Source organism: Rhodoligotrophos defluvii (genome assembly GCF_005281615.1).
In the GTDB taxonomy this organism is placed as follows: domain Bacteria; phylum Pseudomonadota; class Alphaproteobacteria; order Rhizobiales; family Im1; genus Rhodoligotrophos; species Rhodoligotrophos defluvii.
Window position 1 is genome coordinate 1190692 of sequence record NZ_SZZM01000001.1, and the last position, 115343, is coordinate 1306034.

The following is a 115343-nucleotide window of genomic DNA, read 5'->3' on the forward strand; positions in this document are numbered from 1 at the left end:
AAACGTGACATCCGCTGCCCCGATTGACGATCGGCGATGGGCGGATCAGGAGGGCGCATGTCATCACCACCAGCGTCTCTTCCCGCACGGGCGAAGCCTTCGGTCGGCGCGAGGCTCCACGATGAAACATGGACAATGGTCGGCGCACTAGCCGGCCTCCTCGCCGTTCTCTGGGGCTTGCCCTTTCCGCTCGCTCTGATGCCCGAACCGATCGGACCGGCGGCCGTGCAGTTCGGCGAGGGCGCGCGCATGACCGTTCTCCTCACGCTCACTTCTGGCGGCGTCGGGCTTTTGGTCGGCATTGCGGTCGCGCTCGCTCGGCTTGCACGGCAGCCATGGCTGCAGCACGCGGCGGGCTTATACGTCTGGATCATGCGCGGGACGCCGCTCCTCGTTCAGATCCTGTTCGTCTATTTCACCCTGCCGGCGCTGCTGCCGGGTTTGGAACTCTCCGGCTTCTGGTCGGCAGTGCTGGCGCTCTCCGCGAATGTCGGCGCCTACAATTCCGAGGTCATCCGCGCCGGCATTCTCGCGATCCCACGCGGCCAGCGCGAGGCCGCCCAGGCGCTTGGGCTCGGTCCTATACAAGTGCTTCTGCTCGTCGTCTTACCGCAAGCGGTGCGCCTTTCGCTGCCGCCCCTGGTCAACAACATCGTGGCGCTGCTCAAGGATTCGAGCCTTGCCTACGTCATCGGCGTCGTCGAACTCTCGCTCGTCGGCAACCGTGTGCAGGCGGAGAGCTTCCGCCCGGTCCCGGTCTTCATCACGGTCGCTGGCGTCTATCTCGCGCTCACCACGTTCCTGACCGCCTTCAGTCATGCGCTGGAACAGCGGCTGGCGCGGAGCGCCGCACGATGACCGTTCGGCATGCCGGTCCGGCCGATGCGGACGCCGGCATGATCGAACTGCAATGCGGCTCGCAGCATAATTCAGGTCCTCATAACGTCGGGTGTTAGGGAAATGACAGATACGCACGTGATCCTTCGCAAATGGTCCGGCCGGATCAGGACCGCCGACGAGCAGGCTTATGTGGCCTATGTGCTCGGCACAGGTGGCGATGACTACGGAAGCACGCCGGGCAGTCTCGGCTATCAGATCCTGCTCCGAGATCTCGGCGACGGGACAACTGAGGTGACGACGCTGAGCTGGTGGCAATCCATGGATGCGGTCCGCGCCTTTGCTGGCCCGCGGCCCGAGCTGGCGCGCTATTATCCCGATGACGACCGCTTTCTGCTCGAGCGTCCGGAGCTCGTCGAGCACCACCGCGTGATGGCCTCGCATGGCAAGATCGGTCTGGCCTGAGCCGCAGCTAGGCTAAACACTGAGCAGGCGGGCGGCAGTGGCTTCGTTGTCGGCCAGGGCGACCGCATCGCCTGTCCAAGCGACCCGCCCGCTGTCCAAGATGACGAAACGGTCGGCGAGCTGTTTGGGCACTCTGAAATTCTGCTCCACCAGAATGACGCCGAGGCCGCTTGCGAGGATGTCCCGCATCGCGCCCACCAAGGACTGCACCATGTTCGGGGCGAGGCCTTCCGTCGGCTCGTCCAGGAGCAGAATGCGCGGGTTGCACATCAAGGCGCGGCCGATGGCGAGCATCTGCTGCTCGCCCCCGGAGAGTGCCTGGCCCAAGGCCTTCCGCCGCTCCGCCAGTCGTGGAAAGACGCTGTAGACCCGGTCGGCCGTCCACAAGCCCGAGCGGTGGGCCACTTGGGCGATCGCCAGGTTCTCCTCCACCGTGAGCGTCGGAAAGACTTGCCGATCCTCCGGCACATAGGCGATGCCGGCTCGGCTGAGTGCCTCGGGGCTCGGCTTGTCGAGGCGCGCCCCATCGAGGACGAGCCCGCCTGAGCGGCAGCGGAGCTGGCCGGCAAGTGTCCGCAACGTGGTGCTCTTGCCCGCGCCGTTGCGGCCGGCGAGCGCCAGGGCTTCGCCGGGTTTGACCGAGAGCGAGATGTCATGCAGCGCCTGCGCGGCGCCGTAAAAGACCGAAGCCCGTTCCAGAGACAGCATGGTCAACGCCCCAGATAAGCATCGCGTACGCGCGGATCGTTGCGCACGGCCTCGGGCCTGCCCTTGGCCAGCACTGTGCCGCCCACCAGCACCACGATCTCGTCCGCCATGGCCATGACCACGTCCATATTGTGCTCGACCAGCACGGTCGTGCGGTTGGCGGCAAGCGCTCTGATGAGGCTTGCGAATTTCGGCAGCTCATCCTGCCCGACCCCCGCCAGCGGCTCATCCAGCAGCAGAACCTGCGGGTCGCCGGCAAGCGCAAGAGCAAGCTCCAGCGCCCGTTGCTGACCATGAGACAGCGACGCGGCGACGTCATCCCCATGCTGCGCCAGGCCGAACCGGGTAAGGCGCTCGCGCGCGTCCTCGGCGAGCGCCGTGAACGAGCCCACCGTGCGCCAGGGCATCGACATGCGCATGTGGCGATGCTGCAGCGCCAGGCGCAGGTTCTCGAACACGGTCATCTGCGGGAAGACGTTCACGATCTGGAACGAGCGTGAAAGGCCGGCACGCGCCCGCCGGTAAGGCGGCAAGGCCGAAATATCCTGACCGTTCAGGACAACGGAGCCGCCGACCGCCTTCTGCAACCCGGCGAGAACGTTGAGCAGGGTCGTCTTGCCGGCGCCGTTCGGGCCGATAAGAGCCGTGATCCGGCCGGGTGCAAAGGCCAGGCTCACGTCCGACAAGGCCTGGAAGCTGCCGAAGCGCACAGCGATGTCGCGACATGAGAGACTGGCGGCCGTCATGGCGTCTGCTTCCGCTCGATCGCAAGCGCCGGGCCGGACGCCGGCCGCGTGAACACCTTCGGCACGTGCCGCGAGATCAGCCCGCAGATTCCGCCCGGCATGTAGAGGGTCACGAGAATGAAGATGAGACCCAGCAGGCCGTACCAATGGTCCGTATAGGCGCTGATCCCCTCCTTCAGGCCCTCGAACACCGCCACGCCGACCACGGGTCCGAGGAAGGTGCCGCGGCCGCCGAGCACCGTCATGATCAGCACGTCGCCCGAGGCGGTCCAGCGGGTCATGTCCGGGCCCACGAACATGACGAGACACCCGAGCAAGGCGCCGGCAAGCCCGGAATAGGCACCCGAGATGGCGAAGGCGCCGAGCTTGTAGCGGCGCGTATCGTAGCCGAGCTGGCCGGCCCGCGTTTCGTTCTGCCGGATCGCCGAAAGCACCTGCCCGAACGGTGACGCACGCAGCAGCGCGTTCAGCATCATCAGCGCGAGAAACACTGCGGCCACGAAACACGCGAAATTGCCGTCATCATAGAAGTCGATGCCGAGCAACTCGGGCCGAGGCACCCCGGCTAGGCCGTCGGTGCCGCCGGTCCAGGCCTTCAGCTTCACCTCGGCCAGGATATGGATGAGCTGGGCGAGGGCCAGGGTGGTGAGCGCGAAGTAGATGCCCGACTGGCGCAGGGTGACCGCCGCGAAGCTCAGCCCCACCGCTGCCCCCACCAAGCTGGCGGCGGCCAGGGCGGGCAGAGGGCTCACCTCATAGGTGAGCGTCAGGATGGCGTAAGCATAGGCGCCGGTTCCGAAGAAGGCGGCATGGCCGAAGGAGATGATCCCGGCCACGCCGAACACGAGGTCGAACCCCACGGCGAAGATGGCCCAGACTAGCACCAGGGCGATGATGTACTGCACCCCGTCGCCTGCGGTGAGGGCGAGCCCCGCCGCGCCTCCGGCAAGGAGGGCCGACAGGAGGAGGTGCCGAACGAACGGGCTCATGCCTTGCGCCCCGGGGCGAGGCTGAACAGCCCTTGCGGGCGGATCAGCAGGACGAGGACAAGCACCAGATAGGTCGCAACGTCGATCCAGGCGGGAATGAAGGTCTGCCCGAAGGCTTGCACCAGGCCCAGCAGGGCCGCGGCGGCGACCGCTCCACGGATATTGCCCAAGCCGCCGAGGATGACGACGATGAAGCAATCGATGATGATGGTGAAGCCCATGCCCACCTGCACGGGCAACAGCGGTGCGGCGATGGCGCCGCCTAGCGCAGCGAGCCCCGCGCCGAGCGCGAAGACCAGGGTGCGCACCTTGTCGACGCCGATGCCGAGCGAGCGCACCATCATCGGATAGGACATGGCGGCCCTCAGCACCATGCCAAGCCTCGTTTTCTCGATCAGCCAGAACAGACCAAGGCCCACGACGAGACCCGCCCCCAGCAGGAACAGGCGATAGACCGCCACGTCGTCGCCCATGATCGGCACCGCGCCGGATAGCGAGGCCGGCAGAGGCACGTCCCGATAGCCGAAGCCCCAGATCAGGCGCACGGCCTCCTCGATCACCAGGATGGCGCCGAAGGTCATGAGCAGCTGCTCGACATGATCGCGGTCGTAGAGCGGCCGGAGCAGCAGCCACTCGATCGCACCGCCGAGGATCGCCACGACGAGCGGCGCCAGCACCAGCGCGATCCAGAAGCTGCCGGTGCGGGTTGCCACCTCATAGGCGATGAAGGCCCCGAGCATGTAGAGCGCGCCATGGGCGAAGTTGATGACGCCCAGCATGCCGAAAATCAGGGTGAGCCCTGCCGCCAGCAGGAACAGCAGAGTGGCGATGCTCAGGCCTATGAGGGCGGTGGCGAGCATGGTTCCGGTGGCCCCTCAGCGCGTGCGCTCGTAGATGACGACGGCAGCGACCGCCTCCTCCATGCCGATGATGCCACCACCGTTTTCTTGGAGCGCGATGGCCGCCCCGTCCACCTGGCGGGCACCGGCCTCGCCGCGGAGCTGCGTGACCAGCTCGTAGCACATGGAGAGGCCGGTCGCGCCGATCGGATGCCCCTTGGAGACGAGCCCGCCCGATGTGTTGATAGGCAATTCGCCGCCGATCTTGGTGGCACCGCTGCCGACAAAGGCACCCCCTTCGCCGATCTCGCAGAAGCGCATCATCTCGGACTGGTAGACCTCGCAGAACGACGTCGCGTCATGAACCTCCGCCACATCGATATCGCGCGGACCGATGCCGGCCTGGGCATAGGCCCGGTCTGCCGCGGCGCGGGTGAGGCTCGGCTCGTCGAGGCGGCGATATTTGCCGCCGGAGAGGGCGAGCGCCGACAGCTTGATGGCGCGGTCACGCACCCGTTGCGGCATGGATTTCAGATATTCCGCGGAGCACAGAAGGGCCGCCGCCGCCCCATCGCCCATGGGCGCGCACATGGAACGGGTCAGCGGCGCGCTGACCGGACGGTCGGCCAGAACCTGCTCCGGCGTCATCTCGAACCGGTACTGCGCCTTGGGATTGAGCGCGCCGTTGCAGTGGTTCTTGGCGGCACCCACCGCGATCTGCTCGGCGGTCGTGCCATAGGCCTTCATGTGATAGTTGGCCTGCATGGCATAGGTGTCCATGGCGATAGTGCGGTCGGGCCCGGGCGCGAAGGGAACACCCACTTGGCTTCCCACGCGGCGATACTCCTCCTCCCATTCCTGCGGGTCCAGGAGGTCCATCCCGCCCGAAAAATGGGCAAAGATCCGCCGGGGATCTTCGGCATCGTAGAGCTTCTCGGCACCGAGCGCGAGAGTGAGTTGCGCATCGCCCGCCCGGATCTCCTTGGCGGCACCGGCTAGAGCGAGGCTTCCCGTGGCGCACCCGCCCTCCACATTGACGATGGGCGCACGATCCGGAAATAGGCCTTCGCGCACCAGGGGGATGAAAGACACGTTCCCCCGCGTTAACGCCTGGCCCCAGTAATGCATCAGGCAGTTGCCGAACCAGGCCCCGTCGATGTCGCGTCCGTCCTCGAGCTGCGCATCCGCCAATGCGCCGAGATAGGCCTCGCGCGCCAGCTCCTTGAAACCCTTTTCCGGCTGCTTCTTGAATTCGGTCGTATAGACGCCGAGCACGTAGACGTCGTTTGCCATGGGCTGTTTCCCCTGCTAGACCGCGCGCTCGCGGCCGCTCCAGAACGTGTCGCGGATTTCGCGCTTCAGCACCTTGCCATTGCCGCTACGCGGCAGCTCGTCCCAGATGTCGACGGACTTGGGCGCATGCACGCCGCCAAGCTCGCGCTTCACCAGCGTGATCAGCTCCTGCGGATCGACCTGGGCCTGCGGCTTGAGCTCGATCACCGCCTTGATGGCCTCGCCCCATTTCGCATCGGGCACACCGATGACGGCGCAATCGCGCACGGCCGGGTGGGACAGCAGCACCTGCTCGACCTCCGCCGAGAAGACATTGAAGCCGCCGGTGACGATCATGTCCTTCTTGCGGTCGACGATATAGATGAAGCCCTGCTCGTCGCGATAGCCCACGTCGCCGGTGTGATGCCATCCATGGGCGGATGCTGCGGCGGTCGCTTCCGGATTGCCGAAATAGCCGGGGAAGACCAGGGTGCCCTTGGCCACGATCTCGCCGCGCTGGCCGGGTGGCAGAATATTGCCGTCCTCATCCATGATCTCCACCCGGACATTGAGCGTGGGCCTGCCGCAGCTCGCATAGAGCCGCGGATCGGCTTCGGCCGCGAGAAGATCCTCGGTCGAGAGGAAGGTCAGGAACATCGGCGCCTCGGCCTGGCCGAAGGACTGGCACATGACCGGCCCGAAAACCTCCATGGCCTCGCGGAACTTCTCCGGCGCGACCGGGGCCGCCGCCACGACGAAATATTTCAGCGAGGAATAGTCGTAGCTGCGCACTTCGGGATGCGCGAGCATCATGTAAAGCACCGTCGGCGGCAAATAGAGGTGGGTGATCCTGTGCCGCTCGATCGCCTGCATGATCGCCAGCGGATCGGCGCGGGGCAGCACCACATTGGTGGCGCCGCCCGGCATCATCATGAGCGCCAGCCCGCCCGCCGCATGGGTCATCGGCCCGGCCACCAGGTGAATCGGTGGCTTGGCCGAGGGAAGGCAATGCCAATAGGCGCTGATCAAGGCTTCCCAGGTGCGATGGGTCCAGGGCGCGCCCTTCGACAGGCCGGTGGTGCCGCCGGTGGGAAATATGGTGGCGATCCGGTCCGGATCGTCCGGCACTTCGGGCAGGGTGCCGTCACCCCGCCCGAGGAAATCGCCGAGGGACACCGCTGAGCCGCCACCGTCGCCGTCGATGCAGACCAGCAGCCGCAGCGACGGCGTGGCCGCCTGCAATTCCGCCGCCTCGCGGGCCAAGCTGCCATGGAAGAACAGCACTTCGCAGCCGGTCATGCCGAGGAAATGGGCATTCACCGCGACCGTGTTGCGCGCGTTGCACGGGATCCAGACCCCGCCCGCGTAGAAAATCCCGATGATGCAGGCGAAGGCCCGCGGGTCGTTGGGACTGAACACCGCCATCCGGGCGCCGTCGGAAAAGCCCGAGGCGTGGAGCGCCGATGCGAGCCCTCGCGCCATTTGGTCGACCTCGCCATAGGTGAGGGTGACGTAGTCGTCGAGGAACGCGGGCCGGTCGGCGCCGCGGGCAAGGCCCTTCTGAAAATAGTCGATCAGGCGCATGGGGTATCGCTTACTCGCAGGCGTCGAACAGCGCGCTGGGCTCGAAGGTATAGGTCACCTCCATGGTGACCGGCGGCAGGGGATCGCTTCCCTTGACGGCTTTGCCGAACAGCCCGACCTGCTCGGCCTGGTTGTCGCAGGGCCGCATGCGCTTCGTGCCTTCCACGGACTCCGCGTAGGTGCTGTTGCGGAAAGCCTCGAGCCAGGCCTCCTTGTCCCAGCGTCCGGTCTCGTCGACCACGTTCAGGAACCACGACATGCCGTCGAAGGCCTCGCCGGCGAACTGGTTGGGTAGCTCGCCATACTTGGCCTTGAAGGCGGCGACGAACTTCTCGTTGGCCGGATTGTCGTGCGAGAAATGATAGCGCAAGGTGGAGTTGACGCCGTAGCTCTGCTCGCCCACCGCCTTGCCCATGAGCTCATCCATCACCATGGTGCCGAAGACGGTCTTCTTGTCCTTGAGCCCGATCTGGCCCGACTGCTTCAGGAAGGTGATGGCATCGCTGCCGGTCATGATCATGGCGACGCCGTCCGCGTCCGACTTGGCGACCTTGTCGGCGATGAGCGAGTAGTCCTTGTTGCCCAGCGCCGGAAAGTCCTCACCGGCAATGGTGACGCCCTTGGCTTTGAGCTTGGCCTTGAGGCTCTCCCACATCTCACGGCCGACCGCATAGTCCGCGACCACGCCATAGACGCGCTTCACGCCATCCTTGGCGGCGAACTCGGCCATCATCCGGTTTTCCATATCGACCGGATTCGACGTCCTGAACGTATAGGGATTCTTGTCCTTCCCGGTGATCTCGTCACTGGCCGAGATCGTCACGAGCAGGGGAACCTTGCGGCGCTCGGCGAGCTTCATCATCGCGATGGTGGCGCCGGAGCTCACCTCGCCGAATAGGAGGTCGGCGCCGTCGGCGATCAGCCGCGTCGCCTTCTGAACGGCAACCTGCGGCTTGGTTTCGCTGTCCTCCCATTCGAACACGATGGGAGCGCCGAGAACCTTGCCGCCACGCATTTCGGCAGCGAGCTCGGCACCTTTGCGCATGGCCTCGCCGATCACCCCATAGGGGCCGCTGAGCGCCACCACGCCGCCGACTTTGAATTCCTCCTCGGCTGCTGCCGCATTGCAAAACATGGCCAGAGCGGCCGAGGCAAGCAAGACATGGCGAATGCCGGAATGCATATGAGACCTCCTCCCTTTCGATTCGCACCCCCTTCTCCCGAGGGGTGGCGAACCGTACTGCCGGCCGCCATATATGTCAACTAAGTTGCGTTATCATGTTTTGCGTACTATCAGCCAACCGGCCACAATCCGGTTTCTCAGCAGCGGCCTAGGGATTATTAAGCATTCGGACCAACACCGAGGAAAATGCATGTCAGTCCAGGAACAGCCGCGCCGCCGCCAAACCCGCAAGGCGAAAGAGCCTGCCGACGGGCACGACGCCGCGCCGTCGCGCCGCGATCTGCAGCGCGGCCTGGAGCTGCACTTCTTCGCTCACTTGAACCTGGCGGAAGACGCGAACCGGCAGCTTGCAGCCCTGGACATGGGGCGGACCCACCACCGGATCCTGTATTTCACCGTGCAGACCCCCGGCATCACGGTCGGTGAGCTGACGTCGCTGTTGCGTGTCACCCATCAGGCCATTCAGCGTCCCATGGGCGACCTCGTTCGCGGGGGCTACATCCAGCAGCAGATGTCGAGCGTCGACCGGCGGCAGCGCCAGCTGTTCTCGACGCCCAAGGGCTTGGCCTTGTTCGAGCAGCTCTCGCAGCGGCAGTTCGAGCGGCTCGCACGGGCCTATGAAAAGGCTGGAAGCGAGGCGGTGATGGGATTCTGGGCGGTGCTGTCGGCTATGGTCGAGCCGGCCGATCACGAATGGATCAGGCGCGGGGAACAGGCACGCGCCGCGCCTGCCGCCGGCCATGCAAAAAAAGCCAAGTGACGATCGCGCTTAAAGGCGCCGATCAGTGCTTGGCCGTGACCGATTCATCCGCCTCCAGGTCGAAGAACTTGCCGGTCAGCTCGCCGAAGCGGCTTTCCAGCCATCCGGCCATGGCAAGCTCCTCCTGGAGGATCTCCTCGCAGACGCGCGCCGTCTCCGCATCGCCTAGCCGGCGAGCCGCCGCGACCAGAATCTTGTAGCTGGCGATCTCCATCTGCTCGAAGGTGTAGCTCGCCAGAACGCCCTTGATGATCTCGTCGCTGGTAAAGATCCCGCTGAGCCCCTGCCCCAGGCCCATCAGCTTCGTACCCGTGTCCTTCAGGGTCGAGGCATCGCTGCCGTGGCGCCGCAGGCATTCCCGCACGCGCTCCGACTGGCGCTGCGTCTCGGTGACATGCTGTTCGATGCGTGCCTTCAACTCGGGATAGTTTTCGATGCGGCGCGCAAAGCTGCTGAGCATCTTTATCGCCTGCTCTTCGGCCGCATGGACATCCCGAAGCCAGGAAAGAAGGTGATCCCTCGGGTCAGTCATTGGTCGAACTCCTTGCCTCGATTGTGCGGATGCTTGAGCGCGCTGAGCGATTGCATCTCGATGAATTGGCTGCGCACGGGCAATAGCGGACAGGAAAAATGGTTCCGGTGTGGGGGGAGGCAAAATTCCCCTTCGCGCGCAGACCCGGACTGGAACCACTGCAGCCGAGGCCGGTTGGCCGGTGACAGCGGCCCCGAGCGTCGCGGTTTCCCACAAGGAGAGCCCCATGTTCTTTCGAACGAACCAGTTCCAGTATACGGCCAAACCTGATCGGCCCGACCCCGTCTATGCCAAGAAGCTCCAGGAGGTCCTTGGAGGCCAGTGGGGCGAAATCAGCGTCATGATGACCTATCTCTTTCAGGGCTGGAATTGCCGCGCGCCGGCGAAATACCGCGACATGATCCTCGACATCGGTACCGAGGAGATCGCCCATGTCGAGATGCTCGCCACCATGATCGCCCGGCTTCTGGAGACCTCGCCCGTCGAGGCCAGGGAAGAGGCCGCCAAGAACTCCGCGGTGGGCGCGGTGCTCGGCGGGTCTCGCCTCGAGGATGTGCTCGTCTCCGGAATGAACCCGCAGCACGCGATCGTCTCCGGTCTTGGCGCCACGCCGACCGACAGCGTCGGCTATCCTTGGAACGCGCGCTATACGATCGCCTCCGGGAACCTGCTCGCCGATTTCCGCTTCAACGTGACAGCAGAATCGCAGGGAAGGCTCCAGGTGTGCCGCCTCTATGAACTGACCGAAGATCCGGGCGTGCGCGATATGCTTTCCTTCCTGATCGCCCGTGACACGATGCACCAGAACCAGTGGCTGGCGGCCATCGCCGAGCTCGAGGCGGACGGCTTGGACGAGACACCCGTCCCCGTCAGTTTCCCGCAAGGGCGCGAGAAGTCCGAGGTCGCATATCAGTTCTGGAACTGCTCCGGCGGTAGGGAGAGCGAGCAAGGCCGCTGGGCCAAGGGGCCGTCGCCCGACGGCAAAGGCGAGTTCGAATATTTGGCCGATCCCCGGCCCCTGGGCGAGACAGTCGAGGAGCTCTCGCCCGGCGATCCGCTTCTTCACGGAACGCCGAAAAAGCCCATGTCGCCGGCTGCGTCGTAGGATAGGTCCTCCCGTACACCGATCTGCCGGTGCGGGAAGATCCCCGCACCGGCATTCCTCGTGGCGAGAGGTTGGCACCTGCCAGCCTCCCGCTCTGCTGTGTTGTTATGGGATCAGCGGAGCCTCGCTACTGCCAGACCCGCAGGCGTGCCTGCTCGTTCTCGCTGACCTGCCGGTAGCGGCCGGACTGATTGCGGAAATCGGTCTGGCTCTCGATGTCCTCTTGGGTCACACCGCGGATGACCAGCCGATCGCCGCGAACCCAGAAGCGCTCGACCGGGAGGGCAGCCTGGTCCTCGCCGATGCCGAGGAAGCCACCGCTTGAAACCACCAGCATTTGCCGGCCGGTCCGTGGGTTTCTGACCACATCTTGCACCTCGCCGAGCTCCTCGCCCCGCACATTCTGGATCTCCATACCCTCGAGCTCAGCCACACGCACTGGGCGCATGCTGGCTTGTTGCTCCTGAGCGGCCGTCTGATCCTGGTTCATTCGGTTCTGGTTGGCGCCCTCCGCGGTGGTCTGCTGTTGCGGCTGCTGTCCCGTGGCTTGGTTCTGCTGCCCCGTGGCTTGGTTCCGCTGCCTTGCCTGGTCGCCCGTTGCTTGCTCGAACCGGACATTCGGTTGACCCTGAGGTTGATTGATCACGACACGCGGCTCGGCTCGTTCGTACCTCACCTGCGGCTGACCCTGCCTCTGCACTTGTACGTTGGGCTGGCCTTGGCTTTGAGAAACATTGACCTCCGCCTGGTCGCGCTCGACCTGGACCTGGGGCTGCTGCTGCGGCTCCTCGATACGGACGCGCGGCTGTGGCTGGTTGACCTCGACCTGCGGCTGGGCCATGGCGACATTCACGTCTGGCCGCGGCATCCGCACCACGATCTCAGGCTGGGGAATATCCACGGTCACCGTCGGCTGAGGCTGGCGCACGAGAATCTCGGGCTGCGCTTGTGTGACTGTGACATCGGGCTGTGCCTGGCGCACATTGACTTGAGGCGCAGCCTGCTGCATGCGCACCGTGGGCGCATCCTGCTGCACCACGATCTGCGCCGCGTCTGACTGTGCGGTCGTATTGCCCGGGGCAGCGGTCGCCACCTGGATCTCCTGGTCCTGATTGGCCTCCCTCAGGCCCTGTTGGCGCTCGCCATAGGCGGGAAGCTGTCCCAACCGATCCTCCTGCACGTTCCGCAGGTACAGTCGATCGTCCTGGAACGCGAGTTGCCGGATCGACAGTAAGCGCTCCTCCTGCTGACCTTGCGCTTGCTGCTGGCCTTGCGCCTGCTGCTGGCCTGCGGCTTGAGTCCGGTCCATGCTCTGAAGGATCAGCACCACGAACGGCTCGTCGTTTTGGTCGAACACCACCGCATCGATGCGCCCCACCACTTGTCCGCGCGAGTCATGGACGCTTTGCCCCTCGAGCTCAGAGACCCGCAGCGTTTGAGCTTGCGAGGCAGCGGCATTTCTGGCCGTTCTGCCCTGCTGATCCGCCCGCTGCTGATTGGCTTGGCGGGCTTGTGTGTCGCCGGACTGTGTCTGGGCCATTGCCCCTGCCGGCAAGAGAGCTGTTGATACAAGTAGGGCTGCTAGCAGAGCTTTCATCTGCGTTCTCCTATGACGTTATTGGTGAATGTTGAGGCCTGAAGCATCTGAACAGGCCATACGAAGATGTACCCGATCGCATCGATCGAGCTATTCTTCCTTGGACATTCGGAGTCTCAACCGAATGACAAGGGGTCAACGATGAGTCGCCAGGGGTGTTCCCGAAAAAGCCGCAATGTGTGCCGAGCAGCTTCCGTTCCGGCTGGCGCTCTTATTGCCCGGGTTTGTGGACGGACTGGAATGCGTTGCCGGCCGCGCCACTTCCGGTGTTGATGGCTGTAAAGGTGCCGTCGGTTTCGAGCACAACCGCATCGGCCTTCGAAAGATCATCCAGTCCGTGCTCGCGCAACGCGGCCAGAACCTCCTCCCGCGTGACCCGCTGCTTGACGAGCACGTCGGGCAGAACCTCGCCGCGAAGGACCAGCAGTGTCGGCTGGGACTTGACGATGCCCTGGAACCACGGCCAGCGGACGGAGGCGAAGGTGACCGCATATTGCAGCGAACATAGCAGAAAGAACGCGAGCAGCCCTTCGGACAGGGCAATGCTGCTGTCGAGCAGGACGGTTGCGAGCGTTGAGCCCAAGGCAACCGTCACCACCAGGTCGAAGGCGTTCATTTTCGACAATGTGCGCTTGCCCGTTACGCGCAACAGGAATACGAGACCGATATAGGCGGCAGTACCGACGATGAGAATCCGGATGTGGTCAACCCAGTCATCCAGGAACATCTGCGTCAACCTCGGTTGAGCTCATCGCAGCGGACCCACCACTTCTCAGGCAAGGCGGCATCGCGCAAACGCTGCAAGATGCCGGGATCGCCGCCGGAGAAATCCAGCACACAGAGCCGGCCCGCATCGACCTCGACAGGCGTTATGGCAAGCGGCCGGCACCCTTCGGGCTTCAGCTGCCCGTCGCTTCGAATGACCTGCTCCAAAGCCTGCTGCGTTTCGCACGCCGTGATCTGCTCCTGCGCGAGGCTGCCGGAGGCAGGCAGGAGCATCAAGCCGGCCAAAATTCCGATTGTGCGCATTTGAACCATTTGCGGACTCCCGATAAGCTTCCATCGGCCTTGCGATTAGGCGCGGCGACCCGAGCTCCGGTCGCCCTACGCCTGCTGGGCTTGCCGCCGACGCAAGCGTTCGCATGTCGACTCTCGTCGTCTACAGGTGCAGACTGAAAAGCGGGCCGCTTCGCGTCTTGAGCGGATCCGCTGGCTGCCCGCAGCCCAGATTTTGATCGCCGCCAGCAGCTACCAAATGAAAGTCGTTCCTGGGAAGACGTTCCCCGAAAGTGGCAAGATTTTCATCGAGGCAGCACGTCGAGCAGCGGCCGGGAGCCACCGGCAAGGTCTGGCTATCAGGTAATATCGTGCTCAGGCAAAGGTGTATGAGGTCTTTATGGAAGTATAGAACTCAGAAGCGTAGCGGCCCTGTTCGCGCGGTCCGTAGCTCGAACCTTTGCGGCCGCCAAATGGCACATGGAAATCAATGCCCGCGGTCGGCAGGTTCACCATCACGAGACCCGCTTCCGCATTGCGCTTGAAATGAGTGGCATGTTTCAAGCTGGTTGTGCAGATGCCGGACGACAAGCCGAAGGGCGTGTCGTTTGCGATCGCCAGCGCCTCGTCATAGTCCTTGACCCGGATGACCGAAGCGACCGGCCCGAATATTTCCTCGCGGCTTATGCGCATGCCGTTCGTGGCGTCAATGAAGAGCGCAGGCTGCAGATAGAAGCCGCGCGTTGCACGATTCAGCCGCTGTCCGCCGAATGCCAACCTGGCGCCTTCATCGCGGCCGATGGCAATGTATTGCTCGTCCTGCTCGAGCTGGGCTTGGTCAACGACAGGGCCAATGTGCGTCCCGACCTTCAAGGCATCGTCGACGACGAGACCCTTCATTCTCTCGGCCATCGCGGCCACGAACCGGTCGTGAATGGCTTCGGTGACCACAAGCCGCGAGGACGCCGTACAGCGCTGGCCCGTGGAGTAGAACGCTCCATTGACCGCACACTCCACCGCCACCGTCAGATCGGCGTCATCTAGCACCACGAGCGGATTCTTCCCGCTCATTTCGAGTTGGAACTTCCGATTGTGTTCGATCGATGCAGTAGCAACGCGCTTCCCGGTTGCGGCTGAACCGGTGAAGGTGATGGCGGAGACGTCGGGGCTGTCTAGCATGGTCTGACCCACCACGGATCCCTTGCCCATGACGAGATTGAGTACGCCCCTGGGCAGACCTGAGCGATGAAGGATGTCGACGAGCGCCCAAGCAGAGGCGGGGGTGAGGTCAGCCGGCTTGAACACGACCGTGTTGCCATAGCAGAGCGCGGGGGCGATCTTCCACGCGGGGATGGCGATCGGAAAGTTCCAGGGCGTGATGATGCCGACCACACCGACGCCCTCCCGCGTGATCTCGATGCTGACATTCGGCCGGGTGCTGGGTATCGCCTCTCCTGCCAGCCGAAGCGCCTCGCCGGCAAAGAAATCGAAGATCTGTCCTGCGCGCGTCACCTCGCCGATCGCTTCGGCCCGCGTTTTGCCTTCCTCGCGCGCCAGCAGCCTGCCCAACTCGTCCTTGCGCGCGAATATTTCATCGGCGCTCTTGCGCAGCACGGCGTGCCGCTCCAGTAGCCCCGACCGCGACCATGCGGGAAATGCCGCCTTCGCGGCTGAAATTGCGGCTTCCACGTCGGCCTTCGTCGCCCGGGCGTAGCAGCCGACGACATCGTCGAGGTTCGACGGATTGATGTTTAAAGCGGGCTCGCCCTCCACCCATTCGCCATCGATCAAGTTGCGATGCAGATCCATGTCCGCTCCCTATAAACCTCGAACCGAAGTTTTACGGCCGTGCCGCGCCTTGCAGCGGCCGGCAATCGGCCTCAGGGCAGCAGAACCGTCGACCCTGTCGTCTTGCTCGACTCCAGATCGCGGTGCGCTCGAGCCGCGTCTTTCAGAGGGTAGGTCTGCCGGACATCGACTTTGACCTTTCCGCTGGCGACCATGGCGAACACATCCCTGGCCGCCGCTTCCAGATCTTCGCGCCTGGCCACATAGGTCGCCAGAATCGGGCGTGTGACATAAAGCGAACCCTTGGCAGCAAGCTGGCTGATGGCGAAGGGCGGAACGGCGCCGGACGTATTGCCGAAGCTGACCATAAGCCCGCGCGGCCGCAGGCAGTCGAGCGAACTCTCCCAGGTCGCCTTGCCCACCGAGTCATAGACGACCGGGACCCCGGCGCCGCCGGTGAGTTCGCGCACGCGCTCTGTAACGTTCTCCTTTTTGTAGATGATCGTGTGAGTGCAGCCGTGCGCTTTTGCGATCGCGGCCTTTTCCTCGCTGCTCACGGTGCCGATGACCGTCACGCCGAGTGCATTCAGCCACTGGCAGGCAATGAGGCCAACCCCGCCCGCGGCGGCTTGCAGCAGCACCGTCTCCCCCGCCTGTACCTTGTAAGTCTGGTGGATCAGGAACTGCACCGTCATGCCTTTCAGCAGCATCGCCGCAGCCTGCTGATCAGCGACATGGTCCGGCAGCTTCACCAGCGGAGCGGCGGGCATGACCCGTTCCTCGGCATAGGCGCCAGCCGGTCCGGTCGCATAAGCAACACGGTCCCCCACCTCCACGTGAGTGACGCCGGGACCCACGGCCTGAACAATGCCGGCAGCCTCCAAGCCAATGCCTCCCGGCAGCGGAACGGGATAGAGGCCCGTGCGCTGGTAGACGTCGATATAGTTGAGCCCAACGGCCGTCTGGCGCACGCGAACCTCGCCTTGACCCGGCTCGCCGAGCTCTACCTCTTCCCACCCCAGGACCTCGGGGCCGCCCGTCTCATGAATGCGGATTGCTTTGCTCATAATGCTTCAATGCTTCCTTGAATTGCGAACAAGCGCGGAGGGCGTGGTGTGGCGAAGCTCAGACCTCGCCCGCCGCTTCGATATCTTTCAGGTGTTGACGGAAGCCGTAGCCCGGCTCTCGCTGTTGCCTTGCCAGATATTCCCTGAAGCGGGTCTGATCGCGATAGCTCCGGCCTTCCCGCATAGCCTTCAATTGGCGCGCCTCGGTGTCTCGATAGGCCACGGCAGCAGCGATGATCTCCTCCAGCCGATCTTCGGCCAGGAACAGAACACCGTTTGCATCGGCAACCACGATGTCGGAGCGGGTGACGTGCTGCTGCCCTATCACCGCGCGGGTGAACGCGTCGGGCGGGCGCACATGAAGCCGCTGCGGGCCGGTGGGAAGCGAGCCCATGCTGAAGACCGGAAACCCGATCTCCCTCAACTCCTTGCTGTCGCGGTGAAGGCCCCAGATCACGAAGCCTGCGACACCTGCAGCCTTGGCCTCGAGCAGTACGATATCGCCGATACAGGCCTCATCCAGGCGGCCGCCATTGTCGATGACGATGACGTCCCCGGGTTCGGCCCGCTCGAGCGCTTCGAAGAAGATGTCGATGCTGCCCACATGCCGCACCGGCAGCGCCCGGCCGCGACACTCCATTTCGGGGTTAAGGGCCGTGATGGCCGGCGGCGCAAACCGGATGGGATTCCCGGTGCGTAAGCAGCCGTCGGCCAGATGCGGCCCCGTGAGCGTCTTCAATGTCTCGAGCAGCGATTTGTCCAAGATCATACCTCCCTGAGCCCGCATGCGGGAACCAGATGGGATAGGGGAAGCCGCGCAATGCCAGCTGCCGCACTCCTCCTGCATCCGGCGCGCTCGTTTGATCGAGGAAACCTATCAACCCCACTCAATTCTGAGAAACGAATAGTCTTGAAGTACGAATTTCGATAAACGGAACGATCGTCCATCACCAAGTCGATATGGGCGTCGGAGGATGCCGATGACCCCGACATATTCGCTAAATCGAACGGTTACTTCTCAATTATTCATTTTACGCGGGTGAAGCCGCAGAAGTAGATTGTAAACAAGGCCGCGCCTTGTGCACCCAACAGCAGAAACTCCCCTTCCAGAGACAAACATGAACATCCAAATCCTAGCCACCGCGGGTATCGGTGGTCGCACGCCCTTGCTGCCAGGTGAGCGCAACGTCGATGCTGTCCGCATCCTTCGGGTGCTGCGCACCGGGGCCGCGTCATGAAAGCCGGATCCGTCGCCCATTCCACATCGAGGGCTCAGAGCACGTGGCTACTGGGCGTGCTATGCGGCCTCGCTGTCGCCCTCATCTGGTCGGGTTGGTCCGTCGCTACGCGCTTTGCGATGAAGACCCATCTCGCGCCGGCCGACGTGACCTTTCTTCGGTTCGGGGTCTCTGCGCTCTTTCTGTGGCCTGTTCTGGTACATCACGGGTTGGGGTTGAAGCGGATTGGCGTCGGGAAGACACTCGTCATGCTGATCGGCGCCGGGGTGCCGTTCATGATGACTGCATCGATCGGCATGCGCTTTGCGCCGGCATCCCATGTCGCAACACTGATGATTGGCTCGATGCCCATCTTCGTCGCTCTTCTGTCCGCCCTTCTGTACAACGAGCGGTTCAGTCAGCTGCAAGTCTGGGGCCTGGTTGCTGTTATTGGCGGCGCGGCCTGCATGGGCGGCCACGCGTTGATCGCAGATCGGGGCGAGGGCGCGTGGCGAGGTGACCTCCTCTTTGTTTGCGGAGGGCTGCTCTTCGCGAGCTACACCGTGGCGCAGCGGCGTTCCGGCATCAGCCCGTGGCACGCAACGGCATTGGTGAATGTCGCTTCCGCGCTGATCTTCTCTCCGGTCTATTTCCTATTTCTGCATCCCAAGATCTTCGGAGCACCGCTCCAAGACGTTTTGTTCCAGGTGATCGCACAGGGCATTTGCGTCGCTATTCTCGCCATGTTCTTCTACGCGGAGGCGGTGCGCAGGCTCGGTGCCTCGCGTGCGGCTATCTTCGGGGCCTTGGTTCCCGCCCTTGCCGTCCTGCTCGGCATGCCCTTTCTCGGCGAGTTCCCCAGCATGGTCACCTTGGCCGGAATCGCACTCGTTATTGCCGGGGTCCTTCTCGTGGTGACCGGCGCCAGCCGCAAGCCGGAGCAGCCGTGAAGGAGCAACTGGATTCCGAGCTGGCTTGGGCTGTTCGAGCCGTCTCTCAGGACGTTGCTTCGCCGGGCGCGGCACTATCAACGTGGCAGCACTGCCTGCAAGCAAGGAGCCAGTCGAGAACGGTGCGTGCCTTTGCGCTAAGCGGCTTTTGGCTCGGCCACACCGCGAAATAGCGGTTCACGGCGACACCGTCGGTTCCGAAGGGGGCCACCAAGTCGCCCCGTTGCAGGAACTCGTCGATCATCGGCGTGCGTCCCATGATCAGCCCGGCACCGGTCAGTCCGGCATGCAAGACGAGATCGAAGGATTCGAGAGCGACAATGGGGCCTCCACTCGGTTCGGGCCAGCCCCGGCGCCTGCACCAGGCTTGCCATTCGTCAGCATGTGTGCCGTTGAGAACGATCGGCCCCCGGCCCTTGAAGCTTGCCCACCCCACTTCGCGCCAGGACTTCGCAACATGGGGCGCGGCGACGGGGAAGCAGCGCTCATCCACGATCGGAACTGCTTCGAGGCCCGGCCAGTGGCCGCTTCCATACCGAAGGCCCAGATCTATGCGCTCGCGGAGAAGATCGCACAGCCGTCCTGTCGGAAGCAGTTGAAGCTCGATATCCGGATGGCGACGGAAGAACTCGGCATAGCGCGGGACGAGCCAATAGGTGGCGAGGGGGCGTGACAGGGTGACGGTAACCTTCGTGCTCGGCTCGCGGCCGACATCTTCGAGCGCGTGTTCCAGCAGCCGCAAGGCCTCCGCTACCTTGCGATGGAAGCGCTGTCCCGCCGCCGTCAGCACCGCGCCCCCGCTGGTGCGATCGATCAGGCGAACGTTCAACCGTTCCTCGAGCCGCCGCAACTGGTGGCTTACGGCCGAGTCGGTGACACCCAGCACGTCGGCGGCACGATTGAGCCTGCCTCGCTCAGCAATCGCTATGAAGGCGCGAAGTTCGTCCAGCGGCGGCAAATGAACGGTCATGGCAAGGACCTGAAGCTTCGTCATGTCTGGTTGATCAAACTTCGCTTCCCTCTTCGCTGATTTGCAACGAAATAGTGCAGCTCGGACATGCAGTTTAGGTCAGAAGAGATGACGAAGCATCACCTCGATGGCCGGTTTCGATCGTCGGCCGGCGAAATTGCCTACGGTTCGACCGGCGAAGGGCCCGACGTCGTGCTCGTGCACGGCACGCCGACAAGTTCGCTGATATGGCGCGGGATCATCGACCGGCTGAGCGCGAATTACCGGATGCACTGGCTGGATCTGCCGGGCTATGGCGCATCTGAAAAGTTTGACGGACAGGACGTGCGCCTGCGCACGTTCGCAAAGGTTCTGCGTGAATTTGTCGAGCATCTCGAGCTGCGCCGGCCGCACTTGGTCGGACATGACTTCGGTGCGGCCACCGTGTTCGGAGCATATTTGGTAGAAGGTGTTGCCGCGCGAAGCATATCAGTCGCGAATGGCGTGGTGCTGAACCCGTGGGGCACTCCTTTCTCGTTGCACGTCAAGGAATACGAGGAGGTCTTCGCAGGCGTGCCGGGTCATATTCATCGCGCACTCCTGGCGGCACACCTTTCCACGGCAGTTGCCCGGCCGCTGCCACCCGATCTTGAAGACGCGCTCATTGCGCCCTGGACCGGGGAAGCCGGTCAACGAGCCTATTACCGTCAAGTCGCTCAATATGATCACGGCTATACGGCCCGACTGGAGGAAGTCTATCCCGACGTCGGCGTGCCCACGCTCATCTTGTGGGGTGAGCTGGATCGGTGGGTCAACATCGAGGTCGGCCATCGCCTCCATGCTCTGATCAAGGCGAGCCACATGGAAACCTTGCCCGATGCCGGGCACTTTTCGATGCTGGATTGCCCTGGCCTCTTCGCCCGAACGCTTGCTGCTTGGCTGACCAAGCAGCCTTGGGAAGTCGCAACCTGAAGGCCTGGATCATCCGGACTGCCGCAGCCCAAAGAGAAGTAACCCATCTTGAAAAATATGTCAGGCTTGAACTGCAAGACGACGACTCTATCGTCGCCGAACGTGACATTAGTCCGACAGGTCGTGGCAATAGTCAGAAACAATGTACGGCAATACTTGGCGGTTAATCGCGGGTACGTCGCGCAGACGCAATCTTGCACTCGTCAGTGACCCCAAGTTCTGCTCTCAAGCTGTTTAGACAGCCTAAACGGCGATCGTTTCCCACAGCCGCTCAGCCCCGCTCGCAACGAGACGGTCGCCAAGCTGGTCTGCCCAATATGCCTCGCTTCCGAATTCCTCTCGCCATGACCAGAGGCGGCGGGTGAACAGCTGAAGCCCATATTCATGGGTCAGTCCAATAGCGCCGTGAATTTGATGACATCGCTGCGCAACGATTCTCGCCGCCTGCCCCGTCCGGATCTTCGCAGCCGCCGCTATATCGATTATCTCGGCATCTCCTGCCTGCACGGCCAGCGCGACCAGGGCGCCGACGGCACAAATCTCTCCAGCGACCTCGGCGAGGTAATTCTGGATGCTCTGGAATTGAGCAAGCGGCCGGCCAAACTGGCTCCGGGTGCCGGCATATCGTCGCGCAAGGTCCATGGCGCCTTCCATGGCGCCCAGCATCTGAAAACAGCGCCCGAGAGCCGCTCTGGCCTTGATGCTCGTGGCGGTCACCGGCGGAGGTAGAGCTGCCACCGCGGCGGCATCGACCGCCAGGGCATCCAGGATAATGTCGTCTCGCGGCTCTCCAGCGAGATTTAGGCCCGCTTCCAGACGGAGCCTCTCGGTCGGGATACGGACGATCCATGTGTCCTGGCCGAGAATGGCCAGTGCCACGATTTCATCAGCATAGCGGGCAAAGGGAACTCTCTTGATCTTTCCGTCCAGCACCCATCCGTCCCGCTCGCGCCGGATCGACATCTCGCCAGTCTCCGGAAGAGCCGCAGTGCGCAAGCGGGAGGAGCGTGACTGTAAGCCGGCCTGGCTCAACAGCCATCCCCCTATGAAGTCATGTTCGAGACAAGGCACGACTACAGCTGAACGCCCTAGCTCTCTGAGAACATTCGTTAGGAGCGACGGTCCGCCCTCGTATTCCGCCGCTATCGAGGTCATGCCAAGGTCGCTCATCTTGCCCCAGACATTCTCGTCCCAGAATCCTGGCGGACGGTTTACTGCCGCCCCGAGGCTGACCTCGCTCATAAGAAGCCTGCGCAGCGTCTCCTCTGCCAGGGTGTCACCGCAATCACTCATCGCAGACCAAGTCCCTTCGCCACGATGCCTCTGAGAATTTCATTCGTGCCGCCACGCACGGTGTAAGCAGGCGAGTGCATGAGAGCGACGGCCAGGTGGCGCTGCAGCGGATCGCTTGCATCCAAACTCGGTTCACAAGCGAAGATGTGGCGAGCCGTCTCGGCGATCTCTTGCTCGAACCGTGTGCCGATATCCTTCACCACGGCAGCGGCAATGATGGGGCTGTCGCCGGCGTCGAGACTTTGCGCGACCGCCAGCGACATGGCGCGGAGAGCATATAATTGTGCAGCCAGACTTGCCACAGCACGACCGGCGCAGCGATCGCCGGTCTCCGCCGCGCGGCGCAACATCTCGACCAGCACGGGATAGGTGCTGAGGAAGCGCTCCGGTCCGCTCCGCTCCAGCGCCAGATCCGATGTCACGACCTTCCATCCCTCGCCAACTTGCCCAAGGACCATCTCCTCGGGAACATCCACGCCTTCGAGCACCACCTCGTTGAAATGGTGCTCTCCCGTCATCAGCAGGACGGGCCGTGCTTTCACCTTTGGGTGGGGCAGCTCGACGACCATCACGCTCAGCCCCGCATGACGGTCTTCCGTGCGCGGCGATGTTCTGCACAGCACGACGAGGAGATCGGCGTGATGGGCATGGCTGGTCCAGATCTTGGTGCCGGTGAGACGCCAGCCTTCCCGGGTTCTTTCCGCGCGCGTCCGGACCGATGCAAGGTCTGAACCCACGTCCGGCTCGCTGTAGCCTATGGCGACGACACAATCACCGCGGGCGATGCGAGGCAGGACTCTGCGCTTGATCGGCTCGGAACCGAAACTCAAAATGCTGTTTGCCGCTTGCCGGTCAGCGATCCAATGGGCTGCGACAGGGGCCCCGGCCGCCAGCAGTTCTTCGATAACGACGAACCGCTCGACTTGGCTGCGGCCATGGCCCCCGTAGTGCGTGGGGATCGTCATGCCGACCCAGCCACGCTCGGCGAGAGTCCGGCTGAACCCGCGGTCAAAACCTCTCAACCAAGCGTCCACCGTCGGTTCGAAGCTCCTGGACTTGAGCTCTTCCTCGAGAAACCGGCGGACTGCCTGCCGAAGCTCGAGCGCGCTGCTGCACAGGGGCCGGGGTCGAAGATCAAGCTCAAACTGGAGGGTAGAAGCATTCATCGATGACTGTCCTGCTGCGCCTCTCGGGCTAACCCAGTGCCAAATTGCTGATTTCGACGTCAGCTCGCGCCACGCCCGACTTCTGCAACCCCGCAATCTCGGCGGCGCTGAACCCCGCCTCTTCGAGCACCTCGACCGTGTGTTGGCCCAGCCGCGGCGCCAAAGTTCTCATCTCGGGCTTTGTTTCGGAGAACCTTGTCGATGACCCCACCATCCGGATCGTACCCTCGCTCTCGTGCTCCCAGATTTCGAAGAAGCCGGTCGCCTTCAGGTGAGGATCACTCACGAGATCTTCCGGCTGCGCGACAGCCGCGGAAGGTATGTCTGCCTCGCCAAGGAGAGCCAGCCATTCACTGCTGGTCCGTGTCAACAAGGCTTGGGCCAAGATCTCGTATAGAACGTCGATGTTCTCGGTTCTGGCAGCCATATCACCGAACCGCGAGTCTTCCGCCAATTCGGCCTGGCCGATGATCTTGAAAAATTTCGCCCACTGCCGGTCATTGTAAGGCAGCACCGCTATGTAACCGTCAGCTGTCTGATACGGCCTTCTGTTTGGAGAGAGTATGCGCGAATAGCGGGGCGGCCCCAAAGGCGGCTCGAATGCGGCGCCTGTCATGTGTTCGGCGAGCGCAAATCCCACCATCGTCTCGAACATCGGCACGTCGATCTTCTGACCGCGGCCACTCGTCTGACGCTCGAACAGCGCAGCCAGAATGGCGTTGGCTGCAAAGAGAGCCGTCACCTTGTCGGCGATAGCTGTTGCGCAATAGGCGGGTCTTCCGGACGAATGCTGCTGATACGCCGCAAGACCCGACGCGGCTTGGATGATGTCGTCGAATGCAGGGCGGCCCGAATAGGGACCCCCCTCTCCGAAGCCCAACCCGCCGCAATAGATGAGTTTCGGATTGATGGCACTCGCCCATTCATAGCTTATGCCCAATCTTTGCATCGCCGCCGGTCGCATGTTGTAGACCATCACATCCACCGTCGAGACGATCCGCTGCAGGACGGAAAGCGCCTGTGGCTTCGTCAGATCGAGGACGCAGCTCCTCTTGTTGCGGCTGAGATTGAGGAAGGTTCCGCCCATCCCACGCGACCGCGACGGCCCCAGAAATCGAGTGCTGTCTCCCTCGGGGGGTTCGACCTTGATGATATCAGCGCCGAGATCTCCCAAGAGTTGCGTGCAGTAGGGCCCAAGAAAAACCGTTGTCAGGTCGAGTATACGGATACCAGCTAATGGACCAGACATGGAAATTGCTCCATCGAGTAGCGGTCGAGGCGACTGCGGCCTATTCCGCGACCGCTCCAGGTTTGCGTGTGCGCACCATCCGGACCGGTGCATAGATGAGGACGGTCTCGCCTCGTTGATTGACGACCTTGTTCAGCGTTTTCACGATGCCACGGTCCGGCTTGCTGGTGAGCCGGGCTTCCAGCACCTCGCATTCGACATGGATCGTGTCTCCCGCAAAGGTGGGGCGGCAAACCTTCAGGTCCATTTCCAGGAATGCCAGGCCCGTCCTTTGTAGAGTGGCGGTGATGACCAGCCCTTCCGCGATGGAATAGACAAGAGCGCCAGGAACGAGGCGCCCGGTAATGATGGAGTGATTCTCGATATAATCGAGACTTGTGAAGAGCTCTTCCAGGATGCCAGCCAGGCAGATGAAGTTTGCAAGCTCGGTCTCGGTGATGCTGCGGCCGACCGTGCGGAAACGCCTACCGACTGCATGGTCTTCGAAATACAATCCCAAACCGACAATTTCGGTCGGAAAACCGGGTTCCCCTGGTGAGCCATTTCCGATTTCAGCCTCCATCATCGCTCCTTAGGTCTCTTGACCGCAATTCCGCATGGAATGTTAAGCTCCGACGCGGGTCACCCAATGACTGAAGCGGTCGAGCTTTCCATGAACGGCACGCTCGTAAGCTTCCCAGAGGGCCAGGGAGATGGGCCCTGGCGCCCCGCCTGGCAGCGAAATTTGGTCCACCGATTTGATCGGCGTCACTTCGTAAGCCGAACCGCAAAGGAAAGCCTCGTGGCAGGTCAGGAGTTCTGTGCGATCGATCGCGCGCTCCTCCACCGGACAGCCGACCACTTCTCGGGCAAGCTGAATAAGGCTGTCGCGGGTCACACTTTCCAGAATGCTCTGTGTACCAGCCGGCGTTACCAATTTGCCGTGGCGCACCGCGAATAGACAGGCCGCAGCCGCCTCGCTCACCGCGCCATCTTCGGTGAGCAGAATGGCCTCGTCATAGCCGTGTCGTCTCGCCTCGAGCAGGGCGAGACGGCCATTGGCATAATTCGCGCTGTTCTTGACGCGTGGCGGCAGATTGTTGTCGCCGATCCTGCGCCACGAACTTATGCAGGTCGTCACGGCACGCAAATGTGGTGGCTTGCTCTTGGCCGGCAAAACCGCGCACGAGAGCAGGACCGGTCCTGCGGCATCAACAAATCCGTTTTGCGAGACGATGTAAGCGGCCAGGCGGATGTGCACGTCCGTGTTGGCGGCATTCGCCAATACGGTCTCCATGACGACATCACGGAGCTCCGCGACGGTTGGCAGCTCGCCATATCCCATGATGGTCATGGACTGGATCATTCTTGCGAGGTGCTCATCCAAGCGAAAGAGGCAGATCTCGCCGCCATCGTCTCCATAACCCCGAATGCCCTCGAACACGCCGATTCCGTATTTCACGGACGGCGAAAGCACACTGATCGTCGCTTCGTTGGCTGGGCGCAATTTGCCCCCAAAGTGGACGAGCGCATCGGACATGTGTCTCTCCTGTGAACCAAGACGTCAGGAAAAGGCGTGCGCGTAATACTGCCTTGCGATCGCGTCCGACAGCAGCCCGTCTTCCAAATCGCGCATCACAGCCTCTTTGGAACGGCGGCTGGAATCGCCATATCCGCCACCGCCCGGGGTGTGCAGCACCAATCGGTCTCCCGCTGGAATTTCCTGCTGTCCTTTGCCGCGGAGCTTGACGCCAGACGCGAGGAAAACCCGTCCAGGGGCGCCGTCTGTGCCACCGCGCCGCCCTCGTGACGGATTCTCAATTCGGTCGAACATGGCCTGAACGATCATTGGCCTCCCGTTCAGCTCGCCTATTTCGAGAACCTGACCATGGCCACCTCGGAACGCACCGAGCCCGCCGCTATCGGCAAGCAATTCCTTGCGCCAGACCACGACCGGAACGATCAACTCCAATGCTTCGATGGGGATCGTCTTCAGCCCCGTCGGAAAGACGGTCGCATCGAGGCCGTCCTTCTCGCCACGAGCTCCCATCCCACCGCTGAAAAAGCAGACCTGCTCCCAAAGGCGATGTTTCCCGCCGTGGTCGTGCGCGCCGCGGAGACTGGGCATCCACATCATGCCGGAATCGGCGAGGGTTACGCCCGGCAAGGCCTGGTCCAAGCACCCGATGATCGCATCGGGCAATGCCAAGCCAACGATTTGACGTGCCGAAACCGGGGCGGGGTGCAGAGGATTGAGGATGGACCCTTCTGGCGCCTTGACGGAGAAGGCACGAAGCGATCCGTGGTTGTTTGGCACATTGGGCGCGACGACGCATTTGATGCCATAGCAGGTATAGGCAGCGGCATAGGCAAGCACGACGTTGATACCATAACTGCTTTGGGCCGAGGTTCCCTCGTAATCGACGACGATCTGCCCTTCGCCCACTGTGACCGCCAGGACAATTTCCACGGGAGCGTCATAGCCGTCGACCATCACGCGGCTGTCGTACCGGCCTGCGGGCACTTTTCCGATCGCGTCCACGGTGGCGGCATGAGACGTCTCGATGATGTAGTCCGCTATCTCCCGCAAGTCGGGTTGGTCGAACTCTTCGAGCGTTAGCGCCAAGCGGCGCGCGCCATCCTCGCCGGCCGCTAGCACTGCCAAGATGTCACCCTCGACCTGGAGCGGCTCGCGCGTGTTCGCCCTGATGATCTGCATCAGGTCTTCATTCAGCTTGCCTTGCCGAACTAGCTGCATGTGTGGAATGTAAATTCCTTCCTCGAATACTTCCCGGCCATCGGGTCCAAAGCCGCGCCCGCCCACATCGGCCAGATGAATGGTGGCGGCAAACAGTCCGACCACGCGATCCTTGTGGAAGGCCGGCGTGACAACCGTGATGTCGTGAAGATGGCCAGAGCCCTGCCAGGGATCGTTGGTGACGAAGGCGTCGCCCGGCTTCATGGAATCCACCGGAAAATGTGGGAAGAAGTGCGCCACCGCGTTCGCCATCGAATTCACGTGGCCTGGCGTTCCCGAAACGCCCTGGGCGAGCATCCGTCCATCGATGTCGAAGATACCGGTCGCGATATCGCTGGATTCGCGTACGGCGGCGCTAAAGGCGGCACGGATGACGATCTGCGCCTGCTCCTCGCAGATGGAGATCAGGCGGTTCCAGATGATCTGCCAATCTATCATCCGTCTATGCATCGATCAGGTCCTCTTTTTTCTCCAGCTCGGAGGATGGCGCGAGTTCCTCGCAAAGGATCGCGCCGGTCGACAGTACGGATGCCCGCATATTGGGCGGGATCAGTGTGGATGTTTCCTGCTCTTCGATGATGGCTGGGCCCTGAACGATTGCTCCGGGCTTGAGCTCACTGCGGTCATAGAGCTGGCAGGTCTGCATCTGGAACTGGGTGGGATCGAATATTTCCCGCGTGCCCATATCGGTCGGTATATATTCGGGTGCTTTACTCGCTACGGAACGTCTTGCCGGTGGTGGCTCCGATATACGGACGGACCAGGTCATGAACTCAGGCTCGGCGCCAGGAACGGTGCGGCCATATACCTGCCGATACCGCTCCTCGAACATCTCGAGCATCGGGCCGCGGTCTGCCTCACTGAGCCCTTTCGCGGGCACTGGCACGGTGATTTCGTATCCCTGACCGCGATAGCGCATCGTAACGGCGCGCGCCTCCACAAGATCCGGTGTCCTGGCGGCGGGGCACACGATGGCGATGGCTGCTTCGGCCATCCTGTCCAGAAATGCCGAGACTTCTTCCAAATCGGCCGCGGCCAGCAGCTCCGGCTTCGTCCGCGCGATCTCATAGGAGACCGGCGCCCACAGAAAACCCACGGCGGAGCCGACGCCAGCGGCAGTGGGGATCAAGAAACTCCGGACCCCAAGCTTGCGTGCGATAGCGGCGACATGGAGGGGAGCGGCACCGCCGAAGGCGACGAGCGTGCGATGATTGAGCGTCTTACCGCTTTCGGCCGCATGTATGCGCGTGGCTGCCGCCATGTTTTCGTCGACCACATTGACGATGGCAGCGGCACTTTCCGCTGCGTTCAATCCCAGCCCCTTGCCGATGGTCTGCTCAACAGCGGCGGATGCGGCCGCATTTTCGAGCGGAAACTTTCCGCCGTCGAAGCCTGCGGGGGAGATACGCCCCAAGACCAGATCGGCATCGGTCACAGTGGGCGCCGCGCCGCCCCTCGCATAGCAGACCGGCCCCGGCTCAGACCCGGCGCTCTCCGGTCCAACGTTTACTCTTTGCAGGTTGTCAAGCCGAGCGATCGATCCTCCTCCCGCGCCGATCTCGACCATCTCAATGACGGGAATGCGCAGAGGCATGCCGCTGCCTTTCTTGAAGCGGTATACACGCGCCACCTCGAAAAGCCGGGAGGTCTGCGGTTGTCCGTCGTCGATTAGGCAGATCTTGGCTGTCGTGCCGCCCATATCGAAGGAAACGATGTCGTTGAGTCCGTTTTGCAGAGCCAGTTCCGAAGCGAACACGGCTCCACCTGCGGGGCCGGATTCCACCAATCGCACCGGGAACTTGATCGCAGTGTCGATCGTGGTCAGGCCGCCGCCCGACAGCATGAGAAGCAGTGGCGACCGCACCCCCCTGTTATGAAGGCGGCTCTCAAGCCTCTGCAGGTAACTTGCCATTTTGGGCTGCACATAGGCATTCGCGCAGGCCGTCGAGAAGCGTTCGAACTCGCGCATCTCCGGAGCAACTTCGCTCGATAGGGAAATGAAGAGGCGAGGCAGCTTTTTGGACAGATACTCGCCGACCAGCTCCTCATGCTGAGGCTCTATGTAGCTGTGAAGGAAGCACACGGCGACTGCATCTATTTGCGCCTGCTCGATCTTGGCCGCAGCGTCCTCGACATCCTCCATATTGAGCGGCATTAACTCGCGCCCGGTGGCACTCATCCTTTCGCGCACCGGAAACCGGAAGCTTCGCGGCACGAGCGGAACCGGCATTTCGATATGGAGGTCGTAGAGATCAAAGCGCTGCTCGAAGCCAATCTGAACGACGTCCCGCACGCCCGCTGTCGTTAACATGGCCGTCTTGGCACCCTTGCGCTCGATGAGCGCGTTGGTAGCCAGGGTCGTGCCGTGGATGACGAGGTCCAACCGGTCGGCAGAAATTCCGGCCTGTGAGAGCACGCGGTCCATGACCTGTATGACCCCATCGTCCGGCGCGGCGTGCGTGGTCAAGACCTTGGCCGTCCACAGTCGGCCGTCCGCCTCCAGCGCCGCATCCGTGAAGGTGCCTCCCACGTCGATTCCGAGGCGAATTCTTTCGAGAGCTGTCGTCACCCCTATCTCCCTGTCGCTCATCGCATACCCACCGTAGATCACGTCCACTATATGCATAAAATGAATTTTACAATTCAAAATCGGTAATCGATCCGATGTCAAGGACGAATGACGGAAAGGCGCGGCGCATTCTCCGCTATTGCAAGGGGGGTTGAGGGGGGAGACGGACTCGGTGGGCGCGAGCATGGTTGGCGACGACGTAAGTACAAACCCCGTCGGGCCAACGAGGCTGCGAAGCCATGGGCCGGCTGACGGGGTAGATCTCTGAGCTATAGGTCCAGGATGAGCTCTTCTCCCGTGCAGCCCGAGCAGCAGATCATGATCGTGTCGCCTTGCTGGCGCTCTGCTGCCGAGAGAACTGAATCTCTATGGTCGGGTTGGCCGCCGATCACCCGTGTCTCGCATGAGCCGCAAATGCCTTCTTCACAGGAATAGGTAACCTCTATTCCCGCATCCCGAAGCACCTGAAGAATGGTCGCGCCGGCTGGGATATGGAAAGACCGCCCGCTTCGCGCCAACACGACCCGATAGCCGCCACCAGTTGCCGGCCTCTGGTGTGGTGTGAAGCGTTCGAGATGGACCTGCTCGGAAGGCCAGGAGGCAGTAAGGCTTTCGAACCGCTCAAGCATCGGGGCTGGACCACAGCAATAGACATGAACAAGCTCGTCCGGCGGGGCAAGTATCGCTGAAAGATCCAGCACCGCGCCGCCCGCCTCCTCGTCAACATGGAGGTTCACCGGGCCGAGAGCGCGCGCTTCATCGAGGAAGATGGCGGAGGGCCGGTTTCTGCAGGAATAGTGGAACTCCCACGACCTGCCGGTCCGGGCCAGGCATTGCAGCATGCTCCAAATCGGGGTCACGCCGATGCCGCCCGCAATCAGGATCGAGTGTGCCGCGTCCTCGACAAGAGGAAAGGTGTTGCGTGGCCCACGGAGCCGAAGCTCCGTGCCGGCCGTAAGATGATCGTGGATGAAAGCCGACCCACCGCGGCTCCTGGGATCGCGCTTTACGGCGATGCTGTAGTATTCGGGCGAAGTTGCCGGACAGATGAGAGAATATTGCCGAATTACTCCGTTCGGCAATTCAAGATCGATATGCGCCCCCGGCTCGGCGTCGGGAAAAGGTAGGCCGTCCAGCCTGCGAAAGACACAATGCTTGATATCTTGGCCAAGTTGCTGCGCCTCGACCGTGACGGTATCGAAGGCAAGTTCGGCCCGCGTTTCCATTGAGCCTCACGAGTGGTTGGCGGCTCTAACCGACGCCAGCTAATGTTCCGGTGCCCGGGCGACCTGGCGCATCGGGAACTGCATAAAAATGACCCTGGCGCCACCTTCCCCGCCCACGAGCTCCAGTGGGGGCTCGCGCTCGGAAACAAAAGTACAGCTCATCGGTCCCGCAGCATGACCTCCAATCAGGACATCGCCCGAGAGGACAATCCAATATTGACCGCCCCCCGCCTTCGGATCAGGCCCTGCCATCCGCTCGCCACATTCGACATCGCACATCCAGGCCGCAAGCCCGTCTGGTTCCTCCGGAAGCAATATAGCACGACCGCCTTCCGGTGCTTCTTGCGGCGCGTGATGGTTGCTTACTCTTCCCCGCCGCTTGCCATTCCCGAGCGCCTTCAGCTCCGATCGCGCTTCGGGCATCCACTTGGCGCCGGGATCAAGCCCGTTGCGCAGCGTGAGATATTCCAGGGTTTCCGCACCCGATGTGATAGGACCATAGGGCGTGAACGCATCGGCAAAATGGAGCGTCGCTTCCTTCAGAGGCGTTCTGCCGAAGAGACCTCCACCCCTGAGAAACAACTGAAACTGGTCGGCCTGGTGAAAGTGGGGCCGAATTACGGAATTGGGTTCCTGCTCGACAAGATAGGCGACCGGATGCGGAGCATCGTCTCCTTCACCTTCCGCCGCGCTTTCTGAGCTTGGCGGTTTGCCGATGTACATACTGAGCCAGACCCGAGTGCCGTTGATCAATGTCCGCAGTTGTCGCCGGCCTTCTGCTTCTTGCAGGCTTACAACAATGCTCATCCGGGTTCTCCGCGGCATCAAATGCGCTTTATGCATTTTTTAATGCATAAAATGATCTCTGTCAATCCGCCATCCGTGACAGCGCCGGTCGAGAATGGAGCCGGTGATGTCATGAAGCGCTTCCAATGAACCACGCGGCCAAGGCGTCGTATCGCGCTTTGCACTCGCTCTCCTTTTTAAGTAAAAGCGCTTGCTGCGCTCACGAGCCGGCAAGGCTGAGCTGATCGGCGGACGCGGGTCCCTGAAGGGATATGGAGGGGGAGCAAGTAGCAGGATGGCGAGACGAAAAGCGACGCGGCGCACGCCCGACGTATCGGCGCCGCTTGAGCGGGCCAGCAAGGTGCTCGCACTTGTCGCGAAGGCACCCGAAGGCTTGCGCGCTGTAGAAATTGCAGAACGGGTGGAATTGGCTCAACCCACCGCCTATCGGCTCGTGCAGCGGCTCGAGAAAATCGGTTATTTGCAGTGTGACGAAAAAACGCTCACCTACACCATCGGTCCAGCTCTGCGCCAGTTGGCCCGGACCATCGAGACGAGCCAGCCGCTGAAGCTGGTCATAGACTTGGCTATCCAGAACCTGGCAGATGATACGGGCATGACAGCCTATATTGCCACGCGCATCGGCACGAGGCTGACGCTCGTGTTGGCGCGTCCGCCGAAATCGGCAGCCGGCCCGTCGATCATTCCCGGCTATCATTTTCCTGCACACGCAACGGCCGCTGGCCGCGCGCTTTTGGCCTTTCAGCCGGCCGCTGCCATCGACACCTTCCTGAAAGAAGCGACGTTCGAGCGCATTACGCCCGCGACGATCACGTCACCCAAGAAGCTCTTGGTCGAGCTGGAAAAGGTTCGGCAGCAGGGATTTGCAATCATGCGGGGCGAGCTCGGCAACGGGATGTGGGCTATGGCGGTTCCCGTGCCGGCCGAGCGAGCGCCTGTCTTTGCCGTCGGCGTTGTGACCTTCGAATCCCAAGTCGAAAATAGCAGCAAGAGCATTCAGAAGTTAGCTGAGGCCATCCGAAGGCTCGCAACGGATCTCAGCCATGTGCTCGCCGATCATCCGCCGCCGTCTAACTGACATCTTTGGCCCCATTCTGTGACGGGCGTGTTGATCGCGCCCGGCAAATATCATTTTTTGCATTACTGAATGCTTTTTTGTAATATCAATGATGGCAGCGGAGCGAACTTCCGGGGAGGCACGGTGGTCGCATCCTAGCTGCGTGATGCTCCACGAAGCACAGCCGTGGAGAGAACTGGGAGGGTATTCGACCATGAAGTGGCACTCGAAGGCATTGCTTGCCGGCGTTATGAGCTTGGCCATGACGCAGATCGCCAGCGCAGTTGAGTTCAACATGAGCATCTGGTTTCCGGATGTGCATCCTCTCGCCCGGTATGGGTATATCGAATGGGCCGAGGCGATGAAGAAGGCGCCAAATGGCGAGCTGTCCCCGGTCGTCTTCACGGGCAGCTCGCTGCTTGCGCCAAAAGCGCACCTCTCCGGCTTGAGGGATGGAATTACACAAGTCTCGTTTCATGCCGGCAGCTATACGCCTGCCGAAACGCCGGAGGACAATGTCGTCGCTGGTCTGGGCCTCAGCATGTCGGAATACTTCGAAACGGCCTTTGCGGTGACCGACTTCTATATCAATGATCCGGAAATGCAGGCCATGTTCGACCGAAATGGCGTGGTCTTCGGCTCCGCCTATGCAACACCGCCTTATCGGCTCATTTGCACCTCCGCCGTCGAGACGCCGGAAGACATTCGCGGCAAGTCCATCCGCGTGCCGACGGCCGTGCTCGCGGCATGGGCGTCCAGCGTCGGCGCAGTGCCGGTTGCCATTCCCTCGTCGGAAACATATACGGGCCTCGAGAAGGGGCAGCTCGACTGCACGGCGGCTTCGACCAACGACCTGAAGACGGCTTCGCTGTGGGACGTGGCGAAGCATGTGACGATGGTCAATCTCGGCAGCATCTCCACCGGATGGCTTCACGGATTCAATAAGGATTTCTGGAAGGGCTTAACCAAGGAACAACGGGAGATCATCTTCGATACCATGGCTGACGCCAATGTGGCCGCCGCTATCGGTTATCTGGAAACGGCCGAAAGCGCGGAGGCTGCCGCTGCGGCGCACAAGGTCGCGATCCACGAACCGTCACCGGAACTCTCAGCGTCCATCACCAAATATGCACAAACCGTCGCGCGCAAGGCCGCCATCGAGGATGGCGAGAATAAATTCGGACTGAGCGATTCCGAAGGCCTTATAAAGCGGTTCGAAGCCACAGTGGCCAAATGGAAGAAGTTGCTTGCCGGGGTTGACCGCCGAGATCGTCAAGCACTCGCCAATTTGCTTAAGAACGAGGTTTATAAGAAGATCGATTTCGAGCGTTATGGAACAGAGTAGTCTTGCTCGAAGAACCAAGGGCGCCCCCTAGAGCATTTTCGAGCGAAGTGGATGCCGGTTCGCGTGAAGAAAATGCGATCAAACAAGTTAGATCATTTCCGCGATTCGGAGAAAGGCGGAAGTGATCTAGCGGCGCCCTTTCGTTTTGATGATTCTATCGCGCCATCAGGCTGGGCAGAAAAAGCGAAATCCAGGGAAAGAGGACGATCACGACGAGGGTCACGAGATCGGTTATGATGAACCATGTAACCCCTCGGAAGATCTTGGTGAGTGGCACGAGCTCCCCCAGAGAGGCTTTCATCACGTAGACGTTCAATCCAACGGGGGGCGTGACCATTCCGATTTCGAGAAGCTTGACGAGAACAATGCAGAACCAGACGAGATTGAAATCGAGCTCGCGCGCGACAGGAAGGATGATCGGCAGCGTTAGCAGCATCAATCCCATCGAGTCGAGAAAGCATCCAAGCACCAGGTAAAGCACCCACACCATCATTATGACGAGCAGCGGATCCGAGCCGAAGCTCAACAATGTTTGCGCCATCGCCGCGGGCAGTCCGGAGAGCGCCATCAGCCGTGCCAAAAGGATCGTGCCGATCACCACGATGAAAATGCTTGCTGTTCCCGACAAGGTTTTGACGATGGCATCGAGGAATAAGGACCAGCGCAGGGCGCCTCGCCACCAGGAAAGCAGGATCGCGAGAAATGCACCTACCGCGCCCGCTTCGGTCGGGGTGAAGAAGCCTACGAAAATGCCGGCCAAGACCGCGAGGATCAGCACCGGCAACGGCCAGATGTCTTTGAGCGCCTCCAGCTTTTCATCGCGCGAGAAGTGTTCTTGAACCTGCGGGGCCAAAGAAGGATCGACCATGACCCGGCCAATGATCATGGCACTGTAAAGTATGGCCGAAAGCAAGCCTGGCAGAAAGCCAGCCATAAAGAGTTCCGCGATCGAGACTTCCGCGAAGTATCCATAGAGGACCATAAGAATGGATGGGGGAATGAGGGAGCCGAGCGTTCCCGCGGAAGCGATCACCCCGCTTGCAAGACCTGGATCGTACCGGTATTTCAGCATTTGCGGCGTGGCGATCCTGGCCATGGCGGCTGATGTGGCCACGCTTGAACCAGACGCGGCCGAGAAAAGCGCGCATGCGCCAACACTGGCAACAGCCAGGCCGCCAGGCAAGCGGGACAGAAGGATCCGCATGGCTCTGAAAAGGCCACGTGTCAAACCGCTTGACGAGGCGATGTAACCCATCAGCAGAAACATGGGGATCGCCGTCAAATTCCAGTCGCCGACGACATTGAACGGCACCGCTGTCACCATGCCCCACGCAGCGCGCCAGCTGAGGATAGCCGCGATCCCCAGAAACGAAACGACTCCGAGAGCGACGCCGATCTGCACACGTAGGGCGATGAGTAGCAGGCTGGCACCCGCTGCGAGCATCCCGATATCGAGCTTATCCACCGTCGCGTCCCCTGAAGATGCTTCGTCTCAGCTTTGTTTGTTCAATCGACCGGCGGAGGGGTGTCCGGTACTGGCTGGAATGCGGGTTCCAGAACAGCGCGGACAGCATGGGCGAGCATCACCAGGACCAGTGTGAAGAAGCCGACCGGCAGTAGGAAACGAGCAGGCCAAATCGTCACATAGATTGCCCCCATCATCAATTCGTTGATGCGATAGGAATTGACCGCATCGAGCAAGGTTTGCCAGCCGAGGACGCCGAAGAAGATTGCCGACAGGATGCAGGCAAAAATATAGACCGCTCGCTGTAGCGGCTTCGGCAGGAGTTGCACGACCAGGTCGACGCTGATGTGCTCGTGGCGCAGCTCGACCAGAGCCAGTGGCAAGAAGACCACGGCGACCATGTAGTAGATGGAGACAATCTCCAGGCTGCCCTCGATCCGTCCGTAGCCCAGATTGATCAACAGGACGTCCGCGACCACTTGCAACATCATGAGGATGAGGCTGATGCCGGCCAAACCCGTCAGTGCCCAGGTTATCCGCGTTAATATGCGGTACATCTTCGCTTTCCCCTTCTGAATTTGGGGGCTTGCACCCTCCCCAACAGCCTTTAGCTGACCGACGGCTGGCTCATTTTGGATGCGGATATCGCTCGCCAGATGCGCTCGGGTGTTGCTGGCATGTCCAAGTGTCGAACACCGAAGCCGGATAAAGCGTCGATGACGGCGTTCAGTATAGCTGGGCTTCCACCGATTGTTGCAATCTCGCCCACCCCCTTGATGCCCAGTCGATTGTTGGTGGAAGGTATCGCAATCGTATGTGTGCCAATGCAAGGGACGTCCACGGCTCGTGGCATGACATACGTCATGTAGCTTGTGCTCAGCAGCTGAGCCGTCTGCCTGTCATAAACGATCTCCTCGAGCAAGGCCTGGCCGAGCGCCTGTGTGATGCCGCCGTGGATCTGGCCATCGATAAGTGCTTGGTCGATCACCCGGCCAGCATCCTGCACGGCGGCGAGATTCACCACCGACACACAGCCGGTCTCACGGTCGATTTCGACTTCCGCTGCAACGACGCCACTGGGGCAGGAGGCAATATTATCGCGAAAATCAGCTTCGCCGACCAAAGGGCCGGCACATTCGGCCGGCAGCATTTCACCATTGGCCATCAATCGAGCCAGCTCGAAGAGTGATACTTCCCGGTCGGTCCCTGCTACGCGAAAGGCGCCCCGCTCATAGGCAATGTCCAGTAGGCACGCTTCAAGGACGTTAGCGGCCATCAGCCGCCCTCTTTCCACGAGATCCTCGCTTGCAAGAGTGATGCTGTTTCCCGCGATTATGGTCGAGGAAGATCCGCCCGTCCCTCCCCCTGCTGGAATTGTCGCCGTGTCGCCCTGGTGGAGGCGGAACTTGTAGGGATCCATACCCAACGCATCCGCCGCTATTCGGGCGAACGAAATCTCGTGGCGGTGCCCGTTGGACTGCGTGCCTGTAAATATCAGGATCGAGCCATTCGGATCGACTTCGACTCGTGTCTTCCCACGGGCGAAACCGCCGGTAATGTGAACGTAGCAGGCAAGGCCGAAGCCCCGCAGCTGACCACGTGCGCGAGACGCTGCGCGCCTCTCCTCGAACTGCTGGTGGTTCGAACAGGTAAGCACAAGCCTCATCAACGAAGGAAAATCACCGCTGTCGTAACGTGTGCCAAGCGGCGTGATATAGGGCATGCAGGCGGAAGGGATCAGGTTGCGCTCACGCAGCGCAATTGGGTCGTGCCCCGTTTCCAAGGCCGCCACGTCAACAAGGCGTTCGAGGAAATAAGCCATTTCCGGCTTGCCAGCTCCTCGGTAGGCGTCGACCGGAACTGTGTTGGTAAAGACACCTCGCACCCGCATGAACATGGCGGGAATGCGATAAGGGCCCGACGCGACCTTGGCTGCGCCTTCTGATGGAATGACGGCCGCAAAGTTGGAAAGATACGCCCCGAGATTGGCGTCGCTTTCCATACGGAGCGCCAGAAAATCACCCTGCGCGTCGAGCGCGAGTTCGCACGTGGCGACTTGATCACGGGCTTGCGTGTCGCTCAGGAACGCTTCCGATCGGCTACCTATCCAACGCACAGAACGCTCGAGCGTGCGCGTGACCCATGCGATCACGGCGTGCTCTGGGTAGAGGTAATATTTCAGGCCAAAGCCTCCGCCGACGTCCTGTGTGATGACTCGCAGCTTCTCCGGCGGCAGATTCAGAACCCTGTTACACAACAAGTCATGAATGAGATGAACGCCTTGGCTTGGGGTGTGGATGGTGACCCGATCGAGCGATGGCTCGTAGAATCCAATAACGGCCCTCGTTTCCAAAGGACTGGGGCTTACGCGATTGCATGCTGCCTTCAGCTTGACGACATGGGATGCTCTGGCAAAAGCGGCGCTTACGGCGGCCTCGTCGCCCTTTTCCCATGTAAAGCAAATATTTCCGGGCGCTTCGGGCCAGAGGACGGGGGCGTCGTCTCGAATGGCCGTTTCCGCGTCGACGATCGCCGGCTCTTCCTCGAAATCAACATATACCGCTGAGGAGCCGTTGCGAGCCGCATCGAGTGAGCTCGCCACCACGATCGCAACGGCCTCCCCGACGTGACGAACTTTGTCGACGGCGAGAGGCGGGCGCGGCGGTTCGATACACCTGCGTCCGTCGACTGAGACGAGAGGAGCGACGATTGGAATGTTGCCGACCCTGTCACGTTGCAAGTCGGCGCCAGTAAAGACGCCGACAACGCCGGGCGTGGCGAGGGCTGCCTCCAGTGAGACGGATCGGATCCTCGCGTGCGCAACGGGCGATCTGACAAAGATGGCGTGCAGCGAGTCCTCGGACTCGAGGTCTTCAGTGAAGCGACTGCCCCCGGTCAGTAGCCGAGCATCGTCCGGCCAAGCACCTTCTTCCGGGTGCGTCGCAAACATTTCACCGACAACCCTCAGGAAACCTCCAACATCCTAGAGAAATTATCATACTGTTTTTGCATTATCAAATCCATTTTTTGCATATCGATTGGATTTTGCGCTGCTGGAGGAGGGCCAGAATGCCGCCCTGACCGCGGTTCGGCTTGATGAGAGAAACCCCTATTCGCATGACGTTTGGCCATCTGGAGCCCGTATGCCAACGCGCCGGAACAGGCCGTAACCCAGTGGTTGGCTTGCGCTGCCCCTCTGCCGTTGCCGCTCTGGTGTGACAAGCATTCCCGAGGCAAAAGCGAATTCAGATTCGAAAAAAATGTTGACGGCTCCGTCGTTCGGCCTTAGCCCGTGGGCTTGGCGCGCAATGCGCCAGCTATCCAGACTCACGATCAAAGGTTTTCCGTGCCGGTCACGCTCAGCTCTGAAAGGCCTCTTGCCGATCCGCGCCTGCCGCAGCACCGGCTGCGGGTGCTGCCGGAGTGGATCGACGGCAACAAGCACATGAACGCGTGCTACTATCTGGCGATCATCAAGGATCCCGCCATGGCGGTCCATGATGAGTGGGACTACGGCACCGCTTTCCGCGCGCGCACCAACCAATCGAACTTCGTACTAGAGTCGCAGGTGGTGCATCTCCGCGAGCTACTGCTCGACGACCCTATCCTGGTCGCCACGCGCATCACAGATCTCGACGACAAGCGCATGCACCTCCTGTTCGAGATCTACAACGACGAGAAGCGCTACCTTGCCGCCCTCGCCCAATATCTGGTGATCCATGTGAACATGGGACCACCACCCAAGGTCGCGCCGATCCCTCCTGATCTGCACCAGCGCCTGTCCGCCATCCGCGCCTTGCATGCCCAGGTGCCGCTGCCGCCCGGCGCCGAGCGCTTGCAGCGCCTGGGGTCTCCTCGCCTCGGCGCGTTCCACCGCAAAGGAGCGGCACGATGAGCTTGAAGATGATCGCCGTGGAGACGATCGGCCCCGTGCGTCGCATCAGCCACAATCGTCCGGAAGCCCGCAATGCGGAAAGCCGGCAGCTACTCCAGGAGCTCGATGAAGCCGTCGCGGAGGCAGTTGTCGATGACGGGGTAAGGGTGATCATCATCGCCGGCAAGGGCGATCATTTCTCCGCTGGGCACGACCTCAAGGAAGCGCAAAGAGAACGGGCGGATTTCACCGTGGAGCAGCGCTGGGCCTTCGAGAAGACCTACTACTACGACTACTGCCTGCGGATTTTCAACGCGCCCAAGCCGGTAATTGCTCAGGTGCAGGGGGCCTGCGTGGCCGGTGCCTTCATGGTCGCCAACATGTGCGATATCGTCATGGCCTCGGAGGACGCGTTCTTTTCCGATCCGGTGGCGCATACACTCGGCGCCGCGGCGGTGGAGGTGCTGGTGCATCCCTGGGTGCTAGGCCACAGGAAAGCACGGGAGCTGCTCTATACCGGCGGCCGTTTGACCGCGGCGGAGGCCGAAAGGGCGGGCATGGTGAACCATGTGGTGCCGCGGGACGAGCTGGAGCAGCGGACCCTGGCGCTGGCCAACCGTATTGCCGAAGCACCACCCTTCACCTTGCGTCTCCTGAAGAAGTCGCTCAACCGCTCGCTGGAAGCGCAGGGATTTGCCATTGCGCTGGCCGCCCATTTCGACACGCATCAGCTGTCGCACGTCTCCGAAGCGTTCAAGGCCGTGCGCGGCAAGGGCTTGAGTACTGCAATTCAAAAGCGCGGCAACGATTTATAGCGTAAAATGCACAGGCTGAATTGACTGGAACGACTGAATGCCGCGCGCCGCGACCACCAGAGCTATTGCCCGACCATCAACCGCTGCCAGCCCGCGCACGCAGCCCAAAAAGTCGGAGGTAACGCGAGCCCGCATCCTTGACGCGGCCGCCCATGTGTTCCGGCAGAAGGGCTATGCGCTCACACGGCTGAGCGATATTGCCAAGCGCGCACGCACGCGCACCAGCAGCATCTATTACTACTTCGAATCGCGCGAGGCGATCGTTGCCGAGGTCCTGCGCATTGCCAACGAGCAGACGGCGCAGTTCGTGCGCGATGCTATAGCCGAGTTGCCGCCGGGTGCCTCGGTGCGGGAGAAGATCACTGCCGCGATCCGTGGCCATTTCGCAATCGTTCTCTCGGGCAACCCATACACCTGGGCCCATATGCGCATCTTCGACCAGATCCCGCCGAAGATGCGCGAGCATTTCCTGCGCGTGCTCGATGAATATGCCGAGGTCTGGCGTGAGCTGTTCGCAGAGGCCAAGGCTGCCGGCGAGATCCGGGACGATCTCGACCTCTCGGTGGTCCGCCTCCTGATGCTGGGTATGATGAATTGGTCGATCGAGTGGTACAGGCCGAATGGGCGCCTCACGCCAGACCAGCTGGCCGAACAAGCCGCCCTCCTGCTGTTCGAAGGCATGGGCACGGGCCCCGCGCCCAGGAAACGGGCCAAGGCGAAGGCCGACCAGACCGCCTGACCGACAAAGGCTCGCAGACGATCCATGTGACGGCAGGACCGCCGGGTGAGAGCCCCGGTGACGCAAACAGTTGATATTGCCCTTCTTGAGCTAACCTCTGAGACGTAATGACCATATTTTTGAACTCGAATATGATTTCGAAAAATGTTGACGCCGTTCCGGCCCTATGATCAATTTGCACCAGGGCCGGAAGGGCGCGGGTCTCGGCGCGCCGCGGCCGATAATCGCCGCCGGGGAGGCGTTCCTGAAGGCGGCGCGTTCCGTGGGAGGAATGCATGCCAAAATTCGTGACACGCCGCGCCGTGCTCGGCGGCGGGGCGGCCGCATTGGGCTCGCTCGCCCTCGGGCGCGATGCCCGGGCCCAGAGCAACGATCCTATCCGCATCGGCATTCTCTTGCCGCTCACCGGCTCGCAGGCAAGCTATGCGCCCGACTGCCAGCTTTCGGCGCAGATCGCGGTGGACCAGATCAACGCGGCGGGCGGCATTCTCGGCCGCAAGCTCGAGATCGTCTTCCGCGACGACAAGGCCAATCCCAATGCGGCGATCGCAGCCGCCAAGGAACTGATGGGCGAGGGAATCAACCTGTTCATCGGCGGCCTCAACACCCCTTCGGCCCTGGCTATTGCCGGCATCATGCCGGATGCCAAATGCGTGCTGATCACCATCGGCTCGGTGGCCGACTCGCTCACTCACGAGTCCTTCAACCGCAACTTCTTCCGCATTACCGACAGCGCCTATAGCCGCGCCCAGGCCCAGGCTCACCTCGCCGCGCAGAAACTCCCGGAGATCACCCAGTGGGGCGGCATCCTGCCGGACGTGGAATTCGGGCACGCCCTGTGGCGCTCCTATGCCCACGGGCTCAGGCAGTTCTATCCGCAGTTCGCCAAGGCGGAGCCGCAGATTTCTGATCCGGTCCTGTTCAAGTTCGGGGCGATCGATTTCAAGAACCAGATCGCCGGCCTTGTTCGGCAGCCGGTCGAGGGGGTCTATCAATCGCTCACCGGCGAGGACTTCCTCACCATGATCAATCAGTCGCGGCCTTTCGGCCTGACGAAAAAGATCAAGGTATTCATGGACCTGAGTGGCGAACTCATCTTCGCAAAGATCCTCAAGCAGAACCTGCCGGAGAACTTCTGGTCCGGCAGCCACTGGTACTACGGCTCCTATCTCGACATTCCCACCGGCAAGGCGCTCTATGACGAGTATGTCAAGCGCACCGGCGACAAGTATCCGACTGGCTATATCGGCCCGGCGCACATGGCGTTGCACGCCTATGCCCACGCCATCAAGGCCGCGGGCAACACGGAGACGGACGCGGTCATCAACGCGCTGGAGGGGGTGGAATTCGAAAGCGCTAAGGGTCTCATCTCCTTCCGCAAGGAGGACCATCAGGTCATCTCAGACATCAACGTGATCAAGCTCGGGCCCAAGGACAATGAGCTCGGCTGGGAAGTGTCCGATTATGCCAAGATCCCAGGCAAGGATCTGCTGGGGCCGGCGACCCCTGGAAAACCCCTGGTGATCCAAGGCTGAGGACCCATGGCGTTCAGGGGACTGGCGGATAAGGTTGCGCTGGTAACCGGCGGCGGCGGTACGATCGGTGCCGCCATCGTCAAGCGGCTGCTCGATGAAGGCTGCAGGGTGGCTGCGACCGACGTGAACCACGATGCGCTGCGCAGTCTTGCAGCGGCGTACCGGTCTGACAGCCTCTGCACAATCGAGGCCGACCTGACGACCGAGCAGGGTGCTGACCACGCGATTCGCTCCACCGTGCAAGCCTTCGGCAGCCTGGACTTGCTGGTCAATGCGGTGGGCATTCTCGGGGCCTCAGGCCCGATCACCTCGCTCGCCGCTGAAGACCTTGATCTTGTTTACCGGGTCAATGTGCGCGGCGTGTTTCTGGTGATGAAGGCGGCGCTGCTGCAGATGATCGACCAGGGCCGTGGTGGCTCGGTTGTGAATTTTGCGTCCGTCGCCGCGCTCAAGGCCCGGGCCGACCGCTCGTTGTACGGTGCCTCGAAGCGGGCCGTTATCGCCTTGAGCGCATCGGCTGCCATCGAGAACGGGAAATACGGCATTCGCGTCAACGCGGTGGCTCCCGGGGCTATCGAAAGCCCGATGCTGCGCGCGCTCGCCCAAGCCGCCGGGGTGGGTCCGTGGGGCAGCGCCGGCCGGCCCATCGAGCGCAATGGCGAACCCGAGGAAGTCGCAAGCCTGGTCGCCTTCCTGCTCAGCGACGAGGCCAGCTACACGACCGGCGCTGTCTACACCGTGGACGGTGGCCTGATCGCGTAATCAGCAAAGAGGTGACGATGCCAACACCCGCAGCGACCACCACAGACCTCACCGGCCGCCTGGCGGTGGTGACCGGCGCTGCCAACGGCATCGGCCGCGCCTCCGCCATCCATCTCGCCCGCAATGGCGCCGACGTGGTGCTTATCGACATTCATGAGAGCGGGCTCGCGGAGACGGCCGAAGAGATCGGCCGCTTGCGGCGAGCCGCTCATCCCATGCGGGTCGACTGTACCGACAACGCCCAAATCGTGGATGCATTCCAGCGCATCGAGCGGGAGATCAAGTCGGTCGACATTCTCCTGAACAATGTGGGCCAGAGCGCGCGGGAGCGGGCCTCGGAATTCTGGTGCTCGGAACCCGAGACCTGGGATTTCATCCTGAAGCTCAATCTCTATACGGCCATGACGTGCTCGCGCCAGGTGGTGCCCGGCATGCGCGAGCGCCGCAGCGGCAAGATCATCTCCATCGCCTCGGAAGCGGCCTATATGGGCTCGCAAGGGGTTGCGGATTATGCAGCGGCCAAGGCCGGCATCATAGGCTTGACCCGGGCGCTCGCCCGTGAGCTTGCACCGTTCCATGTCAATGTGAACGCGGTCTGCCCGGGCCCGATCCGCACCGCGGCGGCCGACCGGCTGCCCATTTGGGAGCAGTATCTCAAGGAGACGCCCATGGGCTTTGCCGGCGAGCCGCAGGATGTGGCCAATGTGGTGGTGTTCTTCGCAAGCGACCAGAGCCGCTACATCACCGGCCAATCGCTCATCGTGAATGGCGGTCGCTGGTGGAGTTGAGCGGCCCATACTGGGGAGGAGGCAAGTCCATGATGAAAAGGAAAACCACACGCCGCCGCCTGCTTGCCGGGATCGCCGGCGGCGGCATGCTTCTGGGAACCGGCCTCGCGCCCATCCGCGCGATGGCCCAGGATGGCCCGATCCGGCTCGGCTTCATCGGCCCGTTGAGCGGTGCGCAGGAGATCCTCGGCGCGCCCATGCTGCTGGGCGCGCAGATCGCCGCCGAGCAGATCAATGCCGCCGGCGGGGTGAACGGGCGCAAGGTCGAGATCGTCGCCCGCGACGACAAGGCGGCAGGCCCGGAGGCGGTGAAGCAGGCGCAAGGGCTCATCGGCGAGGGCGTGCACCTGATGTTCGGCGCAATCCAGACGTCTGTGGCCTTGGCGATTGGCCCCTTACTTCAGCCAAACAATGCCGTACTGATCTCTTGCGCCGCCATCGCCGACAGTCTTACCCATGAATCCTTCGTGCCGAACTACTTCCGGGTCAGCGACAACTCCTATATGCGGTACCGGGCGCTCGCACGGGTGATGGCCGAGAAATTCCCCGACGTGACGAGGTGGACGGGCATCTTCCCCGATGCGGCTTACGGCCATCAATCGTGGGACGGCTTTGTCGACGGGCTTAAGGAATATTACCCCGCCATCGCCAAGAAGGAGGTCGAGGTCTACGACCCCGTGCTCACCAAGTTTGGCGCCACCGACTTCAAGCCACAAATATCCGCACTTATGCGCTCGCCGGCCGACGGCCTGTTCAACAACACGAACGGCGCGGATGCGGTCACCCTCCTAGCGCAGGCGGCGAGTTTCGGGCTCGACCGCAAGTTCAAGGTCATTGCCGACGGTGCCAACGAGTTCAACGTGCCCAAGGCACTGGGCAAGCGCATGATCCCCAATTTCTGGACCGCCATGCACTGGTACTATGGCGGCTATCAGGATACGCCGCTGGGCAAGAAGCTGTATGAAGATTACGTAGCCAAGACCGGCGACAAGTTGCCGATCGGCTATGTGGAGCAGGGGCATGCCGCAGTGCTGGCCTATGCGGAGGCGATCGAGAAGGCCGGCTCGACGGACGCGGCCGCTGTAGTAAAGGCGCTGGAGGGCATGACCTTCGACACGGCCAAGGGCACGCGCACCTTCCGCAAGGAGGACCACCAGGCCGTTCTGGATGTGAACTTCATCACCTTCGGTCCTGACGAATCCGAACAGGGCTGGACCGTGACAGACTTCGTGCGGATCCCTGGCCAGGAGGTGATCGAGCCACCGAGCCCGGGCAAACCCGTGGAGTTCAAGTTCAAATAGCAGGTGGAGATTTGCGGAATGCGTCAGGACGTGAGCGGCTGGACCGTGCTCTGGGACGAGCAACGGGCTCGCCGCCTCAAGGCGGAAGGGGCCTGGGCGGACAAGACCATTGCCGATTACGCCGACGAGATGCTGGCCAGGGCGCCGGATAAGGTGTTGGTGGTCGACCGCGAGCAGCAATACACGGTGCGCCAGTTGCATGGGGAAGCGCAGCGCCTGGCACGGGCACTGGTGCAGCGCGGCTTGAAACCCGGCGACACGATATCCTTCCAGCTGCCGAACTGGTACGAGGCGGTGGTGATCAATCTCGCCGCCGCCATGGGTGGCCTGGTCGTGCATCCGCTGGTGCCGATCTACCGCGACCTGGAGATCAATTTCATGCTGCGCGACTGCCGCAGCAAGCTGATCTTCGTGCCCGGCACGTTCCGTAATTATGACTATCGCGCCATGATGCGTCGGGTGATGTCGAGCCTCGATAAACCGGTCGAGGTGGTCGTGGTCCGCGATGAGCCGGAGGAATTCGTCGGCTACCAAGCGCTGGTGGATGAGGCAAAGGACGACACGGCACTTCCAGGCGCCGACCCCGATGCCGTGAAAATGATCATGTACACGTCCGGCACCACCGGGCGCGCCAAGGGCGTGCTGCACAGCCACAACAGCCTGCAGGCGGAGAACCGCGCGCGGCTCACTCATCTCGGGCTGAGGTCTGCAGACGTGATGTTCAACCCCTCACCGGTCACTCACGTAACCGGTGCGCTCTACTCGCTGTGCCTACCGTTTACCGTCGGCATCACCACGGTGATGCTCGACATCTGGGAGCCGCGGTTGGGCCTTGAGATGATGCGCCGCCGCAAGGTCAACGGCATCGTGGCGGCCACGATCTTCCTGCAGGGCTTGGTCGAGGAAGCGAAGAAGACCGGCGAAACGCTGCCCGATCTGCGCTTCTTCCTCTGCGGCGGCGCGCAGGTGCCGCCCGATCTGATCCGCGAGGCGGCGCGGGTGTTCCCGAACTGTGCGCCCTCGCGCATCTACGGCTCGACCGAGGTGCCCTGCATCACCGCCGGTGTGAACAGTCGTGATCTCCTGGAGATGGGCGCGACCACCGACGGCCAGATCTGGCTCGGCGAGGCGCGCATCGTCCATCCGCAGACGGGTGCACCCGTGCCCAAGGGCGAGGAAGGCGAGATTATCGCTCGGGCGCCGCAGATGTTCCTGGGCTATGCGCGGGTCGAGGACAACGCGGAGGCGTTCGACGAGGACGGCTTTTTCCGCATGGGCGACCTCGGCCGCATCGTCAATGACGAGTTCATCGTAGTGACCGGCCGCAAGAAAGACCTGATCATCCGCGCCGGCGAGAATATCAGCCCGAAGGAGATCGAGGACATCCTGTTCAACCATCCGGCGATCGCCGATATCGCTATCGTCGCCATGCCCCACCCGCGCACTGGCGAGGCAGCCTGCGCCTTCGTTATCCCGAGGGAGGGCCACACCGTCGATCTGGCCGAGATCAAGCGCTACCTCATAGAGGTCGGAACGGCCATGCAGAAGATTCCTGAGCGGCTGGAGCTGGTGGAAGAGCTGCCGCGCACCAGCGTCGGCAAAGTGCGCAAGGACATCCTCCGCCAGAAGGCGCGCGAGCTGGTCGAAGCGGAGGCGGTCCGGTGAGCGCGGGGCAAGGCAAGCTTGCCGGCCGGCGCATTCTCATTACGGGCGCTGCCTCCGGCATTGGCCGAGCGGCGGCAGAGCTGTTCGCGCAGGAGGGAGCAAGCCTCGCTCTGCTCGACCAGGATGAGGCCGGTCTCGTAGATCTCAAGGGCACGGCCGTCCCTGTCGATGTGAGCGATGAGGCTTCTGTTGAAGTTGCAATAAGAGAGGCGGCAAACGCGCTCGGCGGCATCGACGGCCTGGTGAACGTGGCCGGCATCTTTCCCGTGGCCGAGCTGGCGGAGACTACACTCGATCTCTGGAACCGGACACTGGCGGTGAACCTCACCGGCCCGTTCCTGGTGACCCGCGCGGTGCTGCCTCACCTCATGAAGGCGGACGAGCCCACCATCGTTAATCTCGGTTCGGCTTCGGCCATCGTGCCCTACCCCGAACTTTCCGCCTACGGCGCCAGCAAGGGCGGCATCGCGGTGCTGTCCAAGGTTTGGGCGGCGGAGCTTGCGCCGAAAGTCAGGGTCAATGTCGTCTGCCCCGGTATGACCAGGACGCGTATGGTATCGGACTGGCATCCCGATCCCGACGCACTGGCCGGGCGCGCGAAGCAGCTCTATGCGTTGCAGCGCATTGCCGAGCCGATCGAGGTGGCCAACGCGATCCTTTTCCTCACCTCTTCCGACTCGAGCTTCGTGACGGGCACGACACTGGTGGTGGATGGCGGGCGAACGTTTCACTAAAGGATCGAAATTGAATTCGAATTCAAAAATGTTTGACCCGGTCGGCGTGCTCGATTAGCGTCGGCCCAACCAGCGCCGGGGCCGGTGCGTCTTGCGGATTTCGATCGAGGCGGATGGTATGGATCTCAATTTTTCGGGGGAAGACGAGGCGTTCCGGCAGGAGGTACGCACCTTTGTGCGTAACTCCGTTCCGCCTGATATGGCACGGCGCACCCGCCAGGGCGTCCATCCCAGCAAGGCCGATCTCAAGCTGTGGAACCGCATCCTCTATGAAAAGGGCTGGTCGGCACCCCACTGGCCCAACGAATATGGCGGCACTGGCTGGACGCCTCTGCAGATCTACATTTTCGAGGAGGAATGCGCCGCAGCCGATGCCCCATTCCTCAGCTATTTCGGCCTGCGTCTGATCGGACCGCTGATTTACACCTTCGGTTCGGACGCGCAGAAGCAACGGTATCTCGATGACATCCTGAGCGGCGAGACCTTCTGGTGCCAAGGGTTTTCGGAACCATCCGCCGGCTCGGACCTGGCGGCCGTCAAGACAACCGCGGTACGCGATGGCGACCATTACGTCATCAACGGCCAGAAGCTATGGACCACGGAGGCGCATTATGCAGACAAGATGTTCTGCCTCGCGCGCACCAACCCGGAAGTAAAGCCGCAGAAAGGTGGGTTGTCGATCCTGATGTTCGATATGAGCGCGCCCGGCGTGACGGTCCGGCCGATCGTCACGCTCGACGGCGGCCACAGCGTCAACGAGGTATTCCTTGAGAACGTGCGGGTGCCGGCCCATGATCTGTTGGGCGCGGAGGGGCAAGGCTGGGACCAAGCCAAGTTCCTGTTGAGCAATGAGCGGGTGACCAATGCCCAGGTGCCACGTTCAAAGCGCGACCTCGCCTTGCTCAAGGACATCGCCGCGCACGAGCCGGCTGGGAAGGGCATGATGCTCGACCTACCAGACATTCGCCTGCGCATCGCCCAGCTCGAAATCGACCTCTACGGCCTCGAATGGTCGGTGCTGCGCGAGCTGTTCAACGGCCATGGCGAGCGCAGCCAGGCAAGTGCCTCCGGCCTCAAGATCATCGGCAGCGAGATTCAGCAGCGCTTGGCAGAGCTGGCAGCCGACCTGGTTGGCGCTAAAGGGCTTGCCTATCACGATCCGGCGGCCGAGCAAGCCAACGATCAGCCGGCGGATGCGCCCGACTACGTGCCAGGCCTTGCCGCCCGCCAGCTGTTCCTGCGGGCGGCGACCATCTATGCCGGCACCAACGAGATTCAGCGCGGCATCATTGCCAAGCAGGTTTTCGGAATGTGATCGCGGTGGTCGGCGACCGCCACAGCCAGTGAGTAGGATTGAGAGTTGGAATTCGCGCTTTCAGAAGAGCAGACCCTGCTGCGGGACAGTGTTCGGCGGTTCGTGGCGGAAGCGCACGATTTCGGGCGGGGTCGAGCGCTCGCCCAGACAGAGGAGGGCTTTTCGCGCGCCCACTGGGTAAGTTTTGCCGAGCTGGGCTGGCTCGCCCTCCTGGTGCCAGAAACCATGCACGGGCTCGGCGGCAAGAGTGAAGATGCCGCGATCCTCATGGAGGAACTCGGCAGAGGGTTGTTGGCAGCGCCATACCTTTCTACCGCCGTGCTGGGCGCGGACCTCATCGTTGAAAGCCAGCTCGCCGAGCGGCTGGAGCTGCTGGAACAGCTCATGGCCGGCACCCTGCTCGTCGCGGTGGCGACCGAGGAGAGCCATTCCCGCTACGACCTGGCGGCGGTGAACACCACCGCCCGCCGAGACTCCGCTGGCGCCTTCTTATTATCTGGCCGCAAGATCATGGTGCTGGATGGCGCCGCGGCGGATGGGTTCATCGTGTCGGCCAGGTTCGGCGACGAAACCGGCAGCGGCGATATCGCGCTGTTCTGGGTGCCGGCGGATACGGCAGGCCTGGAGATTCGCCGGTACCGCACCATCGACGATCGCCGCGCCTGCGATCTCGGACTTGATCAGGTACGGCTACCGGCTGCTGCGCTCCTCGCTGGCCCCGAATGCGGCCTGGCGCACCTGGGCAAGGCCATGGACCGGGCCCGAGTACTGATGGCCGCCGAAGCCATTGGCGCCATGGACTCGGCCATCGAGATGACGGCCGAGTATCTCCGCACGCGCCATCAGTTCGGCCGTGCGCTCGCGAGCTTTCAGGTCCTGGCCCATCGGCTGTCGGACATGTTCGTGAAGCTGGAGAATGCACGCTCCATGCTGTTCCGCGGCCTGGCCATGCTGGATGCGCCCGCGGACGTTCGGGCGGCTGCTGTCTCTGCCACCATGATCACCATCATCCAGGCAGGCGAATTTGTGACCGGCCAGGCCATACAGCTGCACGGGGGCATCGGCATGGCGGATGAAAGCCCGGTCGGCCACTATTACAAACGCCTGCGCGCCATCGGCAAGACCTTTGGCGATCTGAGCTGGCACATGAACCGCTATCTCCGCATCACCAGTCACAGCAGCGCGCAGGGGGCCGCATGAAATTCCAGGATTTCAAGTCACTGAGCATCTCGATCAAGGATCGGGTCGCGACCATCACGCTGCAGCGCCCGGACATGCTGAACGCAGTGGGTCGCGAAATGCATACCGAGCTCAGGCACATCTTCCGCGTCATTGCAGATGATCCCAATTCGGACGTTGTCGTGCTGACCGGTGCCGGCCGGGCGTTCTGTGCCGGCGGGGATCTCGAGTGGCTACAGTCGATGATCGACGACCCAGCCGAGTTCAGCGCCATCATCGAGGAGGCGAAGGGCATCGTCTTCTCCATGCTGGAGCTGCCCAAGCCCATGGTCTGCCGCATGAACGGCGACGCGATCGGCCTCGGCGCCACCCTCGCTTTGGGCTGCGACATCATCGTGGCAGTGGACACGGCGCGGTTTGCCGATCCGCATGTGCGGGTGGGGCTGGTGGCGGGCGACGGGGCAGCAGCGATCCTGCCCCACGTGGTGGGTTACATGCGGGCGAAGGAGCTGCTGCTCACCGGCGACATGCTCACTGCGGAAGAGGCGAAACAGATGGGCCTCATCAACCATGTGGTGCCGGCCGATCAGCTCGACGCCAAGGTCGAGGCGATTACGGCCAAGCTCGCCCGCGGCGCCACCCAGGCCATCCGCTACACCAAGATCGCGCTCAACCTCGGCCTGCGCAAGTTCGCCCAAGAGAACATGGACACGCTGCTCGCTTATGAGGCCCTGTCCAACCGCTCCGCCGACCATGCGGAGGCGGTGGCGGCGTTCCGCGAAAAGCGCAAGCCCCAGTTCACCGGACGCTGAACCATGAGCGAGCGCATCCGCCTAAGGCAGATCTGTCTTATCACCGCGCAGCTCGAGCCGGTCATTGACGCGCTCATGGCCGTCTTCGGCCTGAAAGTATGCTATGGCAAGGCCGATCTTTCCGCGTATGGCCTGCCCTACACACCGCCACCGCCGCACCAGGCGGCCTTTTTCGCGCAGCACGGGCTCAAGAGCGCGCAGCTACCCATGGGCGACACGTTCCTGGAGCTGGTGGCGCCGGTTCGCGACGACACGCCGGCTGCGCGGTTCCTCAAGCGGCGGGGGCCCGGCGGCTACATGGTGATTACCGAGGTTCAATCCACGCAACCCTTTGCCGAGCGGGTGGCCGCCCGCGGCGTCCGGCTGGCCGGAACCGTCGACTATCCGACATATCACGAACTGCAGCTCGACCCACGCGATGTGGGTGCGGCCATGCTGTCTTTCTCCATGCAGCGCGAAGGCAGGCCCTTCGATGGCGGCTGGTATCCGGCCGGTCCCAACTGGCGCGAGAAGGTGCAGCCCGGCATGGGCCCGATCCGCGCGGCGCAAATCAAGGTGCGCGACCCGCAGACGGTGGCGGAGAAGTGGTCGGCCCTCATCGGCCGGCCCGCGGAGCGTGATAGCCATGAGATCCGGATCGGCTTGGAGCAATCGGAAATCCGCTTCGCACACCAAGAGGCGGATGCGCCGGACCGGCTCGATGGCATCCAGTTCGACGCCTCCGATTTTGCCGGTGCGATGGCGCGGGCGGAGAAGGCAGGCATACCGGTTGCAGAAAACGCCATCATCATCAGCGGCCTGAAGTTCAGGCAGACAGGCTCGCCATGACGCTGCTCGATCTCGCCTTCACCCTCGTCAACGGCCTCGCCACCGGAATGGCAGTGTTCCTGGTGGCGGCAGGGCTCACGCTGATCTTCGGCATTCTCAAGATCCTCAATTTCGCCCACGGCGCCTTCTTCATGATCGGCGCCTATGTGGCCTTCAGCATCGTCGGCAGCAATCCCCCGTCGATCTGGCTGTTCATCCTGGCCGCTGTGGTGGCGGGCGTGGTCGTGGCTGCCCTGGGCTTCCTGGCCGACCGCACTGTGCTGCAGCGGCTGCGCAATGTGGACGAGGCGTACATGCTGATCGCCACCTTCGCGGTGCTGCTGATCTGCTCCGGCATCGTGAAGCTGATTTGGGGCGTCAACTATAACTCGATCAACCCGCCGCCTATGCTGGATGGCGCGTTAATCATCGGCCAGCTGTTCATCCCCAGCTACTCCCTGTTCGTGATCATTGCCGGCATTGTCGTCTTCCTGGCGCTCGACTTCGCCATCCACCGCACCTGGCTTGGCAAGCTCTTGCAGTCCGTCGCCCATGACAGCTGGATGGCCGGCCTGCTCGGGGTGAATGTGCCGGTGGCGCTGACCGCGACGGTGATCGCGAGCTTCCTCCTGGCCGGGCTTGCGGGTGGCCTGCTGCTCGCCAACCAGACGCTCTCACCGATTCTCGGCGAAAGCTACCTCTTGCTCGCCTTCATGGCTGTCATCATCGGGGGTTTGGGCAATGTGCGCGGCGCGTTCATCGCCGCCATCCTGCTGGGTGTCATCGAAAGCGCGAGCTCACTGCTCATGCCCAACATGCCGGGCATGGCAACTTACATCTTCGTCATCCTCTTTCTGCTGGCTAAGCCGCAAGGCCTGCTGGGAGGCCAGCGGATATGAGCGGCATGAAGCTGAACGGCCTGAAGCCCCTAGCCCTCGTCGCAAGCGCCGTCGCGTTCGCTAGTCTGCCATTCTGGGCCGACCAGGGCATCATGTTTCTTGCAGGGCTGGTGCTCATCGAGGCCGTGTTCGCCCTGTCCTGGAACCTGCTGTTCGGTTTCACTGGTCTTGCCAGCTTCGGCCATGCGGCCTTCTTCGCAATCGGCGCCTACCTCACCGGCTATGCCTTGCGTGCGGCGCTCGGCATCCACTTCCTGCTGCTGATCCTCGCCTCCGGCGTGCTCGGTGCCGCGGTCGCGGTCATCACTGGGCTGGTCCTGCTGCGTCGCACCACCGGGATCCATCTCGCCATTTTCACCCTTGCCCTCGCCGAGGTGCTCAGGATCATCATCGGCTATAGCACCACCCTCGGGCGTGAGGACGGGCTTGCCTCCATTCCGCGGCCTTCGCTCGACCTGGGCCTCCTCGTGATCGATCTGAGCTCGGGCCGCAGCTACTACTGGTTCCTCTGCGTCGCGGCCGGGCTCTTGGCCTGGGGTCTCTGGGTCGTGTGCCACGGCCCCTTCGGGCGCACGCTGGTGAGCCTGAGACAGGATCCGGAGCGAACCGCCTTCATGGGGGTGAATGTGCGCGCCTACCGCCTCGGTGCCTTCACGATCTCCGGTGGGGTTGCGTCGGTGTCTGGCGCGCTCTATGCCCCCTGGGCACAAATCGTCACGCCGGAATCGGCTCACTGGATCCATTCCACCCAGCCCATGCTCGCATCACTCCTGGGCGGTGTACACGCGTTCTGGGGACCAGTGCTCGGCACCGTGCTGTTCTCGGTGATCAACTATCTCACCCGCAACCTGGTCGGACTGGCCGAACTGGTGATCGGCATAACCCTGCTGGTGATCGTGCTGGCGGCACCTGCTGGTGTCATGGGCCTCCTCGAGAGCTTGCAGCGCAAGGCGAGCAAGCGGGAAGGGGCGGAGCCCGTGGTGGAGCTGCAGCGGGCAGAAAGGCGAGCATCATGAGTGCGCTTCTCACGGTGTCCGGCATTCACAAGAGCTATGGCGCCCATCACGTGCTGAAGGGCATCGACCTGGATGTCCAGGAGAAGGAGACCTTCGCCATCATCGGGCCGAACGGTGCTGGCAAGACCACCCTGTTCCGGGTGATGACCGGCGAGGTCAGCTGCGAACAGGGCACAGTGCGGTATGCGGGGCGCGATATCACCCCGGTGCCTGCCCACGAGCGGGTGCGGCTGGGCATCGGCCGCACCTTCCAGGTCGCGCGCATTCTGCCGGACATGGCGGTGCTCGACAACATTGTGGTGGCGATCGAGGCGCGACGCAAAGGCCGGGGCGAAGCGGCACCCGCATGGTACAAGGTCAGCCCTGAGCGGGAGATCGTCCAGGAGGCGGACCGGCACCTGTCCGACGTGGGCCTGCTCGACAAGCGGGGGATGGAGGCTAGGTTCCTGTCCCACGGCGACAAGAAGCGCCTCGAGCTGGGCATCGCACTCGCTGGCCATCCCCGCATATTGATGTTGGACGAGCCTACCGCGGGCATGTCGCCTTCCGATCGCATCGCCACCACCGAGCTGATCCGGCGACTCCGCGTGCAGAGCGGCATGACCGTGGTGATGACCGAGCACGACATGGACGTGATCTTCGGCCTCGCCACCCGCATTCTGGTGATGAACCAGGGCGAGACCATCGCGGTCGGCACCATGGACGAGGTGCGCGAGAACCCCACCGTGCGCGAGGTCTATCTAGGCAAGGAAATCTACGGTGCTTAGGGTCGACGATCTCAGCGCCTATTACGGAGACAGCCAAATCCTTCACGGGATTTCCCTGGCGGTTCCCGATGGCGGCCGGGTCGCCGTGGTCGGCCGCAACGGGGCCGGCAAGACCACTCTGTTCAAGAGCATCATGAATGCAGGCCCGAGAGTTGCTGGCCATGTAAGCTGGCAAGGGGCAGAGCTTGGCGCCATGCCGAGCTTCAAACGGGTGCGCCAGGGGCTTGTGCTGGTGCCGGAAGACCGCCGGATCTTTCCTCATGTGACGGTGCTGGAGAACATCGCCATGGCCTGCTACGGGGTAACGCGCGGCCAGGCGGCACTCGACCCTGTTCAGGTCGTTGAGCGCTTTCCCATGCTGGTTCCGATCCGGGATCGCCTGGGCGGCCAGCTCAGCGGCGGGCAGCAGCAGATGGTCGCAGTGGCCCGGGCCATCGCCGCCCGCCCCAAGCTGATGATGCTTGATGAGCCGACCGAGGGCCTTGCACCCGTCATTGTCGAGCAGCTTGCCCGCGACGTGGTGGCCGCGTGCAATGAGAGCGGCGCAGGCCTGCTGCTCAGCGAGCAGAATCTGTGGTTCGCCCGCCAATGCACCGACCGGCTGTACATCATCGACACCGGCCACATCGTCTTCGAAGGCGACTGGGCGACACTGGACGCCAATGCCGATGTCAAGCACCGTTACCTCGCGGTCTGATGGGCTGCGCACACTCCTTTTGTGAAATGATCCGCCATGAGTGACACGCTGAAGGACTTCGGCAGCTACGACTATGTCGTGGTCGGCGCCGGCTCTGCCGGCTGCGTGGTTGCCAACCGGCTCTCGGCCGACCCGCGCCACCGGGTGCTCGTGCTCGAAGCTGGAGGGCTTGATCGCTGGATCTGGTTCCACATCCCGGTCGGCTATCTCTTCGCCATCGGCAATCCGCGCTCCGACTGGATGTTCGTGACCGAAGCGGAACCTGGGCTCAACGGTCGTGCCCTGCCCTATCCGCGCGGCAAGGTGATCGGTGGTTCTTCGGCCATAAACGCCATGATCTATATGCGAGGCCAGGCAGCGGACTATGACGGCTGGCGGCAGCTGGGTCTCGAAGGTTGGGGCTGGGAGGACGTTCTGCCCCACTTCCTGCGCCATGAGGATCACATCGCTCCGCCGAACCGCTTTCACCGTTCCGGCGGCGAATGGCGGGTCGAGCATCCGCGCATCCGCTGGGAGATCCTGGATGCGGTGCGCGATGCGGCAGAAGCCATGGGGATCGCTAAGATCGACGACTTCAACACCGGGGATAACGAGGGCTCCTCCTACTTCCAGGTGAACCAAAAGCGCGGCCGCCGCTGGAGTGCTGCCCGAGCCTTCCTCAAGCCGGTGCTGAACCGGCCGAACCTGCGACTCGAAACAGGCGTGGTGGTCGACCGCGTGGTGATGCGCGACGGTCGCGCCACCGCCGTGGTCTTCCTGCGCGATGGCAAGCAGCATATTGCTCAGGTAACCGGCGAGGTCGTCCTTTCGGCTGGCTCGGTGGCCTCGCCCGCCATTCTCGAACGTAGCGGCATTGGTGATGGGGAACGTCTGCAGGCCATGGGCATTGAGGTGGTGCGCCATGCGCCCGGCGTAGGCGAGAACTTGCAGGACCATCTGCAGATCCGGCCGGTCTACAAGGTGCAGGGCGTGCGCACTTTGAACACCGACTATGCCAGCCTGTTCCGGCGCAGCCTCATGGGTCTCGATTACCTGCTGCGCCGGCGCGGACCACTCACCATGGCGCCCTCGCAGCTCGGCATCTTCACCCGCTCCTCGCCTGAATATGCGACCGCCAATCTGGAGTTCCACATCCAGCCCTTGTCCCTCGATAAGTGGGGCGATGGCCTGCACCCCTTCGATGCCTTCACCGCAAGCGTGTGCAACTTGCGCCCGACCAGCCGCGGCAGCGTCCATATCAAGAGCAGCGACCCGGTCGCGCCGCCCTCGATCCGGCCGAACTACCTCTCGACGGACGAAGACAAGCGCGTCGCGGTTGATAGTATCCGGCTGACACGAAAGCTGGTCGCGCAGGCACCACTCGCGCGCTATCGGCCCGAAGAGTTCAAGCCAGGCCGGCAGGTGGCGAGCGAGGACGAGTTGCTGCGCGCCGTCGGCGACCTCGCCACGACGATCTTCCATCCTGTTGGCACTGCCAAGATGGGCATCGAAAACGACCCGTTCGCTGTACTGGATGCGCGGCTGCGGGTGCGAGGCGTCGGTGGTCTCAGGGTGGTGGACGCGTCCGCCATGCCCCGCATCACCTCTGGAAACACCAATTCGCCGAGCGTAATGATCGGCGAGAAAGGCGCCGCTCTGATTCTTGCGAACACTCGAGAGAGGCTCGGGGGCTGACTGGCTATAAATGGGTCAAGCGGGCGAAGAAGCGCTCGTTGCATTCGCACAGAAGCGGAAGCCCCGCTTCAAAGGGCGGTAAGCTCGTCGGACATGCGAATGTCCGGGCGCGCGATCACATCGGGCCCGCAGGCCCGGACGACGAGGCGGCACGTTTACGTTCCCCAGACTCAACGCGGCCGCCGCAGCATCGGGACAAGCGTCGGCGACGAACCGACCTGGATCGCGCCGAGTGGTTCGAAGCCGTGGCGCCGGTACAACGACATGTTGCGCGGGTTCGAGGATTCCAAGTAGGCCGGCGCATGATCGCGATCGCATTGCGCGAGTGCATACGCCATCAAGGCATCGCCGTGACCCTCGCCTTGATATGCCGGGTCGACGCCGATCAGGGGTAAGTACCAATGCGGTTCGGTCGGGTGGTACTTGGCCATCTGCTCGAATATCGCCGCGGCTTCGGCGGCAAGAGAAGGCGCAATCGTACTCTCGATGACCGCACGAAGCCCTTCCTCGTCAGGATGCGCCCCAGGGGACAGCCACAGCGCCGTCCCGACATAGCCGTCGGTGCAAAAGGCGGTTCCGTTGGAGAATGCCCTACCTCCGAACGCGCGGACCAGTCGCGGCATGGCCGCAAGGTACTGGTGTGCATACGGCCAAGTGTATCGTGTCATAGGATCCGCTGCAAACGCCAGCACGACCGTTTCGATAGCCGGATCTTCATCGGCCGCGGCCATAACTCTCACTGTTGGCGATTTCACGCTGTCCTCCAAGTGACGCAGGTGGTTGGACGAGGCCCCCGCCTCCGTGGCGTCCACCGGTTGCCCATCAATGGTCGACACCAATGAAGACTACAAAAACTGGAGAGGAAGGAAAGTACCTGGCCCGTGACGAACTCTGTTCGCGGTGAGGCGAAAAACGAGACCGCGTTTGCGATGTCTTGCGCACGCCCCATTCGCCCAGGTGGCTGCAGCGCGATGAGCTCCCGGCGCCGCTCGGTGCTCAATTGCGCCCGCCGTCGGGCATGCGCACAAATCACAGCCCGGCATGGCCATTCGGCCGGGCTCTAATGGGTGGTGCTGCCGCCATCTGCGGAAAGCACCGCACCAGTGATGTAGCTCGCATCATCCGATGCCAGAAAGCGGATGCATCGGGCCTGCTCCTCGGGTTCGGAGATGCGGCCGATCGGGATGTTCTTGCCGAGCTCATCAAAGCCAGTATCACGGCTGAATCCGCGCCGCTCGAGCCCGGACGCCAGCATCGGCGTGCGGACCTCGCCCGGACAGATCACGTTGATCCGGATATTGTCCCGCGCATGATCCAGGGCGAGCGCGCGCGTCATGTTGACCACCGCGCCCTTGGCCGTGCAATAAGCCACGTGCCCGCGTCCGCCGACCAGGCCCCAGTCCGACGCGACATTGACGATGGCGCCGCCGCCACCGCGCTTCATCGCCGCGATCGCCTCCCGGCACATGAAGAACGTGCCGCTGACATTGACACGCAGGGTCTCCTCCCAATCCGCATCGGTGAGTTCGGAAGCATTCCCGCGCTTCATGACCGCCGCGCTGTTGACGAGCACATCGAGGCGGCCGAAGCGTTGAACGGTCGAAGCGACGGCTCTGGCGCAAAAATCCGCATCGCCAACGTCACCGGTGATGGGCAGAAGGCGGTCCTCGTCACTTAGCGAAGAGACGATGCTGGCCGCTTTCGCGCCATCGCGCCCGACGAAGGCAACCTTGGCCCCGAGCCGGTAGAATTCGCGCACGCAAGCCTCGCCGATGCCGGAGGTTCCACCGGTGACGAGCACCGTTCGCTGTTCGAAATCCATCACTCGTCCCCTGTGGCGTTGGAGGCGTGCCTGATCTTGAGACGGTAGAGCTCCACAAGGGCTGCGTCACGATCCGCCTCCAGCTGCTGGATGGTTCGCCCACGCATGGCCCTGTCCACAGCCTCGATGAAGAGGGCCTCCTGCTCCGGCGTCAAGACCATGCGCGCCGCCCGGTCTGTGTTGAAGGCATCGCGATCCCGGAATTTGTTAAACGCGCTGGCGATGCCTCCTGGCCCGCCACCGAGATGCATGGTCATGAACGGACCGAACAGCGCCCAGCGCATGCCGGGCCCCCAGCTCACCGCAGCATCCACGTCTTCCGCTGTGGCGACGCCTTCCAGTACCATGCGCGCTGCCTCGTTATAAAGGACGTATTGCAAGCGGTTGGCAATATGGCCATGGATTTCGCGCTTGAGCCGCACGGGCTCGCGCCGGATATGGCGGTAGAACCACATGGCCCAGTCCAGCACCGCAGGCGAAGTCCGCTCTCCCCCCGACACCTCCACGAGCGGAACGAGATGCGGCGGATTGAACGGATGCGCGAGGAAATACCGCTCGGGATGGGGAGCGCTCGCCACCAGCGGTGTCAGCTTCAGCGCTGACGTGCTTGACGCGATGGGGACCGTCTCCGGGGCATAGCGTCCGATTTCCGCAAGCACCGACGCCTTCACGGTTGCGAGCTCCGGCGCGTTCTCCTGGACGAAATCAGCCCCCGCAATCGCCTCATCCAGGCTGGCCGAGATGTGCAGGTCTTCGCGGCGAGCCTGAGCGGCCACAAGATCCAGCGCGACCAGGGCCGGCCAGGTCTTCTCGACATAAGCTGTCGTTCGCGCGCTCGCTTCGGGGTCTGGATCGAAGCCTTGCACCTTGAATCCGCGTGCAAGGAAATAGGCCACCCAGCTCATACCGATCAGCCCGAGGCCGACGACTGCGACTGTGTTGATCTGTCTGTGATATGTCATGCAGTTGTCCGGCTGAAAGCATCTCGTGAATTTCCGGACGCCGCTTCGATCTTCCTCATCGCAAGACCAGCGCACATATACATGATCACATAGACCAGCACCCGGTAGATCGCCGGTGAACCCGGCGGAATGCAGATGAAGGAGAGGGCTGCGAGACCCCGGCGGCCGACTTCATGCGCCAGGCGGATGACCTCGTAGTCTGACATGCCGAACGGCTCGGCCAGTTCCCCGAGAATGTCACCGGGCGCCGGGCCGGCGCCGCCGAGCACGTCCATATCCCAGTGGCAATATACGGCCTCGGTTCCCTCATAGGCGTGACGGAGTTCGTTCACCAGGCCCTCGATCCCCAGGCCTGAGCGTATTTTCCACATGGGATAGAAATGGGTGCCCTTCTCGAGGAACATCCGCACCATGTCCTTGTTTTCGAGCATCCCGCGCTCGCCGATCTCGACGAGGTGCTTCTGGTCAAAATTATCGAGAAGCTCGTAGCACTTGTACTTCCATGAATCAGACCCGGCGATGCGCGGGTCCATGGTCAGCTTGTCCATTGGCGCGATGTCCCAATGGGTGTCGAGAGAGACACAACCGACATTGCCCTTGGTGCGCTCGGACACGACCTTCGCAATCGCAAAGGACCCGCAGGGGCTGTTCTGGCCGATCACGACCGGAACGGCGCCGGCCGCCATGGCATCGTTCACCTTCTTCTCCACGGCCGCCTGCGCCCGCAGCACGTTTTCCGCCGTCGGAGCGACCAGGCATTCCGGCGGAATGTCGGCATCCCCATAGTCGACGACCCTCAAGTGCTCGAAGACGTCGAGATCGAATTCCTGGATATAGCCTGAGCCGTACCGGATCGACTGTTGGCGGATGCGCTTGGGCGCGGCAAGCCATTCCTCGGCATCGACGGCCCATATAACCGCCCCAGCCCGCCACGTAAGGCGCACCGATGATCACCACGTCGGCGTCGGCAAGCTCCTCCGGAGTCGTCGCATGCGGACGAGCCATGAAGGTCGGCATGTCTTCCGCGATCATCGGAACATACCAGGGGTTCATGAAGGAATAGGTGTTGTCGATCGATCCCTTCCGAATGTCCTGCCAACTCGGGTAAGCCATGCCTGTAACCTCTTCGTATGGCGCCAGCGCTGATCGAGAGATTAGCGTGCATGATCGACAGGCTGTCATTCGCAATGTTACGAACGCAAGCCTATTGCTGATATTCATCGGCAAGGGCATGGTCGCACACGATTGATGGGCAGGACCGACACATGACGCAGCGCGAGCGGATCTATGTTCGATCCGACACATTGTGGAACATGCGGATCGACCATCCTTACTCGCTTGCCGTGTTGCAGGGAAAAACGGGGTGGTCGTGCGGTCAATGCCCGCTCGGCAGGAATGGGGAAACGCTTTCGCCCGGAGATCTCATTGGCCAGGTCCGGCACGTTTCGCGGATCATAAAGCAGATCCTGAGCGACACCGGGATGACCCCGTCGCAAGTCGTAAAGCTGGTCCTGTACTATGTCGATCAGGGCCCGGAAACGTTTGGCCGGATGATTGCAACGCTCCGAGAAGAGTTTGGCCAGCGTGCCCTGCTTATCCCGGTAGCTGTGCCGCACTTCTACTATGATGGTATGCTCGTCGAGATCGACTTTCACGTGTCACACGCCCCGTCAGAGCGCGGCGAACGTGGTTCCTCTAGTGACGGCTTCTGCATCGAAATAGTCGATGGTGACGAATTGGCTTGGGCACGTGTTCTGGTTCAGCGGGACAATGCGGCCGCCGCAGCCAAAGCCGCTCGGCAGGCGCTCGATCAGCTGGTCGGCCGAAGAATGTTGCTGGCCGAGCAGTGGCACATTTCTGAGGCAGGCGATGGCGAAGCACTGACCCAGCTTCGCAATGTTGGGCTGTGCGGCGATCCCGGCTTCGCTGTCCAGGCGGGCGCGGACCGCGAGGGCTTCATTCATGGCGAGCTGACATTTGCTTATCCCGGCCACTCGTCCAGCGAAGCCGCGCATGGCGATGTATCGCTTCTCAATCGTGTCGCCGGTGACTTCTTCTGGATCGCTGGCCGGGCCGAAGCAAAGCTCGGCGGGATTGTTCCGCAAACGAGCGCGATCATGGACGCGATCAGGACGGAACTTGAGCGGATGCATCTCGACTTCGGCGCGGTGTGCAAGGCAACGACGCTATATGTCGGAACTGCGTCAGCGGACGACCTCCACGACAACATGAAGGTTCGAAACCGTTACTACTCCAAGCCAGGGCCATCATCGACCGGTCTTCCCGTCGTTGCATTCCCGCTCAGCACCAGCGCAGTGACCATCAGCGTCCTTGGCCGGCATGCATGAGATGCACTGAGGAGAGGGCAGTCGTGCATCCAACTTGGGCCGTTAAGACAACCTTTGCTGCGGCGGTTGCCGTCGAGTCCTATTATTCCGACCCTCGTCCAATGTCGTCTTGGAGCAGCGGCGGGAAGGCACGGCGGCGCCAGCAGGGACGACCGCTCCCCATCGAACCGCGGTGTACCCGCGCCGTCACAGCCCGCTCGCCGACCCGAAACTCATGCTCACGCAACACAAAAAAGCCCCGGTTTTCGGCGGCTCCTGGCAATCCAGATCATTCGTGAGATTGGAGCGGGCGATGAGATTCGAACTCACGACCCCAACCTTGGCAAGGTTGTGCTCTACCCCTGAGCTACGCCCGCATAGGTAAGGCTGGTGCGCTCGAAGCGCGCCAACGGGCGTCTTATTGCGCATAGCCGCGACAAATGCAATAGCAACGACAGTTGCTCCGGCAAGTTTTGCGCAGGAGCCGCCGCAAGGGCCGAGTTGCAGGCCCTATCCCGTTTTTGCACGCAATTGGCCGGACAGGAGGTTCCCATCCATGGAAATCACCCGCGCGATCGCCAGCCGCGAAGACCTCTTCCGCCGCTTTGCGGAGCTGGGCATCGCCACCCACACCACCGAGCATCCACCCGTCTTCACGGTGGATGAGGCGCGGGCGCTGCGCGGCTCCATTCCGGGCGGCCATTGCAAGAACCTGTTCCTCAAGGACAAGAAGGGCGTCGTCTGGCTGGTGGTCGCGCTCGAAGATGCGGTCGTCGACCTCAAGGCCCTGCCGGAAAAAATCGGCTCCGGCCGCCTGTCCTTCGGTTCGGCCGCGCTGATGCGTGAGCTGCTGGGCGTCGAGCCCGGTTCGGTCACCCCGTTCGGCCTGATCAACGATACGGAGCACCGGGTCAAGGTGGTGCTCGATTCGGCCATGATGCAGCACGACCGGCTCAACTACCATCCACTGTCCAATGACGCCACCACCACCATCCGCGCGGAAGACCTCCTGCGCTTCATCAGATCCTGCGGGCATGAGCCGAAGGTGGTGAAACTGGACTGAGCCCTGATTGGGAGAGGATTGTAATTCGGCCGTGAGGCGGCCATTTTAGGCGGGGAACCATGGTGCCCTCGGCCGCGCCTCGCCCATCGAGGCCGCCACGGGCAAATCTCATCCGGGACGCGCAATGGACACACAGCTTATCGGCGGCAATAGCACAGCGCCCGCAGCCGCGGACGTGATCAAGGATTCTGATACGGCCCATTTCATGGCGGATGTGGTCGAGGCATCCCGCCAGGTGCCGGTGATCGTCGATTTTTGGGCCACCTGGTGCGGCCCTTGCCGCCAGCTCGGCCCGGCCCTGGAGAAGGCGGTGCTCGCGGCCAAGGGCAAGGTGCGGCTGGTGAAGATCGACGTGGACAAGAACCAGCAGCTGGCGGCCCAGATGCGGATCCAGTCGATCCCGGCCGTCTACGCCTTCGTCAACGGCCAGCCCGTGGATGGCTTCCTCGGCGCGCTCCCCGAAAGCCAGATCAAGGCCTTTATCGATCGGCTGACGGCCGGCGTTGGCGGCGGGGCCGACCAGGAAGTGCAGGCGCTGCTCGCCGAGGCGGACGAGGCGCTGCGCCTGAACAACCCCGGGGGCGCCATCGAGGCTTACGCGCAGGTCCTGCAATATGAGCCGGACAACCTCGCCGCCATTGCCGGCCTCGCCCGCTGCCAGATCCAGATGGGTGATCCGCAGGCCGCCGCCGAGACCCTGCAGATGGTGCCGGCCGACAAGCAGTCGGACCCATTGATCGCCAGCGCCAGGGCAGCGCTGGAGCTTGCCGCGAACCCGGTGGACACCTCCGAGATCGATCAGCTCGAGACGGCGGTGTCGCGCGATCCCAAGGACCTGCAAAGCCGGTTCGATCTTGCCATGGCGCTCAACGCGGTCGGCCGCCGGTCCGATGCCCTCGAGCACCTGCTGGCCATCGTGCGGATGGACCGGGCCTGGAACGAAGAGGCCGCCCGCAAGCAGATCGTGAAGCTCTTCGAGGCCTGGGGGCCGAAGGACGAACTCACCGTCTCCGGCCGGCGCAAGCTGTCTTCGATCCTGTTCTCGTAGATGGAGCGAGGAATGGCCGGGCCGACTGGACGTGACCGCATAGACGATCTGCCCAAGCGGCTTCCCATCTTTCCCCTGGGCGGTGTTCTGTTGCTGCCGCGCGGCGAACTGCCGCTCAACATCTTCGAGCCGCGCTATCTGCGCATGGTGACTGACGCCATTCGCAGCGAGCGCATGATCGGCATGGTTCAGCCCGATACCGTGGAGGGCCGCCGGCTGGAACGTGACCCCCGTGCGGCGCCCACCGTGTACCCGATCGGCTGTGCCGGCCGCATCACCGCCTTCTCCGAAACGGAAGATGGCCGCATGCTGATCGTGCTGACCGGTGTCTGTCGGTTCCGCATTGCCGAGGAACTCCCCCAGGGCGAGCGGCCGTATCGGGTCGCCATTCCGGACTACAGCCCCTTTGGGGCGGACCTCGAGGTGGATGACGGCGACATCGGCATCGATCGGCAGGCCCTGTTGCGCGCTTTCGATGAATTCCTGGCTTTCCACGATCTCCAGGCGGACTGGTCGGACGTCGCCCAGGCGAGCGATGAGGCGCTCATCAACGCGCTTGCCATGATCAGCCCCTACAGCCCGGAGGAGAAGCAGGCGCTTCTGGAGGCAGCGGACCTGAAGGCCCGCGCCCAGGTGCTCACGGCATTGACGGATATCGGCCTGGCTGAGAAGAGAGGCGGGCTGCCCCCAGTTCTGCAATGAGGACGCAAGACCGTAATGACCTCCGATCTGCCCGAGCCGTCGCAACCGCCCCGCGAGCCGCAGCGGCCCGCAGGCCACGGCATCGACCCCAAGCTCCTCGAAATCCTGGTCTGTCCGCTGACCAAGACCACATTGGTCTATGACCGCGACCGCCAGGAGCTGATCTCCAGGGCAGCCGGCCTCGCCTACCCCATTCGCGACGGCATCCCGATCATGCTTCCCGACGAGGCCCGCGAGCTGACCGATGCCGAACGGGACTGAGGAAGACCGGCCGTGGCCGGAAGAGCTCAGGCTGAGGCCCGGCGGCCGCGCGCTGGCCGTGTTGTTCGACAATGGCGAGCATTATGAGCTCACCGCCGAGTTCCTGCGGGTCGAGAGCCCGAGCGCCGAAGTGAAGGGCCATGGCAAGGGCCAGGAGATCACCGTTCCCGGCAAGCGCAACGTGACGATCCACCATATCGAGCCGGTCGGCAACTACGCCGTCCGTTTGGTCTTCAGCGATGGCCATATGACCGGGCTGTTCTCCTGGACCTATCTCCTGAAGCTGGGCCGCGACCAGCCGTCCCTCTGGCAGGCCTATCTCGACCGGCTGCGCGACGAGGGCCTCAGCCGAGACTGACGCTCTTTATAAAGGCTCCCCCGCCATCAAGCGCGGCAAGCCGCTCTCCTCGCCAGCGGCTTGCTGCATGAAGAAGCCTTTGAGCGGGCGGGCCTTGTCCACCGCGGCGAGACCGAAGTCGCGCAGCAGCCGCAGCACCGGATTGTCGTTCGAGAACAGGCGGTTGAGCCCGTCCGTAACCAGCGCCACCTTTGTCGCGTCATAGCGCCGCCATTGCTGATACCGCTGAAGGACATCCGGCGCGCCGACATCGAGCCCCAGCCGCGCCGCATCGATCACCGTCTGGCTCAGGGCGGCGATATCCCGCAGGCCGAGGTTGAAGCCCAGCCCGGCGATCGGATGCAGCACATGGGCGGCATCGCCGACCAAGGCGAGCCGGGCAGCGACATAGGTCCGGGCGAGCTGGAGGGAAAGCGGATAGCCGCGACGCGGACCGATCACCCGCACCGGCCCCAGCCGGTCGCCACAGCGCCGCATCAGCTCCGCGGTGAAACCGCTCTCGTCCAGGCTCAGGAGCCGCTTGGCTTCCGCTTCCGTTTCCGTCCACACGAGCGACGCCTCGTTGCCCGGGAGCGGCAGAATGGCGAACGGCCCCGCCGGCAGGAAATGTTCCACCGCCACGCCCTGGTGAGGGCGCGTATGCGCGATGGTGGTGACCATGCCGTACTGGCCATAGGGCCAGCCGATCGTCCCGATGCCGGCGCGGCTGCGTGTGGGCGAGTCACGCCCGTCGGCGGCGATCACCAGTGGCGCGACGAGCGCATCGCCATCGGCCAGGCGAATGTGGGCTGCAGGCCCCTGCGCATCGATCTCGGTGATCTCGCGCGACAGCCATGTCACCTCCGGCGAGGCGGCGACCGCCTCCGCAAACGCCCTGTAGAGAAACCGGCTCTCGATGATCGAGGCAGAGGCCTCGCGCCCGTCCTCGTCGAAACGAAGGAGCACGCGGCCTGCCGGTCCGTCCAACCGTCCGTCGCTCACCTCGATGCGGGAGACCGGCTGTGCCTTTTCGGCCAGCTCAGACCACAGACCCAATGCCGACAGCATGCGCCGAGAGGTGGAGGTGATGGCGAAGGCGCGGCCGTCATCGTCAATGGTGGCCTCGGGGCCGGGTGCCGCCGCGGCCCTGCTGCGGCTGTCGATGACCGCCACGTGCATGGGCGACCTTGCCTGCCGGCCCGCCAGTGCCACCGCCATGGTCATGCCCACGAAGCCGCCCCCAACTATAATTGCGTCATAGCGCCCGGAAGTCATCGTCTGTTCACTCAAGCTCCTGTATCGCCTCAACCCGCATTATGGAGCAAATTGGACCAGCCCTCACCGATAGGTTCGCACTTAGGCCATGCCATTTCGCCGAACCTCGCCACACAGGAACCGGACCGTAATGATGCTGCGGCATTTATAGTATCGGCCGCGGACACAGCATATGCACGGGAAACATTCGATGCCGAACGCCATTGCAGGCTTGATTAGAATTCTTGATCTTGAGCCTTTGGAGCAGAACCTGTTCCGAGGCATCAGCCCCAAGGTGGGCTGGCAGCGGGTGTTCGGCGGCCAGGTGATCGGCCAGGCGCTGGTTGCGGCCATCCGCACGGTGGACCCGGACCGCCCGGCGCATTCTCTGCACGGCTATTTCATGCGGCCGGGCGATCCGAAGGTGCCGATCATCTACGAGGTGCATCGCGACCGTGATGGGGCGAGCTTCTCTACCCGCCGGGTGGTGGCCATCCAGCACGGGGCGCCCATCTTCAGCATGGGGTGCTCATTCCACCGCGAGGAGGCCGGGCTCGAGCACCAGGTCCCCATGCCGAACGTGCCGGCGCCCGAAGACCTTCCCAGCGAAGCCGACATGCTGAAGGAATACCGGCACCAGATCCCCGACAATATGCGCCAGTATTTCGAGCGCGAGCGGCCAATCGAGCTGCGCCCGGTCGACTTCCGGCACTACCTTTCGCCGGAACCCTCCTCGCCCGAACAGTTTATCTGGATCAAAGCCACGGCCCCCTTGCCTGACGATCGGGCTTTGCATCAATGCGTTCTGGCCTATGCCTCCGACATGACCTTGCTCGACACTTCGCTCCTGCCTCACGGACGCTCGCTGTTCGATCCGGAGATGATGCTGGCGAGTCTTGACCATGCCCTCTGGTTTCACCGCCCGTTCCGTGCGGACGAATGGCTGCTCTATGCGCAGGATTCCCCGAGCGGCGTTGACGGTCGAGGCTTCAACCGCGGCAACATTTTCACCCGCGACGGGGCATTGGCCGCATCGGTCGCCCAGGAAGGTTTGATCAGGGTGCGGCGCCCGAAGTGAACCCGTCCATGACAACCGCATCCGAACGATGCTGCAGTCCCGCTCTCTGGAACAATCGGATCCAACCTTCACGGTCCTGTGCTGAACCGTAAACATTTCCGGTTTATGGTCGTATCGGAGGATGAACGACATGCCCGCGCAAGAGAAGCTCCGCCGGATCATCGATGCGGTTGCGCCTCAACGACCCGAGAACGAGCCCGAGCCCAAGGAGCGCGCTTTTGCCGAGATCTTGTTCGGCCACGGCGTGCCGGAAGATCTCGCGACCTACAGCCCCGAAGACCTGCAACAGATCAGCCGCAGGGCACTCGCCTTCATCTCCGAACGCACGCCCGGCCGCTGCAAGATCGATATCTACAATCCCACGGGGCCCTGCTCCAGCCGGCTCAAGGATGTCACCGTCATCGACATCGCCAATGACGACATGCCGTTCCTGCTCGACTCGGCCTTGGGCGTGCTGAACGAGCACGGGTTGGCCATCGAGCTGGTCCTGCACCCGATCCTGGCGGTCGAGCGCACCCGTACCGGGGAACTGGTGCGCTTCTGTGAAAATACGGGGGCGTCGATGCGCATGCCCCGGGAAAGCCTCATCCACTTCCACGTCACCCGCATGAACAGGCGCACCGAGATGGAGGCCCTGCGGGCCGAGCTCTTGCGCGTGTTCAGCGATACCCGCACCGTGGTGCTGGACTGGGAGCGGATGCGCGATCGGGTGCGCGATCTCATCGAGGATTACCAGCGCAACCCGCCGCCGGTACCGATCGAGGATTTGTCCGAATCCATCCAGTTCCTGGAATGGCTGCTGGAGGAGCATTTCACCTTTCTCGGCTTGCGCGAATTCCACTTCGTCGAGGGCAGGGACGGCAGCGTGCTCGAACCCGCGGACGCGCCAGGCTACGGCCTGCTCCGCGAGCCCGAGGCCCGTGTCCTGCGCAAGGGCGAGGAGCTGGTCCATGTCACACCCGAGGTGATGCGCTGGCTGTCCGAGACCGATCCCTTGATCATTACCAAGGCGAATGTGCGCTCGACCGTGCACCGCCGTGTCTATCTCGACTATGTCGGCGTCAAATTGTTCTCAGCCCAGGGCGAGCTCGCCGGCGAGCTGCGCATGGTCGGCCTGTTCACTTCCGCAGCTTATACCGCCAGCGCCCGCACCATTCCCATCATCCGGCGCAAGGTCGAACAGGTCTTCGCCCATTCAGGCTTCGATGAGGACAGCCACAGCGGCAAGGCGCTCCTCCACATTCTCGAGACCTTCCCGCGCGACGAGCTGTTCCAGGCGGATGTCGACACGCTCGAGGACATCTCCACCGGCATCCTGCAGCTCGAAGAGCGGCCGCGCACCCGCATCTTCGTGCGCAAGGACAAGTTCAACCGCTTCGTGGCTGCGCTCGCCTATGTCCCGCGCGATCGCTTCAACACCGATGTGCGCATCCGCATCGGCGAACTGCTGGCCCGGGCCTATCACGGCCATGTTTCCGCTTTCTACCCGTTCTTCACCGATTCCGCGCTCGTGCGCGTCTACTACATCATCGGCCGCCGGGAAGGCGAGATCCCAGACATCAACCTGTCGGAGATCGAGGCGGCGGCAACCGAGATCGTCCGAACCTGGGACGACCGCTTCGCCGACGCGCTGAACGGCGCCGCGGAGCCGGAGGCTGCCCGGCAGCTGTTGGACAAATACCGTGACGGCTTCTCGGCGGGCTACCGCGACAACTACCACCCGTCACGGGCCGTCGAGGACGTGCTGCGCATCGAGGAGCTCCGTGATGCCGGCGACATCGCCCTGGGCCTCTATCGCGAGGCGCGCGACAAGGACGACACGGTCCGCCTCAAGCTCTATCATCTGGGCGACCCGATCCCCCTGAGCGACCGGCTGCCGATCCTGTCGAACATGGGCTTCCGCTCGATCAACGAGCGCACCTACCGCATCGGGCGCGCAGATGCCGACATGGTGGTGCTGCACGAGGTCCGGCTGGAGACGGTGGACAAGACCCCCGTCGATCTGGAGCAGATGCGCGGCAAGATCATCGATGGTTTTCTGGCCGTCTGGGACGGGCGGGCGGAGAACGACGGCTACAACGGCCTGATCGTCCGCAAGGGGCTCGCCTGGCGCGAGGCGGCGCTGTTGCGCGCTCTCGGCAAATATCTCTGGCAGGCTGGCGCGACCTTCACCGACGGCTATATGGCGGCAACCCTGAACAAGCATGCCGATATCGCCGAACGGCTGCTGCGCTTGTTTCACGTACGGTTCGATCCGGCGTTGCATGATCTCTCAGGCGAGGGCGGCTCCGATCGGCAGGAGGCCGACCGGCTGCTCCGGGAGATCGACGATGCCTTGGCCAAGGTGCCCAGCCTGGACGAGGACCGCATCATCCGCCGCTTCGCCAACCTGATCGAGGCCATCACCCGGACCAACTTCTTCCAGCGCGACGCTGCTGGCAACGTGCGGCACACGATCAGCTTCAAGATCAACTCGAAGCTGGTGACCGGGCTGCCGGAGCCCAAGCCCTTCGCCGAGATCTTCGTCTATGCGCCGGACATGGAGGGCGTGCATCTGCGCGGCGGCCGGATTGCCCGCGGCGGCATCCGCTGGTCCGACCGTCCGACCGACTTCCGCACCGAGATCCTCGGCCTCGCCAAGGCGCAGAACGTCAAGAATGCGGTGATCGTGCCCGTGGGCGCCAAGGGCGGCTTCGTCTGCAAGCGCATGCCGGCGGACGCGACGCGCGAGCAGATTCAGGCGGAAGGCATACGCTGCTACAAGCTCCTGATCACGAGCTTGCTCGACCTCACCGACAATCTCACCGCCCAGGGCCTGGTCCATCCGGCCGATACCGTCCGGCACGACGATGCCGATCCCTATCTGGTCGTAGCCGCAGACAAGGGTACGGCAACCTTCTCCGATATCGCCAACGGCCTTTCCGAGGAGCGCGGCTTCTGGTTGGGCGATGCCTTCGCCTCCGGCGGCTCGGCGGGCTATGACCACAAGAAGATGGGCATCACTGCCCGCGGCGGGTGGGAGGCGGTGAAGCGCCACTTCCGCGAGATGGACATCGATATCCAGGCCCAGCCCTTCACGGCTATTGGGGTCGGCGACATGTCGGGCGACGTCTTCGGCAACGGCATGCTGCTGTCGCAGAAAACGCGGCTGCTCGCGGCCTTCGATCACCGCGACATCTTCATTGATCCCGATCCCGATCCTGAGGCGAGCTGGGCGGAACGCGCGCGCCTGTTCGCGCTCCCCCGCTCCTCTTGGCAGGATTACGACAAGACGCTCATCTCCAAGGGTGGCGGCGTCTTCAGCCGGCAGTCGAAATCGATCCCCCTGAGCGACGAGATCCGGATGCTGACCGGCCTTGGAGCGACCGCCGTCTCACCCCAGGAGCTGATCAGGGCGCTGCTCAAGGCCAAGGTCGATCTCATCTGGTTCGGCGGCATCGGCACCTATGTGCGGGCGAGCGACGAGAACGACGTGGAGGTGGGCGACCGCGCCAATGACAGCGTGCGCGTTGCCGCGTCCGAGCTTTCCGCCAAGGTGATCGGCGAAGGGGCAAATCTTGCCGTCACCCAGCGCGGCCGCGTGGAATTCGCCCTGAACGGTGGCCGCATCAACACCGACGCGGTGGATAACTCCGCCGGGGTCAACTCCTCCGACTACGAGGTCAACATCAAGATCGCGCTCGGCGCGGCCGAAGTGCTCCACAAGCTGGACCGGCCAGCGCGCAACCAGCTGCTCGCCGATATGACCGACGATGTGGCCCGGCATGTTCTGCGCAACAACTATTTGCAAACGCTGTGTCTGACCTTGGCCCAAGCCAGGAATGTGGAGGATCTCGGCTTCCACATCCGCATGATGCGCGCCCTGGAACGGCAGGGCCTGCTCAACCGCTCGCTCGAGTACCTGCCGGACGATCGTGCGCTGCGTGCGCGCCAGGCCCAATCCCAGGGCCTGACGCGGCCCGAACTCGCGGTGCTGATGGCCTATGCCAAGATCGTCCTGTTCGACCAGATCCTCGACAGCCACGTACCGGACGATCCTTATCTGTCGCGCGAGCTGCACCGCTACTTCCCGGCCCAGCTGACGGAACGCTTCGAGCCGGAGGTGAACGGCCATAGGCTGCGCCGCGAGATCATTTCGACCATGTTGGCCAACAGCATGATCAACCGGGGCGGCCCCGCCTTCATTTTCCGTCTTCAGGACGAGGCCGGCGCTTCGGTTGAGCAGATCGTCGCCGCCTATGCGGTGGCGCGAGACAGTTTCGGCTTCATCGAGCTGAACGGGCTCATCGACGAGCTCGACAACAGAATACCGGCCGACCTGCAGACGGAGCTCTATCTGGAGCTGCAGCAGCTGCTCCGGTTGGAAACCATGTGGTTCCTCCGCAATGAGGTGCTGCAAGGGCGGCTGGAGGCGCTGGTCTCCCACTACCGCGTCGGCCTCGAGCAGATCGCGGCGGCTCTGCCCGACAGCTTGCCTGCGCCGATGCACGTGGGATGGAATGCCTATATCGGACGCCTCGTTGGCGCCGGAGTGCCCGATGAAACCGCCCTCCAGCTGTGCCGCGCCCGCTATCTTTACCGTGGCGCGGATATCGTGGCCGTCGCGGCACGGGCTAAGGTGCCGGTAACCGACGCAACGGAAGTTTTCTTCACTGTCGGCCACGCCTTGCACATCGAGGAGCTGATCCGCGCCGCGACCGGCATCCACGCGGCCGATTACTACGACCGCCTCGCCATCAACCGGACGATCGGGTCCATTTTTGCGACCCACCGCGATTTCGTCGCCGACATTCTCGAGCGCTATGGCGCCGACGGCTGGGCAGCTTGGCGAGAGGCCAATGCGGCGGCGCTTGAGCCGGCGCTGGCTGGGGTGGTGGAGACTTTGTCGTCAGGAGACCTCACCTTGGCCCGATTGGCGGTGATGGCGAGCTTGCTGCAGGATGCGAGATCAGCCGCCATCGCCTGACATAAGCCGTCAGGCACTCAAAAAATCCACAGACAGGGCGCAGTTCCGAGTAGCCGGGGTGCCGGGCCAGCCTTGACGGCGCACTACATCTTAAGCGTGTATAATTGCCGTACATGAAACTTGTTGTTGTGTCTTGGCGCGGTACAAGCTAGGTGAGCAGCTTGGCTGTCTTTAGATGGCCTCACATGTGGCTTGGCCGCGCGACCGGAGATCTCAGCGAAGAGTCCTCGGTGGCGTGCCCGTGGACCTCGTCGCTGGAGGTGAGTAATGGTTTCAGATCCCGGTGTTCTCGGTGGTGTCGGCTATCCTCGCGGGGCAGTGACCCAGTCTCAGAAGCTCAAGAAGGAGGCTGGCATCATTGGGCTGCTCTATGCAGGGGTAGGCGGCATGATCGGCTCGGGTTGGCTGTTCGGGCCACTGAGTGCCGCGCAGCAGGCCGGCCCCTTGAGCATCCTTGCGTGGCTTATTGGCGGCGTGGCCGTTCTCGCGTTGGCGCTGGTCTATGCGGAGCTTGCGACCATACTGCCGCGCAGCGGCGCTCTGGTGCATATGAGCCATCTCACCCATGGACGTCTCGTCGGGCGTATCTGGGGCTGGATACTCGTTCTCGCCTATGTCACCATCGCCCCGGTCGAGGCGGTGGCGATCCTGAGCTATTCCGATGCCTATATCCCTGGTCTCATTGATCACGCCACCACCAGCCTGACCCCCAAGGGGATCATGGCGGCTATCGCTCTGCTGGCGGTCATGGTCAGCCTCAACTTTTTCACCATTCGCCATGTACTGACGATGAACAGCACGGCGACGTGGTGGAAACTGGCCGTGCCGATCGGCACCATTTTCGTTCTGCTGAGTGCCTCCTATCATCCGGAAAACTTCACGATCGTCCACGAAAAGGCAGATGTGGAAGGGCTGTTTACCGCCGTTTCCACGGCGGGCATCTTCTTTAGCCTGTTCGGGTTCCGCCAGGCGATCGATTTGGCGGGCGAAACAAAAAATCCCGGCCGGGCCCTTCCCATTGCTGTGATCGGCACCGTGCTGATCGGCGTGCTGCTCTACGCCGCGCTGCAATTTGCCTTCATCGCAGCCCTCGATCCCGCCATGCTCAAGGAAGGCGGCTGGCCTGGGCTCCGCTTTGACCATATTAGCGGCCCGTTTGCGGCATTGGCCGTTGCCGTCGGTGCCGGCTGGTGGGCGATGATCCTGTATTCGGACGCGATCGTTTCGCCTGCAGCCTGCGGCTTCATCTACACGACCACGGCGTCCCGCATTCTGATGGCGAGCGGAGAGACCGGCGATCTGCCGCGATGGTTGCGCCTGGTCAACCGCTTCGGCGTGCCCTGGCTTGCGCTGCTCGTCACCTTCGGGTTGGGAGCCCTGTTCTTTTTCCCGTTCCCGTCCTGGCACAAGCTGGTGAGCTACATATCGTCGATCACCGTGCTGTCCTACGGAATCGGCCCCATTCTGCTGCTCCGCCTACGGCTGTCGATGCCGGAGATCCCGCGCAGCTTCAAGCTTCGTGGCGCCTGGTTGATTGCGCCTTTTGCCTTCATCACATCCAATTTCATCATCCTGTGGGCCGGCTTCGAAACGGTCAATTTTCTGTTTCTGCTGCTCGGTGCGTTCTCTCTGGTCTATGCCGCCTATTACTGCCTGACCCCCCAAAGCAGAAAGGAAGATCTCGACTGGCTGCATGCACTCTGGCTGATCCCCTATTTCGGCGGAATGTGGCTGATCAGCGCCCTTGGGCCCGCCGAACTCGGCGGCAATGGTCTGTATTCCTTCACTTCGGCAATGCTGCTCGTTGCCCTGCTGAGCATCGTCACCCTTATGCTGGCGCTGGCGACCACACTGCCCGAAACGCGTTTGCGCGAGGAAATGGCCGTCGTCGCAAATCCGACGGTCCTTACCGGTGCTGCCTCGGCCAGGGACAGATCCGGTCACCTGGCCTGACGTCTATGCCGGGTCCAGAGGTAGTTGGGGGACGAGGGATGGCGGCGCCGTTTGCCGCCACCCCTGTACATTTTCGCCATTCCGCCCTACCTGATCAGACCATGTGGCAACTCATAAAGAAAATCCTTCCCGCGGAAGCGGCGAGCGATGAACGCACCCTTGAGCTCGCGATTGCCGCCCTGCTGGTCCGGGCAAGCGTCATCGATGATGCGGTCAACCCCGCCGAGCTCGGCCGGATCGAGCAGCTGCTCACGCATCGCTTCGGACTGTCGCATGAAGCTGTGCAAACCCTGCTGGGCGAGGCGCGCGAGGCCGAGGCGAAGGCGGTCGATCTCTACCGCTTCACCCGGGTGGTGACCGAGAATTTGGACCAGGAGGGGCGGAAGGGCCTGGTCGGCATGCTCTGGGAGGTTGTGCTTGCCGACGGCCGGATCGACCCTTACGAGGAAAACCTGGTCTGGCGGGTCGCCGAGCTCGTGGGCGTCTCCACGCGCGACCGCGTGATGTTGCGCAAGGCGGTCGAGGAGCGGCTTGGCCTTGCCAGTCCTTAGATGACCACCAGGTGGTTGGGGAGCTCGTCCAGCTGGCCCGGGGTCGGCGGGAAATGAGCAGCGAGCACCTTGCCGCAGTCGTCAATGGCAGCGATGAGTCCGTCGGTCAGCCGGCCGGCGGCGATTTCGCTGGTAAGCCGGTCGATGATGGACTGCCAGGTCTCTTGCGTGACCTTGGCGTTGATGCCTTCGTCCGCGAGAACCACGGCGATGCGCTCGGCCAGCGAGACGAAGAGCAGAACGCCGGTGCGAGCCTCCGTCGTATGGAGGTTGCGCGCCAGGAACTGCTCGGCCGCCCGGCGATGCACCCTCAGTTCCTGCAGCCGGCGCGGAATCACGTAGCGGATCAGCCCGGGCAGGCTGAAGGTTAGCGCAAGCGCAAGGAACACGGCCAGCGCGATGGTGTAGATATCGGCCGCGCCGAGCCGGGTCAGGAAAATCAGCGGGAACGGCACCACGAGCGCCGCCAAGCTCGCCCACAGCACCGGGATGTAGTCATAATCGTCGCTCCGGTGGGCGAGAACGGCCACGATTTCACCGCTGGTGGCCTCTTCGGCCTTGGTGATGGCTTGCGTGATCCGCGCTATGTCACCAGCGGCCAGCATGGCTCACCAGCGGCCCGAGGCGCCGCCGCCGCCAAAGCTGCCGCCCCCGCCGGAAAAGCCGCCGCCTCCAAAGCCCCCGCCGCCGAATCCGCCGCCGAACCCGCCAGGGATGAAGATGACCGGGAAATTGCCGCCGCGACCACCGCGCGATCCGCGGGATGCTCTGATGATCATGATGGCGACGAACAGCATGAACAGCAGCGGGATCAGGTCGTCCATGCCGAAATCGCGGTCGTCCTGGACTGGCGCAGCTGCTGCCGAGGGTGGCGTGTCGCCCTGCACGATAGAGCCGATATCGGTGACGGCGGCATTGATGCCTTGCGCGAACTGCCCTTGGCGGAAGGCTGGCACGATCGCATTCTCGATGATCACCCGCGATGTCGCATCGGTCAGAACGCCCTCGAGGCCATAGCCGACTTCGATAGATACCTGATTCTGCGACGGCACGATCAGCAGCAGGACGCCGTTGTTCTTATCCTTCTGGCCGAGCTGCCAATACCGGCCGAGCTGGTAGCCGTAGTCGCGAATGTCGTATCCATCGAGCGACTTGATCACGGCCACGACGAGCTGAACCCCGGTCTTCTGCTCCAAGGCCTCGAGCCGGGATGAGATCGCCGCCGCCTGATCGGGAGTCAGCATCCCGGTCTGGTCCACCACGCGCCCGGTCAGCGGTGGAAAATTGGGCGCGGCATAGCAGAGGGTGAGCCACAGGCTGGTGGCGAACACCCAGGCGACGAAATAGGCCGTTGCTCGCCACACTGCTGGGACGCGGGCGCCGCCCCGGCCGATGCTGCTGTCGCTCATTGTCGAAGGTCCTGTCAGTTGAACTGCACCTTCGGAGCCTGCTGCTGCTCCTGGGGTATGTCGAACTCTGCCATCGGCTTGGCGTCCCGATAGAGGAAATCCGCCCACCAGCGCCCGGGAATGGTGGTGAGCTCCGTGTTGTATCGCTGCACGGCCTGGATGTAGTCGCGGCGCGCGACGGCTATGCGGTTCTCCGTGCCCTCGAGCTGAGACTGCAAGGCGAGGAAGTTCTGATTCGATTTGAGGTCCGGATAGTTCTCCACCACGGCCAGCAGCCGCGACAGCGCGCCACCCAAGGCGTTCTGGTTCTCCTCGAATTGCTTGACCAGCTGTGGATTGTTCAGCGCATCCGGCGGCAGCGTCATCTGCGTGGCCTTGGCGCGGGCCTCCACCACCTGCGTGAGCACCTCCCGCTCTTGCGTGGCGTAACCCTTCACGGTCTCCACCAGGTTTGGAATGAGATCAGAGCGTCGCTGATACTCGTTGAGCACCTGGCTCCAGGCTGCCTTGGCTTGCTGTTCATAGGTGGGAATGTTGTTGATTCCGCACCCGGAAAGCGTGGCGAAGCTTAAAAATGCAAAGCAGACGATGAACAGCTTGCGGGCAAGTGCGATCATCGGAGGAATTCCTTTAAAAGGCCGGCATTTGGTGCCGTCAAATCGCCAGTCTAATGTGAGCAGATTTGCATTTTCTTGACGCGCAACCAAAACGCGCCGGGCGATGGGGCACGCCCCTACGCATCGTGCCTTTTGTCGCACGGACAGGTTTTCTTGCCCAACTTGATGAGTCGCGCCGCTTCTTAGCGGATTCGTAAAGCTTTTGAAAGCAGAGCCTTGGGCTTTAGGCCGTGTCGCTCGAGAAGCACGGAGGCGGTTCGGCCACACGTTGAGAAAACGTCATCCTTTGTGCCTATGTCCCGACAAATCGATTGGCGCAACGCCTCCCTCACGCTAATAGGCGGCCTGATCGGCCATTCGGACGGCGAAGCCCCCCTTCCGTCATGGGATCGAGCTCATGATCAATGCCTATATGCTCACAGCCAATGGAACACTCGCGCGGATCGACTGGTCTTCCCAGGAGCCGCTGCCGGACACGGTCATCTGGATAGACCTGCAGAATCCGTCGGCTGATGAGGAGACCTGCGTCGAGAACGCGCTAGGCGTCGATATCCCAACCCATGAGGAGATGTCGGAGATCGAGGTGTCGAGCCGGCTCTACCAGGAAGACAACGCCTACTTCCTCACCGCCGCCGTCTTGTCCCGGGCCGATACGGGCTCGCCCTCGCTCGAGCCGGTCACCTTCGTGCTGATCGGCCACCGGCTTGTGACCGTGCGTTATTCGGATCCGATGCCGTTCCGCGCTTTTGCCGCCCAGGTGGTACGGCCGGGCTTTGGGGTGGTCACGGGTGAGGGCATCCTGGCCGGGCTGCTCGACGCCATCACCGACCGCATCGCCGACCTGCTCGAAGCAACCCAACGCACCCTGGACGGCGTTGCCCAGGAGATCTTCGCCAATCGCGATGCCACCCGCGTCACCGGTGCCATCGATTACCAGGACGTTTTGCGTCGTGTCGGCACGAGCCAGGTGCTGGTCAGCCGGGTGCGTGAAAGCCTTCTGACCCTCTCCCGGCTCAGCGCGTTCCTGAGCCGGCCGGGCGGCCAGAAGACCGACAAGGCCTTGGCGCGCAGCTTCAAGACCGTCGCGCGCGATGTCATGGCGCTGTCGGACCACGCGCTGTTCCTGACCAGCAACATCAATTTCATGCTGGATGCGACCCTGGGCATGATCAACATCGAGCAGACCGGCATCATCAAGATCTTTTCGGTGGCCGCAGTGGTGTTTCTGCCGCCCACCCTGATCGCCTCGGTCTACGGCATGAACTTCTCCTTCATGCCGGAGCTGCACTGGTCCTTCGGCTATCCCTTCGCCATCGGGCTGATGATCCTCTCGGCAATCCTTCCTTACGTCTATTTCAAGCACAAAGGCTGGCTCTAAGCATTTTCGAGCGAAGTGGACACCGGTTCGCGTGAAGAAAATGGAAACCAGTTTCGGAAAAGATCACGCTCAGGCAAAAGCGTGATCCCGAAAAGTGGGAACCGGTTTTCGGAAAAGATCACGCTCAGGCAAAAGCGTGATCCCGAAAAGTGGGAACCGGTTTTCGGAAAAGATCACGCTCAGGCAAAGGATTAGAGCGTGATCCCTCCGCGCGGGCGGCAGGCCGCCGCTAGCGCGCCAGGCTGCGGTATTCGCGGTTGGGGCGCATGTCCACCGCGGAGGCCATCCGGTTCGACATGTTGAAGAAGCTCGCCACCGCCGCCACATCCCAGATATCGCGGTCGGTGAGGCCATGGCCGCGCAAAGCCTGGCGGTCCGCCTCCTCGATCTCGTGCGGCCGCTCCGTCAGCTTGACGGCGAAATCGAGCATCGCCTTGCGGCGCGGGTCGAGATCGGCCGCCCGGTAGTTCATCGCCATCATCTCGCCGAGCTCGGGATCATCCGACAGCTGCCGGACTGCGGCGCCGTGCGCCGTCAGGCAGTAGTAGCAGTGGTTTACCGAGCTCACCGCGACGGCGATCATCTCCCGCTCGAGCTTGCTCAGGTTCGAAGGGCCAAGCATCAGATCGTTATACATGTCCACAAAGGCTTGCAGCTTGGCCGAGTTGAACGCATAGGCCTTGAGCACGTTCGGCACGAAACCCAGCTTCTCCTCGCACTTGGCGAAATACGCTTCGAGCCGTTCGCCGAGGGGTCCCTCCGGTTGAAGATCGAGTGCCGTGATCCTGTTGCAGTCTGCTGCCATTCTCGAAACTCCCTGACCAATCGCTTTCGCAATGAGACTGGCAGCGGCCGCGGCGCCGATCAACGTCGATCAACTGCGCGTTTTTTGAGCAGGCGCGGCCAAGGCTGCCTACATTTTGGGCGCCCCCAGGGAAGGAACCGCGCGTCCGACTTTGCGACGAACCGGCAAGTCATTGTCCGACCACCCAATTTTCACAAATTCGACCTCTGGCACGAAGGTTGATTCCCAGCTGACGGTCATAGTGGGCGCAGCGGTCGATGGCCATCCGGCCACCGCCGGAGCGCAAAGGGGAAGTTCAAACAACCATGCAGCCAGTCAAGACGTTAGCGGCAAGCCTTGCCATTTTCGCCGCCATGCTCGCCATGCCGGTTCTGCCCGCCGCGGCACAGGACGCGGCGCCGGCCGCCAACTCCGGCGACACGGCCTGGATGCTCACCTCCACCGTCATCGTGCTGATGATGACCATTCCCGGCCTGGCGCTGTTCTACGGCGGGCTCGTCCGCAAGAAGAACGTCCTGGCGACGCTGATGCAGAGCTTCACCGCCTGCTGCCTGCTCACCATCGTGTGGATGGTCATCGGCTATTCGCTGGCCTTCACCGACGGCGGCGCCGTGAACCCATGGGTTGGCGGCCTCAGCAAGATGTTCCTTGCGGGCGTGGAAAAGGGATCGATCAGCGGCACCATCCCCGAGACCGTCTTCATGACGTTCCAGATGACCTTCGCCATCATCACGCCGGCCCTGATTTGCGGCGCCTTTGCCGACCGAATGAAATTCTCGGCGCTTCTGTGGTTTCTGGCCCTGTGGCTGATCATCGTCTATGCCCCGGTCACCCACTGGGTGTGGGGTGGCGGCTTTCTTGCCGGTGACGGTGTTCTCGATTTCGCCGGCGGCACGGTGGTCCACATCAATTCGGGCATTGCTGCGCTGGTGGCCGCGCTCGTGCTCGGCAAGCGCATCGGCTATCCCATCGAGGCCATGGTGCCCCACAATCTCGTGCTGAGCGTGACTGGCGCCTCCATGCTGTGGCTCGGCTGGTTCGGCTTCAATGCCGGCTCGGCGGTCGCGGCGAACGAAACCGCAGGCATGGCCATGGCCGTGACCCAGATCGCTGCGGCCGCCGCCGCGCTCGCCTGGATGTTTGCGGAATGGATCACCCACAAGAAGCCCAGCGTCCTCGGCATCATCTCCGGCGCGGTCGCCGGGCTGGTCGGCATCACACCGGCTGCGGGCTTCGTCGGCTTTGTCGGCGCGCTGTGGATCGGCATCGCCTGCGGCGTCGTGTGCTTCTGGGCGGCGACCAGTCTGAAGCGCGCCCTCGGCTATGACGATTCTCTCGATGTCTTCGGCATCCACGGTGTCGGCGGCATTGTCGGCGCGATCCTGACGGGTGTGTTCGCGGCCGAGGCCGTGGGGGGAACTCCTGGCGCCCTGGAGGGCAATATCGGCCAGATCTGGACTCAGATCTGGGGGGTTATCGCCACCGTCGTCTGGAGTGGCCTCGCCACCTTTGTCATTCTCAAGGTCATCGATCTGGCGATCGGCGTCCGTGTCAGTCGCGAGACGGAGATTGAAGGCCTCGACCTGAATCTGCACGGGGAAGTCGTTCCGTAACGTCGCAAAGGGCACCGTTGGCGATGCCCGTCGCAGCGGTGCGCGACCCGGCCCCGCGGAGCAAGCGCTCCAGCCGCCTTCGGCAAGAACACCGGCCAAGGCAGACGCTCGCCTCAGGCGGCAAGCTTTCCAGCAGCTTCCCGTCTGCCCGTCGGGGAAGCCCCAGGACTGGTTCCCCTTCCAGTCCTGGGGCTCGTTTCGGCGCCAGGAGCCCGCCGGCCCCACGTCGGCAAAACACCTCTCCTTAACCCGTTCTTAACCATACGCGCCGCATGCTTCCCCTTGGCCGAGGTGCTAAGGGATCTCCTTCTTGCCTGCTTGAGGATGTGAGCTGCGGCGCCAGAACGGCTCTCGCGACAAGGTGTGTTCTGCGTGCTCTCGCGCATGTGCCTTTCCGAGCTGCAAATGGTTGTGCAGGTGAAACGGGATGGCGCGAAAAAAGCCGTTAAACGCTGATAGTTCGCCGGTCCCGGCAAGGCTCAAGCTCTTCGTACGGAACCGGGTCTGCGAGCTGGGCGGGATCGTTCTGCTCGCCAGTGCCATCATGTTGGCGCTGAGCCTTGCGAGTTGGTCCGTCAACGATCCCAGCCTCAATCATGCCGTCGACACGCCACCCGCGAACTGGCTCGGCTATCCCGGAGCAATCACGGCGGATATGGCCATGCAGCTTCTGGGGCTAGCGGTCATCGTCCTGCTCACGCCCGCTATAGCTTGGGGAACGCTGCTCCTCAGCCACCGCACCATCGACCGGGTCGGCAAGCGCCTGCTGAGCTGGCTCGTCGCCACTCTGCTGGGTGCCGGCATGTTCACGCTGATGGTCCGCCCGAGCAGCTGGCCCTTGCCAACTGGCCTTGGCGGGCTCTCCGGCGATCTGATTGGCGAATCGCTGGCCGCCGTGCTCGGCTTCTTTCTCGGCGAGGCGCTTGGCTCGGTCCTCGCCGGCCTCGCCCTGAGCCTGGCGACGGCAAGCGCCCTCTGCCATGCCTGCCTCGTGGACACCGAGGCCGTGCTTCGGCTGGCGCGACTGTTCGGCGACGGCACCTATGAGGCGGTCGAGCGCATTGTGGGGGGCATCTCCCACCTCCTGCTGCGTGGCCAGAGCCTGCTCAGCCGGGGCCAGCGCCAAGCCTTCATCACGCCGGCGCCCATCGCCATGGCGGCAGGAAGCGGCCCCATGCTGCGCGATGAAGCCCCCGAACGCGGCATGCTGCGCTATGCGCGCTCGGCCGTGGAGGTCCTCAGGAAGCGCATGTCCGCCGCCGGCGCCGGCTATGGCGACGACGACCTGCCGGAGATGTTCGTTCGCGCTTCAGGCAAGCGCCTCGAGCCGCTCCTCGTACACGCCTATGACGGGCTCAGCCATGGCACCGAGGCGGACAACGGCTCGATCGACGGCAACTATGCGGTTCTGTCGGAAGATTATGACGAGGCGGACGGCCCTTCCTCGTCGGACCGGCACATGGTCACCCGTGCCAGGGCGCAGCTGAAGCCGGGGCGCCGGGCCCGCAGGGAAGCGCAGCCGTCGTTTCCCTTCGCTGAGGAAAAGGACTTTGAGCTGCCGCCGCTCGCCCTCCTGGCCGAGCCAAAGCAGCAGCGTCGTGGTGCCGACCTCACTGACGACGCGCTTCAGCAGAACGCGCGCATGCTCGAGGGCGTGCTGGACGACTTCGGCGTGCGCGGGCAGATCATTCAGGTCCGCCCCGGGCCTGTGGTGACCCTGTACGAGCTCGAACCCGCCCCGGGCATCAAATCGTCCCGGGTCATCGGCCTTGCCGACGATATCGCCCGCTCCATGAGCGCCATCTCGGCGCGCGTGGCCGTCGTACCCGGCCGCAACGTCATCGGCATCGAGCTGCCGAATTCCCGCCGCGAGACCGTCTATCTGCGCGAGCTGCTCGCCTCCGAGGCCTTCGAGAAGACCAATCAGGACCTTGCCCTTGCCCTGGGCAAGAACATCGGCGGCGAGCCGGTCTTTGCCGACCTTGCGCGCATGCCCCACCTGCTCATTGCCGGAACGACCGGGTCCGGTAAATCGGTGGGCATCAACACGATGATCCTGTCGCTGCTCTACCGGCTGCCGCCGGACAAGTGCCGCCTGATCATGATCGACCCCAAGATGCTGGAGCTGTCGATCTACGAGGGCATCCCGCATCTCCTCACCCCCGTGGTCACCGATCCGCACAAGGCCGTTATCGCCCTCAAATGGGCCGTGCGCGAGATGGAAGACCGCTACCGCAAGATGTCGAAGGTAGGCGTCCGCAACATCGACGGCTTCAACAGCCGGGTCGAGCAGGCCCAGCGTAAGGGTGAGAGCCTGACCCGCGTGGTGCAGACCGGCTTTGACCCCGAAACCGGGGAGCCGATCTACGAGCAGGAGGAGATGCCCCTCGCGCCCCTGCCCTTCATCGTGGTGATCGTCGACGAGATGGCCGATCTCATGATGGTGGCGGGCAAGGAGATCGAGGGCGCGATCCAACGGCTCGCGCAGATGGCGCGGGCCGCTGGTATCCACCTTATCATGGCGACCCAGCGCCCCTCGGTGGACGTGATCACCGGCACCATCAAGGCCAATTTCCCCACCCGCATCAGCTTTCAGGTGACATCGAAGATCGATAGCCGCACCATTCTGGGCGAGCAGGGCGCCGAGCAGCTGCTCGGCCAGGGCGATATGCTGTATATGGCCGGCGGCGGCAGGATTACCCGCCTTCATGGTGCCTTTGTTTCGGATCAAGAGGTGGAAAGCATCGTCGACTACTTGAAATCACAAGGAGCGCCTGAATATCTGCAGGACATCACGGAGGAGATCGAGAGCGACAGCGCGGCAGCGCCAATGGACGATGCCGGGCCTTTGGAGGACTCCGATGACATCTATGCCCAGGCGGTGGCGGTGGTTCTGCGCGACCGGAAGGCGTCGACGAGCTACATCCAGCGCCGGCTGCAGATCGGCTACAATCGCGCGGCCTCGCTGGTCGAGCGGATGGAACAGGAAGGCATCATCAGCCCCGCCAATCATGCCGGCAAGCGCATGATCCTGGTGGGTGAAGGCCGGGATGCCGAGGACTAGCGGATTGAGCGGCAGCGGCTTTCTGCCGCAGTTTGATGCCGCCACTGTCGGATCGACCGAATGGAGCAAGAAACGGCCATGTTCACCATTGCCACCCGGCGTGCTTCGCGCGCCATCAGATGTGTTTTTGCTGCGGCGCTGGCCGTCGGGGCGTTTGCCCTGACCGGCGGAGGTCTCGTCGTTGCCGAAGCGGAAGCGGCAGCGCCCAGCCAGCTGAGCCCCGAGCAGATCAAGTCCGTTCAAGGGGTGTCGGACTATTTCAATCGGTTCTCCCACATCCAGGGCGAGTTCGTTCAAGTGGGGCCGAAAGGCCATGTCTCGCAGGGCCTGTTCTACATCAGCAAGCCCGGCAAGCTGCGCTTCGAATATGCGCCGCCCAATCCGTTCCTCGTGGTCGCCGATGGCAGCTATGTGATTGTCGCCAATAAGAAAAACGAGAAGACGGATTACTATCCGCTGTCCAAGACCCCGTTGCAGCTCGTGCTTGCTCCGAAGGTCAATCTCCTGCAGGAAGCCAAGGTGGTCGACGTGCAGCGCCAGGACCATCTCGTGGCGATAACGCTGGAGGACAAGTCGGCCTTCGTGCCCGGCCAGCTTATTCTGGTATTCGACGAGCAGAAGCCGGAGCTCGTCCAATGGATCATTGTGGATGGCGACGGCAACCGCACGACCATCTCCCTGTCCAATATCACCACCGACGTGGCGCCTGATCCGAAGCTTTTCGTCTTCAACGCGCCGCGAAAGATCGAAATGCGCGACAGCCGCTGATTTAATTTGGGACAAAAATCAAGGGCCTAATCGCTCCGCGAAGGGAAACTTCACCTAATCACGAATTTTTTTTCGTGGTAGTGATTGAAACGCAACAGCGACTGCGCCATTTATTGGGTGTAGCGGTTGTTCCCCCTCTCTCTCACACGATGGCCAAACTGCCCCCCGCTCGATTGGCCATAGGAACAGCTGCTAAGCGTCGGTATCCCCTCCCGACGCAAAAGCGCACAAGCGCTGGGCGCCCGGGCCCCCGACCGGGCGCCCTTTTCATTTCCGGCAGGGGCTTTTCTTCCACATTGCGCGCCTGCCACTGTGCGACTAGACCTCTGGCATCGTGAGGTCGCGTAGGGATTTAGCTCGCACAATGCATCTCAAGATCGCCACCTGGAACATCAACTCCGTACGCCTGCGCATCGGCCTGGTCGAACGCTTCCTTGCCGAGCACCAGCCCGATATCCTCTGCCTTCAGGAAATCAAGTGTCCCGACGGCAACTTTCCGGCGAAGGCCTTTCACCGCCTGGGCTACCCGCACATCGCCCTGCGCGGCCAGAAGGGCTATCACGGCGTCGCGACCGTCGCAAAGATGCCGTTCCTGGATGTCACCCACCGTCTCTTCTGCGAAAGGGACGACGGGCGCCATATCTCCGTGGCCGTTCCCGGAGCAAGCGAGCCGATCGTTGTCCACAACTTCTATGTGCCCGCAGGGGGAGACGAGCCGGACCCGGTCATCAACGAGAAGTTCGCCCACAAGCTCGCCTTCCTCAAGGAAATGCGGGGCTGGTTTGCCGACGCGGCGGCCCATCCCCTGCCGATGATCATGGTGGGCGACCTCAATATCGCGCCGCTTGAGACCGACGTGTGGTCGCACAAGCAGCTGCTGAAGGTGGTCAGCCACACGCCCATAGAGGTCGAGCACTTGGACGCGGTGCGCGCCGCGCATGACTGGGTCGATCTGGTGCGCTGTCATATCCCGCCCGCCGAAAAGCTCTATACATGGTGGAGTTATCGCGCCCGTGACTGGCAGGCCGCCAATAAGGGACGCCGCCTCGATCATATCTGGGCAAGCCGCAGGCTTGAGCAGAGCTGTATCGGGGCAACCGTGCTCCGCGATGCGCGCGGCTGGCCGCAGCCGTCCGACCACGTCCCGGTGATTGCGGAATTTGCTTTCGCCTAAACCGGGGAGCCCGGCTGCTGGGAGAAGAATGCGCCGAGCCGCGTGGTGATGTTGTCGGCAACCTCGCGAGCGGCGCGCTCTATGGCATTGCGGTAGGCCTGCAGGTTTGCGAACTCGGAGGGCACCCTGTCGTAAGACACGCGGGAGAACGTATCGCCGGTCAGGATGCGCTTGCCGGTGGATAGATCGATCAACGTATAGACCGCGGATAGCGTATAGGCCCGGCGGTTTACGTCGGTGTTCCTCTCGACCGAGATGTCGAACTCGCTCTCAGTGAGCACGAATTCCAGACGGTATCGCTCGGGCTGGCCCTGGCCGACCGGGGCGATGTTGTTGAGCAGCGCATTGCGGACCAGCTGGCCGACCCGCGTATCGTGCTCCGCCACCTCCACGCCGGCGAGGGTGGCGGCAACTGAAGAGCCATCCGCCCGCGTCGCATACATCGGCTGAAACCCGCAGCCCGAGATGAGAAGGCCGGTCAAACCGATGGCCACGGCGAGTGCCGCTCGCGCGCGATGTTTCCCCAAAACCTTTCCCCTCTGCTTCGATCCGTCGGGCTGCCCGGCCCGGTTCACAGCACGAGATCACGCAAGTCATACCACCACGTTGACGATCCGGTCCGGCACGATGATCACCCGCCGCACCGGCTTGTCGCCGATGGCGCGGCGCACATTATCGAGCCTCAACGCGGAGGCTTCAATCTCATCCTTCTGCGCGCCGCGCGGAATGGTGAGATCATCACGCCGCTTGCCGTTAACCTGCACGGCAATGGTTATCGTATCCTCCACGAGCAGCGCCGGATCCGCATCCGGCCATCGCACCGTTGCCAGCATCTCCTCATGGCCCAGCACCTTCCAGCATTCCTCCGTCAGGTGCGGCATCATGGGATTGGCGATCTGCACCAGAATGTCCGCGGCCTCCCGCAGCGCCCAGGCAAGGTCGGCCGCTGGCGCCCCGTCGGTGCGCACCGCGCCCTGCAGGGTGTTGACCAGCTCATAGATGCGGGCGATCGCCCGGTTGAACCGCAGGCCCTCGATGTCCTGGCACACCGCATGGAGGGCCCTATGCGCGGCCTTGCGAATCTCCATCGCCTGCGGGCTGAAGCTTTCCGGCATCGCGGCACCCGCCGCCGTGGTCTCCGCGATTTCGTTGACCACGCGCCACAGGCGCTGCACGAACCGGTGGGCGCTCTCCGCCCCCGCCTCGGTCCACTCGATGTCGCGCTCCGGCGGCGTATCCGAAAGCATGAACCAGCGCGCCGTATCGGCGCCGAACTGCGCGATGATGTTCTCCGGATCGACCACGTTGCGCTTCGACTTCGACATGGATTCGACCGGTCCGACTGTCACCGGCGCGCCGGTCTTGGCGTGCACGGGGCCGTTCTCGCCGAACCTCACCTCTTCCGGGTAGAGCCAGCGGCCATGCGCGTCCTTGTAGGTCTCGTGGCACACCATGCCCTGGGTAAACAGGCCGGTGAATGGCTCGTCCAGATGAATATGGCCCGTGCGCCTCATGGCCCGCACGAAGAAGCGCGAATAGAGCAGGTGCAGGATCGCATGCTCGACGCCGCCGATATACTGGTCGACCGGCATCCAGTAGTGAGCGGCCGCTTGGGTGACCGGTACGTCCGCGTGCGGCGAGCAGAACCGCGCGAAATACCAAGAGGAATCGATGAACGTGTCGAAGGTGTCTGTCTCGCGCTGGGCGTCCGTCCCGCAGCGCGGGCATTTCACATATTTCCAAGTGGGATGGTGGTCGAGCGGATTGCCCGGCTTGTCGAAGCTCACGTCCTCCGGCAGCACCACCGGCAGCTGTTCCTTCGGCACCGGCACCATGCCGCAGTCCGGGCAATGAATGACCGGCACCGGGCATCCCCAGTAGCGCTGACGGGAGACACCCCAGTCGCGCAGCCGGAAATTGACCGTGCGCTGGCCAGTTCCCGCCGCCTCCATGCGGCGGGCGACCTCGGCCTTGGCCTCGGGCACGCTCATGCCGTTGAGGAAATCGGAATTGATCAGCACCACCGACTCGCCTTCCGTATCGAGGAAGGCCTCGTCGCCGATGCTGAACGTGGCGGGATCGGCGTCTCGCGGCGCCACCACCGGTATGACGGGCAGGCCATACTTGCGGGCGAAATCGAGGTCGCGCTGGTCATGGGCAGGGCAGCCGAAGACCGCACCCTCCCCATAGCCCATCAGCACGAAATTGGCCGCATAGACCGGCAGCCGCACATCGGCCCGGAACGGATGCCGCGCATAGATGCCGAGGGGCATACCGCGCTTCTCGGCCCGCTCGATCGCCTCCTCGGCGGTGCCGAGCGCTGCGCATTCCGCGCGGAATGCCGCAACCTCCGGCGAACGTTCCGCCAGTGCCCGCGTCAGCTCGTGGTCGGCCGCAACCGCACAGAAGCTCGCCCCGAAGATCGTGTCATGGCGCGTTGTATAGACCGTGAGCCGCTCATCCAGCGGCGTTCCGTCCTCCCGCTCCAGCGCGAAGGAAAAGCGCAGGCCTTCGGACCGCCCGATCCAGTTGCGCTGCATGAGCCGCACCTTGTCCGGCCACTGGTCGAGAGTATCGAGCGCATCCAGAAGTTCCTGGGCATAATCGGTGATCTTCAGGAACCACTGGGCAAGCTCCCGCTTCTCGACCGGCGCCCCGGAACGCCAGCCCTTACCATCGATCACCTGCTCATTGGCCAGAACCGTGTGGTCGACCGGGTCCCAGTTCACCATGGAAACCTTGCGCTCGACCAGCCCGGCCTCCATGAAATCCAGGAACATCGCCTGCTCGTGCCGGTAATATTCCGGATCGCAAGTCGCAAGCTCCCGGCTCCAGTCGAGCGAGAGGCCCATCAGCTTCAGCTGACGGCGCATGGTGTCGATATTCTCGTAAGTCCAAGTGGCGGGATGGACTTGGCGCTCGATGGCCGCGTTTTCCGCCGGCATGCCGAAGGCGTCCCAGCCCATGGGATGCAGCACGTTGAAACCCTTGGCCCGCTTGTACCGGGCCGTGACGTCGCCCATGGTGTAATTGCGCACATGCCCCATATGGATGCGCCCCGACGGGTAGGGGAACATCTCGAGCACGTAGTATTTCGGCCTGTCGGAAGTCTCGCTGGCCTCGAAGCAGCGGCTTTCCTCCCATTGCTTCTGCCAAAAGGGCTCGCTTACACGCGGGTTGTAGCGTTCCATCAGGATCGGGCCTTGTCTCGTGCCGCAGAATGTTTAGGAAAAGGCGGCGTGGCTGCTCGACTTACACGGACTTTATGGGCCTCGCAAGTCGCGCCTGCAGCCGTTTGGCCGCAAGGGCTATATGTTGGGAGATCGCCGTGACGGTTCAATCCGGCTCCATTGCTCATCCGGGCCTTGCCGACGTGGTCGCCAGGATGGACTCAGCGCTCAAGGCGGCAGGTCGCCCTGTAGGGGACGCGACCCTGATTGCCGTATCCAAGACCTTCGGGCCCGAGGAGATCGTGCCGGTGATCGAGGCCGGCCAGCGCGTGTTCGGCGAAAACCGCGTGCAGGAGGCCAAGGCGAAATATCCTAGCTTGCGCAAGCGCTACCCGGATCTCGAGCTTCACCTGATCGGACCCTTACAGACCAACAAGGTGAAGGAGGCGGTCGCCCTCTTCGATGCCATTCACACGGTCGATCGGCCGAAGCTCGCCGCCGAACTGGCCAAGGAGATGCAAAAGCAGAACCGCCATCCCCGGTTGTTCATACAGGTCAATACAGGAGCCGAGCCGCAGAAAGCGGGTGTCCTGCCGGACGAGGCCGATGCCTTCATCGCTCAATGCCGGGAACAGTTCGGGCTGGAGACCGCGGGGCTCATGTGCATCCCGCCGGTGGACGAGGAGCCCTCGCTCCATTTCGCCCTGCTGGACAAGATAGCCAAGCGTAACGGCATCAAGAACCTGAGCATGGGCATGAGCGGCGATTTCGAGACGGCGATCGCCTTCGGGGCCAACTATATCCGCGTCGGCAGCGCCATTTTCGGCGCGCGCGCCTACCCCGCCACCGACCACGCCTGACCTCCCGTGTCGCAATCGGGCAAGGGCCGGTCGCTCATCCTTGTGCCGTGAGCTTCACCGCCCCTATTCTTCAGGCAATCGGCTGGAGTTTTAGCAAGGGCGGTTCCCATGAAGAGCCAGGCACGGGTGGTGGTGATCGGCGGCGGGGTGGTGGGTGTCTCGACCCTCTACCACCTCGCCAGGAAAGGCTGGTCGGACGTGGTGCTGGTCGAGCGCAAGGAGCTCACCTCCGGCTCAACCTGGCATGCGGCCGGCCTCCTGCCTCTGTTCAACATGAGCTACTCGGTTGGCCAGATCCACAAATACTCGGTCGGCCTCTACAAGACCCTCGAGCAGGAGACCGGTCAGCACGTGGGCTTTGCCCAGGTCTCCAACATCCGCCTGGCGCGCACCCGCGATCGCTGGGACGAATACATGTATTACGCCGGTATTGCCAAGACCATCGGCGTCAACGTCAATCTGCTCACCCCCGAGCAGGTGAAGGAAACCTGGCCCCTCGCGGTCACCGACGGCCTGATCGGCGCCATCCAGCACCCGGACGATGGCTATATCCAGCCGGCAGATCTCACCCAGGCTCTGGCCCGCGGCGCCCGTAGCCGCGGCGCAGAGATCTACCGCTATACCACCGTGATCGGCATCGAGCAGAAGCCGAACGGGGAATGGCTGATAAGGACCGACAAGGGCGACATCACCGCGGAGCATGTGGTTTCCGCCACCGGCAACTTCGCCCGCAAGACCGGCGCCATGGTGGGCTTGGACATACCGGTCATTCCGGTTCAGCATCAATATATCGTCACCGAGCCGCACCCGGCCATCCGCGAGCGCCAGGCCGCAGGTCTGCCCGAGATGGGCGTGCTGCGCGAATCCGACAGCTCCTGGTACATGCGCGAGGAGAATGGCGGCCTCCTTCTCGGGCCCTACGAGGTGGGCGCGCCGGCCTGCTATGTGGATGGCCCGGGGGAGGATTCCGAGTATGAGCTGTTCCAGGAGGACCTGGAGCGACTTGAGCCCCATATCGAAACCGCCATTGCGCGGGTGCCGGCCTTTGGCGAGGTCGGCATCAAGAAGGTCTATAACGGGGCGATCGCCTACACACCCGACGGCTCGCCCATTATCGGCCCGGCTTGGGACCTCAAGAACTTCTGGCTGAACGAGGGTCATTCCTTCGGTGTGACCGCCGCCGGCGGCGCCGGCTGGCAACTGGCGGAATGGATGGTGGAGGGCGAGCCCTCCATCGACATGATGGGCGTCGATCCGCGCCGCTTTGGGCCCTATGCCACCCGCGGCTACCTCAAGGAGAAGAACGAGGAAGCCTATGCCAATGTGTTCACGGTGCACTACCCCGACGAGGAGCGCGCCGCCGCCCGGCCGCTCAAGCGCGCGCCCTGCTATGACCGGATGAAGGCGCTGGGCGCGGTGTTCGGCTCCGTCTATGGCTGGGAGCGGCCAAACTGGTTTGCGCCGGCGGATGTGAGCCTCACCGAGGCCGACCTGAACAAGCCGGACACGCTGCTGCGCGAGAATCACCCGCCGGTAGGGCCGGGTGACCCCATTCGCGAGAAATGGAGCTTCCGCCGCTCGAACTATTTCGAGCATGTGGGCCGCGAAGCACGCCATGTGCACGAGAAGGTGGGCCTGCTCGATATGTCGGCCTTTGCCAAGTTCGAGGTCTCAGGGCCGGGCGCCGAAGCTTGGCTCGACTATCTCGTGGCCAACCGCATCCCGAAAAAGATAGGCCGCATCGCCTTGACGCACATGCTGTCGCTGAATGGCGGCGTGCGTTCGGAATTCACCGTCTATCGCTCCGGTCCGCAAAGCTTCTATCTCGTGTCTGCCGGTGCCTATGAACGGCATGACTACGACCATCTGCAGAAGTTGCTGCCAAAAGACGGCAGCGTGCGGCTGAACAAGGTGACGACCCAGTACGGCGTGCTGGTGTTGGCCGGCCCGCGATCGCGCGATGTGCTGGCCAAGCTCACCGACACGGACCTCTCGAACGAGGCATTCCCCTGGCTGACCGGCAAGCCGATCAATGTGGACATTGCCTCGGCGCTGGCCATCCGCGTCAATTTCGTAGGCGAACTGGGCTGGGAGCTGCACCACCCGATCGAGATGCAGAACACCATTTTCGATGCGGTTATGGCCGCCGGGGCCGAGTTCGACATCAGGCCCTTCGGTATCCGCGCCATGGATAGCCTGCGGTTGGAGAAGTCATACCGGCTCATCCCGCGCGAGCTCTCGATTGAATATTCCGCCCTCGAATCGGGTCTCCACCGGTTCGTGAGCCTGAACAAGGGTGACTTCATCGGCCGCAACGCCCTTGCCGAGTGGCAGGCCCGCGGCTTCCGCAACCAGCTCGTGACCCTGGAGGTGCACGACGTGACCGACGCCGACGCCCGCGGCTCGGAGCCGATCTACAGAGATGGCAAGCTGGTCGGCCGGGCGACCTCCGGCGGCTACGGTTGGCGCCTTGGCAAGTCGCTGGCCATGGCCATGGTGCCGCCGGACATGGCGGAGGTCGGCAACACGTTCGACATCGAAATCCTCGGCAAACGCCACGGGGCCACGGTCATACCCGACTCTCCCTTCGACCCCGACAACGAACGCCTACGCGCCTGATCCACCGGAAACACCTCCGCGTCGGCGGAAATGTTTCACGTGAAGCACGCGCGTGATCCCCTTGCGTGGCCCGGCCCAGGCATCGGCCACGCCTGCCGCTCGTTTCGGCTCCGATTCAGGCGCTCTTCTTGGTGTTGGCGCGGTTGTTGACGAGATCCTCCACCACCGACGGATCCGCCAAGGTGGAAGTATCGCCCAGATTGGCGAAATCATCCTCCGCGATCTTGCGCAGGATGCGGCGCATGATCTTGCCGGACCGGGTCTTCGGCAGGCCCGGCGCGAACTGAATCACGTCTGGTGACGCGATGGCGCCGATCTCGTTCCGCACCCACTGCCTGAGCTCCGCCCGAAGTTCTTCGCTACCCTTCTCCCCGGCCATCAGGGTCACGTAGCAATAGATGCCCTGGCCCTTGATCTCATGGGGGAAGCCGACCACGGCGGCTTCTGACACCTTGGGATGAGCGACCAGCGCCGATTCGATTTCCGCTGTGCCCATGCGGTGGCCCGAGACGTTGAGCACATCGTCCACCCGGCCGGTGATCCAGTAATAGCCGTCAGCGTCGCGCCGGCAGCCATCGCCCGTGAAATACTTGCCCTTGTAGGTCGAGAAGTAGGTCTGCACGAACCGGTCGTGATCACCATACACAGTGCGCATCTGCCCCGGCCACGAGTCGAGAATCACCAGGTTGCCCTGCGCTTCTCCCTCCAGGATCTTGCCGTCGCTGTCGAGCACCGCCGGCCTGATGCCGAAGAAGGGCAGGGTGGCCGACCCCGCCTTCAGATCGATTGCACCGGGCAGCGGGGAGATCAGGATGCCGCCCGTCTCAGTCTGCCACCAGGTGTCGACGATCGGGCAGCGTCCATCTCCCACCACCCGGTAATACCACTCCCAAGCTTCGGGGTTGATCGGCTCGCCCACGGTGCCGAGCAGTCGCAGGCTCTGCCGGCTCGTGCCTTTGACGAATTGATCGCCCAGGCCCATCAGCGCGCGAATGGCCGTGGGCGCCGTGTAGAAGATGTTGACCTTGTGCTTGTCCACCACCTGCCAGCAGCGCGAAGCATCGGGATAGGTCGGCACGCCCTCGAACATCAGGGTCGTGGCGCCGTTGGCAAGAGGGCCGTAAACGATATAGCTATGCCCGGTGACCCAGCCCACGTCAGCCGTACACCAGTAGATGTCGTCCTCGTGATAGTCGAAGACGTACTGATGGGTCATCGACACATAGACGAGATAGCCGCCGCTGGTATGCAGCACGCCTTTCGGCTTGCCGGTCGAGCCGGACGTATAGAGGATGAACAGCGGATCCTCCGCATTCATCTCTTCCACCGGGCAGTCGGCCGCAGCCTTCGCATATTCCTCGTGATACCAGATGTCGCGGCCGTTGTTCCAGGCGATCGGCGCTCCCGTGTGGCGCACCACCAGCACCTTCTCGCCGCCCGCCGTCTTTTCCAGCGCCTTGTCGGTATTGGCTTTGAGGGGGATCTTCCGGCCGGAGCGGATGCCCTCATCCGCCGTGATCACGAATTTCGAATCCGCGTCCATGATGCGGCCGGCCAGCGAATCCGGTGAGAAACCGCCGAACACCACCGAATGGATGGCGCCGATCCGCGCGCAGGCCAGCATCGCATAGGCCGCCTCGGGGATCATCGGTAAATAGATCGTCACCCGATCACCCCGGCACACCCCATTCGCCTTCAGCACATTGGCGAATTTGCACACTTCCGCATGCAGCTGGCGGTAAGTGATATGCTTGCTGTCCTTGGGATCATCCCCCTCCCAGATGATTGCTACTTTGTCGCCGCGCGTCTCCAGATGCCGGTCGACACAATTGGCGCACACATTGAGCGTGCCGTCCTCGAACCATTTGATCGAAACATCGGGATAGCCGTAGGAGACGTTCTTCACCTTGGTGTAGGGCTTGATCCAGTCGAGGCGCCGGCCCTGCTCGCCCCAGAACGCCTCAGGATCCCGAATCGAGGCCGCATACATCTCCTCATACTTCTCGCGGTTGATGAACGCGCGCTGCTTCCAGCGATCCGGGACCGGGTAGAGCTTTTGGTCCGTCATTCCACTTCCTCCCGACGGGCTTCTTTCCCCACAATAATGAGGCGGCCGTGCCGCCAGGGCAAGTCATGCTCTCGGCTGATCGGCCCGTTGCGCGAACCGCCAAACCGCCGCGCGCTTGATTTCCGCATCTTCCAGATCGCGGCTGACCGGCACCTGATATTCGATCAGCTTCTCCAGGCGATCGCGCGGAAGATAGCTGCGGCCGGGGTCGCCGATCAACACCACGGCCCCTTCTGCCGCATAGCCGTCAAGCCAGGCAATCACCCTCTCGGCCATGGGGCGCTCATAGCAGACGTCCCCCGCGAGCACGACCTGGTAAGGTTCTCGCGCCAGGCTCAAGAGATCCCTCGCATCGGTGGTGACGTCAACGCCGTTGGCCCGCGCATTCAGCCGGATGGCGATCTCGGCATAGCCGTCGATCTCAGCAGCTGTCACCGCCGCCGCGCCAGCCATGGCCGCCGCAATGGCGACGATCCCCGAGCCCGCGCCGAAATCCAGCACGCGCTTGTCCCGAACGAGCACCGGATTGTCCAGAATATAGCGCGCGAGGGCCTGGCCCCCCGCCCAAGCAAACGCCCAGAACGGCGGCGGCAGGCCCATTTCGCCCAGTTCTTCCTCCGTCTTGCTCCACAGCGCCAGAGCCTCATGGGCAAGGTGAAGCCGCAGGGCCGGCACATGCGGCACCGGCAACAGCACGGTGTTATCGCGAATGAACGCCTCGCGGGCAGCCGGATCGGTCCGCTGCAACGGGGAATGTGCGGCCTCGTCTCGCGAGGCGCCGGTCACGGCCGCCGCAAGAGCATCAGAACTCGCGCTCCACCATCAGCTTCTTGATCTCGGCGATGGCCTTGGCCGGGCTGAGATGCTTCGGGCAGGTCTGCGCGCAATTCATGATGGTATGGCAGCGGTAGAGCCGGAATGGGTCTTGCAGCTGGTCCAGCCGTTCGCCTGTCGCTTCGTCGCGGCTGTCATTGATCCAGCGATAGGCCTGCAGCAGTGCGGCCGGCCCCAGGAAACGGTCGCTGTTCCACCAATAGCTGGGGCAGGCGGTCGAACAGCAGGCGCATAGAATACATTCATAGAGCCCGTCGAGCTGATTGCGATCCTCGGCGCTTTGCAGCCATTCCTTTTCTGGCTGCGGGCTGACCGTCTTCAGCCACGGCTCGATCAGCCGGTGCTGCGCATAGAAATTGGTCATGTCGGGAACCAGGTCCTTGATCACGGCCATATGCGGCAGCGGATAAATCTTGACCACCCCGTCGATCTCATCGATGGCCTTGAGACACGCCAATGTGTTGATGCCGTCGATATTCATCGAGCACGAGCCGCAGATGCCCTCGCGGCAGGAACGCCGGAACGTCAGCGTCGGGTCGATCTCGTTCTTGATCTTGATGATCGCATCCAGCACCATCGGCCCGCAGGCATCCAGATCGACGTAATAGGTATCCAGGCTGGGAGTCTTGCCCGCGTCCGGATCATAGCGGTAGATCTGGAACTCTTTCACCCGCTTGGCTGACGCCGGTTTCGGCCAGATCTTGCCTTTGGTGATTCTCGAGTTCTTGGGCAGTGTCAGCTGGACCATCTGGTCATCCGCATTGCTTTAAATTGGGGAATGCCTTGCGCCTCAATAGACCCGGGCCTTCGGCTTGATGTACTGCACTTCGTTGGTCATGGTGTAGGTGTGCACCGGGCGGTAGTCGATCCGCACCGCGCGTTTGTCCATGTCCGCCCACACCAGTGTATGCTTCATCCAGTTCACGTCATCCCGCTCGGGATAATCTTCCCGGGCGTGGGCACCGCGGCTTTCCGTGCGGTTGGCGGCCCCCTCGACGGTTACCACCGCCTGTCCGATCAGATTGTCGTATTCCAGCGTCTCGATGAGGTCGGTGTTCCAGATCAGCGAGCGGTCGGTGACCCGGATATCGTCCGTTTCGGCCCAGATCTTGTTGATCTCGCGGCGGCCCTGTTCGAGCACCTCGCCCGTGCGGAACACCGCGCAATCGTTCTGCATGGTGCGCTGCATCTTGAGGCGCAGGGCGGCGGTTGGCGTGCCGCCCTGGGCGTAGCGGAACTTGTCGAGCCGCGCCAGCGCCTCTTCGCCCGCGTTTCGCGGCAGATCGGGCTGGGCCGAGCCCGGCTCGACCAGCTCGGCGCAGCGCAGCCCCGCCGCCCGGCCGAACACCACGAGATCGATCAGCGAGTTCGATCCCAGCCGGTTGGCCCCATGCACCGACACGCAGGCAGCCTCGCCAAGAGCCATTAACCCCGGCACGATGGCGTCGGGATCACCGCCACGCGGCGCGACCACTTCGCCGTGATAATTCGTGGGGATGCCGCCCATGTTGTAATGCACGGTGGGCAGCACCGGGATCGGCTCCTTGGTCACGTCCACCCCGGCGAAGATCTTCGCGCTCTCGGTAATGCCGGGCAGGCGCTGATGGATGATCTTCGGGTCGAGATGTTCCAGATGGAGGTGGATGTGGTCCTTGTGCGGCCCGACGCCGCGCCCCTCGCGGATCTCGATGGTCATGGAGCGCGAGACCACGTCGCGCGAGGCGAGGTCCTTCGCCGAAGGTGCATAGCGCTCCATGAAGCGCTCGCCTTCGGAATTGGTGAGATAGCCCCCCTCACCGCGCACGCCCTCGGTGATCAGCACGCCGGCGCCGTAGATGCCGGTCGGGTGGAACTGCACGAATTCCATATCCTGCAGCGGCAAGCCGGCCCGCAGCACCATGGCGTTGCCGTCGCCCGTGCAGGTATGGGCGGACGTGCAGGAGAAGTAGGCCCGGCCATAGCCGCCCGTGGCCAGGATTGTCTTGTGAGCGCGGAAGCGGTGGATCGTGCCGTCAGCCATGGACAGCGCCATCACCCCGCGGCACGCACCGTCCTCCATGATCAGATCGAGCGCGAAATACTCGATGAAGAACTCCGCCGAATAGCGTAGCGACTGGCCATAAAGCGTGTGCAGCATGGCGTGGCCCGTACGGTCGGCGGCTGCGCAGGTGCGCTGAGCCGGCGGCCCCTCGCCGAAATAGGTGGTCATGCCGCCGAACGGCCGCTGGTAGATGCGGCCATCCTCGGTACGGCTGAAGGGCAGGCCGAAATGCTCCAGCTCGTAGACGGCCTTGGGTGCCTGCCGGCAGAGATACTCGATCGCGTCCTGGTCGCCCAGCCAGTCCGACCCCTTCACCGTGTCGTACATATGCCAGCGCCAGTCGTCCGGCCCCATATTGCCGAGCGAGGCGGCAACGCCGCCCTGAGCGGCCACCGTATGCGAGCGCGTGGGGAACACTTTGGTGATGCAGGCCGTGCGCAGGCCGGCCTGCGAGCAGCCGAGAGTGGCGCGCAGGCCGGCGCCGCCGGCGCCGACCACCACCACGTCGAAGGTGTGGTCCGTTATGGGATAGGCGCGCCCGCCGATATTGAAGGACTTCGGAGCTGGGCCTGTGCCCTCGCCGTTTTGTCCGTTGCTGGCCATTCCTGTGATCCCAATCAGCTTGCTGTTGCGGCCGGCACGGCGGCCGGCGGCACCTGCGAAAGGTTTGCGCTTACGGCGATGCTGACGATGGCAAAGAGCGACACCAGCGCCACGGCGATCGAGAAGAAGGTGTTGGCCAGCAGCGCCAGCACCTTCAGCCCCTCGGAATGTACATAGTCCTCGATGATCACCTGCATGCCGAGGCGCATGTGATAGGTCACCGACAGAATGAGGGCGATGAGGGCGATCGCGGCCAGGGGATGGCCCACCCAAGCCATCATCTCGGCGCGGGTTGCGCCGATATTCGCCACGATGGTGACGGCGCCGAACAGCACGAGCGGAATATTCGCGATGGCCGTGATGCGCTGCCACACCCAATGATCGGTACCGCGATGGGCCGCGCCCAGGCCGCGCACCCGTGCGAGAGGTGTTCTGATCCTCATGCCCTCATCCTCTCAGGAGGTAGATGCCGGCCCAGACGAGCAGGGTGAGCCCGAGCGAGCCGATCAGCGTCAGCCAGGCAATGAGGCTGGCGGAGCGCCGGTCCATGGCTTGCCCCGTGTCCCAAATCAGATGGCGGATGCCGCCCAGCATGTGGTGGATCTCGGTCCAGGTATAGCCGAACAGGATGAGCAGGCCGAGCCACGACCCGAAGAACCACTGGGCAGCCTCGAACGCCCGGTCGCTGGTGGCCGCTGCCAAAAGCCACCAAGCCAGCAGCGCGGTGCCGAAATAGAGCGCCCCGCCGGTGATGCGATGGGCGATCGACATCATCATGGTGATCCATGGGCGGAAGATCTGCAGATGGGGCGAGAGGGGGCGGTCCACTGTCCTCATGGTCATCCGGTCTGGAGGCTTGCATCACCCACGGGAATGTGAGCGACGTTTTCGTTTAGAACTGGTCTCAACTCAAGTCAAATTGGGGAGCCGGCTTATGCAATTCTCGCAATCCTCGCATGTGCGCGGTCAGCAGGGAATTAACGCCCAGTAATCAAGCTCGAGGATAACGCCATCCTCGTGTCCTTGGTCCGTCTTGCCCGGGAAATCGGAACAGGGCCTGTCGCACGTCGCGAAAGTCACGATGCGGAGCGCGCCGACATCCTGCCGTTCGGGCAGAGGCTGCCGGTCGACGATCTCCGACCAGGCATAGACGGTGCCGCCGGCAAACAGCGGTGCCACATGCCGTCCACCATTGATCGCGGCGATGTGGAAGGCATTTGCCAGGCCGTTGAAGGATAAGGCCCGGGCGAGCGAGATGACGTGGCCGCCATAGATCAGCCGGCGTCCGAACCGCCCCTTCGCTTCCGAATGCTGGTTGAAATGGACCTTGGCCGTATTCTGATAGAGCCGAGTGGCCAGCATGTGCTCGGCTTCTTCCACGGTCATGCCGTCCACGTGGTCGATGCGCTCGCCGGCCGAATAGTCCGCCCAGCGCGCGCTCGAGCCCGAGAGGGCGTCATCCCACTGCCGGCCCGCGATCTGGGGCAGCGCATGGCCGAACGCAGTCGGCGCAACCGCCGGGGCGAGCTGCGGCACGCTCTGCTCGCCCACTTGCGACCTTTCATCGCGCTTTCGCACCATCACCCACCGAATGTAGCTCAGCACCAGCTCGCCATGCTGGTTGAAGCCCTCGGATCGCACATAGATGACACCCGTCTTGCCGCTGGATGTCTCCTTGAGCCCGATCACCTCCGATTGCGCCGACAGGGTGTCGCCCGTGAATACGGGGCGGGTGAACCGGCAATCCGCATAGCCGAGATTAGCCACCGCATTGAGCGAGATGTCCGGCACGGTCTTGCCGAAGACGATGTGGAACACGAGCAGGTCGTCGACCGGACGACGCGGATAGCCCACCGCTTTGGCGAAGGCATCGGACGACTGCACCGCGAAGCGCGCGCCATAGAGCGCCGTATAGAGCGCCGTATCGCCCTCGGTGACCGTGCGGGGCGTCGCATGCCGGATCACCTGGCCGATGCGGAAATCCTCGAAGAAGTTGCCCGGGTTGGTCTTCATCACGCGGCATCCCGCTCGGCGATGGCATCCGCCATGGCGACAACCCGGCGGGCGACCTCGCAATGCAGCCGTTCCACCATCCGTCCATCGAGCTCGATCGCCCCTTTCGCGGCATTCTCGGGCCGCTCGAACGCGGCAATGATCTTGCGCGCCGCCTCGATTTCGCTTTCGGCAGGACGGAACACCTCGTTCGCAACCTCGACCTGGCCAGGATGGATCAGCGTCTTGCCGTCGAAACCGAACAGGCGCCCCTGTCGGCACTCGGCCGCAAAGCCTTCCTCGTTGCGAAAATCGTTATAGACGCCGTCTATGACATCGAGACCATAGGCCCGGGCAGCCGCCACGCAGGTCATCAGCCACGGCACCATGGCGGCGCGGCCTTCGCCAAGGCCGGCGCGCGTCTCCTTGGCAAGATCGTTGGTGCCCATCACGAGGCACACGAGCCGGCTGCCGCCTGCCGCGGCCGCGATGGCGCCCGCATCCAGCATGGCGAGCGGCGTCTCCATCATGGCCCATAGCCGCACCTTGTCCGGCGCGCCCGCCTGATCGATACGGCCCGAGATCGCGCTTATATCCTCAGGACCGTTCACCTTGGGCAGCAGGATGCCGTCCGGCGAAGCAGCGATGGCCGCGGTGAGATCTTCCTCGCCCCACGGCGTGTCCAACCCGTTGATGCGGATGATCAGCTCGCGCCGGCCGTACCCTCCTCCGGTCACCGCCGCCGTGACTTGCTGTCGCGCCGACGCCTTGGCATCTGGCGCAACCGCGTCCTCGAGATCCAGAATCAAGGCATCGGCCGGGATCGACTTGGCCTTTTCCAAGGCGCGGCTGTTCGACCCCGGCATGTAGAGAACGCTGCGGCGCGGCCGGATGATCATTCAAAGAGCCCCCTTCCATTTTTCGCAAGTGCGTGACGGTAATAGATCAACGGACCGCATGCCAAGTGGCAAGGCAGCTCGGCCGTGCAGCTCTTAGACGGATTGACCAGTCATGACAGCGGATAGCACCTATTTCGATGTGGTGATCGTGGGTGGCGGCGTAATGGGCAGTGCCGCCGCCTACTTCCTGACCCATGAACCCCTGTTCACCGGGTCCGTTGCCATCATCGAACGGGACACGAGCTTTGCGGAATGCTCAACCGGGCGCTCGGCCGGCGGTCTGCGCCAGCAGTTCTCCACCCCGGAAAACATCGAGATGTCGCTTTACGGCCTGCAGTTCATCCGCAGGCTAAAAGAACGCTTCGGCCCCGATGCGGATGTGAGCTTCCGCGAGCAGGGCTATCTGATGCTCGCTTCGGAAACCGGCCTGGAGACCCTGCGGGAGAACGTGGAGCTGCAGCGCTCCTACGGTGCCGACATCGTGCTCTATAACGAGGCGGAGCTGCACGAGGCTTTTCCCTGGTTGTCGACCGAGGGCCTGGTCGCCGGCGCCTTCGGGCGCAGTGGCGAGGGTTGGCTCGATCCCTTCAGTCTGATGACCTTGATGCGCAAGGCTGCGCAGGCAAAGGGCGCATCCATGATCACCGGCACCGTGACGGGGTTCGCCATGAGCGATGGCCAGGTGGAAGCGGTCGAGCTGAGCGATGGCCGCAGGATCGGTTGCGGAACCCTCATCAATGCGGCGGGGGCCGATGCGGGCAAGGTCGGCGCCATGCTGAGCATCGAGCTGCCGGTCGAGCGGCGCAAGCGCTTCGTTTTCGTGTTCGACTGCCGCGATGCGCCTGGGCGCTGCCCGCTGACGATCGAGCCCACCGGCCTCTACTTCCGTCCGGAAGGTGCCCATTTCATCACCGGGCTCGGTCCCCTCGAAGGCGAATGGGATACTTCTGACCTTGAGGTCAATCACAACTGGTTCGAGGAGGAAATCTGGCCGCGCCTGGCGGCCCGGGTCTCGGCCTTCGAGGCCATCAAGCCGACCGGCGCCTGGGCCGGGTTTTATGACTACAACACGTTCGATCAGAACGCGATCATCGGCCGCCATCCCGATTTCGATAACCTCTACCTCATGAACGGCTCCTCCGGCCATGGCCTCCAGCACGGCCCTGCGGCGGGGCGTGCCATCAGCGAGCTGATCGTGCATGGAGCCTACCAGACGATAGACCTGTCGCGGCTGTCCTATGACCGTATCCGCCGGGGCGAGCCTCTGTTCGAGAAGAACGTTGTATGACCAGGGACGCGGTTGTCGGTGTAATCCTCGCCGGCGGCCGCGGTTCGCGCCTGGGCGGCGTGGACAAGGCACTGGTCGATCTCGGCGGCGAGCCGCTCATCGCCCATGGCATCCGCCGGCTTCAGCCGCAGGTGGCCGCCCTGCTCATCAACGCCAATGGCGATGCGCAACGGTTCCGTCAGTTTGGCCTCCCGGTCGTTCCGGATGAGAATCAAGCTTCGCGTGCCGGTCCCCTCGGCGGCCTTTTGGCCGGAATGCGGGCGACGAGCAGTTTAGTTCCGGATACGAAATGGCTGGTCAGCCTGCCCTGCGACACGCCCTTTCCTCCGGCCGACCTGGTCGAGCAGCTCCTGCGGTGCGCGGGCGACGCGCTGGTCATGCGCGCTGCATCGGGTGGCCGTGTGCATCACTTGGTCGCCGCTTGGCGCCTGTCGTTGTTCCGCGATCTGGAGCAGGCGATTGCCAGCGGAATGAGAAAGGTCGCGGCTTGGGTAAGCCGGCATGAGCCGCATGTCGGCACGGTCGAATTTCCAACTGAGCCCTTCGACCCGTTCTTCAACATCAACCGGCCGGAAGACCTCCGGCAGGCTGCACTGATCCTGTCTAGCCAACCCGAACGGCAGTCTCCGGTCCGCAGCGGCTGAGAAGGCTGAGCATATGGTCCCGGCGCAGCGCGATGCACCCTTCGGTCGGCGCATAGCCTGGGCGCGCCAAATGCATGAAGATCGCACTGCCCTTGCCCGGCACCACCGGCTCGTCGTTATAGCCGAGCACAATCACCAGGTCATAAAGATGGTCCTCGCGCCACATGGCCTCGGCGCTGGCCGGATAGGGCAGGCGCACCGGCCGGTTGTAACGACGGTCGCGAGGATCGTCGCACCAGCCATCATCCGGTGCGATCGCCCAAGCCTCAAGCCCGGTCACCGGCAAGGGCACCCGGTCGGGGCGGTAAAGCAGGAACCGCATAGGCCATAGGCCGATGGGGGTTGCCCCGTCGCCCTCGCGCTTCAGCATCCTGATCCCGCCGCGGCCGATGGCGCAGGGCGGCGCGACCGGCCCGAGACACAGGCGCGCCTTTGTGCTGCTCGGCGATACGGTGATCAGGCGGACTTCTCTAAGCGGGGCGGGCATCCAATGACCAGGCTCAGCCAACGAGGGGCGGAATATTAGCCGCGCTCATCACCTCTGAAAATGAGCAAATTCTTGATCTTGCCCGAATTATGGGCTTCCTTGAACAGGGGCGTACGAGCACTTTAGTAAGTGGCGCGTTCAACAGGTTCTTGTGAAAACGATATCCTATGGCCAGTACGACCAAAATTCTCGTTGTTGACGACGATGACGCGTTGCGCGAATCGCTTCTCGAGCAGTTCGCTCTCCACGAGGAATTCGATGTAAGCGAGCGCGAGAATGCCACGGGTGCCAGGGAGGCCGTTCGCTCCGAGCACGTGGACCTCGTGTTGCTCGATGTCAATTTGCCCGACCAGGACGGCCGCGACGCCTGCAAGCAGATCCGCGCCGACGGCTTCAAGGGGCCGGTGATCATGCTGACCGCCCAGGACAGCGAGACCGACGCCATCACCGGTCTTGAGTCCGGCGCCAATGATTACGTAACGAAGCCGTTCCGGTTTGGCGAGCTTCTGGCCCGCATCCGGGCGCATCTGCGCCAGCATGAGCAGAGCGAGGACGCGGTTTTCACCATCGGCCCCTACACGTTCCGGCCGAGCGCCAAGCTGCTCGTCCGCAAGGACAACTCGAAAATCCGGCTCACCGAAAAGGAAGCCGCCATCTTGAAATATCTCTATCGCGCCGGGCAGAAGGTTGTCGGACGCGACGTCCTGCTGCACGAAGTCTGGGGCTACAACGCCGGGGTGACGACACACACCCTGGAAACCCACGTGTACCGGCTGCGGCAGAAGATCGAGGCCGATCCGTCCAACGCGGCATTGCTCGTCACCGAGGCAGGAGGCTATAAGCTCGTTCCATGAGCGTCAGGGCGCGGGTCGAACTGCTGCGGCGTATACCGCTCTTCTCCGATGCGGCGGATGCCCATTTGCAGCTCCTCGGCTTTGCCATGGATACGGAAACATTCGCGCCCGGCGATGCCATCATCGCCCGCGGGGAGCGCGGACAAAAGGCCTATATCATTGAAACCGGCACGGCGCGCGTAACAGAACCGGACCAGCTGGCGGAGGACAGCAGCACCCTGGTCGGGCCGGGGGCGTGCCTTGGTGAGTCCGCCATGGTGGCCGACCTGCCCTACAGCCTCACCGCAATCGCGCAGACGGACGTACGTTGCCTGCGGTTGACCCGTGAGCTTTTCTACCGGGTTGCGGAAGAGTTTCCCGATTTTGCGGAATTGGTGCTCTCGGCCGTTTCCCGCAGGCTGGACGAGTCCGTCCGTGATCTGCGCGAGGTGGAATCCGCCTTTCGCCGCGCCAAATCCTTCTCCAGCCTCTGAGCGGAGCCACTTTTCATGGTCGAGCTGAAGGGGGCACGCGCGACAGGCTTCGTCCAGCGGCCCGGCACCGAATTCAACGTTGTCCTCGTCCACGGCAGCGATGAAGGCCTGGTGCGGGAGCGCTGCCAGATGCTGGTGCGCGCCATTGCCGGCGCCGTCGATGATCCCTTCACCGTCGCCCGGCTGGACGAGGAGATCCTTGCGGCCGACCCCGCTCGCCTTGCCGATGAGGCGCTCGCCATCTCGCTCCTCGGCACCCGCCGCGTGGTCTGGGTCCGCGGCGCTGGCGCGCACACGGCAAAGGCGGTGGCGAATTTTCTTCCCCATGCCAAGGGCGACACCCTGGTCGTCATCGAAGCCGGGAATTTGAAGAAGTCCGATAAGCTCAGGCAAGCGGTTGAACAGGCACCCAATGCCGCCGCGATCGCCTGCTATGCGGACAGCGACGCTGATATTCGTGGGCTGATCGAAGAGACATTGCGGATCGAGGGCCTGACCATCAGCCCCGAAGCGCTCGAGGCTTTTTCTGCCCTGCTTGGGAGCGACCGTCAGCTCTCCCGCAACGAGATCGAGAAGCTCTGCTTGTATGCGAAAGGCCGTGGCCGCATCGAACTGGCCGACATTGCCCAAATCTCCGGCGATGCCTCGCATCTGGCGGTCGACGATCTCATGGACTGCGTCTTCGGCGGCGATATGGTCGGTGCCGACCATCATCTCGCGCGCCTGCTGGATGCGGGCACCCAGCCGGCCGCCCTCATCATCAGCGCGGCCAATCATCTCGCGCTGCTGCGGCGGCTCTGCGTCCAGATGCGCTCGGGTTCACAAGCAGCGAATGTGGTGGCCGGTGCCCGCCCGCCGATCTTCTTCAAGCGGCAAGCCGCGATTGCCCGCCAGCTCACCCTCTGGCCGCTCGAGGCGCTGCTTGGAGCCGGTGCCACCATCGCCGATTGCGAAAGGCGCACGCGCCAGATGGCGGGGCTTGATCACGAGCTTGTCGGGCGCCTTCTGCTGACTCTGGCCCGCTCTGCGCAAGCCCGCCGGGCATCGGCGGCCTGACAGCCGCCCGCGGGTTCAGGAACCCGCCAATCGCCGGCAGATCAGGTCCAGCTGATCGAGCGTCTTATAGCGGATGCGCACGTCTCCGCCCTGTTCGCCCCGGTGGGTGATGGTCACCGCCAGCCCGAGCGCCTCGTACAGCCGTTTCTCCAGCGCAACCGTATCCGTATCCTTGGCCACCGCCCTCCGCGGCTTTACGGTGCGCGGTCTATCCTCTTGCACGGCCCGTGCCAGGGATTCGGTGTCACGCACGCTCAAGCCTTGTGCGATGATTCGCTCGGCGAGCTCCTCCGGCCGGTCGGTCGCAATCAGAGCGCGAGCATGGCCCGCGGACAGCGACCCGCCCTCCAACAGCTCGATGACCGGCCGTGGCAGAGTCAGCAGCCGCAAGGTATTGGCAATGTGGCTGCGGCTCTTGCCCACCGCATCCGCCAGCTGCTGCTGGGTATAGCCATAGAGCTCCATCAGCTGCCGGTAACCTTCCGCTTCCTCTACCGGGTTGAGGTCTTCCCGCTGGATGTTTTCGACCAGCGCCACTTCGAGCGCTTCCGCGTCCGTGAGCTCCCGGATGAGTACCGGCACCTCGTAAATGCCCGCCTTCTGCGCCGCCCGCCAACGCCGCTCGCCGGCCACGATCTCATAGCGGCCTTCATCGAGTGGCCGCACCAGAAGCGGCTGCAGCACGCCCCGGCTGCGCACCGACTCGACGAGCTCGTCCGTGTCATCGTCCCGAAAGGTCTTGCGTGGATTTCGTGGGCTCGGCACCAGGTGTTCGATGGGCAGCTGGCGGAAGCTGCGGGCACCCTGGATGAAGCCCTCCTCACTGCCGCCATCGCCGATCAGGGCGGCCAGGCCCCGCCCGAGACGCTTCTTCTGTGCTTGGACCATAGGGGCCTCACCGCTGGACAGGGTCGCTCTGTTCTGCATACGCTCAAGCCACTCTCAGGTTGCGTTCTCGGCGGATCATTTCGGATGCGAGCCGGATATACGCCTGGCTCCCGATGCAATTGTTGTCATAAAGCAGCACCGGCTTCCCGTGGGACGGCGCTTCGGAGACGCGAACGTTGCGTGGTATGACCGTTTCATAGACCTTGTCGCCGAGCACGCTACGTACGTCTTCCGCAACCTGCTCCGAAAGGCTGTTGCGGCGGTCATACATGGTCAGCACAACGCCTTGGATGACCAGGCGTGGATTGAGGTTGACCCGCACCCGTTCCACGGTCTTGAGCAACTGGCTCAAGCCTTCAAGCGCGAAGAACTCGCATTGAAGCGGAACGAACACCGCATCTGCCGCGCAGAAGGCATTAATGGTCAGCAGGTTCAGCGATGGGGGGCAGTCCAGCAGGATGTAGTCGTAGCGAAGGCCGGTTTCCCGCGAGAGCACGCTGATCGCATCGGCGAGCCGGAAGGTCTTGCGGTCGAAATCGGACAACTCGATCTCCGCCCCGAGCAGATCCATGGAGGAAGGCGCACAGTCGAGCCGGGGTATGCCTGATTCGACAATCACGTGGTGCAGCCGTGCTTCACCTATCAGCACGTGATAGGTCGACCGCATTTGCGCCGTTCGCGGGATGCCGAGCCCCGTGCTCGCATTGCCCTGCGGGTCCAAGTCGATGATAAGCACCTGCTCGCCCACCGCGGCCAAGGCGGTCCCGAGATTGATCGCCGTCGTGGTCTTACCGACACCACCCTTCTGATTAGCCACCGCGAGAACGCGTGGGGAGAAATGGGGGGGCGAAGCAGTCATACTTCAATTCCTGTGTACAGCCTGGCGAATCACCAGGATGCGACCCGATGCGTCAACCAAGCTTGGATAAACGTCTGCGTCGATTCTCCAAGATTTAGCTGCTTCGGTCAACTCGCTCTCCACATCTTGTCCCTTAAGAAAAACCGCGCCAAGCCCTGCGCCAAGAAAACCCTGCGCCAGCTGAAGCAGCCGGGCGAGTGGCGCCAGCGCGCGGGCGACCGCCACTGCGGGCTGCGGCACCAGCGCCGTCACGTCGACCTCTTCGATTCGTTTCGGTATGACTCCAGCGGGCGCATCGGTCATCCTGATGGCATTCGCCAGAAAAGCCGCTTTCTTGCGGTTGCTTTCGATGAGATGGGCGAAAGCCGGCGAGCCCTCCGGAAAGGCAAGAGCAAGGGCGAGCCCAGGGAAACCCGCCCCGGAACCGAGATCGACGAGAGACTGTTCGGTGTCGAGAAAGCGGCGAAGCTGCAGACTATCGGCAATGTGGCGCTGCCAGATATGCTCTGCCGTGCTTGCGCCGATCAGGTTGATGGAACGGTTCCAGCGAATCAGCACATCCACATAGCGCTGCAGCCGCGCCATGGATTCACGTGAAACACCGAACTGTTCCGCCACCACTTCCGGGTGCGAAAAATCCGGGCGCGCCGTCATGCGCTCTTGCGCCTGTCCTCGCGCCGGATATGGGCGAGAAGCAGCGTGAGGGCCACTGGCGTCACCCCGTCGATGCGGCTCGCCTGCCCCAGCGTTGCCGGCCGCACCCGTGACAGCTTATGCCTCACCTCGGTGGAAAGTCCCGGAATCGCATCGTAATCGACGTTGGCCGGAATAGTGCGGTTCTCCTCGCGCCGGAACGCCTCCACATCCTGCTGCTGCCGCGCCAAGTAGCCGGAATAAAGCGCGGTGGCCTCCAGCTGCTCCAGCGCAAAGGCAGGAAGCGTGCCAAAGGCTGGCCATACCCGGATCACATCGTCCATCGTGATACCGGGAATGCCGAGCAGGTCGAGCACCGACCGGCGGATGCCATCGCGGTTGACTTTGATGCCGTGGCGCGCGGCTTCATCCGGTGTAAGCCGATGGCTCTCGGCCATTTCACGTGAAACATCGAGGATCCGCTTGCGCTCGCGATAGCTCGCCATGCGCTGCCCGCCGACGATGCCCCAGCTGTCGCCCAGCTCGGTCAAACGCTGGTCTGCGTTATCTGCTCGCAGGGACAACCGATATTCGGCCCGGGATGTGAACATGCGGTAGGGCTCGGTCACCCCGCGCGTAACCAGATCATCGACCATCACCCCCAAATAGGCCTGCGCCCGGTCAATCGTGACGGGCGTCGTGCCGCCAGCCGTCCGCGCGGCATTCAGGCCGGCCAGCAGCCCTTGGGCCGCCGCCTCCTCGTACCCGGTGGTGCCATTGATCTGCCCCGCGAGAAACAGGCCGGGAAGCCGCTTGCATTCCAACGTCGCATGGAGCTCACGCGGGTCCACATAGTCGTACTCGATCGCATAGCCCGGGCGAATGACGCGCACCTTCTCGAGCCCGGGGATCGTGCGCAGAAACGCATCCTGCACCTCTTCCGGCAGCGACGTGGAAATACCGTTGGGGTAAACCGTATGGTCGTTGCGTCCCTCCGGCTCGAGAAAGATCTGGTGCGACAAGCGCTCCTTGAACCGAACGATCTTGTCTTCGATTGAGGGGCAGTACCGCGGCCCCGTGCTCGTGATCGCGCCGGAATAGATGGCAGAACGCGTGAGATTATCGGCGATCAGCCTGTGAGTGGCCGCCGTGGTATGGGTGATGAAGCAGGAAATCTGCGGCTGGCGGATGCGGTCGGTGAGAAAGGAGAAGGGAACGGGCCGCTCATCGCCCTTCTGCTCCTGCAGTCGCTCCCATGCAATCGTCCTCCCATCCAGCCGCGCCGGCGTGCCTGTCTTCAGCCTTCCCAGGGCGAGACCGGTGGTCGTCAGCCGCTCGCCCAGCAGCGAGGAGGGCGCCTCGCCCACCCGGCCGGCGGGGATCCGCCGTTCGCCGATATGAATGAGCCCGCGCAGAAACGTTCCCGTGGTGAGCACCACGGCGCCTGCCGCGATGCGACGGCCGTCCTCCAGCACCACCCCGCACACCGACCGCCCATCTTGGACGAGGTCGGCCACCGCACCCTCGATGACGTGAAGGTTCGCCGTTTCGGCCACGGCGGATTGCATTGCCTTCCGGTAAAGCCCACGGTCCGCCTGCGCCCGGGGGCCCTGCACGGCCGGCCCCTTGCTGCGGTTCAGCAGGCGGAACTGAATGCCGGCCTGGTCGATCACGCGCCCCATGAGGCCGTCCAGGGCATCGACCTCCCGCACCAGGTGCCCCTTGCCCAGCCCTCCTATGGCAGGGTTGCAGGACATTTCGCCAATGGTCTCGAATCGGTGGGTAACGAGCGCAGTGCGTGCTCCGAAGCGACCTGCGGCAGCGGCGGCCTCGCAGCCAGCGTGGCCCCCGCCGACCACGACCACATCGAAGAATGGATGTGCACCCGCCATATTTCACTCGTTAGGCTGGAGCATCGAGCCAGCTCACGTCATGCGTGTTTCACGTGAAACCTACTTGCCGATGCAAAATTCGGAGAAGATCTGGCCAAGGATGTCCTCGATGTCAATGCGTCCCACCAGCTTGCCCAGGTACCAAGCAGCCCGACGTAGATCTTCGGCCACCAATTCGTCTGCCGGTGTAGCAGCGGCCGCGAGCAGGTGGTCGCAGCACTTCGACAACGCGACACGGTGCCGTTCGCGGGTTAGCAACGGCCGTTCCTGCGTCTCGGCAAACAGCGCCTGCACCCGCGCCGTCAACGCCTCGACCAGCGCATCGAGGCCACTTCCGGTCTTTGCGGAGATCGAGATCGCATCCAGCACGTTCTCGCCCGGTATCAGGTCGGACTTGTTCACCACCCGTAACAGGGCCGAATCGAATGGCGCTTCCGGCCTTCCGTCGGCGTCGGGACTGGTGACCCAGATCACCAACGCCGCCTCGCCAGCCCGCTTGCGCGCCCGGCGCATCCCTTCATCCTCGATCTCGTCAGCCGCGGCCTCCCGCAGCCCGGCCGTATCCACAAGAACGACCGGATAGCCGCCGAGATCGAGATGCACCTCGATGAGATCCCGGGTCGTCCCGGGTCTATCGGAGACGATGGCCACCTCCCGCCGGGCCAGCCGGTTGAGCAGGCTCGACTTACCCGCATTCGGCGGCCCCGCGATCACGACCGTCAGCCCCTCGCGCAATCTCTCGCCGACGCGATTGTCCGTCAGGAAACTCGAAATCTCTCGCGCCAGCGCCGATGATCGGGCCCTCACGTCCGCCGCCACTTCGAGTGGCACGCCCTCCTCGTCCACGAAATCGATATGCGCTTCGAGATGGGCGAGCAGCGCAAGCAGCTGGTTGCGCCAACCCTCATAGATCTCGTCCAAACCGCCGCTGGCCTGGCGCAGAGCCTGCTTCCGCTGCGCCTCCGTATCGGCCGCGATGAGGTCTGCCAGCCCCTCCGCATCCACCAGGCCCATGCGACCGTTCTCGACCGCACGGCGCGTGAACTCGCCCCGTTCAGCCGGACGCAAACCGGGAAAATGGCGCAGGGCGCGAAACAGCGCCGCCACCACGGCGGGTCCGCCATGGACATGCAGCTCCAGCATGTCTTCGCCGGAAAATGTGTGCGGCCCGGGCAGCCAGATCACCATGGCGCGGTCGATGACACCACCACCGTCCGGATCGTTCAACGCTCGCAGCACCGCTCGCCTAGGCCGGGGCAGGTCGCCGCAGAGGCCCCGCGCCACCTCGGCGCTGGCTGAGCCGGACAGCCGCACCAGGGCAATCGCCGCCCGCCCCTGCCCCGACGACAGGGCATAGATCGTATCCTCTCCGGCTCTCATCCCCGGCATTCCTGATTCACGTGAAACACTCTCCGAACCAATCTCAGACCAGCCGGCTTTACCCTCTCGAGAGGCGCACCATGATCATCTGTGCGAGGGAGGTTTCCATGACCGCCAATCTGCTTCGCAATGAAACCAGCCCCTATCTCCTCCAGCACAAGGACAACCCTGTCCACTGGATGCCCTGGGGCCCCGAGGCCCTGCGCCTGGCACGGGATACGAACCGTCCTATCCTCCTGTCGATCGGCTATGCCGCCTGCCATTGGTGCCATGTGATGGCTCATGAGAGCTTCGAAGACCCTGAGATCGCCGCTCTCATGAACGAGCGCTTCGTCAATATCAAGGTGGACCGCGAAGAGCGCCCGGACATCGACAAGATCTATATGGAGGCGCTGCAGCGCATGGGCGAGCAAGGCGGCTGGCCCCTGACCATGTTCCTTACGCCCGATGGCGAGCCCTTCTGGGGCGGGACCTATTTTCCGCCGGCGCCGCGCCATGGCCAGCCGGGCTTCCCCACCGTCCTCCGGGAGATTTCGCGCATTTACCACGCCGAGCCCGACAAGATCCGCAGCAATGCCGCCGCGATCAGGCACGCCATGGCCAAGCGCCACGATCCGGATGCACCGCGGCCCGACTTGTCGATCGCGCTCATCGATCGCGTGGCAGAGCATCTGCTGGGCGCCGTTGACATGGCGCGCGGCGGCCTCAAGGGCGCACCCAAATTCCCGCAGGTGCCACTGTTCATGCTGCTCTGGCGAGCCTATTTGCGCTCGCGCGACGAGACCTACCGCCGTGCGGTCGAAGCGCTGCTGGTCAATATGGGCCAGGGCGGTATCTACGATCACCTCGGCGGCGGCTTCGCCCGCTACTCGGTGGATGACCGCTGGCTCGTGCCCCATTTCGAAAAGATGCTCTACGACAATGCCATGCTGGTGGAGCTCATGACCTTGACTTGGCAGGAGATCCGCGAGCCGCTGTTGCGGACCCGAATCGAAGAGACGGTGGCTTGGGTGCTGCGAGAGATGACCGCCGATAGCGGCGCCTTTGCCGCAAGTCTCGATGCCGATTCCGAGGGCGAGGAGGGTCGGTTCTACGTCTGGTCGGAGGCCGAGATCCGCGATACGCTGCCGCCAGATTTGGCCGAGCTCTTCTGCGTATTCTACGATGTCCGTCCGGGGGGAAACTGGGAGGGACGCACGATTCTCAACCGGCTGCAGCATCGAGACCTGGCCGATGCGGATACCGAAGCGCAGCTGGCCCAAGCCCGTGAGCATCTCCTCCGCGTCCGCGATAAACGCGTGCGCGCCGGCTGGGACGACAAGGTCCTCGCCGACTGGAACGGGCTGATGATCTCGGCCCTGTCATTTGCCGGCATCGTGTTCGGGCGCCCCGACTGGGTGGCGGCAGCACGGCGAGCCTTCGAAGTGGTCAATGCGGAAATGATCCGCCGAGGCCACCTCCATCACGCCCTGCGCCGAGGCCGCGCGCAGCACTTGGCCGTCCTGGACGACTATGCCAACCTGATCAGAGCCGCACTATCCCTGCATGAGGCAACCGGCGAACCGGATTTCATCGCCCGCGCGACCGATCTTGCCGAGCAGGCGAACCGATACTACTGGGACGATGAGCAGGCCGGCTATTTCTACACGTCCAGCCGGGCAGAAACCCTGATCGTCCGGCAGAAATCCGCGCTTGACGATGCAACGCCGAACGGCAACGCCACCATGCTGGGCAATCTCGCCCGGCTCTGGCTCGCGACCGGCAACGCCGAGCATCGAACGCGGGCCGAGCGGATGATGGAGGCCTTCTCGCCGGCAGTCGGCCGGAACGTCTATGCCCATGCCGGCTTCCTCAACGCGGTGGAGGACTATCTCGACTTGGTGCAGGCCATCATCGTGGCGCCATCGCCATCGGCCGCTGCCGCACTTCGCATTGGAGTGTTCGAGCAGTCTCTGCCCACGCGCATGGTCTTCATCACAGCCGATACGAGCCGTCTTGCCGATCACCATCCCGCCCATGGCAAGGAAATGGTCGATGGGCAGCCGACCCTCTACCTCTGCCGCGGCACCACCTGCTCGGCACCAATCACCGAGCCTGGCCGCTTGAGCGGTCTGCCGCCTGGCAGTGCAAAACGCGAGGACGCGAGAACTGGGAGGGCGAGCACGCCCCGACCGGGCACCGCCTAATTGTTCATCATCTGGAACAGGTCGGCATTGCTCTTGGTCTGCTTGATCTTGTCCAGCAGGAACTCGATTGCGTCCACCGTACCCATCTGCGACAGGATGCGGCGCAGCACATACATGCGCTTGAGCTCGTCGGGCCGGACCAGCAGCTCCTCCTTCCGGGTGCCGGAGCGGATAATGTCGATGGCCGGGAACACGCGCTTGTCCGCCACCTTGCGGTCGAGCACGATTTCCGAATTGCCGGTTCCTTTGAACTCCTCGAAGATCACCTCATCCATACGGCTGCCCGTGTCGATGAGCGCGGTGGCAATGATGGTGAGCGAGCCGCCTTCCTCGATATTGCGCGCCGCGCCGAAGAAGCGCTTCGGTCGCTGCAGCGCATTGGCATCCACGCCACCGGTCAAGACCTTGCCGGAGGACGGCACCACCGTGTTATAGGCGCGGCCCAAGCGGGTGATCGAATCGAGCAGGATAACCACGTCGCGGCGGTGCTCGACCAATCGCTTCGCCTTCTCGATCACCATCTCCGCCACCTGCACGTGCCGGGTCGCCGGCTCGTCGAAAGTGGAGCTCACCACCTCTCCGCGCACCGACCGCTTCATGTCGGTGACCTCTTCCGGCCGCTCGTCGATCAGCAGCACGATGAGGTAGCACTCGGGATGGTTGGTGGTGATGGAGTGAGCGATGTTCTGCAGCAGCACGGTCTTACCGGTTCGCGGCGGCGCCACGATCAGGCCGCGCTGCCCCTTGCCGAGCGGCGCCACCAGCCCGATCACGCGCGAGCTGAGGTCGCGCACCGTGGGGTCCTCGATCTCCATCTCCAGCCGCTCGTCGGGATAAAGCGGGGTGAGGTTGTCGAAATGGATCTTGTGCCGGGTCTTTTCCGGGTCTTCGAAGTTGATGGTGTTGACCTTCAGCAGCGCGAAATAGCGCTCGCCCTCCTTCGGGCTGCGGATCTGGCCTTCAACCGTATCGCCGGTACGCAGGTTGAATCGGCGGATCTGGCTCGGGCTCACATAGATGTCGTCCGGGCCGGGCAGATAATTCGCATCCGGCGACCTCAGGAACCCGAAACCATCCTGCAGCACCTCGACGACACCCTCGCCGATAATATCGATGTCGCGTTGCGCCAGGCTCTTCAGAATGGCGAACACGAGCTCCTGCTTGCGCATGGCGCTCGCGTTCTCGATCTCCAGTTCCTCGGCCATCATCAGCAGCTCGGCGGGCGCCTTCTGCTTGAGTTCGTGGAGCTTGGTTTCCTTGAGTCCAGAAAGGTCGGTCATGATGCACCGGTTCTAACAGGCTTGAGGTGCTGTCTGACGATGGAATCGGCAAGCGGCTCGACGAGCCTAAGCCTTCATCAGATGCAAGCGAATGGAAGGAAAGACACAGAGAGGTACCGTAATACGTACCGAACCCGCTTCTCAGGTAGCAACCCACCCTGCGGTTTTCCATAATCTAGCAAATCGCCAAGGCGTTTTAAACAAGTTTCGCGATTTTTCCTCAAAAGGGTTTGACCACCACCAGAATGACGATGCCGATCAACAGCACCGTCGGCACCTCGTTGAGAATGCGATAGAAGCGCGCAGGCCTGGTGTTCCGGTCTGCCGCGAAGTCGG

The 115343-nt window shown here is 63.1% G+C and carries 105 protein-coding genes and 1 tRNA gene (2 of these 106 only partly in view); 50 read left to right on the forward strand and 56 right to left on the reverse strand.

Annotated elements, in window-relative coordinates; all coding sequences use genetic code 11:
* From E4P09_RS05690 to E4P09_RS05700, 3 genes are all read left to right on the forward strand, one after another.
* A protein-coding gene (locus tag E4P09_RS05690; RefSeq protein ID WP_137388565.1) for an ABC transporter substrate-binding protein crosses the window boundary here: on the forward strand, positions 1-27 show its final stretch. Its footprint begins 738 nt before the window's first position; the window shows 27 of its 765 coding nt (coding positions 739-765); its start codon lies off the left edge, out of view; its stop codon occupies positions 25-27.
* Between the two features lie 108 nt (positions 28-135).
* Positions 136-858 carry an amino acid ABC transporter permease gene (locus E4P09_RS05695; protein WP_137388566.1) on the forward strand — a complete coding sequence of 241 codons (723 nt, stop codon included), beginning with the start codon at positions 136-138 and terminating at the stop codon, positions 856-858.
* 102 nt (positions 859-960) lie between these two features.
* Positions 961-1302, forward strand: a complete 342-nt coding sequence (locus tag E4P09_RS05700) for a hypothetical protein (protein WP_205042017.1) — start codon at positions 961-963, stop codon at positions 1300-1302.
* A 12-nt stretch (positions 1303-1314) separates the two neighbouring features.
* Here the strand turns inward: E4P09_RS05700 and E4P09_RS05705 are convergent, their stop codons facing one another.
* Genes E4P09_RS05705 through E4P09_RS05735 form a run of 7 tightly spaced genes read right to left on the reverse strand, consistent with a single transcriptional unit; the run spans position 1315 to position 8623 of the window.
* The gene (locus tag E4P09_RS05705; RefSeq protein WP_137388567.1) at positions 1315-2010 is read right to left on the reverse strand and encodes an ABC transporter ATP-binding protein; all 696 of its coding nucleotides are present in this window, start codon (positions 2008-2010) and stop codon (positions 1315-1317) included.
* Between the two features lie 2 nt (positions 2011-2012).
* Positions 2013-2756, reverse strand: a complete 744-nt coding sequence (locus tag E4P09_RS05710) for an ABC transporter ATP-binding protein (protein ID WP_137388568.1) — start codon at positions 2754-2756, stop codon at positions 2013-2015.
* Positions 2753-3745, reverse strand: a complete 993-nt coding sequence (locus E4P09_RS05715) for a branched-chain amino acid ABC transporter permease (RefSeq protein ID WP_137388569.1) — start codon at positions 3743-3745, stop codon at positions 2753-2755. The genes E4P09_RS05710 and E4P09_RS05715 overlap by 4 nt, the downstream gene beginning before the upstream one ends.
* Positions 3742-4605, reverse strand: coding sequence for a branched-chain amino acid ABC transporter permease (locus tag E4P09_RS05720; protein WP_137388570.1), 864 nt, complete (start codon positions 4603-4605; stop codon positions 3742-3744). Before E4P09_RS05720 ends, E4P09_RS05715 begins: the two co-directional genes overlap by 4 nt.
* 15 nt (positions 4606-4620) lie before the next feature.
* Entirely contained in the window at positions 4621-5877 is a 1257-nt protein-coding gene (locus tag E4P09_RS05725) for a thiolase family protein (RefSeq protein ID WP_137388571.1), read from the reverse strand.
* A gap of 15 nt (positions 5878-5892) precedes the next feature.
* Positions 5893-7440 (reverse strand): class I adenylate-forming enzyme family protein, encoded by a 1548-nt coding sequence (locus tag E4P09_RS05730; RefSeq protein WP_137388572.1) that lies wholly within the window; start codon positions 7438-7440, stop codon positions 5893-5895.
* A 10-nt stretch (positions 7441-7450) separates the two neighbouring features.
* On the reverse strand, positions 7451-8623 hold the full coding sequence (locus tag E4P09_RS05735; protein ID WP_137388573.1) for an ABC transporter substrate-binding protein: 1173 nt from the start codon (positions 8621-8623) through the stop codon (positions 7451-7453).
* Between the two features lie 190 nt (positions 8624-8813).
* Here E4P09_RS05735 and E4P09_RS05740 point away from each other — a divergent pair, with 190 nt between their 5' ends.
* Positions 8814-9383 (forward strand): MarR family winged helix-turn-helix transcriptional regulator, encoded by a 570-nt coding sequence (locus E4P09_RS05740; RefSeq protein WP_170984247.1) that lies wholly within the window; start codon positions 8814-8816, stop codon positions 9381-9383.
* 22 nt (positions 9384-9405) lie between these two features.
* On the opposite strand, the gene E4P09_RS05745 is transcribed toward E4P09_RS05740, so the two are convergent.
* Positions 9406-9915: a ferritin-like domain-containing protein gene (locus E4P09_RS05745; protein ID WP_137388575.1), complete on the reverse strand. Its 510-nt coding sequence runs from the start codon at positions 9913-9915 to the stop codon at positions 9406-9408.
* Between the two features lie 226 nt (positions 9916-10141).
* Between E4P09_RS05745 and E4P09_RS05750 the strand changes: the two genes are divergently transcribed.
* Positions 10142-11020 carry a manganese catalase gene (locus E4P09_RS05750; protein ID WP_137388576.1) on the forward strand — a complete coding sequence of 293 codons (879 nt, stop codon included), beginning with the start codon at positions 10142-10144 and terminating at the stop codon, positions 11018-11020.
* Between the two features lie 127 nt (positions 11021-11147).
* Here E4P09_RS05750 and E4P09_RS05755 read toward each other — a convergent pair whose 3' ends face one another.
* The 6 genes from E4P09_RS05755 to E4P09_RS05780 all read right to left on the reverse strand — a co-directional run bounded on the left by E4P09_RS05755 (position 11148) and on the right by E4P09_RS05780 (position 17231).
* Positions 11148-12560, reverse strand: coding sequence for a PRC-barrel domain-containing protein (locus tag E4P09_RS05755; RefSeq protein ID WP_170984248.1), 1413 nt, complete (start codon positions 12558-12560; stop codon positions 11148-11150).
* Between the two features lie 268 nt (positions 12561-12828).
* Entirely contained in the window at positions 12829-13344 is a 516-nt protein-coding gene (locus E4P09_RS05760; protein ID WP_137388578.1) for a DUF421 domain-containing protein, read from the reverse strand.
* A 5-nt stretch (positions 13345-13349) separates the two neighbouring features.
* Positions 13350-13646 carry a hypothetical protein gene (locus E4P09_RS05765; RefSeq protein WP_137388579.1) on the reverse strand — a complete coding sequence of 99 codons (297 nt, stop codon included), beginning with the start codon at positions 13644-13646 and terminating at the stop codon, positions 13350-13352.
* A 342-nt stretch (positions 13647-13988) separates the two neighbouring features.
* Positions 13989-15422 (reverse strand): aldehyde dehydrogenase family protein, encoded by a 1434-nt coding sequence (locus tag E4P09_RS05770; protein WP_137388580.1) that lies wholly within the window; start codon positions 15420-15422, stop codon positions 13989-13991.
* 71 nt (positions 15423-15493) lie between these two features.
* Positions 15494-16468: a quinone oxidoreductase family protein gene (locus E4P09_RS05775; protein ID WP_137388581.1), complete on the reverse strand. Its 975-nt coding sequence runs from the start codon at positions 16466-16468 to the stop codon at positions 15494-15496.
* Positions 16469-16526: 58 nt separating this feature from the next.
* Positions 16527-17231, reverse strand: coding sequence for an RraA family protein (locus E4P09_RS05780; RefSeq protein WP_205042018.1), 705 nt, complete (start codon positions 17229-17231; stop codon positions 16527-16529).
* 471 nt (positions 17232-17702) lie between these two features.
* On the opposite strand from E4P09_RS05780, the gene E4P09_RS05785 reads away from it, so the two are divergent.
* Positions 17703-18635: a DMT family transporter gene (locus tag E4P09_RS05785; RefSeq protein ID WP_205042019.1), complete on the forward strand. Its 933-nt coding sequence runs from the start codon at positions 17703-17705 to the stop codon at positions 18633-18635.
* Positions 18636-18681: 46 nt separating this feature from the next.
* Here the strand turns inward: E4P09_RS05785 and E4P09_RS05790 are convergent, their stop codons facing one another.
* Positions 18682-19629 (reverse strand): LysR substrate-binding domain-containing protein, encoded by a 948-nt coding sequence (locus tag E4P09_RS05790; protein ID WP_137388582.1) that lies wholly within the window; start codon positions 19627-19629, stop codon positions 18682-18684.
* An 84-nt stretch (positions 19630-19713) separates the two neighbouring features.
* Here E4P09_RS05790 and E4P09_RS05795 point away from each other — a divergent pair, with 84 nt between their 5' ends.
* Entirely contained in the window at positions 19714-20556 is an 843-nt protein-coding gene (locus E4P09_RS05795) for an alpha/beta fold hydrolase (protein ID WP_170984250.1), read from the forward strand.
* Between the two features lie 243 nt (positions 20557-20799).
* Here E4P09_RS05795 and E4P09_RS05800 read toward each other — a convergent pair whose 3' ends face one another.
* The 9 genes from E4P09_RS05800 to E4P09_RS05840 form a co-directional block, all read right to left on the reverse strand.
* Positions 20800-21519 (reverse strand): acyl-CoA dehydrogenase family protein, encoded by a 720-nt coding sequence (locus E4P09_RS05800; protein ID WP_170984251.1) that lies wholly within the window; start codon positions 21517-21519, stop codon positions 20800-20802.
* A 326-nt stretch (positions 21520-21845) separates the two neighbouring features.
* A complete protein-coding gene (locus E4P09_RS05805; protein ID WP_137388585.1) occupies positions 21846-23015 on the reverse strand; it encodes an acyl-CoA dehydrogenase family protein in 1170 nt (389 codons plus the stop codon).
* A gap of 28 nt (positions 23016-23043) precedes the next feature.
* On the reverse strand, positions 23044-24264 hold the full coding sequence (locus E4P09_RS05810; protein ID WP_137388586.1) for a CaiB/BaiF CoA transferase family protein: 1221 nt from the start codon (positions 24262-24264) through the stop codon (positions 23044-23046).
* Positions 24265-24304: 40 nt separating this feature from the next.
* Entirely contained in the window at positions 24305-24829 is a 525-nt protein-coding gene (locus E4P09_RS05815; protein ID WP_205042021.1) for a hotdog family protein, read from the reverse strand.
* Positions 24830-24868: 39 nt separating this feature from the next.
* Positions 24869-25783 (reverse strand): aminotransferase class IV, encoded by a 915-nt coding sequence (locus tag E4P09_RS05820; RefSeq protein ID WP_137388588.1) that lies wholly within the window; start codon positions 25781-25783, stop codon positions 24869-24871.
* 24 nt (positions 25784-25807) lie between these two features.
* Entirely contained in the window at positions 25808-27439 is a 1632-nt protein-coding gene (locus tag E4P09_RS05825) for a hydantoinase B/oxoprolinase family protein (RefSeq protein WP_239025034.1), read from the reverse strand.
* Between the two features lie 4 nt (positions 27440-27443).
* A complete protein-coding gene (locus tag E4P09_RS05830) occupies positions 27444-29591 on the reverse strand; it encodes a hydantoinase/oxoprolinase family protein (RefSeq protein WP_137388590.1) in 2148 nt (715 codons plus the stop codon).
* Positions 29592-29839: 248 nt separating this feature from the next.
* Positions 29840-30796, reverse strand: coding sequence for a PDR/VanB family oxidoreductase (locus E4P09_RS05835; RefSeq protein WP_137388591.1), 957 nt, complete (start codon positions 30794-30796; stop codon positions 29840-29842).
* A gap of 39 nt (positions 30797-30835) precedes the next feature.
* On the reverse strand, positions 30836-31603 hold the full coding sequence (locus tag E4P09_RS05840; protein ID WP_137388592.1) for a hypothetical protein: 768 nt from the start codon (positions 31601-31603) through the stop codon (positions 30836-30838).
* A 274-nt stretch (positions 31604-31877) separates the two neighbouring features.
* Between E4P09_RS05840 and E4P09_RS05845 the strand changes: the two genes are divergently transcribed.
* Entirely contained in the window at positions 31878-32681 is an 804-nt protein-coding gene (locus E4P09_RS05845; protein ID WP_137388593.1) for an IclR family transcriptional regulator, read from the forward strand.
* An 88-nt stretch (positions 32682-32769) separates the two neighbouring features.
* On the forward strand, positions 32770-34005 hold the full coding sequence (locus tag E4P09_RS05850) for a C4-dicarboxylate TRAP transporter substrate-binding protein (protein ID WP_137388594.1): 1236 nt from the start codon (positions 32770-32772) through the stop codon (positions 34003-34005).
* 154 nt (positions 34006-34159) lie between these two features.
* Here the strand turns inward: E4P09_RS05850 and E4P09_RS05855 are convergent, their stop codons facing one another.
* From E4P09_RS05855 to E4P09_RS05865, 3 genes are all read right to left on the reverse strand, one after another.
* Positions 34160-35470, reverse strand: a complete 1311-nt coding sequence (locus E4P09_RS05855) for a TRAP transporter large permease (RefSeq protein WP_205042022.1) — start codon at positions 35468-35470, stop codon at positions 34160-34162.
* A 41-nt stretch (positions 35471-35511) separates the two neighbouring features.
* Complete coding sequence (locus tag E4P09_RS05860; RefSeq protein ID WP_205042023.1) at positions 35512-35985, reverse strand: TRAP transporter small permease; 474 nt, start codon at positions 35983-35985, stop codon at positions 35512-35514.
* A 92-nt stretch (positions 35986-36077) separates the two neighbouring features.
* Complete coding sequence (locus E4P09_RS05865) at positions 36078-38420, reverse strand: xanthine dehydrogenase family protein molybdopterin-binding subunit (protein ID WP_137388596.1); 2343 nt, start codon at positions 38418-38420, stop codon at positions 36078-36080.
* Positions 38421-38816: 396 nt separating this feature from the next.
* Between E4P09_RS05865 and E4P09_RS05870 the strand changes: the two genes are divergently transcribed.
* The 18 genes from E4P09_RS05870 (at position 38817) to E4P09_RS05955 (ending at position 56849) form a co-directional block, all read left to right on the forward strand.
* Entirely contained in the window at positions 38817-39365 is a 549-nt protein-coding gene (locus E4P09_RS05870; protein WP_137388597.1) for a thioesterase family protein, read from the forward strand.
* On the forward strand, positions 39362-40159 hold the full coding sequence (locus E4P09_RS05875) for an enoyl-CoA hydratase (RefSeq protein ID WP_137388598.1): 798 nt from the start codon (positions 39362-39364) through the stop codon (positions 40157-40159). The genes E4P09_RS05870 and E4P09_RS05875 overlap by 4 nt, the downstream gene beginning before the upstream one ends.
* A 37-nt stretch (positions 40160-40196) precedes the next feature.
* Positions 40197-40898, forward strand: a complete 702-nt coding sequence (locus E4P09_RS05880) for a TetR/AcrR family transcriptional regulator (protein ID WP_137388599.1) — start codon at positions 40197-40199, stop codon at positions 40896-40898.
* Positions 40899-41173: 275 nt separating this feature from the next.
* On the forward strand, positions 41174-42433 hold the full coding sequence (locus E4P09_RS05885; RefSeq protein ID WP_137388600.1) for an ABC transporter substrate-binding protein: 1260 nt from the start codon (positions 41174-41176) through the stop codon (positions 42431-42433).
* Positions 42434-42439: 6 nt separating this feature from the next.
* Entirely contained in the window at positions 42440-43195 is a 756-nt protein-coding gene (locus E4P09_RS05890) for an SDR family NAD(P)-dependent oxidoreductase (RefSeq protein ID WP_137388601.1), read from the forward strand.
* 17 nt (positions 43196-43212) lie between these two features.
* Entirely contained in the window at positions 43213-43983 is a 771-nt protein-coding gene (locus tag E4P09_RS05895) for an SDR family NAD(P)-dependent oxidoreductase (RefSeq protein ID WP_137388602.1), read from the forward strand.
* 29 nt (positions 43984-44012) lie between these two features.
* Positions 44013-45284 carry an ABC transporter substrate-binding protein gene (locus E4P09_RS05900; protein WP_137388603.1) on the forward strand — a complete coding sequence of 424 codons (1272 nt, stop codon included), beginning with the start codon at positions 44013-44015 and terminating at the stop codon, positions 45282-45284.
* 18 nt (positions 45285-45302) lie between these two features.
* Positions 45303-46949 carry an AMP-binding protein gene (locus tag E4P09_RS05905; RefSeq protein WP_137388604.1) on the forward strand — a complete coding sequence of 549 codons (1647 nt, stop codon included), beginning with the start codon at positions 45303-45305 and terminating at the stop codon, positions 46947-46949.
* On the forward strand, positions 46946-47683 hold the full coding sequence (locus E4P09_RS05910) for an SDR family NAD(P)-dependent oxidoreductase (protein WP_137388605.1): 738 nt from the start codon (positions 46946-46948) through the stop codon (positions 47681-47683). The genes E4P09_RS05905 and E4P09_RS05910 overlap by 4 nt, the downstream gene beginning before the upstream one ends.
* Before the next feature lie 118 nt (positions 47684-47801).
* On the forward strand, positions 47802-48998 hold the full coding sequence (locus E4P09_RS05915) for an acyl-CoA dehydrogenase family protein (RefSeq protein ID WP_137388606.1): 1197 nt from the start codon (positions 47802-47804) through the stop codon (positions 48996-48998).
* A 45-nt stretch (positions 48999-49043) separates the two neighbouring features.
* Entirely contained in the window at positions 49044-50198 is a 1155-nt protein-coding gene (locus tag E4P09_RS05920) for an acyl-CoA dehydrogenase family protein (protein ID WP_137388607.1), read from the forward strand.
* On the forward strand, positions 50195-50989 hold the full coding sequence (locus E4P09_RS05925; RefSeq protein ID WP_137388608.1) for an enoyl-CoA hydratase/isomerase family protein: 795 nt from the start codon (positions 50195-50197) through the stop codon (positions 50987-50989). Before E4P09_RS05920 ends, E4P09_RS05925 begins: the two co-directional genes overlap by 4 nt.
* 3 nt (positions 50990-50992) lie before the next feature.
* Entirely contained in the window at positions 50993-51817 is an 825-nt protein-coding gene (locus E4P09_RS05930; protein ID WP_137388609.1) for a VOC family protein, read from the forward strand.
* The gene (locus E4P09_RS05935) at positions 51814-52695 is read left to right on the forward strand and encodes a branched-chain amino acid ABC transporter permease (protein WP_137388610.1); all 882 of its coding nucleotides are present in this window, start codon (positions 51814-51816) and stop codon (positions 52693-52695) included. The genes E4P09_RS05930 and E4P09_RS05935 overlap by 4 nt, the downstream gene beginning before the upstream one ends.
* Positions 52692-53711, forward strand: coding sequence for a branched-chain amino acid ABC transporter permease (locus E4P09_RS05940; protein WP_239025035.1), 1020 nt, complete (start codon positions 52692-52694; stop codon positions 53709-53711). Before E4P09_RS05935 ends, E4P09_RS05940 begins: the two co-directional genes overlap by 4 nt.
* Entirely contained in the window at positions 53708-54478 is a 771-nt protein-coding gene (locus tag E4P09_RS05945) for an ABC transporter ATP-binding protein (RefSeq protein WP_137388611.1), read from the forward strand. The genes E4P09_RS05940 and E4P09_RS05945 overlap by 4 nt, the downstream gene beginning before the upstream one ends.
* Entirely contained in the window at positions 54471-55175 is a 705-nt protein-coding gene (locus tag E4P09_RS05950) for an ABC transporter ATP-binding protein (protein ID WP_137388612.1), read from the forward strand. The genes E4P09_RS05945 and E4P09_RS05950 overlap by 8 nt, the downstream gene beginning before the upstream one ends.
* Before the next feature lie 36 nt (positions 55176-55211).
* Positions 55212-56849, forward strand: coding sequence for a GMC family oxidoreductase (locus tag E4P09_RS05955; protein ID WP_137388613.1), 1638 nt, complete (start codon positions 55212-55214; stop codon positions 56847-56849).
* Between the two features lie 170 nt (positions 56850-57019).
* On the opposite strand, the gene E4P09_RS05960 is transcribed toward E4P09_RS05955, so the two are convergent.
* From E4P09_RS05960 to E4P09_RS05980, 5 genes are read right to left on the reverse strand one after another with little or no spacing between them, the layout of a single operon-like run.
* Positions 57020-57604 (reverse strand): GNAT family N-acetyltransferase, encoded by a 585-nt coding sequence (locus tag E4P09_RS05960; protein ID WP_170984253.1) that lies wholly within the window; start codon positions 57602-57604, stop codon positions 57020-57022.
* Positions 57601-57882: an SDR family oxidoreductase gene (locus E4P09_RS05965; protein WP_137388615.1), complete on the reverse strand. Its 282-nt coding sequence runs from the start codon at positions 57880-57882 to the stop codon at positions 57601-57603. The genes E4P09_RS05960 and E4P09_RS05965 overlap by 4 nt, the downstream gene beginning before the upstream one ends.
* Before the next feature lie 27 nt (positions 57883-57909).
* The gene (locus tag E4P09_RS05970) at positions 57910-58671 is read right to left on the reverse strand and encodes an SDR family NAD(P)-dependent oxidoreductase (protein WP_137388616.1); all 762 of its coding nucleotides are present in this window, start codon (positions 58669-58671) and stop codon (positions 57910-57912) included.
* On the reverse strand, positions 58671-59633 hold the full coding sequence (locus E4P09_RS05975; RefSeq protein ID WP_137388617.1) for a 3-hydroxyacyl-CoA dehydrogenase family protein: 963 nt from the start codon (positions 59631-59633) through the stop codon (positions 58671-58673). Before E4P09_RS05975 ends, E4P09_RS05970 begins: the two co-directional genes overlap by 1 nt.
* Entirely contained in the window at positions 59630-60577 is a 948-nt protein-coding gene (locus tag E4P09_RS05980) for an arginase family protein (RefSeq protein ID WP_137388618.1), read from the reverse strand. The genes E4P09_RS05975 and E4P09_RS05980 overlap by 4 nt, the downstream gene beginning before the upstream one ends.
* Before the next feature lie 321 nt (positions 60578-60898).
* Between E4P09_RS05980 and E4P09_RS05985 the strand changes: the two genes are divergently transcribed.
* Positions 60899-61981 carry a RidA family protein gene (locus tag E4P09_RS05985; protein ID WP_137388619.1) on the forward strand — a complete coding sequence of 361 codons (1083 nt, stop codon included), beginning with the start codon at positions 60899-60901 and terminating at the stop codon, positions 61979-61981.
* 281 nt (positions 61982-62262) lie between these two features.
* Here E4P09_RS05985 and E4P09_RS05990 read toward each other — a convergent pair.
* Positions 62263-62337: transfer RNA gene (locus tag E4P09_RS05990), tRNA-Gly, on the reverse strand.
* Between the two features lie 179 nt (positions 62338-62516).
* Between E4P09_RS05990 and E4P09_RS05995 the strand changes: the two genes are divergently transcribed.
* The 5 genes from E4P09_RS05995 (at position 62517) to E4P09_RS06015 (ending at position 65392) form a co-directional block, all read left to right on the forward strand.
* On the forward strand, positions 62517-63023 hold the full coding sequence (locus E4P09_RS05995) for a prolyl-tRNA synthetase associated domain-containing protein (RefSeq protein WP_137388620.1): 507 nt from the start codon (positions 62517-62519) through the stop codon (positions 63021-63023).
* 124 nt (positions 63024-63147) lie between these two features.
* On the forward strand, positions 63148-64071 hold the full coding sequence (gene trxA / locus E4P09_RS06000; protein ID WP_137388621.1) for a thioredoxin: 924 nt from the start codon (positions 63148-63150) through the stop codon (positions 64069-64071).
* 12 nt (positions 64072-64083) lie between these two features.
* Positions 64084-64773, forward strand: coding sequence for an LON peptidase substrate-binding domain-containing protein (locus E4P09_RS06005; RefSeq protein ID WP_137388622.1), 690 nt, complete (start codon positions 64084-64086; stop codon positions 64771-64773).
* Between the two features lie 15 nt (positions 64774-64788).
* Positions 64789-65034 carry a Trm112 family protein gene (locus E4P09_RS06010; protein WP_137388623.1) on the forward strand — a complete coding sequence of 82 codons (246 nt, stop codon included), beginning with the start codon at positions 64789-64791 and terminating at the stop codon, positions 65032-65034.
* Positions 65018-65392 carry a gamma-butyrobetaine hydroxylase family protein gene (locus E4P09_RS06015; protein WP_137388624.1) on the forward strand — a complete coding sequence of 125 codons (375 nt, stop codon included), beginning with the start codon at positions 65018-65020 and terminating at the stop codon, positions 65390-65392. Before E4P09_RS06010 ends, E4P09_RS06015 begins: the two co-directional genes overlap by 17 nt.
* A 6-nt stretch (positions 65393-65398) precedes the next feature.
* On the opposite strand, the gene E4P09_RS06020 is transcribed toward E4P09_RS06015, so the two are convergent.
* A complete protein-coding gene (locus E4P09_RS06020; RefSeq protein ID WP_137388625.1) occupies positions 65399-66646 on the reverse strand; it encodes an FAD-dependent monooxygenase in 1248 nt (415 codons plus the stop codon).
* 190 nt (positions 66647-66836) lie between these two features.
* On the opposite strand from E4P09_RS06020, the gene tesB reads away from it, so the two are divergent.
* From tesB to E4P09_RS06040, 4 genes are all read left to right on the forward strand, one after another.
* A complete protein-coding gene (gene tesB, locus E4P09_RS06025; protein WP_137388626.1) occupies positions 66837-67703 on the forward strand; it encodes an acyl-CoA thioesterase II in 867 nt (288 codons plus the stop codon).
* Between the two features lie 130 nt (positions 67704-67833).
* Positions 67834-72669 (forward strand): NAD-glutamate dehydrogenase, encoded by a 4836-nt coding sequence (locus E4P09_RS06030; RefSeq protein WP_137388627.1) that lies wholly within the window; start codon positions 67834-67836, stop codon positions 72667-72669.
* Between the two features lie 267 nt (positions 72670-72936).
* Positions 72937-74622, forward strand: coding sequence for an APC family permease (locus E4P09_RS06035; protein ID WP_170984254.1), 1686 nt, complete (start codon positions 72937-72939; stop codon positions 74620-74622).
* Positions 74623-74723: 101 nt separating this feature from the next.
* Complete coding sequence (locus tag E4P09_RS06040; RefSeq protein WP_170984255.1) at positions 74724-75173, forward strand: tellurite resistance TerB family protein; 450 nt, start codon at positions 74724-74726, stop codon at positions 75171-75173.
* Here E4P09_RS06040 and E4P09_RS06045 read toward each other — a convergent pair.
* Genes E4P09_RS06045 through E4P09_RS06055 form a run of 3 tightly spaced genes read right to left on the reverse strand, consistent with a single transcriptional unit; the run spans position 75170 to position 77199 of the window.
* Positions 75170-75778, reverse strand: coding sequence for a TPM domain-containing protein (locus E4P09_RS06045; RefSeq protein ID WP_137388628.1), 609 nt, complete (start codon positions 75776-75778; stop codon positions 75170-75172). The two genes, E4P09_RS06040 and E4P09_RS06045, sit on opposite strands and share 4 nt — an antisense overlap.
* 3 nt (positions 75779-75781) lie before the next feature.
* Positions 75782-76582, reverse strand: coding sequence for a TPM domain-containing protein (locus E4P09_RS06050; protein WP_137388629.1), 801 nt, complete (start codon positions 76580-76582; stop codon positions 75782-75784).
* Between the two features lie 14 nt (positions 76583-76596).
* Complete coding sequence (locus tag E4P09_RS06055; protein WP_137388630.1) at positions 76597-77199, reverse strand: LemA family protein; 603 nt, start codon at positions 77197-77199, stop codon at positions 76597-76599.
* Between the two features lie 397 nt (positions 77200-77596).
* Here E4P09_RS06055 and E4P09_RS06060 point away from each other — a divergent pair, with 397 nt between their 5' ends.
* On the forward strand, positions 77597-78577 hold the full coding sequence (locus E4P09_RS06060) for a magnesium transporter CorA family protein (protein WP_137388631.1): 981 nt from the start codon (positions 77597-77599) through the stop codon (positions 78575-78577).
* A 229-nt stretch (positions 78578-78806) separates the two neighbouring features.
* On the opposite strand, the gene E4P09_RS06065 is transcribed toward E4P09_RS06060, so the two are convergent.
* Complete coding sequence (locus E4P09_RS06065; protein ID WP_137388632.1) at positions 78807-79382, reverse strand: peroxidase-related enzyme; 576 nt, start codon at positions 79380-79382, stop codon at positions 78807-78809.
* 305 nt (positions 79383-79687) lie between these two features.
* Here E4P09_RS06065 and E4P09_RS06070 point away from each other — a divergent pair, with 305 nt between their 5' ends.
* The 4 genes from E4P09_RS06070 (at position 79688) to xth (ending at position 86001) form a co-directional block, all read left to right on the forward strand.
* Positions 79688-80995, forward strand: a complete 1308-nt coding sequence (locus E4P09_RS06070) for an ammonium transporter (RefSeq protein WP_137388633.1) — start codon at positions 79688-79690, stop codon at positions 80993-80995.
* A 427-nt stretch (positions 80996-81422) separates the two neighbouring features.
* Complete coding sequence (locus E4P09_RS06075; RefSeq protein ID WP_137388634.1) at positions 81423-84059, forward strand: DNA translocase FtsK; 2637 nt, start codon at positions 81423-81425, stop codon at positions 84057-84059.
* Positions 84060-84119: 60 nt separating this feature from the next.
* Complete coding sequence (locus E4P09_RS06080; protein ID WP_137388635.1) at positions 84120-84827, forward strand: LolA family protein; 708 nt, start codon at positions 84120-84122, stop codon at positions 84825-84827.
* Positions 84828-85191: 364 nt separating this feature from the next.
* Entirely contained in the window at positions 85192-86001 is an 810-nt protein-coding gene (gene xth, locus E4P09_RS06085; RefSeq protein WP_137388636.1) for an exodeoxyribonuclease III, read from the forward strand.
* Here xth and lptE read toward each other — a convergent pair.
* Both lptE and leuS read right to left on the reverse strand, forming a co-directional pair.
* Entirely contained in the window at positions 85998-86528 is a 531-nt protein-coding gene (lptE, locus tag E4P09_RS06090) for an LPS assembly lipoprotein LptE (protein WP_137388637.1), read from the reverse strand. The genes xth and lptE overlap by 4 nt on opposite strands.
* A 66-nt stretch (positions 86529-86594) precedes the next feature.
* Entirely contained in the window at positions 86595-89192 is a 2598-nt protein-coding gene (gene leuS / locus E4P09_RS06095) for a leucine--tRNA ligase (RefSeq protein ID WP_137388638.1), read from the reverse strand.
* A gap of 194 nt (positions 89193-89386) precedes the next feature.
* Between leuS and E4P09_RS06100 the strand changes: the two genes are divergently transcribed.
* Complete coding sequence (locus E4P09_RS06100; RefSeq protein WP_137389262.1) at positions 89387-90031, forward strand: YggS family pyridoxal phosphate-dependent enzyme; 645 nt, start codon at positions 89387-89389, stop codon at positions 90029-90031.
* Between the two features lie 108 nt (positions 90032-90139).
* The gene (locus tag E4P09_RS06105) at positions 90140-92650 is read left to right on the forward strand and encodes a GcvT family protein (protein ID WP_137388639.1); all 2511 of its coding nucleotides are present in this window, start codon (positions 90140-90142) and stop codon (positions 92648-92650) included.
* A gap of 115 nt (positions 92651-92765) precedes the next feature.
* On the opposite strand, the gene acs is transcribed toward E4P09_RS06105, so the two are convergent.
* From acs to E4P09_RS06145, 8 genes are all read right to left on the reverse strand, one after another.
* A complete protein-coding gene (acs, locus tag E4P09_RS06110) occupies positions 92766-94718 on the reverse strand; it encodes an acetate--CoA ligase (protein ID WP_137388640.1) in 1953 nt (650 codons plus the stop codon).
* Positions 94719-94781: 63 nt separating this feature from the next.
* Positions 94782-95504, reverse strand: coding sequence for a class I SAM-dependent methyltransferase (locus E4P09_RS06115; protein ID WP_239025036.1), 723 nt, complete (start codon positions 95502-95504; stop codon positions 94782-94784).
* A 16-nt stretch (positions 95505-95520) separates the two neighbouring features.
* Positions 95521-96300, reverse strand: a complete 780-nt coding sequence (locus E4P09_RS06120; protein ID WP_137388641.1) for a succinate dehydrogenase iron-sulfur subunit — start codon at positions 96298-96300, stop codon at positions 95521-95523.
* A 42-nt stretch (positions 96301-96342) separates the two neighbouring features.
* Complete coding sequence (sdhA, locus tag E4P09_RS06125; RefSeq protein ID WP_137388642.1) at positions 96343-98196, reverse strand: succinate dehydrogenase flavoprotein subunit; 1854 nt, start codon at positions 98194-98196, stop codon at positions 96343-96345.
* A 14-nt stretch (positions 98197-98210) separates the two neighbouring features.
* Complete coding sequence (sdhD, locus tag E4P09_RS06130) at positions 98211-98639, reverse strand: succinate dehydrogenase, hydrophobic membrane anchor protein (RefSeq protein ID WP_137388643.1); 429 nt, start codon at positions 98637-98639, stop codon at positions 98211-98213.
* A 4-nt stretch (positions 98640-98643) separates the two neighbouring features.
* Positions 98644-99039, reverse strand: coding sequence for a succinate dehydrogenase, cytochrome b556 subunit (gene sdhC, locus E4P09_RS06135; RefSeq protein WP_137388644.1), 396 nt, complete (start codon positions 99037-99039; stop codon positions 98644-98646).
* Positions 99040-99162: 123 nt separating this feature from the next.
* Positions 99163-100212, reverse strand: coding sequence for a MaoC family dehydratase (locus E4P09_RS06140; RefSeq protein ID WP_137388645.1), 1050 nt, complete (start codon positions 100210-100212; stop codon positions 99163-99165).
* Entirely contained in the window at positions 100209-101087 is an 879-nt protein-coding gene (locus E4P09_RS06145) for an HpcH/HpaI aldolase/citrate lyase family protein (RefSeq protein ID WP_137388646.1), read from the reverse strand. The genes E4P09_RS06140 and E4P09_RS06145 overlap by 4 nt, the downstream gene beginning before the upstream one ends.
* Positions 101088-101199: 112 nt before the next feature.
* Here E4P09_RS06145 and E4P09_RS06150 point away from each other — a divergent pair, with 112 nt between their 5' ends.
* Positions 101200-102375, forward strand: a complete 1176-nt coding sequence (locus E4P09_RS06150) for an NAD(P)/FAD-dependent oxidoreductase (protein ID WP_137388647.1) — start codon at positions 101200-101202, stop codon at positions 102373-102375.
* The gene (gene mobA / locus E4P09_RS06155) at positions 102372-103019 is read left to right on the forward strand and encodes a molybdenum cofactor guanylyltransferase MobA (RefSeq protein ID WP_137388648.1); all 648 of its coding nucleotides are present in this window, start codon (positions 102372-102374) and stop codon (positions 103017-103019) included. Before E4P09_RS06150 ends, mobA begins: the two co-directional genes overlap by 4 nt.
* Here mobA and E4P09_RS06160 read toward each other — a convergent pair.
* A complete protein-coding gene (locus tag E4P09_RS06160) occupies positions 102979-103506 on the reverse strand; it encodes a L,D-transpeptidase family protein (protein ID WP_137388649.1) in 528 nt (175 codons plus the stop codon). The two genes, mobA and E4P09_RS06160, sit on opposite strands and share 41 nt — an antisense overlap.
* Positions 103507-103673: 167 nt before the next feature.
* On the opposite strand from E4P09_RS06160, the gene E4P09_RS06165 reads away from it, so the two are divergent.
* The 3 genes from E4P09_RS06165 to holA are packed head-to-tail and all read left to right on the forward strand — an operon-like array spanning position 103674 to position 105889.
* Positions 103674-104360 carry a response regulator transcription factor gene (locus E4P09_RS06165; protein ID WP_137388650.1) on the forward strand — a complete coding sequence of 229 codons (687 nt, stop codon included), beginning with the start codon at positions 103674-103676 and terminating at the stop codon, positions 104358-104360.
* Complete coding sequence (locus E4P09_RS06170; RefSeq protein WP_137388651.1) at positions 104357-104833, forward strand: cyclic nucleotide-binding domain-containing protein; 477 nt, start codon at positions 104357-104359, stop codon at positions 104831-104833. The genes E4P09_RS06165 and E4P09_RS06170 overlap by 4 nt, the downstream gene beginning before the upstream one ends.
* A 15-nt stretch (positions 104834-104848) precedes the next feature.
* A complete protein-coding gene (gene holA / locus E4P09_RS06175) occupies positions 104849-105889 on the forward strand; it encodes a DNA polymerase III subunit delta (RefSeq protein WP_137388652.1) in 1041 nt (346 codons plus the stop codon).
* Positions 105890-105904: 15 nt separating this feature from the next.
* Here the strand turns inward: holA and E4P09_RS06180 are convergent, their stop codons facing one another.
* The 5 genes from E4P09_RS06180 to mnmE are packed head-to-tail and all read right to left on the reverse strand — an operon-like array spanning position 105905 to position 111541.
* Complete coding sequence (locus E4P09_RS06180) at positions 105905-106777, reverse strand: ParB/RepB/Spo0J family partition protein (RefSeq protein ID WP_137388653.1); 873 nt, start codon at positions 106775-106777, stop codon at positions 105905-105907.
* Between the two features lie 43 nt (positions 106778-106820).
* Positions 106821-107636, reverse strand: coding sequence for a ParA family protein (locus E4P09_RS06185; protein ID WP_137388654.1), 816 nt, complete (start codon positions 107634-107636; stop codon positions 106821-106823).
* Positions 107637-107639: 3 nt separating this feature from the next.
* Entirely contained in the window at positions 107640-108290 is a 651-nt protein-coding gene (rsmG, locus tag E4P09_RS06190; RefSeq protein ID WP_137388655.1) for a 16S rRNA (guanine(527)-N(7))-methyltransferase RsmG, read from the reverse strand.
* Positions 108287-110161: a tRNA uridine-5-carboxymethylaminomethyl(34) synthesis enzyme MnmG gene (gene mnmG / locus E4P09_RS06195; protein WP_137388656.1), complete on the reverse strand. Its 1875-nt coding sequence runs from the start codon at positions 110159-110161 to the stop codon at positions 108287-108289. The genes rsmG and mnmG overlap by 4 nt, the downstream gene beginning before the upstream one ends.
* A 60-nt stretch (positions 110162-110221) precedes the next feature.
* Positions 110222-111541 carry a tRNA uridine-5-carboxymethylaminomethyl(34) synthesis GTPase MnmE gene (gene mnmE / locus E4P09_RS06200; protein WP_137388657.1) on the reverse strand — a complete coding sequence of 440 codons (1320 nt, stop codon included), beginning with the start codon at positions 111539-111541 and terminating at the stop codon, positions 110222-110224.
* Positions 111542-111648: 107 nt separating this feature from the next.
* Here mnmE and E4P09_RS06205 point away from each other — a divergent pair, with 107 nt between their 5' ends.
* Entirely contained in the window at positions 111649-113727 is a 2079-nt protein-coding gene (locus tag E4P09_RS06205) for a thioredoxin domain-containing protein (RefSeq protein WP_137388658.1), read from the forward strand.
* On the opposite strand, the gene rho is transcribed toward E4P09_RS06205, so the two are convergent.
* Together rho and hemJ are read right to left on the reverse strand one after the other, a co-directional pair.
* Complete coding sequence (gene rho, locus E4P09_RS06210; protein WP_137388659.1) at positions 113724-115007, reverse strand: transcription termination factor Rho; 1284 nt, start codon at positions 115005-115007, stop codon at positions 113724-113726. The two genes, E4P09_RS06205 and rho, sit on opposite strands and share 4 nt — an antisense overlap.
* 220 nt (positions 115008-115227) lie before the next feature.
* A protein-coding gene (gene hemJ, locus E4P09_RS06215) for a protoporphyrinogen oxidase HemJ (RefSeq protein WP_137388660.1) crosses the window boundary here: on the reverse strand, positions 115228-115343 show its end. It continues 322 nt past the right edge of the window; the window shows 116 of its 438 coding nt (coding positions 323-438); its start codon lies beyond the right edge, outside the window; it ends in the stop codon at positions 115228-115230.

Bases quoted from the DNA above. Each gene is read 5' to 3' on its own strand.
- E4P09_RS05695 (WP_137388566.1), top strand. From the start codon at position 136: ATGGTCGGCGCACTAGCCGGCCTCCTCGCCGTTCTCTGGGGCTTGCCC.
- E4P09_RS05700 (WP_205042017.1), top strand. From the start codon at position 961: ATGACAGATACGCACGTGATCCTTCGCAAATGGTCCGGCCGGATCAGG.
- E4P09_RS05705 (WP_137388567.1), bottom strand. From the start codon at position 2,010: ATGCTGTCTCTGGAACGGGCTTCGGTCTTTTACGGCGCCGCGCAGGCG.
- E4P09_RS05710 (WP_137388568.1), bottom strand. From the start codon at position 2,756: ATGACGGCCGCCAGTCTCTCATGTCGCGACATCGCTGTGCGCTTCGGC.
- E4P09_RS05715 (WP_137388569.1), bottom strand. From the start codon at position 3,745: ATGAGCCCGTTCGTTCGGCACCTCCTCCTGTCGGCCCTCCTTGCCGGA.
- E4P09_RS05720 (WP_137388570.1), bottom strand. From the start codon at position 4,605: ATGCTCGCCACCGCCCTCATAGGCCTGAGCATCGCCACTCTGCTGTTC.
- E4P09_RS05725 (WP_137388571.1), bottom strand. From the start codon at position 5,877: ATGGCAAACGACGTCTACGTGCTCGGCGTCTATACGACCGAATTCAAG.
- E4P09_RS05730 (WP_137388572.1), bottom strand. From the start codon at position 7,440: ATGCGCCTGATCGACTATTTTCAGAAGGGCCTTGCCCGCGGCGCCGAC.
- E4P09_RS05735 (WP_137388573.1), bottom strand. From the start codon at position 8,623: ATGCATTCCGGCATTCGCCATGTCTTGCTTGCCTCGGCCGCTCTGGCC.
- E4P09_RS05740 (WP_170984247.1), top strand. From the start codon at position 8,814: ATGTCAGTCCAGGAACAGCCGCGCCGCCGCCAAACCCGCAAGGCGAAA.
- E4P09_RS05745 (WP_137388575.1), bottom strand. From the start codon at position 9,915: ATGACTGACCCGAGGGATCACCTTCTTTCCTGGCTTCGGGATGTCCAT.
- E4P09_RS05750 (WP_137388576.1), top strand. From the start codon at position 10,142: ATGTTCTTTCGAACGAACCAGTTCCAGTATACGGCCAAACCTGATCGG.
- E4P09_RS05755 (WP_170984248.1), bottom strand. From the start codon at position 12,560: ATGGCCCAGACACAGTCCGGCGACACACAAGCCCGCCAAGCCAATCAG.
- E4P09_RS05760 (WP_137388578.1), bottom strand. From the start codon at position 13,344: ATGTTCCTGGATGACTGGGTTGACCACATCCGGATTCTCATCGTCGGT.
- E4P09_RS05765 (WP_137388579.1), bottom strand. From the start codon at position 13,646: ATGCGCACAATCGGAATTTTGGCCGGCTTGATGCTCCTGCCTGCCTCC.
- E4P09_RS05770 (WP_137388580.1), bottom strand. From the start codon at position 15,422: ATGGATCTGCATCGCAACTTGATCGATGGCGAATGGGTGGAGGGCGAG.
- E4P09_RS05775 (WP_137388581.1), bottom strand. From the start codon at position 16,468: ATGAGCAAAGCAATCCGCATTCATGAGACGGGCGGCCCCGAGGTCCTG.
- E4P09_RS05785 (WP_205042019.1), top strand. From the start codon at position 17,703: ATGAAAGCCGGATCCGTCGCCCATTCCACATCGAGGGCTCAGAGCACG.
- E4P09_RS05790 (WP_137388582.1), bottom strand. From the start codon at position 19,629: ATGACGAAGCTTCAGGTCCTTGCCATGACCGTTCATTTGCCGCCGCTG.
- E4P09_RS05795 (WP_170984250.1), top strand. From the start codon at position 19,714: ATGACGAAGCATCACCTCGATGGCCGGTTTCGATCGTCGGCCGGCGAA.
- E4P09_RS05800 (WP_170984251.1), bottom strand. From the start codon at position 21,519: ATGTCGATCCGGCGCGAGCGGGACGGATGGGTGCTGGACGGAAAGATC.
- E4P09_RS05805 (WP_137388585.1), bottom strand. From the start codon at position 23,015: ATGAATGCTTCTACCCTCCAGTTTGAGCTTGATCTTCGACCCCGGCCC.
- E4P09_RS05810 (WP_137388586.1), bottom strand. From the start codon at position 24,264: ATGTCTGGTCCATTAGCTGGTATCCGTATACTCGACCTGACAACGGTT.
- E4P09_RS05815 (WP_205042021.1), bottom strand. From the start codon at position 24,829: ATGATGGAGGCTGAAATCGGAAATGGCTCACCAGGGGAACCCGGTTTT.
- E4P09_RS05820 (WP_137388588.1), bottom strand. From the start codon at position 25,783: ATGTCCGATGCGCTCGTCCACTTTGGGGGCAAATTGCGCCCAGCCAAC.
- E4P09_RS05825 (WP_239025034.1), bottom strand. From the start codon at position 27,439: ATGATAGATTGGCAGATCATCTGGAACCGCCTGATCTCCATCTGCGAG.
- E4P09_RS05830 (WP_137388590.1), bottom strand. From the start codon at position 29,591: ATGAGCGACAGGGAGATAGGGGTGACGACAGCTCTCGAAAGAATTCGC.
- E4P09_RS05835 (WP_137388591.1), bottom strand. From the start codon at position 30,796: ATGGAAACGCGGGCCGAACTTGCCTTCGATACCGTCACGGTCGAGGCG.
- E4P09_RS05840 (WP_137388592.1), bottom strand. From the start codon at position 31,603: ATGAGCATTGTTGTAAGCCTGCAAGAAGCAGAAGGCCGGCGACAACTG.
- E4P09_RS05845 (WP_137388593.1), top strand. From the start codon at position 31,878: ATGGCGAGACGAAAAGCGACGCGGCGCACGCCCGACGTATCGGCGCCG.
- E4P09_RS05850 (WP_137388594.1), top strand. From the start codon at position 32,770: ATGATGGCAGCGGAGCGAACTTCCGGGGAGGCACGGTGGTCGCATCCT.
- E4P09_RS05865 (WP_137388596.1), bottom strand. From the start codon at position 38,420: ATGTTTGCGACGCACCCGGAAGAAGGTGCTTGGCCGGACGATGCTCGG.
- E4P09_RS05875 (WP_137388598.1), top strand. From the start codon at position 39,362: ATGAGCTTGAAGATGATCGCCGTGGAGACGATCGGCCCCGTGCGTCGC.
- E4P09_RS05880 (WP_137388599.1), top strand. From the start codon at position 40,197: ATGCCGCGCGCCGCGACCACCAGAGCTATTGCCCGACCATCAACCGCT.
- E4P09_RS05885 (WP_137388600.1), top strand. From the start codon at position 41,174: ATGCCAAAATTCGTGACACGCCGCGCCGTGCTCGGCGGCGGGGCGGCC.
- E4P09_RS05890 (WP_137388601.1), top strand. From the start codon at position 42,440: ATGGCGTTCAGGGGACTGGCGGATAAGGTTGCGCTGGTAACCGGCGGC.
- E4P09_RS05895 (WP_137388602.1), top strand. From the start codon at position 43,213: ATGCCAACACCCGCAGCGACCACCACAGACCTCACCGGCCGCCTGGCG.
- E4P09_RS05900 (WP_137388603.1), top strand. From the start codon at position 44,013: ATGATGAAAAGGAAAACCACACGCCGCCGCCTGCTTGCCGGGATCGCC.
- E4P09_RS05905 (WP_137388604.1), top strand. From the start codon at position 45,303: ATGCGTCAGGACGTGAGCGGCTGGACCGTGCTCTGGGACGAGCAACGG.
- E4P09_RS05915 (WP_137388606.1), top strand. From the start codon at position 47,802: ATGGATCTCAATTTTTCGGGGGAAGACGAGGCGTTCCGGCAGGAGGTA.
- E4P09_RS05925 (WP_137388608.1), top strand. From the start codon at position 50,195: ATGAAATTCCAGGATTTCAAGTCACTGAGCATCTCGATCAAGGATCGG.
- E4P09_RS05930 (WP_137388609.1), top strand. From the start codon at position 50,993: ATGAGCGAGCGCATCCGCCTAAGGCAGATCTGTCTTATCACCGCGCAG.
- E4P09_RS05935 (WP_137388610.1), top strand. From the start codon at position 51,814: ATGACGCTGCTCGATCTCGCCTTCACCCTCGTCAACGGCCTCGCCACC.
- E4P09_RS05940 (WP_239025035.1), top strand. From the start codon at position 52,692: ATGAGCGGCATGAAGCTGAACGGCCTGAAGCCCCTAGCCCTCGTCGCA.
- E4P09_RS05945 (WP_137388611.1), top strand. From the start codon at position 53,708: ATGAGTGCGCTTCTCACGGTGTCCGGCATTCACAAGAGCTATGGCGCC.
- E4P09_RS05955 (WP_137388613.1), top strand. From the start codon at position 55,212: ATGAGTGACACGCTGAAGGACTTCGGCAGCTACGACTATGTCGTGGTC.
- E4P09_RS05970 (WP_137388616.1), bottom strand. From the start codon at position 58,671: ATGGATTTCGAACAGCGAACGGTGCTCGTCACCGGTGGAACCTCCGGC.
- E4P09_RS05975 (WP_137388617.1), bottom strand. From the start codon at position 59,633: ATGACATATCACAGACAGATCAACACAGTCGCAGTCGTCGGCCTCGGG.
- E4P09_RS05985 (WP_137388619.1), top strand. From the start codon at position 60,899: ATGACGCAGCGCGAGCGGATCTATGTTCGATCCGACACATTGTGGAAC.
- E4P09_RS05995 (WP_137388620.1), top strand. From the start codon at position 62,517: ATGGAAATCACCCGCGCGATCGCCAGCCGCGAAGACCTCTTCCGCCGC.
- trxA (WP_137388621.1), top strand. From the start codon at position 63,148: ATGGACACACAGCTTATCGGCGGCAATAGCACAGCGCCCGCAGCCGCG.
- E4P09_RS06005 (WP_137388622.1), top strand. From the start codon at position 64,084: ATGGCCGGGCCGACTGGACGTGACCGCATAGACGATCTGCCCAAGCGG.
- E4P09_RS06010 (WP_137388623.1), top strand. From the start codon at position 64,789: ATGACCTCCGATCTGCCCGAGCCGTCGCAACCGCCCCGCGAGCCGCAG.
- E4P09_RS06015 (WP_137388624.1), top strand. From the start codon at position 65,018: ATGCCGAACGGGACTGAGGAAGACCGGCCGTGGCCGGAAGAGCTCAGG.
- E4P09_RS06020 (WP_137388625.1), bottom strand. From the start codon at position 66,646: ATGACTTCCGGGCGCTATGACGCAATTATAGTTGGGGGCGGCTTCGTG.
- tesB (WP_137388626.1), top strand. From the start codon at position 66,837: ATGCCGAACGCCATTGCAGGCTTGATTAGAATTCTTGATCTTGAGCCT.
- E4P09_RS06030 (WP_137388627.1), top strand. From the start codon at position 67,834: ATGCCCGCGCAAGAGAAGCTCCGCCGGATCATCGATGCGGTTGCGCCT.
- E4P09_RS06035 (WP_170984254.1), top strand. From the start codon at position 72,937: ATGGTTTCAGATCCCGGTGTTCTCGGTGGTGTCGGCTATCCTCGCGGG.
- E4P09_RS06040 (WP_170984255.1), top strand. From the start codon at position 74,724: ATGTGGCAACTCATAAAGAAAATCCTTCCCGCGGAAGCGGCGAGCGAT.
- E4P09_RS06045 (WP_137388628.1), bottom strand. From the start codon at position 75,778: ATGCTGGCCGCTGGTGACATAGCGCGGATCACGCAAGCCATCACCAAG.
- E4P09_RS06050 (WP_137388629.1), bottom strand. From the start codon at position 76,582: ATGAGCGACAGCAGCATCGGCCGGGGCGGCGCCCGCGTCCCAGCAGTG.
- E4P09_RS06055 (WP_137388630.1), bottom strand. From the start codon at position 77,199: ATGATCGCACTTGCCCGCAAGCTGTTCATCGTCTGCTTTGCATTTTTA.
- E4P09_RS06060 (WP_137388631.1), top strand. From the start codon at position 77,597: ATGATCAATGCCTATATGCTCACAGCCAATGGAACACTCGCGCGGATC.
- E4P09_RS06065 (WP_137388632.1), bottom strand. From the start codon at position 79,382: ATGGCAGCAGACTGCAACAGGATCACGGCACTCGATCTTCAACCGGAG.
- E4P09_RS06070 (WP_137388633.1), top strand. From the start codon at position 79,688: ATGCAGCCAGTCAAGACGTTAGCGGCAAGCCTTGCCATTTTCGCCGCC.
- E4P09_RS06075 (WP_137388634.1), top strand. From the start codon at position 81,423: ATGGCGCGAAAAAAGCCGTTAAACGCTGATAGTTCGCCGGTCCCGGCA.
- E4P09_RS06080 (WP_137388635.1), top strand. From the start codon at position 84,120: ATGGAGCAAGAAACGGCCATGTTCACCATTGCCACCCGGCGTGCTTCG.
- xth (WP_137388636.1), top strand. From the start codon at position 85,192: ATGCATCTCAAGATCGCCACCTGGAACATCAACTCCGTACGCCTGCGC.
- leuS (WP_137388638.1), bottom strand. From the start codon at position 89,192: ATGGAACGCTACAACCCGCGTGTAAGCGAGCCCTTTTGGCAGAAGCAA.
- E4P09_RS06100 (WP_137389262.1), top strand. From the start codon at position 89,387: ATGGACTCAGCGCTCAAGGCGGCAGGTCGCCCTGTAGGGGACGCGACC.
- E4P09_RS06105 (WP_137388639.1), top strand. From the start codon at position 90,140: ATGAAGAGCCAGGCACGGGTGGTGGTGATCGGCGGCGGGGTGGTGGGT.
- acs (WP_137388640.1), bottom strand. From the start codon at position 94,718: ATGACGGACCAAAAGCTCTACCCGGTCCCGGATCGCTGGAAGCAGCGC.
- E4P09_RS06120 (WP_137388641.1), bottom strand. From the start codon at position 96,300: ATGGTCCAGCTGACACTGCCCAAGAACTCGAGAATCACCAAAGGCAAG.
- sdhA (WP_137388642.1), bottom strand. From the start codon at position 98,196: ATGGCCAGCAACGGACAAAACGGCGAGGGCACAGGCCCAGCTCCGAAG.
- sdhD (WP_137388643.1), bottom strand. From the start codon at position 98,639: ATGAGGATCAGAACACCTCTCGCACGGGTGCGCGGCCTGGGCGCGGCC.
- sdhC (WP_137388644.1), bottom strand. From the start codon at position 99,039: ATGACCATGAGGACAGTGGACCGCCCCCTCTCGCCCCATCTGCAGATC.
- E4P09_RS06145 (WP_137388646.1), bottom strand. From the start codon at position 101,087: ATGATCATCCGGCCGCGCCGCAGCGTTCTCTACATGCCGGGGTCGAAC.
- E4P09_RS06150 (WP_137388647.1), top strand. From the start codon at position 101,200: ATGACAGCGGATAGCACCTATTTCGATGTGGTGATCGTGGGTGGCGGC.
- mobA (WP_137388648.1), top strand. From the start codon at position 102,372: ATGACCAGGGACGCGGTTGTCGGTGTAATCCTCGCCGGCGGCCGCGGT.
- E4P09_RS06160 (WP_137388649.1), bottom strand. From the start codon at position 103,506: ATGCCCGCCCCGCTTAGAGAAGTCCGCCTGATCACCGTATCGCCGAGC.
- E4P09_RS06165 (WP_137388650.1), top strand. From the start codon at position 103,674: ATGGCCAGTACGACCAAAATTCTCGTTGTTGACGACGATGACGCGTTG.
- E4P09_RS06170 (WP_137388651.1), top strand. From the start codon at position 104,357: ATGAGCGTCAGGGCGCGGGTCGAACTGCTGCGGCGTATACCGCTCTTC.
- holA (WP_137388652.1), top strand. From the start codon at position 104,849: ATGGTCGAGCTGAAGGGGGCACGCGCGACAGGCTTCGTCCAGCGGCCC.
- E4P09_RS06180 (WP_137388653.1), bottom strand. From the start codon at position 106,777: ATGGTCCAAGCACAGAAGAAGCGTCTCGGGCGGGGCCTGGCCGCCCTG.
- E4P09_RS06185 (WP_137388654.1), bottom strand. From the start codon at position 107,636: ATGACTGCTTCGCCCCCCCATTTCTCCCCACGCGTTCTCGCGGTGGCT.
- rsmG (WP_137388655.1), bottom strand. From the start codon at position 108,290: ATGACGGCGCGCCCGGATTTTTCGCACCCGGAAGTGGTGGCGGAACAG.
- mnmG (WP_137388656.1), bottom strand. From the start codon at position 110,161: ATGGCGGGTGCACATCCATTCTTCGATGTGGTCGTGGTCGGCGGGGGC.
- mnmE (WP_137388657.1), bottom strand. From the start codon at position 111,541: ATGAGAGCCGGAGAGGATACGATCTATGCCCTGTCGTCGGGGCAGGGG.
- E4P09_RS06205 (WP_137388658.1), top strand. From the start codon at position 111,649: ATGACCGCCAATCTGCTTCGCAATGAAACCAGCCCCTATCTCCTCCAG.
- rho (WP_137388659.1), bottom strand. From the start codon at position 115,007: ATGACCGACCTTTCTGGACTCAAGGAAACCAAGCTCCACGAACTCAAG.